The 91,357-nt window shown below is 58.8% G+C and carries 82 protein-coding genes and 3 tRNA genes; 64 read left to right on the top strand and 21 right to left on the bottom strand.

Going from position 1 to position 91,357, the window contains the following annotated elements; translation table 11 throughout:
- Positions 1-655, bottom strand: a 655-nt coding sequence (locus tag CS903_RS08185; RefSeq protein WP_306345679.1) for a biotin/lipoyl-containing protein, incomplete at its 3' end; no start/stop codon positions are given.
- A 29-nt stretch (positions 656-684) separates the two neighbouring features.
- Complete coding sequence (lpdA, locus tag CS903_RS08180) at positions 685-2,061, bottom strand: dihydrolipoyl dehydrogenase (protein ID WP_099333062.1); 1,377 nt, start codon at positions 2,059-2,061, stop codon at positions 685-687.
- Positions 2,062-2,256: 195 nt separating this feature from the next.
- On the opposite strand from lpdA, the gene CS903_RS08175 reads away from it, so the two are divergent.
- On the top strand, positions 2,257-2,766 hold the full coding sequence (locus CS903_RS08175) for a hypothetical protein (RefSeq protein WP_099333061.1): 510 nt from the start codon (positions 2,257-2,259) through the stop codon (positions 2,764-2,766).
- On the opposite strand, the gene CS903_RS08170 is transcribed toward CS903_RS08175, so the two are convergent.
- Entirely contained in the window at positions 2,763-3,224 is a 462-nt protein-coding gene (locus CS903_RS08170) for a tRNA (cytidine(34)-2'-O)-methyltransferase (RefSeq protein ID WP_099333060.1), read from the bottom strand. The genes CS903_RS08175 and CS903_RS08170 overlap by 4 nt on opposite strands.
- A 151-nt stretch (positions 3,225-3,375) precedes the next feature.
- Here CS903_RS08170 and imuA' point away from each other — a divergent pair, with 151 nt between their 5' ends.
- From imuA' to CS903_RS08150, 4 genes are all read left to right on the top strand, one after another.
- Positions 3,376-3,909, top strand: coding sequence for a DnaE2-dependent mutagenesis accessory factor ImuA' (gene imuA', locus CS903_RS08165; RefSeq protein ID WP_099333059.1), 534 nt, complete (start codon positions 3,376-3,378; stop codon positions 3,907-3,909).
- On the top strand, positions 3,909-5,540 hold the full coding sequence (locus tag CS903_RS08160; RefSeq protein ID WP_099333058.1) for a DNA polymerase Y family protein: 1,632 nt from the start codon (positions 3,909-3,911) through the stop codon (positions 5,538-5,540). Before imuA' ends, CS903_RS08160 begins: the two co-directional genes overlap by 1 nt.
- A gap of 19 nt (positions 5,541-5,559) precedes the next feature.
- On the top strand, positions 5,560-6,186 hold the full coding sequence (locus CS903_RS08155) for a thymidine kinase (protein ID WP_099333057.1): 627 nt from the start codon (positions 5,560-5,562) through the stop codon (positions 6,184-6,186).
- A gap of 85 nt (positions 6,187-6,271) precedes the next feature.
- On the top strand, positions 6,272-9,475 hold the full coding sequence (locus tag CS903_RS08150; RefSeq protein WP_099333056.1) for an error-prone DNA polymerase: 3,204 nt from the start codon (positions 6,272-6,274) through the stop codon (positions 9,473-9,475).
- Positions 9,476-9,480: 5 nt separating this feature from the next.
- Here the strand turns inward: CS903_RS08150 and CS903_RS08145 are convergent, their stop codons facing one another.
- Positions 9,481-10,824, bottom strand: coding sequence for an AI-2E family transporter (locus CS903_RS08145; protein ID WP_099333055.1), 1,344 nt, complete (start codon positions 10,822-10,824; stop codon positions 9,481-9,483).
- Between the two features lie 237 nt (positions 10,825-11,061).
- Here CS903_RS08145 and CS903_RS08140 point away from each other — a divergent pair, with 237 nt between their 5' ends.
- The gene (locus tag CS903_RS08140) at positions 11,062-11,532 is read left to right on the top strand and encodes a MarR family winged helix-turn-helix transcriptional regulator (protein WP_099333054.1); all 471 of its coding nucleotides are present in this window, start codon (positions 11,062-11,064) and stop codon (positions 11,530-11,532) included.
- A 12-nt stretch (positions 11,533-11,544) separates the two neighbouring features.
- Here the strand turns inward: CS903_RS08140 and CS903_RS08135 are convergent, their stop codons facing one another.
- The 7 genes from CS903_RS08135 to argC all read right to left on the bottom strand — a co-directional run bounded on the left by CS903_RS08135 (position 11,545) and on the right by argC (position 18,921).
- The gene (locus CS903_RS08135) at positions 11,545-12,450 is read right to left on the bottom strand and encodes a DUF4349 domain-containing protein (protein WP_129587638.1); all 906 of its coding nucleotides are present in this window, start codon (positions 12,448-12,450) and stop codon (positions 11,545-11,547) included.
- Between the two features lie 73 nt (positions 12,451-12,523).
- Positions 12,524-13,717, bottom strand: coding sequence for a hypothetical protein (locus CS903_RS08130; protein WP_099333052.1), 1,194 nt, complete (start codon positions 13,715-13,717; stop codon positions 12,524-12,526).
- Between the two features lie 110 nt (positions 13,718-13,827).
- Entirely contained in the window at positions 13,828-14,319 is a 492-nt protein-coding gene (locus CS903_RS08125) for an aromatic ring-opening dioxygenase LigA (protein WP_099333051.1), read from the bottom strand.
- A 304-nt stretch (positions 14,320-14,623) separates the two neighbouring features.
- The gene (locus tag CS903_RS08120) at positions 14,624-15,799 is read right to left on the bottom strand and encodes an acetylornithine transaminase (RefSeq protein ID WP_242491815.1); all 1,176 of its coding nucleotides are present in this window, start codon (positions 15,797-15,799) and stop codon (positions 14,624-14,626) included.
- Positions 15,792-16,703: an acetylglutamate kinase gene (gene argB / locus CS903_RS08115; protein WP_099333050.1), complete on the bottom strand. Its 912-nt coding sequence runs from the start codon at positions 16,701-16,703 to the stop codon at positions 15,792-15,794. The genes CS903_RS08120 and argB overlap by 8 nt, the downstream gene beginning before the upstream one ends.
- Complete coding sequence (argJ, locus tag CS903_RS08110; protein WP_099333049.1) at positions 16,700-17,866, bottom strand: bifunctional glutamate N-acetyltransferase/amino-acid acetyltransferase ArgJ; 1,167 nt, start codon at positions 17,864-17,866, stop codon at positions 16,700-16,702. The genes argB and argJ overlap by 4 nt, the downstream gene beginning before the upstream one ends.
- The gene (gene argC / locus CS903_RS08105) at positions 17,863-18,921 is read right to left on the bottom strand and encodes an N-acetyl-gamma-glutamyl-phosphate reductase (protein ID WP_099333048.1); all 1,059 of its coding nucleotides are present in this window, start codon (positions 18,919-18,921) and stop codon (positions 17,863-17,865) included. The genes argJ and argC overlap by 4 nt, the downstream gene beginning before the upstream one ends.
- 194 nt (positions 18,922-19,115) lie before the next feature.
- On the opposite strand from argC, the gene CS903_RS08100 reads away from it, so the two are divergent.
- Complete coding sequence (locus CS903_RS08100; protein ID WP_099333047.1) at positions 19,116-19,673, top strand: GNAT family N-acetyltransferase; 558 nt, start codon at positions 19,116-19,118, stop codon at positions 19,671-19,673.
- Positions 19,674-19,800: 127 nt separating this feature from the next.
- Positions 19,801-19,885: transfer RNA gene (locus CS903_RS08095), tRNA-Leu, on the top strand.
- 81 nt (positions 19,886-19,966) lie between these two features.
- On the opposite strand, the gene CS903_RS08090 is transcribed toward CS903_RS08095, so the two are convergent.
- The gene (locus CS903_RS08090) at positions 19,967-20,215 is read right to left on the bottom strand and encodes a helix-hairpin-helix domain-containing protein (RefSeq protein WP_207203792.1); all 249 of its coding nucleotides are present in this window, start codon (positions 20,213-20,215) and stop codon (positions 19,967-19,969) included.
- A gap of 220 nt (positions 20,216-20,435) precedes the next feature.
- Between CS903_RS08090 and CS903_RS08085 the strand changes: the two genes are divergently transcribed.
- The 5 genes from CS903_RS08085 (at position 20,436) to CS903_RS08065 (ending at position 25,465) form a co-directional block, all read left to right on the top strand.
- On the top strand, positions 20,436-20,624 hold the full coding sequence (locus tag CS903_RS08085; RefSeq protein WP_099333046.1) for a hypothetical protein: 189 nt from the start codon (positions 20,436-20,438) through the stop codon (positions 20,622-20,624).
- Between the two features lie 92 nt (positions 20,625-20,716).
- Positions 20,717-21,871, top strand: coding sequence for a bifunctional GNAT family N-acetyltransferase/nucleoside triphosphate pyrophosphohydrolase family protein (locus CS903_RS09625; RefSeq protein WP_129587637.1), 1,155 nt, complete (start codon positions 20,717-20,719; stop codon positions 21,869-21,871).
- 6 nt (positions 21,872-21,877) lie between these two features.
- Positions 21,878-23,932 carry a M3 family metallopeptidase gene (locus CS903_RS08075; RefSeq protein WP_099333044.1) on the top strand — a complete coding sequence of 685 codons (2,055 nt, stop codon included), beginning with the start codon at positions 21,878-21,880 and terminating at the stop codon, positions 23,930-23,932.
- Between the two features lie 72 nt (positions 23,933-24,004).
- Positions 24,005-25,102, top strand: coding sequence for an FAD-dependent oxidoreductase (locus CS903_RS08070; protein ID WP_099333043.1), 1,098 nt, complete (start codon positions 24,005-24,007; stop codon positions 25,100-25,102).
- Between the two features lie 39 nt (positions 25,103-25,141).
- Positions 25,142-25,465: a DNA primase gene (locus tag CS903_RS08065; protein ID WP_099333042.1), complete on the top strand. Its 324-nt coding sequence runs from the start codon at positions 25,142-25,144 to the stop codon at positions 25,463-25,465.
- A gap of 156 nt (positions 25,466-25,621) precedes the next feature.
- On the opposite strand, the gene CS903_RS08060 is transcribed toward CS903_RS08065, so the two are convergent.
- Positions 25,622-26,605 (bottom strand): aldo/keto reductase, encoded by a 984-nt coding sequence (locus CS903_RS08060; protein WP_164996717.1) that lies wholly within the window; start codon positions 26,603-26,605, stop codon positions 25,622-25,624.
- A gap of 61 nt (positions 26,606-26,666) precedes the next feature.
- Here CS903_RS08060 and CS903_RS08055 point away from each other — a divergent pair, with 61 nt between their 5' ends.
- Positions 26,667-27,521: an undecaprenyl-diphosphate phosphatase gene (locus tag CS903_RS08055; protein WP_099333041.1), complete on the top strand. Its 855-nt coding sequence runs from the start codon at positions 26,667-26,669 to the stop codon at positions 27,519-27,521.
- On the top strand, positions 27,406-28,227 hold the full coding sequence (locus tag CS903_RS08050; protein ID WP_306345678.1) for an HAD family hydrolase: 822 nt from the start codon (positions 27,406-27,408) through the stop codon (positions 28,225-28,227). Before CS903_RS08055 ends, CS903_RS08050 begins: the two co-directional genes overlap by 116 nt.
- Here the strand turns inward: CS903_RS08050 and CS903_RS08045 are convergent.
- Positions 28,212-29,039: a RecB family exonuclease gene (locus CS903_RS08045; protein WP_099333039.1), complete on the bottom strand. Its 828-nt coding sequence runs from the start codon at positions 29,037-29,039 to the stop codon at positions 28,212-28,214. The genes CS903_RS08050 and CS903_RS08045 overlap by 16 nt on opposite strands.
- A gap of 105 nt (positions 29,040-29,144) precedes the next feature.
- Between CS903_RS08045 and CS903_RS08040 the strand changes: the two genes are divergently transcribed.
- The 16 genes from CS903_RS08040 (at position 29,145) to CS903_RS07965 (ending at position 44,739) form a co-directional block, all read left to right on the top strand.
- Positions 29,145-30,203, top strand: coding sequence for a tRNA (adenine-N1)-methyltransferase (locus tag CS903_RS08040; protein ID WP_099333038.1), 1,059 nt, complete (start codon positions 29,145-29,147; stop codon positions 30,201-30,203).
- Positions 30,196-31,737, top strand: a complete 1,542-nt coding sequence (gene arc, locus CS903_RS08035) for a proteasome ATPase (protein WP_099333037.1) — start codon at positions 30,196-30,198, stop codon at positions 31,735-31,737. The genes CS903_RS08040 and arc overlap by 8 nt, the downstream gene beginning before the upstream one ends.
- Before the next feature lie 32 nt (positions 31,738-31,769).
- Complete coding sequence (dop, locus tag CS903_RS08030) at positions 31,770-33,299, top strand: depupylase/deamidase Dop (protein WP_099333036.1); 1,530 nt, start codon at positions 31,770-31,772, stop codon at positions 33,297-33,299.
- A gap of 31 nt (positions 33,300-33,330) precedes the next feature.
- Positions 33,331-33,510, top strand: a complete 180-nt coding sequence (locus CS903_RS08025; protein WP_099333035.1) for a ubiquitin-like protein Pup — start codon at positions 33,331-33,333, stop codon at positions 33,508-33,510.
- Positions 33,511-34,881 (top strand): Pup--protein ligase, encoded by a 1,371-nt coding sequence (gene pafA / locus CS903_RS08020; protein ID WP_099333034.1) that lies wholly within the window; start codon positions 33,511-33,513, stop codon positions 34,879-34,881.
- A gap of 6 nt (positions 34,882-34,887) precedes the next feature.
- The gene (locus CS903_RS08015) at positions 34,888-36,006 is read left to right on the top strand and encodes an FKBP-type peptidyl-prolyl cis-trans isomerase (RefSeq protein WP_099333033.1); all 1,119 of its coding nucleotides are present in this window, start codon (positions 34,888-34,890) and stop codon (positions 36,004-36,006) included.
- Positions 36,007-36,023: 17 nt separating this feature from the next.
- Positions 36,024-36,803 carry an imidazole glycerol phosphate synthase subunit HisF gene (hisF, locus tag CS903_RS08010; protein WP_099333032.1) on the top strand — a complete coding sequence of 260 codons (780 nt, stop codon included), beginning with the start codon at positions 36,024-36,026 and terminating at the stop codon, positions 36,801-36,803.
- On the top strand, positions 36,800-37,153 hold the full coding sequence (hisI, locus tag CS903_RS08005) for a phosphoribosyl-AMP cyclohydrolase (RefSeq protein ID WP_099333031.1): 354 nt from the start codon (positions 36,800-36,802) through the stop codon (positions 37,151-37,153). Before hisF ends, hisI begins: the two co-directional genes overlap by 4 nt.
- Before the next feature lie 47 nt (positions 37,154-37,200).
- The gene (gene trpC / locus CS903_RS08000; protein ID WP_099333030.1) at positions 37,201-38,049 is read left to right on the top strand and encodes an indole-3-glycerol phosphate synthase TrpC; all 849 of its coding nucleotides are present in this window, start codon (positions 37,201-37,203) and stop codon (positions 38,047-38,049) included.
- Positions 38,046-39,353, top strand: coding sequence for a tryptophan synthase subunit beta (trpB, locus tag CS903_RS07995; RefSeq protein WP_099333029.1), 1,308 nt, complete (start codon positions 38,046-38,048; stop codon positions 39,351-39,353). The genes trpC and trpB overlap by 4 nt, the downstream gene beginning before the upstream one ends.
- A complete protein-coding gene (gene trpA, locus CS903_RS07990) occupies positions 39,350-40,147 on the top strand; it encodes a tryptophan synthase subunit alpha (protein ID WP_099333028.1) in 798 nt (265 codons plus the stop codon). Before trpB ends, trpA begins: the two co-directional genes overlap by 4 nt.
- Positions 40,148-40,155: 8 nt before the next feature.
- Entirely contained in the window at positions 40,156-41,157 is a 1,002-nt protein-coding gene (lgt, locus tag CS903_RS07985; protein WP_099333070.1) for a prolipoprotein diacylglyceryl transferase, read from the top strand.
- 81 nt (positions 41,158-41,238) lie between these two features.
- Positions 41,239-42,705 (top strand): pyruvate kinase, encoded by a 1,467-nt coding sequence (gene pyk, locus CS903_RS07980; protein ID WP_099333027.1) that lies wholly within the window; start codon positions 41,239-41,241, stop codon positions 42,703-42,705.
- A gap of 94 nt (positions 42,706-42,799) precedes the next feature.
- Positions 42,800-43,630, top strand: coding sequence for a polyphosphate kinase 2 (ppk2, locus tag CS903_RS07975; protein ID WP_099333026.1), 831 nt, complete (start codon positions 42,800-42,802; stop codon positions 43,628-43,630).
- Positions 43,631-43,858: 228 nt separating this feature from the next.
- On the top strand, positions 43,859-44,593 hold the full coding sequence (locus tag CS903_RS07970) for a G5 domain-containing protein (protein ID WP_164996716.1): 735 nt from the start codon (positions 43,859-43,861) through the stop codon (positions 44,591-44,593).
- 72 nt (positions 44,594-44,665) lie between these two features.
- Positions 44,666-44,739: transfer RNA gene (locus CS903_RS07965), tRNA-Leu, on the top strand.
- 200 nt (positions 44,740-44,939) lie between these two features.
- Here CS903_RS07965 and CS903_RS07960 read toward each other — a convergent pair.
- Complete coding sequence (locus CS903_RS07960) at positions 44,940-45,512, bottom strand: hypothetical protein (protein ID WP_099333024.1); 573 nt, start codon at positions 45,510-45,512, stop codon at positions 44,940-44,942.
- A 132-nt stretch (positions 45,513-45,644) separates the two neighbouring features.
- Here CS903_RS07960 and CS903_RS07955 point away from each other — a divergent pair, with 132 nt between their 5' ends.
- Positions 45,645-45,917 carry a hypothetical protein gene (locus tag CS903_RS07955; protein WP_099333023.1) on the top strand — a complete coding sequence of 91 codons (273 nt, stop codon included), beginning with the start codon at positions 45,645-45,647 and terminating at the stop codon, positions 45,915-45,917.
- On the top strand, positions 45,904-46,605 hold the full coding sequence (locus tag CS903_RS07950; RefSeq protein WP_099333022.1) for an N-acetylmannosamine-6-phosphate 2-epimerase: 702 nt from the start codon (positions 45,904-45,906) through the stop codon (positions 46,603-46,605). The genes CS903_RS07955 and CS903_RS07950 overlap by 14 nt, the downstream gene beginning before the upstream one ends.
- A 199-nt stretch (positions 46,606-46,804) precedes the next feature.
- On the opposite strand, the gene CS903_RS07945 is transcribed toward CS903_RS07950, so the two are convergent.
- The gene (locus tag CS903_RS07945; protein WP_099333021.1) at positions 46,805-47,146 is read right to left on the bottom strand and encodes a DUF4342 domain-containing protein; all 342 of its coding nucleotides are present in this window, start codon (positions 47,144-47,146) and stop codon (positions 46,805-46,807) included.
- Between the two features lie 405 nt (positions 47,147-47,551).
- Here CS903_RS07945 and CS903_RS07940 point away from each other — a divergent pair, with 405 nt between their 5' ends.
- Positions 47,552-48,181, top strand: coding sequence for a VldE C-terminal domain-containing protein (locus CS903_RS07940; RefSeq protein ID WP_099333020.1), 630 nt, complete (start codon positions 47,552-47,554; stop codon positions 48,179-48,181).
- 401 nt (positions 48,182-48,582) lie between these two features.
- Positions 48,583-49,191: a hypothetical protein gene (locus CS903_RS07935; protein WP_129587636.1), complete on the top strand. Its 609-nt coding sequence runs from the start codon at positions 48,583-48,585 to the stop codon at positions 49,189-49,191.
- Between the two features lie 352 nt (positions 49,192-49,543).
- Here the strand turns inward: CS903_RS07935 and CS903_RS09620 are convergent, their stop codons facing one another.
- The gene (locus tag CS903_RS09620) at positions 49,544-49,678 is read right to left on the bottom strand and encodes a hypothetical protein (protein ID WP_277984880.1); all 135 of its coding nucleotides are present in this window, start codon (positions 49,676-49,678) and stop codon (positions 49,544-49,546) included.
- A gap of 1,022 nt (positions 49,679-50,700) precedes the next feature.
- On the opposite strand from CS903_RS09620, the gene CS903_RS07925 reads away from it, so the two are divergent.
- Complete coding sequence (locus tag CS903_RS07925; protein WP_099333017.1) at positions 50,701-51,543, top strand: DUF4396 domain-containing protein; 843 nt, start codon at positions 50,701-50,703, stop codon at positions 51,541-51,543.
- A 226-nt stretch (positions 51,544-51,769) separates the two neighbouring features.
- A complete protein-coding gene (locus CS903_RS07920; protein ID WP_099333016.1) occupies positions 51,770-52,363 on the top strand; it encodes an ANTAR domain-containing response regulator in 594 nt (197 codons plus the stop codon).
- Here CS903_RS07920 and CS903_RS07915 read toward each other — a convergent pair.
- The gene (locus CS903_RS07915) at positions 52,360-52,737 is read right to left on the bottom strand and encodes a PaaI family thioesterase (RefSeq protein WP_099333015.1); all 378 of its coding nucleotides are present in this window, start codon (positions 52,735-52,737) and stop codon (positions 52,360-52,362) included. The two genes, CS903_RS07920 and CS903_RS07915, sit on opposite strands and share 4 nt — an antisense overlap.
- 34 nt (positions 52,738-52,771) lie before the next feature.
- Between CS903_RS07915 and polA the strand changes: the two genes are divergently transcribed.
- The 8 genes from polA to CS903_RS07875 all read left to right on the top strand — a co-directional run bounded on the left by polA (position 52,772) and on the right by CS903_RS07875 (position 65,797).
- Positions 52,772-55,513, top strand: a complete 2,742-nt coding sequence (polA, locus tag CS903_RS07910; RefSeq protein ID WP_099333014.1) for a DNA polymerase I — start codon at positions 52,772-52,774, stop codon at positions 55,511-55,513.
- Between the two features lie 244 nt (positions 55,514-55,757).
- Positions 55,758-57,209 carry a 30S ribosomal protein S1 gene (gene rpsA / locus CS903_RS07905; RefSeq protein ID WP_099333069.1) on the top strand — a complete coding sequence of 484 codons (1,452 nt, stop codon included), beginning with the start codon at positions 55,758-55,760 and terminating at the stop codon, positions 57,207-57,209.
- Between the two features lie 119 nt (positions 57,210-57,328).
- A complete protein-coding gene (gene coaE, locus CS903_RS07900; protein WP_207203791.1) occupies positions 57,329-58,000 on the top strand; it encodes a dephospho-CoA kinase in 672 nt (223 codons plus the stop codon).
- Positions 58,001-58,030: 30 nt separating this feature from the next.
- Positions 58,031-59,134: a BMP family lipoprotein gene (locus CS903_RS07895; RefSeq protein ID WP_099333013.1), complete on the top strand. Its 1,104-nt coding sequence runs from the start codon at positions 58,031-58,033 to the stop codon at positions 59,132-59,134.
- A complete protein-coding gene (gene uvrB / locus CS903_RS07890) occupies positions 59,121-61,205 on the top strand; it encodes an excinuclease ABC subunit UvrB (protein ID WP_242491812.1) in 2,085 nt (694 codons plus the stop codon). Before CS903_RS07895 ends, uvrB begins: the two co-directional genes overlap by 14 nt.
- Before the next feature lie 245 nt (positions 61,206-61,450).
- On the top strand, positions 61,451-62,476 hold the full coding sequence (locus CS903_RS07885; RefSeq protein ID WP_099333011.1) for a TerC family protein: 1,026 nt from the start codon (positions 61,451-61,453) through the stop codon (positions 62,474-62,476).
- Positions 62,476-64,977, top strand: a complete 2,502-nt coding sequence (locus CS903_RS07880; protein ID WP_242491811.1) for an HAD-IC family P-type ATPase — start codon at positions 62,476-62,478, stop codon at positions 64,975-64,977. Before CS903_RS07885 ends, CS903_RS07880 begins: the two co-directional genes overlap by 1 nt.
- The gene (locus CS903_RS07875) at positions 64,964-65,797 is read left to right on the top strand and encodes an alpha/beta fold hydrolase (RefSeq protein ID WP_099333010.1); all 834 of its coding nucleotides are present in this window, start codon (positions 64,964-64,966) and stop codon (positions 65,795-65,797) included. Before CS903_RS07880 ends, CS903_RS07875 begins: the two co-directional genes overlap by 14 nt.
- A gap of 21 nt (positions 65,798-65,818) precedes the next feature.
- On the opposite strand, the gene CS903_RS07870 is transcribed toward CS903_RS07875, so the two are convergent.
- Positions 65,819-66,157 carry a YciI family protein gene (locus tag CS903_RS07870; protein ID WP_099333009.1) on the bottom strand — a complete coding sequence of 113 codons (339 nt, stop codon included), beginning with the start codon at positions 66,155-66,157 and terminating at the stop codon, positions 65,819-65,821.
- Positions 66,158-66,251: 94 nt separating this feature from the next.
- Between CS903_RS07870 and uvrA the strand changes: the two genes are divergently transcribed.
- Positions 66,252-69,107, top strand: coding sequence for an excinuclease ABC subunit UvrA (uvrA, locus tag CS903_RS07865; protein ID WP_099333008.1), 2,856 nt, complete (start codon positions 66,252-66,254; stop codon positions 69,105-69,107).
- A 14-nt stretch (positions 69,108-69,121) separates the two neighbouring features.
- Here uvrA and CS903_RS07860 read toward each other — a convergent pair whose 3' ends face one another.
- Complete coding sequence (locus tag CS903_RS07860) at positions 69,122-71,059, bottom strand: AMP-dependent synthetase/ligase (RefSeq protein WP_370737661.1); 1,938 nt, start codon at positions 71,057-71,059, stop codon at positions 69,122-69,124.
- Positions 71,060-71,200: 141 nt separating this feature from the next.
- Between CS903_RS07860 and uvrC the strand changes: the two genes are divergently transcribed.
- From uvrC to secG, 8 genes are all read left to right on the top strand, one after another.
- Positions 71,201-73,267, top strand: coding sequence for an excinuclease ABC subunit UvrC (uvrC, locus tag CS903_RS07855; RefSeq protein WP_099333066.1), 2,067 nt, complete (start codon positions 71,201-71,203; stop codon positions 73,265-73,267).
- The gene (gene rapZ / locus CS903_RS07850; protein ID WP_099333006.1) at positions 73,264-74,271 is read left to right on the top strand and encodes an RNase adapter RapZ; all 1,008 of its coding nucleotides are present in this window, start codon (positions 73,264-73,266) and stop codon (positions 74,269-74,271) included. The genes uvrC and rapZ overlap by 4 nt, the downstream gene beginning before the upstream one ends.
- Before the next feature lie 81 nt (positions 74,272-74,352).
- The gene (locus CS903_RS07845; RefSeq protein ID WP_099333065.1) at positions 74,353-75,315 is read left to right on the top strand and encodes a gluconeogenesis factor YvcK family protein; all 963 of its coding nucleotides are present in this window, start codon (positions 74,353-74,355) and stop codon (positions 75,313-75,315) included.
- Between the two features lie 83 nt (positions 75,316-75,398).
- Positions 75,399-76,382: a DNA-binding protein WhiA gene (gene whiA / locus CS903_RS07840; protein ID WP_099333005.1), complete on the top strand. Its 984-nt coding sequence runs from the start codon at positions 75,399-75,401 to the stop codon at positions 76,380-76,382.
- Positions 76,383-76,515: 133 nt separating this feature from the next.
- Positions 76,516-77,523, top strand: a complete 1,008-nt coding sequence (gene gap / locus CS903_RS07835) for a type I glyceraldehyde-3-phosphate dehydrogenase (protein WP_099333004.1) — start codon at positions 76,516-76,518, stop codon at positions 77,521-77,523.
- Positions 77,524-77,633: 110 nt separating this feature from the next.
- Positions 77,634-78,824 (top strand): phosphoglycerate kinase, encoded by a 1,191-nt coding sequence (locus CS903_RS07830; protein ID WP_099333064.1) that lies wholly within the window; start codon positions 77,634-77,636, stop codon positions 78,822-78,824.
- Positions 78,825-78,828: 4 nt separating this feature from the next.
- On the top strand, positions 78,829-79,605 hold the full coding sequence (tpiA, locus tag CS903_RS07825) for a triose-phosphate isomerase (protein ID WP_099333003.1): 777 nt from the start codon (positions 78,829-78,831) through the stop codon (positions 79,603-79,605).
- 247 nt (positions 79,606-79,852) lie between these two features.
- Complete coding sequence (secG, locus tag CS903_RS07820; RefSeq protein WP_242491816.1) at positions 79,853-80,077, top strand: preprotein translocase subunit SecG; 225 nt, start codon at positions 79,853-79,855, stop codon at positions 80,075-80,077.
- Positions 80,078-80,261: 184 nt separating this feature from the next.
- On the opposite strand, the gene tkt is transcribed toward secG, so the two are convergent.
- Positions 80,262-82,343 (bottom strand): transketolase, encoded by a 2,082-nt coding sequence (gene tkt, locus CS903_RS07815; RefSeq protein WP_099333001.1) that lies wholly within the window; start codon positions 82,341-82,343, stop codon positions 80,262-80,264.
- Positions 82,344-82,453: 110 nt separating this feature from the next.
- Here tkt and CS903_RS07810 point away from each other — a divergent pair, with 110 nt between their 5' ends.
- The 10 genes from CS903_RS07810 to CS903_RS07765 all read left to right on the top strand — a co-directional run bounded on the left by CS903_RS07810 (position 82,454) and on the right by CS903_RS07765 (position 90,973).
- A complete protein-coding gene (locus CS903_RS07810; RefSeq protein ID WP_099333000.1) occupies positions 82,454-83,431 on the top strand; it encodes a site-specific tyrosine recombinase XerD in 978 nt (325 codons plus the stop codon).
- 28 nt (positions 83,432-83,459) lie between these two features.
- Complete coding sequence (locus CS903_RS07805; RefSeq protein WP_099332999.1) at positions 83,460-84,299, top strand: ParA family protein; 840 nt, start codon at positions 83,460-83,462, stop codon at positions 84,297-84,299.
- Positions 84,300-84,305: 6 nt separating this feature from the next.
- Positions 84,306-85,175 (top strand): segregation and condensation protein A, encoded by an 870-nt coding sequence (locus tag CS903_RS07800; RefSeq protein ID WP_099332998.1) that lies wholly within the window; start codon positions 84,306-84,308, stop codon positions 85,173-85,175.
- Positions 85,165-85,764: an SMC-Scp complex subunit ScpB gene (gene scpB, locus CS903_RS07795; RefSeq protein ID WP_099332997.1), complete on the top strand. Its 600-nt coding sequence runs from the start codon at positions 85,165-85,167 to the stop codon at positions 85,762-85,764. The genes CS903_RS07800 and scpB overlap by 11 nt, the downstream gene beginning before the upstream one ends.
- A gap of 42 nt (positions 85,765-85,806) precedes the next feature.
- On the top strand, positions 85,807-86,556 hold the full coding sequence (locus tag CS903_RS07790) for a pseudouridine synthase (RefSeq protein WP_099332996.1): 750 nt from the start codon (positions 85,807-85,809) through the stop codon (positions 86,554-86,556).
- Positions 86,556-87,752 carry a prephenate dehydrogenase gene (locus CS903_RS07785; RefSeq protein WP_099332995.1) on the top strand — a complete coding sequence of 399 codons (1,197 nt, stop codon included), beginning with the start codon at positions 86,556-86,558 and terminating at the stop codon, positions 87,750-87,752. The genes CS903_RS07790 and CS903_RS07785 overlap by 1 nt, the downstream gene beginning before the upstream one ends.
- A 2-nt stretch (positions 87,753-87,754) precedes the next feature.
- A complete protein-coding gene (gene cmk, locus CS903_RS07780; protein ID WP_242491809.1) occupies positions 87,755-88,540 on the top strand; it encodes a (d)CMP kinase in 786 nt (261 codons plus the stop codon).
- Entirely contained in the window at positions 88,533-90,173 is a 1,641-nt protein-coding gene (locus tag CS903_RS07775) for a hypothetical protein (protein ID WP_099332994.1), read from the top strand. Before cmk ends, CS903_RS07775 begins: the two co-directional genes overlap by 8 nt.
- 190 nt (positions 90,174-90,363) lie before the next feature.
- Positions 90,364-90,807, top strand: coding sequence for an OsmC family protein (locus CS903_RS07770; RefSeq protein ID WP_099332993.1), 444 nt, complete (start codon positions 90,364-90,366; stop codon positions 90,805-90,807).
- Between the two features lie 92 nt (positions 90,808-90,899).
- A tRNA-Pro gene (locus CS903_RS07765) sits at positions 90,900-90,973 on the top strand.
- The last annotated feature ends 384 nt before the right edge of the window (positions 90,974-91,357 follow it).

Raw genomic sequence — 91,357 nt, 5'->3', positions numbered from 1 at the left:
CGGGTGCAGCTGCCGCTGCCGGTGCCGGCGCGGTTGCCGGGGCCGCAGCCGGGGCGGAACCTGCCGGAGAGGTGGAGATTCGGGCGACAACAGTTCCAACCTCAACGGTGTCGTCCTCTTCAACCAGGATCTCGACCAGGTAGCCCTCAATGGGAGAGGGAACCTCAGAGTCGACCTTATCGGTTGCGACCTCAACAATGGGTTCGTCTGCGTCAACCTTGTCCCCGACGCTCTTGAGCCAAGCGGAGACGGTTCCTTCGGTGACAGACTCGCCGAGGGCGGGCATCTTCACCTCTGTGACATCACCGGAAGCCACTACCGGAGCAGCAGCAGGCGCCGGAGTTTCGACCGCGGTGGGAGCCGGGGCTTCGGGTGCCGGTGCAGCCTCTGCGGCGGGTGCGCCACCAACGGCTTCGCCGGGTTCGCCAATGATGGCGATATCGGTTCCGACCTCTACGGTTTCGTCCTCTTCAACCAGGATCTGAAGCAGAACGCCAGAGATGGGGGAGGGGACTTCAGAGTCGACCTTATCGGTTGCAACCTCAACGATGGGTTCATCGGCCTCGACCGTGTCGCCCACGCTCTTGAGCCACGCTGAGACGGTGCCTTCTGTTACCGACTCGCCGAGGGCCGGCATCTTGATGGACTGTGCCATGGTTATCCTTTTTCTCCTGCTATCTGTCTCTAGTCGTGTGCGTGTAGGGGCTTGCCAGCGAGTGCCATTGCGGCCTCACCAATCGCCTCATTTTGTGTCGGGTGGGCGTGGATAAGCTTCGCGACATCATCCGGGTAAGCCTCCCAGCCAACAATCAGTTCGCCCTCACCGATCTGCTCAGAAACACGAGCCCCGATGGAGTGGAAACCAACGATGGGGCCGTCCTCAACACCAATCAGCTTGATGAGGCCAGTGGTCCCCAGGATGTTGGACTTTCCGTTGCCCGCCAGGTTGTAGTCCACGGACTTGATCTTGTCCGCGCCGTACTTTTCCTTGGCCTGTGCTTCAGTCAGACCAACCGAAGCGATTTCCGGTTCGGTGAAGGTGACACGTGGAATGGTGTTCTCATCAACCGGATCGGGGCTTAGACCCGCGATCTCTTCGGCAACCATGATGCCCTGGAGGAAACCCCGGTGGGCGAGCTGCAGTCCGGGAACGATATCGCCAACCGCGTAGACGCCAGGGACCCCGGTGCGGCACATCTCGTCGGTTAGGACGAAACCGCGATCCATGTTGACACCGATCTGCTCAAAACCGAGATCCTGGGTGACAGGGCCGCGTCCGATTGCAACGAGAAGGAGGTCGCCATCAATGGTCTTACCGTCTTCAGTCGAGACGTGCACGCCATTCTCATCCTGGGTGACACCCGCGAAACGAGAGTTGAGGTGGTACTTGATACCACGCTTACGGAAGGCGCGTTCCAGGGTCTTCGAAATGACCTCGTCCTCGTTTGGAACCAGGTGGGGAAGGCCCTCAACGATGGTCACATCAGCTCCGAAGGACTTCCAAGCGGAGGCAAACTCAGAACCGATTACGCCGCCACCGAGGATGATCGCGTGCTTCGGGATCCACTCCATCTGCAGGGCCTGCTCGGAGGTGATGACGCGGCCTTCGATTGGTAGCGAAGGGAGAGTGCGTGAGTACGAGCCGGTGGCAAGAATAAGGTTCTTGCCCGTGATGGTCTTGCCGTTCACCTCAATGGTGTTCGGGCTGGTGACGCGGCCCCACCCCTTGATTACTTCAACCTTGCGGGAGGCTAGTAGGCCCTCAACACCCCGGTAGAGCTTGTTGACAATGTTGTCGCGGTACTCGCCAACCTTGACCATGTCGATTCCGTTCAGGCTGGCATCGATACCGATGGGGCCAGCGTCACGAATCGCGTCTGCAGTCTCTGCTACGTGCAGGTAAGCCTTGGTGGGGATGCAGCCACGGTGCAGGCATGTGCCACCGACCTTGTCCCCTTCGATCAACGCGACCCTAAGCCCCAGCTGTCCGGCGCGCAGCGCTGCTGCGTAACCTCCGGAACCGGCGCCTAGTATGACAATGTCGTAGTCTGCTTCACTCAAGTGTCCTCAACTCCTTGACTTCAACCTTCAACCGCCGTGGTTGTACCTCTCTATTGTCACATGTGGAAGCGCGCTGGCGTAGGGGAGAGGGTGCAAGACCTGCCACGTTCTTCTAGGACAGGGGTCCCAGGATTGTGCTGTGAATGAATTTCCCACTCGCTCCTAGCCCGCATCGTCACTAAGTAGACTGAGAAGATGAGTTTTCAGGCCCCCACCCCGACCGAGGGCTCCGCTGCCGCGCTACGAGATGAGCGGGGGGCGTCACTTGGTCTAGGTCGCCTGGTTATGGCTGCCTTCTGGATTGCCGGGGTCGCCCTTTCGGTGGTTGCGGTGACCCAGCTGTTCGTGGACACTTCCGGGGATGCCGGGGTTCCGCTGGTGACTCTTTTGGCGGGGATCATCTACCTGCTGGCTGCCATTGGGCTCACCCATAACGGGCGCAGGATGCGCAAGGTGGCGTGGGTGAGCGTGAGTGCCGCGCTCGGGGGACCCGTGCTGACGGGACTGCTGGGACTTAGATCCGCCTCGGTTTGGTCCCCGTGGACTGATTTCGGGGTTCACGCCTGGTTTGTCAGCCTGATTCTTCCCGCCGTGGGCATCGTCTGGCTGTGGTGGTCAAACCCGAGGCGCATTGTTGAGATTGCCGAAGGGATTGAGCGTGCCCCGTGGCGTGACCGGGAGATTACCGAGGGCGGTACCGGCTAGTTTCCGCCGTTGAATCCCAGTTGGCGCCACGCCTCATAGGTGACGATAGATGCCGCGTTAGCCAGGTTTAGTGAACGGGCTCCCCCGACCATATTTATACGAATGAGGGCCGTCAGGCGGGGGTCATCCATGACCCACTGCGGGAGGCCGTCCGGTTCAGCACCGAAGAGAAGGCAGTCCCCGTCCGCATACTCAACCTCGGTGTAGGTGCGGTTGGTTCGTCCGGTGAAAGCCCAGATGCGACCCGGTATCTCTGCGAGGAGAGAATCGAGATCGGGGTGTGTCTTCACGTGTGCTAGGTCGTGATAGTCCAGTCCGGCCCTGCGTAACTTGGTGTCCTCCATGTCGAAGCCGAGGGGTTCGACCAGGTGCAGCATGGCTCCGGTGCAGGCCGCTAGACGGATAGCAGCACCGGTGTTGCCGGGGATGCGGGGCTCGAAGAAAGCAATGTGAAGCACCGCGCCATTGTTTCACCTCGGCGGGAAAGAGCGTAGTTTCAGCGTCGATTCTCACGGTGAGATTTGACGTAGTCAACGGGATTGAGGTGGGGCTCGCAGATGTCGGAGCAGACCTTTATGATCGAACATATGTTCGAGTCGGGGGTGGATTATGGCAGGTCTCTTTGCGCAGCAAGAAGACAGATTGCGTCAGGCCAGGGCTGTTTTAGCCCGGGTTGAAGCACGCCAGGAAGTTGTGCCCGCGCCTGAAAAGATCCGGGGGAGGGAAGCTTCGGGCCGGGGGGTTTACCACCTGGACGGAACCATTGAAGGGGCGGCCCGGGCTCTGGCACGGATGATTAGGCCCGAACAGTTTGTGGCTGTGGTTGATCTGCGTGATGTCTCCTGGGAGGGGGTTGAAGAACTCGGGGTTGATCTCAGCCGCATTGTGCTTATCCGCTCTGTGGGGGAGCAGGGGGTCAAGGTTATTGGCAGTCTCCTTGAGGGTTTTTCGATCGTTGTTGTTGGCAACGTTGGGGTGGACCCCCGCCATCAGAGGGCCCTGGCTGCCAGGGCTCGTACCGTCGGGGCCACCATTTTGACCATGCGCCCCTGGATGACCGTCAGTCTCCCACTCACCGACCATCTAGAGGACAGACCGGTGGTAGAGAATCCGCTGTTGAGGTACAGAAAAGAGGCTTCCTGATGGGGAGTAGAGGGGCAAAACTGCCTCGATACGTGGCCCTGTGGGTCCCCAACTGGGAACTCAATGCCCTGGTCGTTGATGTACCCGTGGGGGCTCCCGCAGCGGTGGTTCGTCGCGGACACGTCACGGTGGTCACCCCCTCTGCGTTCCGCCTCGGAGTCAGGGTGGGGATGAGGCAGGTGATGGCTCAGTACAACTGCCCCGGCCTCCTGATTTTTCCCCCGGACGATGAACGTGAGAGCGCTGCCTTCGAGGTGATCCTGCAGGTCTTTGACGACTTCGCACCCGGTGTGGTGGCTGTGAAGCCCGGTTTGGCATTCGCACTGGCTCGGGGGCCTGCAAAGTGGGCCGGAGGTGAGGGAGAGTTGGCGTCTGAGCTTGCTGAACAGGTGGCGCTACAAACAGGGGCTGAGTGCCAGGTGGGGATTGCGGACTCGCTTGCGGGTGCCCTGCTCGCAGCGCGCCAGGGTGTCATTGTTCCCCCATCTGAAACGGAGCGTTTTCTAGGTCGCCAACAGCTTCAGCAGCTGGTGGAAGATCTTCCTCCCCGTCAAAGACGGGAGGTGGGGAAAGAACTTCCCACCCTGGCCGCACTTGGTGTTCATACGGTGGGTCAGCTGCGTGAACTCGGGGGCGCCTCTCTACTGACACGGTTCGGAGCCAGTGGGCAGGCGCTGTGGCGCGTTGCCACCGGAGAGGGCGAGTTGGCTCAGACAGTCTCACGAAGTGTGGGAGAGGTGGGGGTTGAGGTGGAAGTGGATCCGCCGGCCCTGTCTGTTGAGCAGGCTCTGTTTGCGGTTCGGCGCGCTGCCAACAGCCTTTCGGATCTTCTCGTTCAAAGGGGGCTCTACTCCTCAACGGTTCGTATCTCCATTGAACGCAGTGGTGGGGTGGTCTCCGAACGAACCTGGACACTCCTCGATGCCATGTCTTCCTCACAGGTGGGGAAAAGAATCACCTGGCAGCTCAGGGGAATGTCGGATGCTTCCTCAGCTCTCGAGGGGTCCGCAGACGACAACGCCCTGCGCTGGATTAGAGTGGCAGCCCTCTATCCGGCGCAGATACCTGAACTGGACCCCCTCTGGGGTGGAAGTCAGTCCCGGCGTAAGGCGGGACTTGCGGTTGAAGAGGTACAGGCGATGCTGGGCGAAGAGGCGGCGGTTCTTCCCATCATCCACGGTGGGTTTGATCCTCGTTCTCGAAGCCTGTTCCAGTCCTGGGGTACGGAAGTGGAAGATCTGCCCCCGCGCAGTGGGCCATGGGAAGGGGCGGTTGCCTCCCCGCCGATTATCCTCTTTGAGAAACCGCCCTCGGCCCTTCTCATGGGGGAAAGAAGAGAGGGGACAACCGGGCGAGTCTGGGTGAATCGCAGGGGGTTTCTCAATGGAAGTCCCCGCTATCTGATTCTCAGCACAGATCATCCAGAGCTCCCTTCGGGCAACCACCCCCTTTCCGAGACCAGGGGATTATGGATGGTTCGAGGACGGTGGTGGAGTCCCGAAAATAAAGCCCATGCCCCGCGCTGCTATCTGAGAGTTTCACGAACCGGGGCCTCGGATCTGCTCCTCGTACAGCGGGGGCCTGAATGGTGGGTTGAGGGCGTGTATGCCACCACCGAAATCCATCGCTAAACTCACCACGGGAGGGAAGATGGCAAAACTGTACTTTCGCTACGGAGCAATGAACTCGGGTAAGTCAACTGCGCTGCTGCAGGTGGCCTACAACTACGAGGAACGAGGCCAGCGGGTCCTGCTGGCCAAGCCGGCCGTGGATACCAAGGGGGACGCGCAGATTATCTCCAGGCTGGGAGTTGCCCGGGAGGTTGATTTCCTTATTACCCCCCAGGATGATGTTCGGGAACTGTTTGCTCGCCATGCGCGCGGCTACGATCCCGACGCCCTGGTTGCCACTGTTGACAATCTGCCTCCCGTTGCAGCACTGCTGGTAGATGAGGCTCAGTTCCTCACCGGAGAGCAGGTTGAGGACCTGCAACGCATCGCCACTCTTGATGGGGTTCCCGTTCTCACCTACGGGCTGCGAACTGATTTTCAGACCCATATCTTTCCCGGGTCACAGCGGCTTCTAGCCCTTGCGAACACACTGGAAGAGCTAAAGACCATTTGCCGCTGCGGTAAGAAGGCCATCCTTAACGGGCGTCAAGTGGATGGGCGGTTCATCTTCGCAGGTGATCAGATCTCCATTGACGGGGCCGGGGTTAGCTACGAATCCCTCTGCGCTTCCTGCTACCTCGAAGAATCGGGCGGTTCATTCGGGTAACTGCTCGGGCAAAAGACCAAACCGTGCGAACCAACGTGACATTTCCGCACAATCTCATCGAACATATGTTCGATAGAATGGTGGGGTGAAAGATCGAGGATACGCGGAACTACACGCACACAGTGCATTCACATTCCTAGAGGGAACAGACACCCCCCTTGCCCTAGTTCAGCAGGCTCAACAGCTGGGGCTGACGGGAATCTCTATCCTCGATGTGGATGGAATGTACTCTGCAGTCCAAACTGCACAAGCCGGTCGCCAGACAGGTATGCCCATCGTCTATGGAACAGAACTAACGCTTGATTCCCTCTTACTCTCTCTTGAAGGACGACCTCTCCAGCCCGATGGGAAGAGAGCCTTGCAGTTCACAACACCCCGGGTGCGTCTCCCCGTCCTAGCCACTTCCCAGGATGGTTACCGAACCCTTAGCAGTCTGCTTAGCTCCCATTTTCTCCAGGTGGAAGGGCGACGTGAGGCATCGCTGAGCCTAGAGGAAATTCACCGATTCAGCACAGACATCTTTCTTCTCACAGGTACCTCCCACGGCCCACTACGGCAGGCCCTCACGGCAGGGGGAATGGTCGGCGCTGAACGGCTACTTGACCAGCTGATCGATACCGTGGGGCCGGACCGGGTCGGGGTGGAAGCCAGCCTGCAGCAGCATGATCCGGCAGCACTGTCTGATGCCCTGTTCACCCTGGCGCAAAAGAGGGGGTTGCCCCTTGTTGCTACCGGTGCGGTTCGCACCGCTAGACCGGAGGGGCAGCCGCTTGCGGATGTTCTTAGTGCCACTCGCCTCAATGTTCCGCTGGCTCAGGCCGAGCCCTATCTTCCCGCTTGGCGGACCTTTCTACGGTCACACGAAGAGATGTTAGTTCTGCACCACCGCCACCCCGAGGCAGTGGCGAATGCTGGTTATCTCGCAGGTCAGTTCAACTTTGACTTCCGTATTCTTGAACCGGGACTCCCTCACTATCCGGTCCCGGAGGGAGAGAGCGAGGAGACCTGGTTGCGGCACCTTACCTATCGGGGGGCTCTGGAGCGCTACGGGACAAGAGAGCACTCTCCGAAGGCTTGGAAACAGATCGACTACGAACTTGACATCATTGAGCAGCTTGGCTTCCCGGGGTACTTCCTAATCGTCAAGGACATTGTTGACTTCTGCAGCCGAAGTGGAATCCTCTGTCAGGGACGTGGTTCAGCTGCCAACTCAGCTGTCTGTTACGCCCTTTCCATCACAGCGGTCGATGCGGTTCAGCACAGGATGCTTTTTGAACGGTTCCTCTCTCCAGAGAGGTCGGGTGCACCCGACATCGACCTCGACATCGAGGCGAAAGAACGGGAGCGGGTTATCCAGTATGTCTATAACCGCTACGGTCGCCACAATGCGGCCCTGGTCGCCAACACCATTACCTACCGTCCGAAGTCTGCGGTGAGGGATGCAGCCAGAGCATTCGGGTTTCCAGAGGGTCAGGTTAAGCGGTGGTCGAAGCAGTCGGGGCGGGGAGGGGGAGAGGTTGGCGCACCCCCCGCTGTCCTGGAAATGGCCCATGCTTTACAGAAGCTGCCGCGACACATGGGAATCCACCCCGGAGGCATGGTTCTGACCCGCACCCCGGTGTCAGAAATCTGCCCGGTTAGATGGGGGGCAATGGAGAAACGTTCGGTCCTGCAGTGGGATAAAGAGGACTGTGCCGAAGCAGGACTGGTTAAGTTCGATCTTCTCGGCTTAGGAATGTTAACGGCGTTGCGGCGCTCTTTCAACTGGCTCGAAGAAGCCGGGGTCAAACGCAATGGGCGTCCCCTCGACCTCTACAATCTTCCCCCCGAAGATCCCCGCGTCTACGATCTGCTGTGTGCCGCGGATACAGTCGGTGTCTTTCAGGTTGAATCGCGCGGGCAGATGAACACGTTGCCGCGCCTCAAGCCACGGAAGTTCTACGACATTGTCATCGAGGTGGCGCTGATTCGTCCCGGCCCAATCCAGGGCAGGGCGGTGAACCCCTACCTCAACCGGAGGAATGGTCGTGAAGAAGTCACCTACCTGCACCCTCTGATGGAGAATGCGCTCAAGAAGACGCTGGGGGTTCCGCTGTTTCAGGAGCAGCTCATGCAGATAGCGGTGGAGGTAGCGGGCTTCACCCCGGCGCAGGCTGATGAGTTGCGCCGTGCCATTGGCGCCAAGCGTTCTGCTGAGCGTATGCAAACTCTAAAACCTGCCCTTTTCGCGGGGATGGCGGCTAAAGGGGTGCCGGAGACGATCCGGGAGAAGGTATTTGAGCAGCTGCGGGGTTTTGCTGAGTTTGGTTTTCCTGAGTCGCACGCATTTTCTTTTGCCTACCTTGTCTATGCTTCCGCGTGGCTCAAGGTGCATCATCCGGAACACTTCTATGCTTCGATTCTGGCAAGCCAGCCCATGGGGTTTTACTCGCCTGCTTCACTGGTCGAGGACGCCCGCCGACACGGGGTAAACGTGGCGCCCCCAAGCGTGCTTTTCTCGGAGGTTGTCTCTACCCCGCGCGCCGTGCCCGCAGGGGAGCAATCTCCGGTCAGCAAGCCCCATCACCTAGTTGATGCGCGCAGTGACCTCGAGGTGCGTCTGGGGTTAGAAACCGTGAGGGGACTCGGTGTTGGAGCCAAGCAAGTTGTTGCTGCCCGAGCGGATGGGCCTTTCGTAGATGTGGCAGATCTGGCGGCGCGGGCACGTCTGAGCCGACTCCAAGTCGAGAAGCTCGCGGCAGCGGGTGCCCTCGATGACCTTGGCATAACTCGACGGGAGGGACTGTGGGCAGCCGGGGTGCTTGGAGTGGGTGACTGGCACCAGCCATTTCTCCCGGGGACTGAGGTGGGTGCTCAGGCCCCACACCTTCCGAGGATGTCGGTTACGGAAGAGTTGGAGGCCGACTATCGGGGCATGGGACTGTCGGTTGGACTGCACCCTGTAGAGACGGTTCGGGAACAGCTGAACCGGCGTGGGGTTGTGCCTCTGAACAAGCTTCCGGATGCCCCCCTGGATCGCCGGATTACTATTGCCGGTGTCGTCACCCACCGGCAGCGTCCCATGACCGCACGCGGAACGACTTTCCTCTCACTGGAGGACGAAACCGGCCTCGGTAATGTTATTTGCTCCAAGGGGTTATGGCGTCGCTACCGCAGTGTTGCACTTGAGGCGCAGGCGATGGTTATCAGTGGTCGAGTTGAGAAGGGGGACGGTGCGGTTGCCTTGGTGGCCGACCGCATCGAGGCGCTCCGTGTGCCAACTCGAACAACCTCGAGGGACTTCCGGTAGGTCTGCTAAGCCGTCTCATCCGGTCGCGCAGCCGCCTTGGCCCCAGGCGTGGGAATGAACTTCTTGCGGGTGCCCGGCTTAGCGCGAAGTTCCTTAAAGAAGACGTAGACCCCGTCGCCCTTGGCCTTCTTTTTTCCGGGTGGGGGACCCACCTGAGGCGGGGGCATATCGGGCAGGTTTCCGACGATCGGCGGGTCGCGGTGGTAGAGCGAAGAGAACACCGACCAGATCACTGCGATGATCGGGATAGCGATGATTGCCCCAAGAAGGCCGCCGACAAGCGTTCCAGCCATGACGCCGATAGCAACAACAACCGGGTGCAGACGGACCTGCTTGCCCATAATTAGCGGCTGAAGAATGTGTCCTTCAAACTGTCCGATGAGGGCGATGCCTATACCAACCACGGCTGCCTTCATTACACCTTCCGTAGCCAGGGCAACGATCATGGCTAAGACCATTGCCGCGGGTGCACCAACCATTGGGATCAGGGCGCCGATCATGACGAGGACGGCTAGCGCCGGTGCCAGTGGCACCCCGAGAACTTCGAGGAAGACCCATGCCAAGATGCCGTCGATGAAGGCGATGATGATGGTGCCACGACCGTACCCCGCGAACGTTGTCCAGCCAGCCTGTGCGGCGTGATTCCACTGACCGCGTCGATCAGTGGGAAGAAGGTTGAGGAACCAGCGCCACATTTGGGAACCCTGGAGCAGGAAGAAGATAGTTATAAAGATTGCCAGGGCGAAAGCTGTGATCGCTAGGGCAACTCCACCGGCATTCGACAGGGCTGTAGTTGCCAGCCGTTGCCAGTTCGCCGCAAGGTAATGCTGCCCCTTCTCGATCATCGAGTTGAGCCAGGTATAAACCTGGTCGCTGGTCAGGTTGACGCTGAATGGGGAACGGTCGATGAAGTCGATAATCATGTCGAGGCCGTGGGAAAGCTGTTTTGCGAGCTTCTGCCACTGGCCGGCCACCGAGGTGACGACGAATGTTAACAGGCCACCAAAGATGAGGAGTGTGCCGAACAGCGACAGCGCTACCGCCAGACCCCTGGGCATGTGCTTGCTCATCCGATTCACAATCGGATTGAGCAGGCCAGTAAGGACGAGGGCGACAAAGACCGCAATGAAAACAGCCGCGATCTTGGAGGTCCCGAAGACGATTCCGGCGATGACGAGGGTGATACCGATCGCTGACCAGGCGCCAACTCCGGCGCTCAGCAGCCAGCGGGGAACATCAACCCGTGACTCTTTGGTCGCAGGGTTGGCAGGTGCCTGATTACGCCCCAGATAGCGCTGACTTTTCGGAGAGCTGTAAATGGCTTTGCGCGGCTTGGTTTGGCCGGTCATAGGCCCTCCTTTTCAGAAATTGACTGAGACCACTAGTGTAGTTCTCAACCTGCACTCTTGCCGATCTGACACCAACTGGCCTCGCTGTCTGCGTGGAGAGTCTGCGGAACTGCAGACCTAAGCCACCCCTTCCCATTAGGTAGTAGATAACACGGGGACATCTCGTGTTCGGCGTAGAATGTGTGCTGTGATGGGCGAACAGGCTAACCATAGTGTTGCGGAAGGGCTTGCGTAACTGTGGCACAGGATGCGGCAAATGGAATCGAGGAGCGCGATAACAAACGCTCCTTGGCTTGGCGCGTCTTTTTCGAGGCCAGTACCCGGCTTCAGGGCTCACTTGAGACCCAGCTGAAAACCGGGGCAAACATGTCCCTTTCGGACTACAATATTCTTCTGATGCTCTATGAAAGCGAGGGGCGTCAGATGAGGATGGGTGAGCTTGCTGAACGCCTCGGATTTATCCCCTCACGATTGACCTACCTGGTGGGGGGTCTTATTAAGGCCGGCTGGGTAAACAAGAAACCCAGCGGTACCGACAGGCGCGGTTACGTCGCCGCGCTCACCGACGCGGGGGTTGAAGCCACCGAGCATGCTTCAAGGATTCACCAGGCAACCGTTCGCCAGCTACTGCTTGATGACCTGACGGATGCGCATATCGACCAGATCGTTGATGCTTTCGGGCACCTCGACCGCAAGGCCCATCCCTAGTCGGGTTTCGACCTACTCGCCTTGGGAGTCCCCTCCCTCTTTTTCAGGCGTCGTCGTATCTGTGTCAATGGTGAACCCCGCGTGTTTCTGGTTGCGCCGCCTTGCCAGAATTACGCGAACCACAGCGGTAATCAAAAGGATGAGGATGACCCAGGGGAGTGCGATCAGGAGTGCGTAGCCAATAACTTCAAACGATTTGAGGATGAACTGCCAGGCCTTCTCAAAGGAGAACCCCGATGAGTCGACCTCGGTTGAGAAGTTGACGTAGAGGTTAGACATTTCAACCTGGCCGGAGAGCCATTCAAGTTGGGCATTGAGGGAGTCCAGTTCTGCCTGTCGTTGCGTCAGTCCATTCTCAGCGGCAATCAACTCTTCGACTGTCGTCGCCTGCTCCATCAGTGCCTTGAGCCGGTCTAGCGAGTCCTCGAGGACCGCGATTCGAGCATCCAGGTCTGTCACCTGCTGGGTGACATCCTGGTTGTAGACGGAAGAGTTCTCTACGCGTCCGAGACTGTCGAGTGAAGATAACACCTCATCGAAGCGTTCTGCGGGAACTGCTGCCGACACCGAGGCAAAGGGCTGGTTCTGGAAGTCCGAGGACGAGCTTGAGTCGATGCGCCCTCCGAGAGCCAGGACCTGTTCACTAAACTCAGCGGCCTTACCTCGAGGATCAGGAGTGATGACTGTTGCATCCCCCGAGACGATGATTGAGGAACCAACCTGCGGTTTCATGTCCTCGGCCGCGCCCATTTCTATGTCCGAACCGGCTGCGTAGTCTGCGGAAACCATTCCGCCGTCAGAAGCGGCCATACTTTCTACAGAAGAGTTGTACCCAGTTCCGCCCGAGCAACCCGCAACCCCAAGGGACACGATGGCTAGCACGGTGACCAGTGGGCGCAGAGAAGTCCTTGTTTTCATGTGCTCACGGTAGGGCCAAGTCACCCCGAAAAGTAGGCTTCACCAGCCTTGAAACCGAACTGCAATGTCCAGGTCAAATCCTGGTTGAAGCATCTTCGGGTTGCGTGGGTGGGACCTGTCTGGCAGCAGAACGGGCGGCCCAGGAAACCAGGGTCTCCAGTGGGCCCCGCTTTCCTGAGATGCTCAAACTGGTCCCCAGGAGCAGCAGAACAGCCAGCTGCCACCAGAAGGAGACCGCCAGGATCTCATAGGTTCGCATCCACCCCAACGCGTCTAGGGGAAGCCCGGTCCAGAGAATTATGAAGGCAGTCATCGTGATGTGGAGGACGTACGAGGTGAGGGGGGTGGCGCCAACCTTGGCGAGGGGGCGAAGGAGTATGGGGGTGGTAGTAGCTCTTGAGAAAAGAACGACCAGAAGACAGATCACCAGGACTGCAGCACCGCCGGTCTTGAGGATGTCAGCCGTAGAACCCGAGTGGGGGCTGGCAACAAGCAGGGCATCCCACCCCCCGAAAAACGGGCTGCCATAGGCACTCTGGTTGAGGGATCGGACAATATCCGTCGCCGTCCCGTACCCTTCGGCCTCAAGTTGGAGTGAAAGTGCGTGGGCCCGAAAACGGCTAACGGTCTCAGCCAGTGCCCACACGGCGGCACCAGTCAGGCCGGAGACCAGAGCTGAGCGAACCGGACTTACAGAGGTCATTAGGGCGCGAGCCAGCAGGATGCCGAGGCCGAGGTAGATACTCCAGGTAAGAACCGGATAGGTCCCCGTCAGAAAAAGGGTGGTCAACGTGCTGGACACAGTCGTGAAGTCAAGCATCCCGTGCGCGATGGACTGGGTGGTCCGAGTCTTGACTTCAAAGGCGACCAGCGGTGTCAGGATTGAAGCGCCTAGCAGGAGGAGAAGAAGTGGTAGCTGGGGGACGAGGGCGAGCAGGGTTGCCACCATGATCGCCACCCCGTAATAGACGAGGATAACGATGATGTTGTGGTCTGGTAGGAAGCCCATGAGGACACCGATCAGGGCAACGCTACCTCCGCGTACCAGGCCGGACACGATCGCGGGTACTTTGAGCCCCTCGGCAAGGTAGCGCCTGGTGGAGAAGACAACTCCGAAGCCACCCAGCACGGCGAAAAGGGTTGATGGGAAACCCGAGGTCAGGTAGTCAACCCACCCGCCACTACGAGCAGTGGGAAGTAGGTGTGCGGCTATCATCCCGACCAGGGCGAGGAAACGCGCCAGGTCGACAGCAATGAGACGTTTCATGTCCTCCTCCCCCCTGAAATCGAGTGGCTTAAAGCAGAAGCCCGGCCGACAAAAGTCGACCGGGCAAATGCTATCCCTCGGAGACCGTTAGGTCACCGGCAGACCAGAAACTAGTTCTTGCGACGGGGGAGCAGCACGGTGCCACCAAGCACACCCATCAGGCCGGTGCCGGTTGCTAGTGCCGAAACACCGAATGCAAGGATTGAGGTGAACAGGGAGGCACGCAGGAACGAAGCGTTCATGGCGGTGGTGCGCATGCCCTGAGCCTGAGCAGCCTCAGGTGAATCATCACCGAACTCAGCCTTGGCTTCGTTGACAGCGTCACCGAGCTCTGCGTAGGTGAGGCCATCGGTTGCGCCGAGGGCATGCTTATGGATGACTCCCTGCATAGCCCAGGCGGAGATCGGGCCTGCAACGGTTGCACCCTGGCTCATTGAGGCATCATCCGGAACGGTCATGTGCTCAACACGGAGGTTTGCGGAGACTGCGAACCAGGCGACAACGCCGCCGATCATCATGAGAGCGCCAACGACGATCATGATCCATGCGACGACGGTGCGGTACACGCCGGGGTTGGTGGAGGTGGTCGACTCTTGCGACATTTTTATCCCTTTACGGAAACGGTGCTTCTCGGCTGGCGCCGATGGCTGATTACTAGGTCAGTAAAAGAATAGAGAATTTGCCGAGACGGTAAAGGTGTTTTACGAGCCAAAAGTCCTAAAGGACACCAAACTGTTACCAAGGGTCGACTGGCCTCCGGCCAAAATCCCCGAGATTTCAACGTTCTTGCAGGATTTCAGAAGCCGCGGGGGCTAGGCCCAAGGCCTCAGGGTGTGTGAGTAAGGTCCCTTCAAGGCGGCCTAAAGTCCCCGGGAGTGTCGTTCTCTAGGTCCCCCATGAAGGCGGTTAAACGTCCCTGAGTGCTTTTCTAAATAAGGTGAGAAACTCCGTGACCTCCTCATCGCCGACAGTGAGCGGCGGGGCAAGGCGGATGACCCTGGGGTTGGGGCTGTTCACAATCAGTCCGGCAGCGCGCGCCGCAGCGGCGACCTCCGGAGCAACATCCTTCGCCAGCTCAATGCCCAACAGCAGGCCCCGTCCTCGGACACCTTTCACCAGGGGTTCATCGAGGGCAAGAACCGCCGCGGCTATCTGCTCACCGCGAAGTAAAGCATTGCTCGCCAGGTCCAGCTCGACAATGGTGTCGAGGACGGCCTGGGAGACGTGGCAACCGAGCGGGTTCCCCCCAAAAGTTGTGCCGTGAGCCCCGGGGTAGAAAAGGGCGGCAGCTTCGCCGTAGGCAATGCACGCCCCAATCGGGAACCCACCGCCAAGGCCTTTAGCAACGGTGATGATGTCCGGGGTGATCCCAGAGTCCTGAAATCCAAACCACGATCCGGTTCTTGCGATGCCGGTCTGAACCTCATCAACCACCAGGAGAGCGCCAACCTGGGAGGTAAGCTCCCGAGCGCGCCTCAGGAACTCATGACTGAGCGGAACCACTCCGGCTTCACCCTGGATGGGCTCAAGAAAAAGTGCAGCAACGTCCTCATCAAGAGCGGCCTCGAGTGCTTCGATGGTGGGTTCGATCCGCGCCACCCCGGCCGGGAGTGGCTCGAAAGGCTCGCGGTACCGGGGGTTGGAAGTGAGTGACAGAGCACCGAGAGTTCGTCCGTGGAAACTGCCTTCCAGGGCGATGACCGTGTGCTTGCCCAGCGGTGTGCCGTGGAGTCGGGCTAGCTTGAGGGAGGCCTCGTTGGCTTCGGCGCCCGAGTTCGTGAAGAACACTCGCCCGCTCGATCGGGCTCCGGAAATATCCAGGAGGGTTTCCGCTAGTTTCAACTGGGGTGGTGAAACGAAGAAGTTAGAAATGTGAGCCAGTGTCGCAGCCTGCTCGGAGATGGCGGTGACGAAGGCAGGATGAGCGTGACCCAGCGCGTTGACGGCAATGCCGGCCAGGAAATCCAGGTAGCGTTTTCCGCTGCTGTCCCACACATGGCAACCTTCGCCGCGTACCAGCTCAGCTTGCGGCTCGCCGTAGCTGTTCATCAACACCTGTGCTGCACGACCCTGACTACTCACTGTGCGCCCTCACTTCGGTTCCGATTCCCTGATCCGTGAACAGCTCGACAAGCACCGAATGGGGCACGCGACCGTCAATCACAGTGGCAGTTGGGACTCCGCCCTCGACGGCTTCCAGGCACGCCCGCATCTTCGGGATCATTCCCGACTCCAACGAGTCGAGAAGGCGCGCCAACTCGGCAACTTCAATCTGCGCCACAAGTGAATCCTGGTTGGGCCAGTCCGAGTAGAGGCCCGCAACATCGGTAAGTAGAACCAGCTTTTCTGCCCCGAGAGCCACGGCTAGTGCGGCGGCTGCCAGGTCAGCATTGACGTTGAGGGCGGTCCCGGCATTACCTCGCTCGGGAGCAATAGAAGAGATAACTGGAACTCGACCGGCCTCAAGCTGATCGAGAACTGTCTCAGGATGCACCTCGACGACCTCGCCCACCTGACCGAGGTCGATGGTCTGCCCTTCGACCTCAACCGTCATCTTTTCCGCTGAGAAAATAGCAGCATCCTCACCGCTTAGTCCCATGGCCATCGGGCCGTGCTCATTGATGAGTGCGACTATCTCTGGGTTGACCTGACCCTGCAGGACCATACGGACAACATTCATAGCCTCCGAGGACGTGACCCGAAAGCCGGCCTTGAACTCAGACTCAACCCCGAGGCGCTGAAGCATCTCTGAGATCTGTGGGCCACCACCGTGGACGACAACCGGGTGCACGCCGACATAGTGGAGGAAGGCAATATCTTCGGCGAAAGCCTGCTGCAGCTCCTCATTCACCATGGCGTTCCCGCCGAACTTGATGACGATGATTTTTCCGCTGTGTTTCTTCATCCAGGGCAGCGCCTGAACAAGGGTGTTGGCGAAACGGCGGGCTTCTTCCGGGGCCTGGAAGCGGTACTTAATGGAGTTCATGAGGAGTATGCGCTGTTCTCGTGGACGTAGTCGTGGGTGAGGTCGTTGGTCCAAATGGTGGCTGTCGACTCGCCAACATGAAGGTTGATTCTGAGGTCGACAGCCCGGGGGCTGAGGTCAACCAGGTCGCGGGACTGATCGGGGCCGCCCTTTGAGCAGACACGCACCCCGTTCATCGAGACATCCACGTCGTCCGGATCGAACTGGGCGCCCGTCGTGCCGATGGCAGCGAGGACACGTCCCCAGTTGGGGTCATTCCCGAAGATAGCCGCCTTGAAGAGGTTGTTGCGGGCAACCGAACGACCGACCTCGAGGGCATCTTCAACGCTGCCTGCCCCAGTCACGGCAATAGCAATGTCGTGGGAGGCGCCCTCTGCATCTGAGAGCAGCTGCATTGCAAGATTGAGACAGACGGCCTGCAGTGCGCTGGCAAACTCGTGAGGTTCAGGGACAACCCCTGACGCTCCCGAAGCCAGCAGCGTCACCTGGTCATTAGTGGACATGCAGCCATCAGAATCAAGGCGGTCGAAACTAGTCGAAGTCGCTTGACGCAAGACATCATCACACTCGGAAGAGTCGAGGACGGCGTCGGTGGTGAGGACCACCAGCATGGTCGCCAAACCGGGAGCCAGCATTCCGGCCCCCTTTGCCATTCCCCCAATCGACCAGCCGGACTCCGAGCTGTAGGTGGCTGTTTTCGCGTGGGTGTCAGTGGTGAGGATTGCTTCACTGGCAGGAACGCCACCTTCAACCGAAGCCTGGGCAACAAGGTCTGACAGAGCCGAAAGAATGGGCCCGCGAAAATCCGGGCCACCCTCACCAATCAGGCCGGTCGAGCAAACCTGAACCGCAGATGGATCGACCTCGAGTAGATCTGCGACACCCTGAGCCGTCAAGACGGTGGTCTCATAACCGTAGGTACCCGTGAAGCAGTTCGCCCCGCCGGAGTTCAAGACGATAGCCGCCACCTGACCCCCGGAAGCATCGAGTGCCTGACGTGACCAGCGAATGGGGTTAGCCTGGGCTCGGTTTGACGTGTAAACAGCGGCTCCCGACTGTTCCGGACCGTCATTGATGACGATGGCAAGGTCGTTGGCGCCAGAAGACTTCAAGCCAACAGCAAGGCCGGCGGCGCGAAAGCCACCGGGAAAAGTAACGGTCATGGTGCAACTCCATTCACGGTGAGGCCTGCGTCCTCGGAAAGGCCCAGGGCAATGTTGGCGGACTGAATGGCGGCTCCCGCCGTACCCTTGGCGAGGTTATCGAGGGCGGCCACCACCACAACCTTTCCGGCCCGCTCATCCAGGGTCACGCTCATCAACAGGGTGTTCGCCCCCAACGTCGATCCGGTCGAAGGGTGCTGACCGGCAGGAAGAACCTCAACGAACTGCTCGTCCTCGTACGCACCGACCCATGCCGCGCGCAGCTGCTCCCCGGTAACACCCGCCTTGATCGGGGCGGTGCAGATGGCCAGGATCCCCCGAGACATGGGGACGAGAGCGGGCGTGAACGACACCCTCACGTGGGGAAGGGAAGCACTTGTCTCACTGAGTGCCTGTTCGATCTCTGGAACATGCCGGTGAACACCACCAACCGCATACGGGCTGGCCGAGCCCATAATCTCTGAGGCCAAGAGACTTGTACGCAGTGCCTTACCGGCACCTGAGGGCCCCACTGCCAGGGAGGCGACGATGTCACGGGACTCGATGAGACCGGAGGTGACACCGGGTGCGAGTGCTAGGGCCACAGTCGATGCATTACATCCTGGAGCGGCGATGCGTTTGGTGGAACGAAGGTTCTCACGTTGCTTCTTCCCGTTGACGAGCAGCTCGGGAACCCCGTAGCTCCAAGGTGCGTGGAACTCGCCACCGTAGAAGCTCTCCCATGCGCTTGCGGAATGAAGCCGATGATCGGCTCCGCAGTCGACCAGGAGGGTCTCGGGCGAGAGAGCCGCGATCTCATCTGCAAGAGCGCCCGAGTGGCCGTGGGGGAGGGCGAGGAAAACGACGTCGTGGCCCGCCAGGTTGCCTGCACTCGTCTCGACGAAAGTTCTGTCAGCAAGGGAGCGCAGGTGAGGTTGAATTGTTCCAACCGACTCTCCGACGTTTGAATGTGCTGTGACAGCCCCGACTGAAAAATCAGGGTGACCGGAAAGGAAGCGTAAAACCTCACCTCCGGCATAGCCAGATGCCCCGGCGACAGCGGCAGTTAGCGTCAAGGGGTTCCTCCTCATAGTTGTGTCGGCATCCGTAACTCAGTAGGTTCCGACCTCATGAATATTATGCGACTATGCACATAGAGCATCCTTTGGCGCCCACCTGCTGATACTGAGGTTGGTCACAGCGACCCGCGCTGTTTCGATCTGGTGGAACCTGGTCTCGACACCCGGGCAAAACTGCCAGACTGGACCCGATGAAAGAATTACTTCGGGGCAGGGGGCTTCTGCTGCGCCCCCTAGGCATCGCCGACCTCAAGCAGATTAGGGCGGCGTGTGATGACCCCCTTTTCTTGAGGTGGCTGCCCTGGCGCAGCGGGGGTTACACCCGTGATTCGGCCGGGCGATTTCTCAGTGAGTTTGCCGAGAAGAGCTGGGCGCAAAATCTGCCAGTCTGGGCGATCTGTCTCGAAGGTTCGCCAGGGGACCTCATAGGAGTACTGGACCTTAGAGATCGCGGGGCGGGCGCCTGGGAAATTGGGTACTGGATGAGGGCGGACCACCGTGGTCGAGGTCTGATGCAGTTAGCGAACCACCTGGCAATTAACTTTGCATTTAACACCCTCGGAGCGCTGCGAATCATGCACTTCGCGCGGGTGGGGAACCACCAGTCTCGGAAGGTGGCACGCCTTCTCGGTTTTGCCCCCGAAGGTGTCCGTCGTAAACCAGTCGGTGAACACGGTGTGGAACGTCAGTGGCAACACTCACTGCTGAGGTCGGAATGGGCCCGGCAGTCCTGGGCCCAGAACGGCTAACTTGCGGTGAAACCTGACGCGGTGACTCATGCCACCTCTTTTCAAGCCCTTCTGGTTGGCCATTCTCGCGTCCGTCGTGTTAACTTAGAACCGCTCCAAGAGGCCAAGGTCAAAAGGTAGCAACACTGCGCGGGTGGCGGAATAGGTAGACGCGCTAGCTTGAGGTGCTAGTCCTCGTATAGAGGGTGGGGGTTCAAGTCCCCCTCCGCGCACAGTGTGAAATGTCGGGACATTCTTGATGGATGTCCCGACATTTTCATTTCCGCAGCCTTCCGGTGCAGTACCTCAACACCCTAGGGTTCCAGGTGGACGCCGGCTTCACGAAGGATCCGCAGTGCCTTGGGTCCGAACCCATGAAGGGCGAGCAGGTCCTGTTCGGTGTAGTTACCAAGTTGGCTCCGCCTGGTCACCCCCGCAGTTTTGAGTGCGGCTGTGGCCGGGGTACCTATCTTTGGTAGTCCGTAGGCAACTGTCTTCACCCGCTGCGTGATCACACGACGAATGAGAGCTTCCGGAAGTGGATCTGCCAGTGGAAACTGCACGGAACCTTTGCCCTGCTTGTACTTCGCAAACTCCTCCGCGAAGGCTTCGTGACCAACCGGAGTGGGTAACTTCTTCCCGCGAAGCGTACCGAGGCTCCCCCGGGGTGAGGGGCTGTGTCACCCATCACCTTCGGTGCTTTAATGGCATGACATGCAGCGATCTGTTTCAGCAGTACCATTCCAGCCAGAACGCTGCCTCACCGAAGAGCTGGGAGGAAGCATGGAAACGCATGAGCCCCGTGATGATGAGGTCAGTTTTGGGGAAAAGATGGAGCAGAAGGCAGAGGAAGCTACCCCTCCGAGCCGGGACCCCAGTTTTCCTACCGACCCACGGAACTGGCGCTGGACTGCTGTTGGACTAATCATCGTTGTCATTGTGGCGGTGGCGATCGTCTGGGCTATGTCCTAGAGCAACCCGTTAGGTATGACTGGGTTCGCTCCCAAACTTGTTAGGCTTCGGCAAGATACCGACCGCAATGTTTTGGAGCCAAAGTGAACCAGATGTCTGCGCAGAACCAGCTGCCAACCGAGTATGAAGGGGTGCAGATACCCGCGGAGTTGGCGCATCTGGTTGTGCTCCTCTCGGAACGCCTCGTGCTCGCCCCCGTCCTTCCCGCGGACACAGAGCGCGTTTACACCGCCGCTCAGTCCGAACGATTTAAGCGCTGGTTGCCCTGGGCGGCAGGGCGTTACACCGAGGAGATGGCCGCCGAGTTTACGGGCACCTTTGTGCCTAGTTCCTGGGCGTCGGGTCAACCCGTCTGGGGGATCTACCCCGTTCAGGACGACGGTTCCAAAGGTCAGCTCGCCGGTGTGATTGACCTGCGAATCTCGGGGACTGACCGGGAGGTCGGCTTCTGGATACACGGTGATTCCGAGGGTAACGGGTACATGACCGAGGCCTGCCGCCTGGTTCTTCGCGCTGCGTTTGAGCAACTGGGGGTGGCGCGTGTCCTGCATATTGCCGAGGTCGGTAACGAAGCCTCCCGGCGTATCGCGCGCAACTGTGGCTTTATCCCCGAAGGTGTCAGGCGGGTTGAGGACAAGAAAGGGCACATCGTCAGCCAGTGGCAGTCTGCCATTGTGAAGTCTGACTGGAATCGACTGGTTGGAGATATCGACATGGCAGGGTTCCCCGCAGTTCCCCCCGCTGAAGTTCTTCCGGGGGATCGCCCCGGTGACCTGGTGGCTGAGTTCCACGCGGTTTATGGCATGCCTAATCGGGTTGAGGACGGCCAGGAAGCAACACTTGACTTCGACCGTCTTCAAATGAGGATGTCCCTCATTGAAGAGGAGGTCACAGAGTTGGTCGAGGCCGTCTACGGGCCGCGAGCTGGGGAGATCCTTTCCGATACTTTCGCGAACCTTCCCGATGAGGGGGTGCGAGACGTAGTTGAGGCGGCTGATGCGCTCGCCGACCTCACCTATGTCATCTATGGCATGGCACTGGAAGCCGGGATCGACCTCGACCGAGTCTTGGCGGAAGTCCATTCCTCTAATCTCTCCAAGCTCATGCCCGATGGCTCGGTCAAGCGCCGGGAGGACGGAAAGATTCTCAAGGGCCCGAACTTCCGGGAGCCAAAGATTGCCGAAGTGCTGGGGACGATCGAGGACGGGCCCGAACCAGACGTTGAAAACAACCAGATTGAGGACTAAAAGAACGTGACTAATCCACTGCTTCACCCATCCGAACTTCCCTTTGGTGTTCCGGACTTCGCAGCAATCACGCTGGCCGATATCGAAGAGGGGCTCAACCTGGGCATGGCTCAGGAGAGAGAAGAATGGCGGGCTATCGCAGAAAACCCGGAACCCGCCAGCGTGATCAACACGGTTGTGGCCGTTGATGCGGCGGGCGGAGTTCTTGGACGTGCAGAGACCGTTTTCTACGTGTTGCTTTCATCGGTCGGTGGGCCCGAGCTCGATGCTCTCTATGAGAAGTTCGCTCCTCTCTTTTCGGCCCACAGCGATGACTTCTGGATGAACAAGTCGATCTATGAGAGGTACCTGGAAGTCTCCAAGCTTCCAGACCTCGACGAGGAGACCGCCTGGTTGGTCAGCGACACCGTACGCGCGTTTGAGCGTAGCGGTGTCGCCCTTGACGAGGACGGTCAGACACGTCTTCGAGAACTCAACGGCAAAATCGCTTCGATCCAGGCGCAGGTGGATGCCAAGATAACGGCACAACTGGACAGAACCCACACGGCTGGCTCAGATACAACTGAACTGGCTGGCTTGAGTGAAGAGCGCATCCAGAGTGCGGTGGAGAAGGCTCGCGAAACGGCAGATGGCTGGCGGATCCCCGTCATGAACTACTCCCAGCCCCCGATGATCGCCAGCCTGGACGACCATGTGACCCGGGGACGGGCACTTCATGACTCCATTACCCGAGGTTTCGGCGGAGATCCCGATCTTGACACGCGCCCCCTGATTGTTGAACTGGTCGGGTTGCGCCAGAAGCGTGCAGAGTTACTCGGGTTTGCCGACCATGCGTCGCTTGCCATGGATGATCAGACGGTCCCCGGACCACCGGAGGCGCTCGACCTGCTGCGTACCGTTGGCGAAGCCGCTATCAGGAACCTGGATCAGGAACGGGTGGCTTACGAGAAACTGGCTCAGGCGGAGGGTTTTGACCTCGGGCCAGAGGACTGGGTTTACTTCGAGGACAAGGCACGCGGTGACCTCCTGGGGATGGACGCCGATAAGCTGTCCGAGTACTTCGAGCTGGACCGGGTCGTCAAAGACGGTCTTTTCTTTGCTGCGGAGCGCCTCTATGGTCTGACCTTCCGTCCTCGTCCAGAGATCCGCGGGTGGACCGAGGACGTGGAGACCTATGAGGTCTTCGACGAAAACGGACTTCCCAGGGGCCTGTTCATGGCCGACTGGTACACCCGCCCTGGTAAGAGCGGCGGAGCCTGGATGAGTGAGATCCAGGCCGGTTGCGCACGCACCGGAAATCTGCCCATCATCACCAACGATGCCAACTTTGAGAAGCCGGAGGCAGGCAGGCCAACCCTGCTCACCTGGGATAGCGTTGAAACCTGCTTCCACGAGTTCGGTCACGCCCTCCACGGTTTGCTGACACAGACCTACTACGAGTCGACGGCAGGCACCGAGGTACCTAATGACTTCGTTGAACTGCCCAGTCAACTCAACGAAATGTGGGCCTACCACCCCGAGGTCCTCGCCAACTATGCGCGCCACTACCAAACCGGTGAAGGACTTCCCGACCATGTCGTCGAGAAACTCTCAAAGTCGAAGTACTTCGGCCAGGCCTTCTCGACCTTGGAGTACGTGCAAGCGGCCCTCATCGACCACTACTGGCACAGGAATGAGTCGGACCTACCGGAGGCTGTCGAGGACGTCGAGACATTCGAGAAGACTGCTCTCGCAGCTGGTGGGGGAGCCCATGACCTGGTCGTGCCGCGCTACCGCACCCCCTACTTTGCGCATACCTTCGCCGGTGGATACGACGCCGCCTATTACTCTTACATGTGGGCGGAAGCGATGGTCGGAGAACTTGAGGAATGGTTTGAGGAGCAGTCGTTGACGAATGAGGACGGACGACCTGATGGCGGCTTTAATCGCCAGGCCGGACGTCTGCTACAGGACCAACTACTCAGTCGGGGAAACTCCCGCGACCCTCTGGCATCATTTGTGGCAGTTAGAGGCCGGAAACCAGAGGGCGCGGCTGTAACCCGCCGCCGGGGTTTGCAGTAAGCAAGTAAGCTTGTTGCGACTCATCAGGCAGTGCCCGGTGTGACAGATGGCTAGATGCGGAAGGGGCCGAACGTGGCTCGAGTAATCGTAATTGGTGGCGGATACGGTGGAATCACCGTTGCAAAGGGACTCGATCCGGTGGCGGATGTCGTCCTCATCGATAGGAATGATCGCTTTGTACACCATGCAGCGGCCCTCCGCGCTGCCGTAGATGATGTGTGGGAGCAGGCGATCTTTATGCCCTACTCCTACCTGCTCTCCAAGGGCAAGGTCATCAATGGCAACGTTTCTCGCGTGGATGGGAACACGGTTCACCTCTACGGCCACGAACCGATGGAAGCTGACTATATCGTTCTAGCCACAGGGTCAACCTACCCCTTCCCGGCGAAGCACATCACCGGGCAGAGCGCAATTGCTAAGCACCGGCTCCGTGAGTTGCGCGCGGGGCTTAGTACCGCTGAGAAGGCGGTCATTGTCGGCGGTGGAACCGTTGGTCTAGAGCTGGCGGGTGAGCTCCGTGAGGTCTTCCCGAACCTAGAGATCGAGATCATTGAGGTCAAGGACGAACTATTGGGTTCCCCCGGGTTCACCCCTGAGTTCCGCACCTTGATCCAGGATCAGGTTGCTGAGCTTGGCATCAAGGTTACTGCCGGGGCGTCGCTGGCCTACCTGCCCCCGACTCCCGCAGGCACCCTGGGGCGCTTCGAGGTGGAAACCACCACGGGTGAAAGAGTTAGTGGTGACGTGTGGTTCCAGTGCTACGGTTCAGAGCCCGTCACCGGTTACCTGCGCGGCACCGACTACCAGGAAGCACTCACGGAGGCCGGGACGGTACGCGTCTTGCCGACCATGCAGGTGGCAGGCCATGATCACACCTATGCGGTTGGTGACATCACGAATGTTCCCGAAGCGAAGAGGGCTGATGCTGCTCGCGACCAGGCCCGCGTGGTGGTCGCGAACATTGCCTCTCAGATTGAGGGCGGAGAGCCCGAGGTGACATACCATCCGAAACGGGACTGGATTGTCCTCCCGCTCGGTCCCTCACACGGTGCTTCTCAACTATTTGACGGAGAAGGTGCCACCCGCATCGTTGGATCGGAAGAGACCGCCGAGATTAAGGGGACCGACCTGATGATTTCGGTGATCCGTTCCCAGCTGGGCCTTCCGTAGGAAGATAGTGCGTTTCTCAATGTCGGCTAGGCTAGGAGCATGTCCATGGAACCCCGTTCTGCGCTAAGCAGGCTTGTGTCTGCCCTAGAACACCACTTCGATATGGCGCGCAACTCAGATGTGGTTGCTCCCGCCATGGTTGAGGACGCTGAATTACGTCTTCAGGATGCCCTTTTCATCTATGACGATGCCCTGTTCACCAGCTTCGGAGTCGAGTTACCGATTGAGCTGCTCGACGACGACTACGGGGACGACGATGACGAAGATGATGAGGACGACGTCGACGACGAGGATGATGATGACGACTCCTACGACATCGACGGGGAAGACTCTGTGGCGGACCTTCTCGACGAGGACGAGTGACAGTTCAGACTCGGTTCAGCCGGGGGTTGGCGTAGGTCAGTCAGAGGGCAGCGACGTCCAGCAGGCAAGCTCTGCGGAGCAGATTATCCAGATCTGGGTCAATGATGCAGGCGTCCCAGGGCAGCCAGAGGACCGTGCAGGTTTGAAGACCACCCCCTAGGTAAGTGATACCTCAGTCAGTACGTCCCGCAGCTCGCGCTGCAGGTGCAGGGTTGGTTCTTCAAGGATTGCGTCAAGCTGGCGTGAGTTACGCGGGCCAATAATGGCGGTTGACACGAGGGGCTGAGCCAGGACCCACGCCAGGGCCACCTGAGACGGAGTAGTGCCTAGCCCTCCTGCCGCGCGCACCACGGCCTCGACAACCCGGGCGTGACGCTGCGTCAGGTACGGCTCGACCAGGGACGCAAGGTGGCTTGAGGCCGCCCGAGAGTCCGGTGGGGTTGAGTTGCGGTACTTCCCGGTGAGGACGCCCTGGGCGAGGGGGTTCAGTGCTACAAACCCCAAACCACTTTCACTGCCGCGCGGCATCAGGTTGACCCGGGCGGAGGCATCCAAAAGAGAAAAGGGTGAAGCCAGTGCGGCAAAGGGCTCTTCACCAGGAGTGAAACTTGTCAGGGCACCGAAGTCCCAGTCGCTAAACCCGGCGGCCCCCACGTAGTGGGCGCGCCCGGTTCGCAGGGCGAACTGAGCGGCCTCTCGGATCTCTCCGATTGAAATACCCTGCCTGGGGCCGTGTATGACCCACAGGTCGACGTGGTCGGTTCCCAGGTCTGCCAGAGCGGTGTCAAGCGAAGCAATCAGGTTCCGCTTGGAGGCTCTGGGCCCCAGCATGCTGATGTCGCGGCGGGTAGCGGCTTGAAGCGGGCCCCCGGTGGGTTCGGGCAGGTTGCCGGAGTGCAGGATGAGGACGAGGCGGTCACGAAGCCCATCCGCAATGGTTGAACCGACGGCGCGAACTCGTCCCTCAAATGTTGCGCTTCCCCAGTCTGAGGGAACATCAAGAGTCGTTCCGCCCGCCTCGAGGAAAGACTGCAACATTGCCGCCGCCTCAAAGTCGTCGGTATCACGACCCCAGGTGAGGGTCCCGAGGCCAAGAGCAGAGACAGCCAGACCACGCTGGCCCAGTCGACGAATTTCCATGTGCTCCATAGTACGGGGTGACGGGACCGAACCTGAGGTGGTCGGGCGGTAGGCTGGCCGGATGGATTGGTTACAAGCGATCATCATGGGCCTGGTTCAGGGCCTCACCGAATTTCTCCCCGTATCGTCCTCCGCGCACCTCCGGGTGGTCGGAGAACTGATTGGCGCCGGAGATCCGGGAGCGGGTTTCACTGCAATCACCCAAATTGGTACCGAGACTGCGGTCCTGATCTTTTTCTGGAAAGACATTGTCCGGATCGTCAAGAGCTGGTGGTACTCGCTGCCATTCATCGGTGGGGAAAACCGAGTCCCGTCATCCAACCCCGATGCCCGCCTCGGTTGGATGATCATCGTTGGCTCAATCCCCATCGCTGTCCTCGGCCTCCTGCTTGAGGACTGGATCGACACCACCTTCCGCAACCTATGGATCACCGTGGTGATGTTGATTGTGTTCGGCCTCCTTCTTGGTTACGCAGACCGGATTGGTAAGCGCGTCAATACTCTTGACAACATGAAGTGGGGACAGGCTATTGGCTTCGGGTTTGCCCAGGCTCTCGCCCTCATCCCCGGCGTCTCTCGCTCAGGGGGCACCATCACCGCTGGACGCCTCATGGGGTTCACCCGTGAGGCCGCTGCACGCTACTCATTCCTCCTTGCCCTACCCGCGGTCTTCGCCTCGGGCTTCTACAAGATGTTCAAATCCTTGGGGGATGAAACAAGCGTGGCGGCAGGCCCTACGATCGTCGCAACCGCGGTTGCATTTGCCGTGGGTTACATGGTGATCGTCTGGTTCCTCAAGCTTGTCACCACGAAGTCATTCGAGCCCTTCGTCATCTACCGCATTGCATTCGCGATTGTCGTTGCAGTTCTGCTCATCGTCGGGGTACTCCAGCCCCTCTCCGTCACCGTCGTCTAGGAAAGGAAGATTCTCCATCACTGCGCACGCTGCACTTCAGGCCGTCCTCTTCGATATGGACGGAACATTTGCCGATACCGAACCGGTCTGGTTGGCTTCAGAGGCCTCTTACGTTCAGAAGCGCGGAAAAGAATGGGGAGTCGAGGACGCTCTTGAGCTCGTCGGTGGTTCAGCTCTGGCTACCACCACCAAGCTCATTGAAAAGACAGGGTCCGCAGACACCCATGATGAGGTGTTCGCATACCTGCTGGACTACCTGATGCGAACGATTGAGGCCGGTGAGGTGAAGATGAGGCCGGGAGCCCTCGAGCTGGCCCTCGAACTTAAGGAAGCCGGAGTTCCCATCGCCCTCGTCACCTCATCGGTTCGGCCGATGGTGGAGGCAATGCTGAAGCATGTTCCAGCGGGACTCTTCGATGCTGTCGTGACAGCGGATGATGTGGCGAGCCATAAGCCATCGCCAGAACCGTATCTGCTTGCAATGAAGCTTCTCGGAGTTGAGCCAAGTGGCTGCGTCGTCCTCGAGGACTCGATGGCCGGAGTCACCTCTGGTTTGGCGGCCGGAGCGGCCGTGGTTGCGATTCCCTGCGTTGCAGAAATAGAGGAACGTGAGGGCTTGAACTGGGTGGAGTCGGCCGCTCACCTCGACCTCGATCTACTCGGCGAAATCGTAGCGGGTCGACGGGTTGACTATCGCTCTGTCTGACGGATCGACAGGAGTTTTCGCAAACCTTCCTCAGGGAGCGGTTTCAGCACGCCCCCGAACGCGGGGCAGTCAGCCTGGAATGGACACCAGTCACACAGGCGCGAAGTTTTCGGTTCGAAGACCTCTCGGTTGGCGTCTGATTCGATCCGCTCCCACAGTGCGTTGACCTCGCCCTCGAACCCTTCAATAGCGGCAGGATCGGGGTCAAGCGTGAGCACATTTCCGGTGCGTAAGTAGAGCAGCTGGGTTCGCTTGGGGAGGCGCTGGGTCTCCCTTAGCAGCAGCGAGTAGAAACGCATCTGGAAGAGGGCGTCCTCCATGAACCTGGGGGAGGGGGCCCGGCCTGTCTTGTAGTCAATAACCCGCAGAGCACCGTCCGGGGCCTCATCAATCCGATCGATGATCCCCCGGAGTAGCACCCCGGAGTTCAGACGTGCATCAACCAGCTCTTCACAACCTTTCGGCTGCAGGTTCTGGGGCTGTTCCAAGGTGAAGTAGTTGTCGACCAGCTTCTCAGTATCCGCGCGGCCGGTGGCTGCCACCCCAGGGTTTTCGAACAGCGCCTGAGCCTGCTCGTCCCGGGAAAGGACAGACCGCCAGGCCCCGGGGAGAAGCCCCCGGGCGGTCTGGGGAGTCCTAGCTGTCCGCGGTTCTTTGAAAAGGTCCTCCAGGACCTCATGAACAACATTGCCTTTGACTGTGGCTTCAGTCGGGGGCTGGCGTACTCCATCGACCACCGAGTAGCGGAACTTGAGTGGGCACTGCAGGTACTCTTTGGCTCTCGATGCAGACAGCGCTGGGGATCGTGACATGCGGTAACTCTAGTCTGTCGTGGTGAGGCTCATGGCTTCGGGGACTGGTGCTTAAGACCCGTCTGGGTAGAGTTATTGGAGATCCCCAAGTCTGAATGGAACACGATGAGCACTGCCTTTAGCGGAGATGAGCCAATGGGTCCAGCCCGCCGACGCGGGCCCTTGCGGCCAGGTGACAAGGTTCAGGTGACGGATCCGAAAGGTCGACTCCACACCGTGACCCTGGTTCCCGGAGGACGCTTTCAAACCAACCGGGGAACGCTTGACCACGACGACGTCCTCGGTAAACCAGACGGTCAGGTGGTTGAGGTCGCCGACGGTAAGACCTTCCAGGTGATCCGTCCCCTTCTCTCGGACTACACCCTGTCGATGCCGCGTGGTGCCGCCATTATCTACCCCAAGGATGCGGGCCAGATCGTCCAGTTTGCCGATATCTTCCCGGGGGCCCGGGTCCTGGAATCAGGAGTGGGATCCGGGGCGCTTTCTGCCTCGCTTCTAAGTGCCGTGGGCCCTTACGGTCATCTTCATTCAGTTGAGATTCGCGAAGAGTTTGCGGCGATTGCCCAGGCCAATGTTGACCTCTGGTTCGGGGGGAGGCACCCGGCCTGGGAACTTCAGGTAGCCGACATAGGTGTGGCACTTGAGCAGATTGAACCGCAGTCGTACGACCGGGTGATTTTCGACCTCCTCAACCCGTGGGACTTCGTTGATGGGGCCGCCCGAGTCCTGGAAGCCGGGGGAGTGTTCCTAGCCTACGTGGCCACCGTGCCGCAGATGTCTCGAGTCGTTGAGAAACTACGTCAATCAGGAGAGTTCTCCAACCCCTACTCCTGGGAGTCCACGATTCGCTCCTGGCACGTTGAGGGACTATCCGTTCGGCCGGACCACCGCATGGTCGCCCACACCGGCTTCCTGGTGGTTGCCCGCCGCCTGGCCCCCGGCACAGGCAACCACGAGTTGGTATCGCGCCCCGCCCCCGCAGCTGAGGGCAAGGGCGGAGAGTGGGACGGGGTGACCGAGTGGTCCGAAGAGACCCTGGGACTGCGGCAGCCAAACGCCAAGAAACTGCGCCGCCTGCGACGGGATGTTGAGTCACGCGCAGCCACCTGGCTCGGCAAAGAAGCGGATGAAACGATGATGAATGAGGACGACACCGATGCCTGATCAGAACACTGCGCAGCTGCGACTGCAGATCTCGGGACTCGAAGAGAAGAACGGCAACCTCACCGATGCGTTGATCCGAGCTCGAAAGCAAATCATCGACCTTCAAGCCGAGGTCGACATGATTAACCGGCCGCCCTCAACGATCGGTGTTCTGGTCTCTGCCCACCCCCTAACCCTTGAGGTTGAAGTGCTGATTGGAAGCCGCCGTATGCGACTTCCGGTGGCGCCGGATCTGGATTTCACCGCCCTGAGCCCGGGTTCCCTCCTGAGAATCGACGAACGACAAACGGTAGCCCAGTCGCTCGGCTTCCCTCGCGAGGGAACGCTTGCCACCGTCCTCGAGGTTCTTGGAAATGACCGGGTCCTTGCGGCCTCGAACAACGGGGCCGATCACATCCTTCACCTGGCCGGACCCCTACGCCATGGCACCCTGAGGGCCGGGGACAACATCATGTGTGACCCGAGGGCGGGGTTTGCCTACGAGCGGATCGTACGCACCGACGTGGAAGATCTACTCACCCCGGAGGTGCCGGACGTTCCCTACTCTGCCATCGGTGGTCTTGACGAGCAGATCGCCCAGGTACGGGATGCTATTGAGCTGCCCTTCACCCACCCCGAACTGTTCCGTCGCTACGATCTGCGACCCCCTCGTGGCATCCTCCTTTACGGTCCACCTGGTTCCGGTAAAACCCTGATCGCCAAGGCCGTTGCCACGGCACTATCTGCGGAGCATTCGCAGAAGACCTACTTCATCTCCATCAAGGGACCTGAACTACTCAATAAGTTCGTTGGTGAAACCGAACGACACATTCGGGCCATCTTCACCCGGGCTCGTGCCCTCGCTTCCTCGGATGTACCCGTCGTCATCTTCTTTGATGAGATGGAAGCCCTGTTCCGTACACGCGGCACCGGAATCTCCTCGGATGTTGAAACCATGATTGTGCCCCAGCTCCTCGCAGAGATGGACGGGCTTGAGGCAATGGAGAATGTCGTTGTCATCGGTGCCTCAAACCGGCCCGACATGATTGATCCTGCTGTCCTGCGTCCGGGGCGGCTTGACGTCCGCATTCGCATTGACCGACCCAACCGCCGGCAGGCTCACGATATCTTCACCAAGTACCTGACCCCGGATCTTCCAATCAGCCCGGAGTTAATCGCCGTGGAAGGCTCCGCCGAGGCCGCGGTCGAACTTCTTATCGAACGTGCCCTCGACCGCCTCTACGTTCGAGACAGTGCAAGCGCACTGTTTGAGATTCGCCTGACGAACGGGCAGTTCGACATTCTCTACCCCTCCGATTTGGTCTCGGGCGCAATGATTGCCGGCATCGTTGAGCGCGCCAAGAAGGCAGCCATCAAGGACTCCCTTGCAACCGGAGAAAGCGGATTGACCACAGCTCACGTGCTGAAGGGAGTTGAGGAAGAGATGCGGGAGTCCCTCGAACTAGCCTCAACCACGACCCCTGAGGAGTGGGCGCGTACCGTGGGCCTGCGCGGGGGCGAAGTCGCTAATATCACCCCGATCCAACACGACTAGGTTGCAGGACTGCCGAAGGAGGAGCAACTGAAATGGACTCTGGGTTGAAGCCAAACCACGCCGCGCGGGTCATGGGAACTGAAACTGAGTTTGGTATTTATCGGCCCGGTGAACCGGGTGCAAATGCGATCGCCCTGTCAACAGAAGCGGTCTCAACCTACGCGCAAAACTACCGCCACCCGTTGCCAGCGGTTAGTTGGGACTACCGCGGAGAGGATCCCCTGAACGACATCCGCGGGATACGCCTGGATCGCGCCAACGTCGACCCATCACTTCTGACCGATGACCCCTACCACCTGGCACCATCAGGAGGTTCAGAGAACCTCCCTGTTCCGGGTGCCGAGGAACGTCGCCTCTTCAGTCCCACCTCGATCGTCCTCACCAACGGAGCACGTTTCTACGTTGACCACGCCCACCCCGAGTACTCTTCACCCGAGTCCCTCAATGCACTAGATGCGGTGCTGTGGGACAAGGCTGGGGACGAGGTCGCCCGCCGGGTGATGAAGATGCGAGAAGACCGGGGGGAGGCCCCGCTGGTCCTCCTCAAGAACAACGTCGATGGAAAGGGCGCCACCTATGGCTCCCACGAGAACTACCAGGTAGAGCGCGCCGCAGACCTCGATGATCTCATCCGCTTTTCGATCCCCTTCCTGGTGACCAGGCAGATCTTCTGCGGCAGTGGCCGCGTCGGTTTGGGGCAGCGGTCCGAGCGCGCCGGCTTCCAAATCTCGCAGCGCGCCGATTACGTAGAAAATGACATCGGTTTGGAGACAACCTTCAACCGTCCTATCTTCAACACCCGTGACGAGCCACATGCCAACCACCACTTCTGGCGCAGAGTCCACGTGATTGGCGGAGATGCCAACCTCTTTGACGTGTCGGCCCTTCTCAGACTCGGAACCACCTCCCTGGTGCTTCGCGCCATCGAGGCGGGAACGACAATGGAGTGGGAAAACCTTGATATCGACAACCCGGTCGAGGCTGTCCAGGAGGTTTCTGGAGACCTGACCCTGAAGCGTGAGCTGACAATGCGAAGTGGGGAGTCGGCGACCGCCCTCCACATTCAACGTCGCTACAGGGACCTGGTAATCGATGCGCTTGAAGGAGCACTTTCAGAGGTTGATCAGCAAGTCGTACGTCGCTGGGGCGAGGTGCTCGACCTACTCGAAGAGGATCCCCTCAGTGCAGCCGCCCAGGTTGAGTGGGTGGGTAAGTACCTGCTGTTAGATCGCCAGCGAACCAGGCTCGGAGTCGAGTGGGACGACCCTCGAATCATCGCGATGGACCTGCAGTGGTCCGACCTGCGCCCCGAAAAGTCTCTAGTTGAAGTCCTGAGGCGCGCCGGTATGGTCGAGGAACTGTTCTCAGAAGAACAGATCAGCGCTGCAGCTGACACTCCACCCCCCGGAACCAGGGCCCTGGTTCGAGGAAACGAAGTCCGGGATAACCCGCACCTCGAGTATGCCTCCTGGACCTCCCTGGTCAGCAGGCACCCAAGTGGCAAGCACCTGGTACGGGTCCCGCTTGCGGATCCGGCCTCGACCTCGTCAAACATCCAGTAGAAAGTAAGCTGGGGGAAGCGAAGGGAGCACCATGGCACAGATTAGCGTCCACGGCGGTGGCGGAGACGACTTTGAAGACGAAGACGGGGCGGTGGGGGCCGGCCAGGTTCACGTCAACCCACTCGATTCGATACTGGAAGAAATTGACGTCGTCCTCGAGCAGAATGCGGAGTCGTTCGTTCAGGGCTTCGTTCAGAAGGGCGGCCAGTAGGTGCATCGCAGGATCTTCGGGGTCGAGACCGAGTACGGGCTGACCTGTGCGTCGACGACGGGGGGAGTTCCACCCCTGGAGCCGGAGGAGGCCGCGCGGATCCTGTTTGAACCACTGGTGAAGCGGGGACGCTCAACCAATGTCTTTCTACCTAATGGGGGCCGCCTCTACCTGGATGTCGGAGCGCATCCAGAGTATGCCACTGCTGAGTGCTCTGACGTCTGGGACCTCCTCGCGCAGGTCAGGGCCGGATCAGACATGCTGTCTCAGATGGCTCGCGAAGCCGATCAGGATCTTGACGAACGCGGCATTAAAGGGCAGATCCACCTGTTTGCCAACAACATGGACTCAGTCGGAAACTCTTTTGGCTGCCATGAAAACTACCTGCTGAGGCGCAGCAGGGACTTTCGCGAAATGGCGGATGCCTTAATCTCGTTTTTCGTTACCCGCCAGATTATTGCCGGTGCTGGTGCCATCGTCACCTCTGATGATGGTGAGGTGAGCTATGCCTTCTCGGCGCGCGCTGACCAGATGCATGATGCCCTCTCTGGGGCGACAACGCGGGCTCGACCCATTATCAACACCCGGGATGAGCCCCTCGCGGACTCGACTTCCTACCGGCGCCTTCACGTCATCGTGGGTGATACCAATGTGGCAGAGCCGACCACTGCTCTAAAGGTCGCCAGCACCGACCTCGTGCTGCACGCTCTTGAGACCGGGAGCAACTTCGCCGACCTCGTCCTGGCGGAACCACTTGAAGCCATTCGCCAGATCAGTTTGGACCTGACCGGAGAGGCAAAGGTTGCCCTTGCTGACGGGCGCCTGATGACGGCAGTAGAGATCCAAAGGGAGATCCGCACGCGTGCCCTCGCCTCACTCAGAGGCGAGAGTGTTTCGGACCTCTATGCCTACCTGTTTGATCTGTGGGGGCGTGCCCTAGACGCGGTTGAGTCCCGAGACTGGGCGGGAATCTCCACCGAGATCGACTACGCCATCAAGATGAACCTGGTGCACAGCTATCGCGAACGTACCGGAGCGACTCTTGACGACCCGCGGGTGGCGCGCCTACTGCTGGCTTACCACGACATCACGGATGCCGGACTGGCTCCGCGGATGGAAGCCAGCGGGGCCATGCTCAGACTGACTTCGTCCGCCCAGGTGGAGCAGGCAGTTGAGCAGGCTCCCGCGACGACGCGAGCCACCCTGAGGGGAGCCGCCGTGAAAGCGGCGGAAACCCATCGCCGCGATCTCGGGGTGGACTGGGTCAACCTCCGGCTCGATGGCACGGGAATGATGATTGCCCTGCAGGACCCATTTGCCACCGAGGACGAGCGAGTCGGCGAACTGATATCGAAGATGGCTAGGGACTGACCCGCCATGAAACATCCGTATCCTTCCCGGCGCTCCATCCACCACGCCAAGGGGGGCGCGTCAGCCCAACAGCCCGTAGAGCAGACGGGCGAGGACGGAGCTGAGGATCAGGAGCCGAAGCAGCTGCCGAAGCGGTGTGATCGACACTCAGATGACAAGAAAAAAGCGAGTAAGAGGGCCCGGAGGCGGAAGCTCCCCACGATCAGCCACCAGGCCGGCTGGACCATTGGCGTCGGAGTGGTCGGCGCGATAGTTGCGGGAGTGCTTCTCTTCTTCGGTTTCGTTGGTTCGCGAGCACTCGACCAGGATGTCCTGACCGTTGAGGGTCCGCTGGACGCGGTGACGGTCGCGGGGCGTCAGGGATCAACCCCGGTGGTGACGACGACCGTGCCCGTCGAAGTTGCCTCTGCCAAGATGCGGGTGGAACTTCGTGGCGACGGTCGGGAGATCACAGAGGGATCCCCGATTTTGGTGGCGGTGACCGCCTACAGCGGAGAGACAGGCGAAAACATCAACCCGATGGGCACGCCCAACCTGATTCTTGGCACGGCTAGCGAGGAGGATCTCGGACCGCTTCTCAGCCGAATCCTGATTGGAACCACCGAGGGTTCCCGCGTGGTGATTGCCCGCCCTCTCGAAGACGGACAGACAGAGATCGATGTGGTTGACGTGCTCTACACCATCGCCCGGGGTGCCCTAAACGAAGAGCCCGGGGGTCCACTGACCGTCACCTTTGATGACCTGGGACCAGCTGTGACCCACGCTCCGGGTGCGCCGCCGAGCGGCCTCATCATTCAGGTTCTCAACCAGGGGAGTGGCCCCCAGGTCGCCCTAACCGACTCCGTGGTCCTGCAGTATATTTCGGGAACCTGGACCGATGGTCGCATCACGGGTTCGACCTGGGCTACCGGAACTCCCGAGATGATCCGGCTCGAAGATGCCATGCCCGGACTGCGTGATGCCCTTGTAGACCAAAGGGTGGGGAGCAGGCTAGCTTTGACCATTCCTGCGGACATGGCCACCGGTGAGGATACTCTTTTCATGGTCGTAGACATTCTGGGAGCCATGCCGGCTTCAGAAGCAAGCGGCACAGTCGGCGAACAGGCGGCTGAATCAGGAGAGTAAACATCAGGGAGAGAGCAATGGCCAAGCAGATTTCTGTGATCCCGTGCCTAGACATGTTTGAGGGTCGCGTCGTCAAGGGTGTGAAGTTCGAAAAACTTCGAGATGCCGGTGACGCAGTCGAGCTGGCGCACCGCTACTTTGATGAGGGTGCAGATGAGATTGCCTTCCTGGATGTTTCGGCCTCAACGCTTGGAAAGCGCACCATGGATGACATTGTGTCGCGGGCCAGCAGCGGGATTGGTGTACCCCTGGTTGTGGGAGGGGGAATCGGCTCGGTGGAAGATGCCAAGCGCCTCCTCGACCTCGGAGCCACCCGGGTCTCCGTGAACACCTCGGCACTGGCGCGTCCCGAGTTGATCAATGAGTTGAGCGAGACTGTTGGTAGCGACGCTGTGGTCGTCTCTTTGGACGTGGCGACGAATGATGATGTCACCGATGCGCCCCGGTATGAAATAACGACTCACGGTGGTAAGCAGACGACCGGTCTTGATGCACTCAAGTGGGCCAGAGAGGTGCAGCGGAGGGGTGCCGGTACGATCATGCTGAACTCTATTGCTGAGGACGGTGTTCAGTCCGGCTACGACCTCGGTCTGATTAGGGCGGTGCGGGATGCCGTAGCGATCAACCTCATTGCCTCTGGTGGTGCTGGCCGTGTCGAAGACTTTGTCCTTGCTGCTCAGGCTGGGGCTGATGCGGTTCTAGCGGCCTCAGTTTTCCACTTCGGTACCGTCACGGTCCCCGAGGTAAAGGCTGCGCTAGTTGAAGCAGGCTTTGACGTGGCAGGCGGAGCTCGTTGAGCCTTCCTGCGGATGTGGTGCAGCGCCTCAAACGGGATGGCAACGGCCTGGTTTGTGCGGTGGTGCAGGATCATGGGACGGGGCGGGTCCTCATGGTTGGATACATGGATGATGAGGCCCTGAACCGGACCCTGCACAGTGGACTGGTGACCTTCTGGTCCCGATCGCGCCAGCAGTACTGGGTCAAGGGTGAGACTTCTGGAAACGTCCTCCGCCTGGTGGGCGTTGAGGTCGACTGCGACGGAGACGCGCTGCTCATTCAGGCTGTTCCTTCCGGACCGACCTGTCATACGGGTGTCAGTTCGTGCTTTGATGCTGGCGGATCCATTTCGTTGCCCGGACCCGAATAGGCCCGAGGCCCCCTGTGGGCCTACCATCGACGCAGGAGGAGGCAGCTATGACAGTCCTTGATGACATTATTGCCGGGGTGGTCAGGAAGACTTCAGAACGCGAAGCTCAAGTCTCTCTTGATGAGATCAGGCGACGCGCAGCGGCCGCGCCAGACGCGAAGGACGTCATATCGGCCCTGAGGGATGTCCCCGGAGCCGTGTCGATCATTGCGGAAATTAAGAGGCGCTCACCTTCAAAGGGAGATCTCTCTGATATTCCGGATCCAGCTCATCTGGCTCAGATCTATGAGCAGGGTGGGGCCTCGATGGTTTCGGTCCTTACCGAGGAGCTGCGGTTCAAAGGCTCCCTCGAGGACCTAGCAGAAGTACGTAGGGCCGTCGACATTCCGGTTCTCCGCAAGGACTTTATTGTCACTCCGTACCAGGTCCATGAGGCCCGAGCCTATGGTGCGGACTCGATTCTCCTGATCGTGGCGGCGTTGGAGCAGCCGGCTTTAATCTCATTGATTGAGCGAGCCAAATCATTGGGTATGACCCCGCTGGTTGAAACGCACTCTCGACTCGAAGTTTTCAGGGCACTTGAGGCGGGAGCAGAGGTTATCGGTGTTAATGCCCGTAACCTCAAGGACCTCTCGGTGGATCGCCGCAATGTCGATGAGGTTATCGATGTGATTCCCGCGGACGTAATCGCGGTGGCTGAGTCAGGGGTCCGATCCGCCAGGGACGTCCTCGATTATGCCCTCGCGGGGGCTGACTCGGTTCTAGTCGGAGAGGCGCTTGTGACCAGCAGGTCGCCTCTGGAGCAGATTTCAGACATGGTTAGCGCGGGATCGCACCCGGCGTTGCTAACCGATCGGAAAAAGCGGGTGCGTGACGCGGGGGATAAGGCGCAGTGAGTTCCCAGGAAGAACGGTATTTCGGTGAGTTTGGTGGGCGGTTCGTGGCAGAACCGCTGCAGGGTGCAGTCGATGAACTTGATGAGGCCTGGCAGTCTGCCTGGCATGATCCAGAGTTCCAGCACGACTTCAAGCAGCTTCTCGATGAGTATGCCAATCGCCCCTCACTTCTGACCGAGGTGCCCCGTTTCGCGAAGGGGACGGGAACCCGCATTTTTCTGAAGCGTGAGGACCTCAATCACACTGGGTCCCACAAGATCAACAACGTCCTCGGACAGGCTTTGCTGACGAAGCGAATCGGCAAATCGCGGGTGATTGCTGAGACTGGAGCTGGGCAACACGGCGTCGCCACCGCAACGGCTTCGGCACTTCTCGGACTCGACTGCACCATCTACATGGGCTATGAGGACACGAAGCGTCAGGCCCTGAACGTGGCCCGAATGCAGATGCTGGGGGCCGAGGTGGTTGCGGTCACTCAGGGAAGCCAGACACTGAAGGATGCGGTGAATGAGGCTTTCCGTGACTGGGTTACCAATGTGGCCGACACAAACTACATCTTTGGTACGGCCTCGGGACCACACCCCTTCCCGGGAATGGTCCGTGACCTCCAGAGGGTCATCGGTGATGAAGCGCGTGAGCAGATCCAGCACGCTGCGGGACGCCTTCCCGATGCGGTGTTTGCCTGCATCGGTGGTGGCTCAAACGCCATTGGAATGTTCACTGCATTCGTACCTGATGAGGGGGTTGAGCTGATCGGCTGTGAGGCAGCAGGCGACGGATACGAAACGGGTCGACACGCTGCTTCGATCACCGAGGGTGCAGTGGGAATACTCCACGGAACCCGCACCTACGTGCTGCAGGAACGCGATGGGCAGACCAAGGCTTCACACTCCATTTCAGCGGGGCTCGACTACCCGGGGGTGGGGCCGGAACACGCTCACCTCTCAGCAATCGGGCGTGCCCACTACCTCCCTATCTCTGATGCAGAGGCCATGGAAGCATTCCGCTACCTGTCCCGCACCGAGGGAATCATCCCCGCCATTGAGTCCGCACATGCCCTTGCGGGTGCGCTGCAGTGGGCCCGGGAGAACGGTGATGCTAAAGCCACCGAGAGCCAGCAGAAGATCATCATCGTCAACCTGTCTGGCCGTGGGGATAAAGACATGGAAACCGCTGCCGCCTGGTTTGGGTTTGGGAAGCCTTCCTTCATGAGGGTTGATCCCTCGGCGGAAGGTGGGCGCTCTAATGACCAGCCGAACGCAGAGCCCGGTGAAGCTATCAATGGGGAAGGGGAGCAGCTATGAGGCACAGTTCAGAGGCTATCCGTCGGGAGCTTGCTGCCGGGAATGCGGCTCTTATTGCTTACCTTCCACTTGGTTACCCCACCGTGGAAAAGTCACTTGAGGCTGCCCGTGTTCTTGCGGCGAATGGCGTCGATGCCTTCGAACTGGGTTTTCCATACTCCGATCCAGCCATGGACGGTCCCGTTATTGAGCGGGCCGTTGTCGAAGCGCTGGAACACGGCACGCACCTCGAGGATCTCTTTGCAGTCACCAAGAGTCTGAGCGACGACGGCATCCCGGCGCTTTCAATGACCTACTGGAACCCCGTGCACTGGTATGGAGTTGAACGCTTTTCGCGAACGTTTGCTGAGGCCGGCGGCGCGGGTCTCATCACACCGGATCTCCCTCCTGAAGAGGCTGCAGAGTGGGTGGAATCTTCTGACAGGTGGGATCTTGAGAGGGTTTTCCTCGCGGCTCCCTCGTCCTCAGATGAACGCCTGAAGATCGTCTCCAAGGCGACCAACTCGTGGATCTACGCCGCTTCAACAATGGGGGTGACGGGCCAGCGTGGTTCTGTTGATCAGTCCGCGCGAAACCTGGTGCAACGCTGCCGCGATGCCGGCGCCCCTCTTGTCTGCGTGGGTATCGGCGTCTCGACCAAGAAGCAGGCAAGGGAGATCTCGGCCTACGCAGATGGCGTAATCGTTGGGTCGGCCTTTGTGAAGCTACTTGCTAACCCGGACTGGGAGCGGGCACTCTTGGATGCTGGAGCTCTTGCTCGCGAACTAAAAGAGGGGACTCGGAACACCAAGTGATTGCCGAAATGACGTACCAGCTAGCAACTGCACTTCCAGCCTCGATACCATCACCTGAAGTGGGGACGTGGTGGCTCGGGCCGATTCCTATTCGAGCCTATGGAATTTTCATGGCACTCGCCATGGTGCTTGCGGCCTACGTCACCTGGGTGCGGTACCGGGCCAAGGGTGGTGAGGGCGAGGTCGTTCTCGATGTCACCATGTGGGCCATTCCCTTTGGGATCGTCGGTGCGCGCCTCTATCACGTCGTCACGACGCCCTACGGTTTCTTTGGTGAGGGCGGGGACCCCTGGGCAATCCTGCGGATCTGGGAGGGTGGCCTAGCCATATTCGGAGCCATCGGATTCGGCGCTATCGGTGCCATCATTGGGCTCCGCCGGGCCGGCCAGAGGGTTGGTCCCTTCGCGGATGCCCTGGCACCCGGCCTGCTGCTTGCCCAGGCACTGGGCCGGCTGGGCAACTATTTCAACCAGGAGCTCTTCGGGTCACCGACCACCCTTCCCTGGGGTCTTGAGATTGACGCCGCTCACCTTCCTTCCGGATACGCTGAAGGCACGCTGTTCCACCCCACGTTCCTTTACGAAGCACTGTGGAACATCACTATGGCCGCCCTCATCATCTTCATTGGCCGCAAGTTTGCGCTGAAGTCGGGCCAGGCCATGGCGATGTACATGATTATGTACCCGATCGGACGCATCTGGATGGAGACGATGCGCCTGGATGAGGCACGTGAGTTCCTAGGGCTGCGCACCAACACCTGGACCTCACTTTTGATCCTGGCTGCGGGCATCATCGTGTTCTTTGTCGCTGGTCGCATTGGCGCACCCACCCAGATTTCTGAGCAGGAACGTCAGCGCTACATCGATATCGTCGCGAAGAAGAACCCGCAGCGAGCCGCGGATTTGGAGATTGAGGACATCCAGGAGACCGCAGCCCAGGACCTAGGTGCCGATGAGGACGAAGACGCGGGTCTTGAGGAAGAAAACACTTCGCCCGTCGACAAACCTTGAGGGGACTACGGTCCCAAGGGGTAGAATCACCCTGAAGATACTTTTTACGGCTGTGTAGCCCAAGAGGATGAGAAAATATAGATGCGTAGAGCAAAGATCGTCTGCACTATTGGACCTGCAACAGAGTCTTCGTCGCAGATTCAAGCTCTGATCGATGCAGGCATGGATGTAGCCCGAATCAACCGAAGCCACGGCAGCGCCGAAGAGCATGCCAAGGTTATTCGTCGGGTTCGTCGTGCTTCTGATAACTCCGGCCGAGCCGTGGCGGTGCTCGTTGACCTTCAGGGTCCGAAGATCCGCCTGGAGCGATTTGCGGAAGGCCCGCAGATGCTCAACGAAGGTGACACGTTCACCATCACCACCCGCGATGTTCCAGGTAACAAGGAAATCGTTGGAACCACCTTCAAGGAGCTACCCGGTGACTGCAGCCCCGGTGACCGTCTTCTGATTGACGACGGCAACGTGGGTCTGCGCGTTATCGAAGTGACAGAGACCGACGTTGTAACCAGGGTTGAAGTGCCCGGAATGGTTTCTGATAACAAGGGCCTGAACCTTCCAGGCGTAGCCGTCTCTGTCCCGGCTCTGTCTGAGAAGGACCGTGATGACCTTCGCTGGGGCCTTCGTGAGGGCGCTGACTTCATCGCGTTGTCATTTGTGCGGGACGCTTCGGATGTTAACGACGTTCGCGCCATCATGATTGAAGAGGGCATCATCGTCCCGGTTATCGCCAAGATTGAAAAGCCGCAGGCTGTTGCGAACCTGGCTGAGATTGTGGAGGCTTTTGACGGCATCATGGTTGCTCGCGGTGACCTCGGCGTCGAAATGCCCCTTGAAGAAGTGCCGCTGGTGCAGAAGGAAGCCATTGAGTTGGCTCGCCGTGCCGCCAAGCCGGTTATCGTCGCCACGCAGGTGATGGACTCGATGATCAAGAACCCACGTCCGACCCGTGCAGAGGCTTCTGACTGCGCCAACGCCATCCTTGATGGTGCCGATGCGGTCATGCTTTCGGGAGAGACCTCGGTGGGTGCCTTCCCGATCCAGGCTGTTCGCACCATGGCTCGGATTATTGAGAACACGGAAGAGAATGGGGGCGACCGTATTGCCCCACTGGGCGCCTTCCACGCTGACCAGTCAGGTGTGATCTGCCAGGGGGCTGCGGCATTGGCCTCTACGCTCTCAGCCCGTTACCTGGTGACGTTCACGACCTCGGGTCACACGGCCCGGCAGATGTCCCGGATGCGTTCCTCGATCCCGCAGATCGCGTTCACGCCGCTGGACTCGACTCGCCGCCAGCTTGCTCTGTCCTGGGGTGTGCAGACCTACAGGCTGCCAACTGTTTACCACACCGATGAGATGGTTGATCAGGTGAGCCAGGTTGCCCGCGCCGCCAGAATTGTTGAGGGCGGAGAGAAACTGGTCATCGTCGCAGGAATGCCCCCCGGCATTGAGAAGACGACGAACTCGATTCGTGTTCACACGATTCCTGGAGATCCGTCAGATAACGTGACCTCGTACAGTTCGAGTTCGGCAAGCCTGCCGACCAACTAGCAAACAGGGTCCAAAGAAGGGGCAGTATCCACAAGGATGCTGCCCCTTCCCCTATCGATCGCAGCCTCTGGGTGAAGCGTGTAACCTACGTCTCATGGCAAAGAAGCGAAGCGAAAAGCTACCCAATGATGTGTATGAGGCCGAGCTGTTCCGTCTCCAGTCTGAGCTGGTCAAGATGCAGGAATGGGTCAAGGCCACCGGCCAGAGGATTATCGTCATCTTCGAGGGAAGGGATGCGGCAGGCAAAGGCGGCGCCATTAAGCGCATCACCGAGTACCTGTCCCCGCGTATTGTGCGTGTCGCGGCCCTTCCGGCCCCCAGCTCCCGCGAAGCGACGGAGTGGTACTTCCAGCGCTACGTGGCGCATCTGCCGGCTGCGGGGGAGGTCGTCCTCTTCGATCGCTCCTGGTACAACCGTGCCGGGGTTGAGCGGGTGATGGGGTTCTGCACTCCGGCCCAGTACAACCTGTTCATGCGCCAGGCTCCTATTTTTGAAGACATGCTGATCAACGACGGGATCATGTTGCGGAAGTACTGGTTCTCGGTGTCTGAAGCAGAGCAGCTGCGACGGTTTAGATCCAGGCAGAATGATCCGGTCCGCCGCTGGAAACTCTCACCGATGGACATCGAGTCGGTGAACAGGTGGGAGGATTACTCTCGCGCCAAGGACGACATGTTCATTCATACGGACACGACGACCTCGCCCTGGTACGTGGTTGAGTCCGACCTCAAGAAGAATGCACGGATCAACATGATCCACCACCTGCTTTCGACGATTCCGTATGAGGACGTACCCCATGAAGAGGTCGTGCTTCCCAAGGAGCCACGGAACTATGATAACTACCGTCGCATCCCTAAGGAACTTGAAAAAGAGGTGCCGAACTTTGCCCTAAGGTTGATGGGGGACCCCGAAAAGGACCTGTGAGGCTGAACCTATTGCCTTGGCCCCCTCCCTTGGGGCCGAGGACGACTTTTCGCGGTCATTCAGCCAACTGTGCGTCCCAAACTGAGAAATTTCCCTTCCATTCCGCCGTGATCCTCGTAACCATTCTGTTATAAATAGATGTGTTCTGGCAGCGGTTTACGTTAGTGTGCTAACGACCGATGAAAGGGTTTTATGTCTAGCAGATCGAAACGCGCAGTGAAGAGTCGCATGACGGCCGGAGCTCTTGCTCTGTCACTTCTTGCCACACCTTCCCTGGCGCTTGTTGCGAACGCCACGACAGTCATCGCACCAGATGAGTCAGCAGAATCATCCTCCGACTTCAAACTGCACCGGATCGCCACAGTTCCGTTCAGCACCGTGATCGTTGAGGACCCAGAACTTCCAGTTGATGTTGAGGTCGTAAAGACCGCCGGTATCAACGGCCTCAAGTACGTTTACACGACCCCCGCATACTATGAGGGTGTCGTCCCTATGACGAAGGATGTCTTCGTTCAGATGCCGGTTGATGAGGTCATCCACCGAGGAACCAAGATTGAGCTTCCAGTGGCTGCGGAACCCGTCGTGATCCCAGAGCCAGAACCGGAGCCTGAGGTCCAGGCTGCCGACCGTTCCAACGATCGTGTCGAAGTAGAGGCCTACGTCGAGCCGAGCGCTCCGTCGACCTCGGGCGAGTACTCGTTGGGTGACCTCATGTTCATGGGTGTCATCAACTGGGGTGGTTACAAGTTCACTTACTACAGCCAGAGTGTGCTTCCGGGCGGGGGACTAAGTATTCCCGGCCGTCATGTCAACGCCGGTGGATTCGTCTCCGATGGCGATGGTTACATCGTCCTCGCGGGATCGGCGCCAATGGGAACCGTCTACTCGACCCCGTTCGGTTGGCCGGGCAAGATCTACGACCGTGGCACCGTTGGTAACCACTTGGACGTGTACACGCAGTAGTCAAACTGAAGCGCTGTGGGCGTGGTTCTAGGGTGTCGCCAGATGCGTTATCCTAGTAACCGCGCCAACGCAGCCCCGGTAGCCCAACTGGCAGAGGCGGTCGACTCAAAATCGGCATGTTGCGGGTTCGACTCCCGCCCGGGGTACTTTTTCAAGTACTAAACCCTCTTCTGACCTGCATATTTAGGTCAGAAGAGATTCAAACTCCCGGCAAAAGCCTCTAATGGTCTCCTAAGTTGTCTCCTTTCTTTCGTTTTTAACTCTGTCCCGCAATTAGGGATCCCACAGCTGTTTCCAATCGTCGTCCTCGGCATCCTTGGTGAGGGCGGAGTGAAGTTTCCGATGCTCACGTCTTTTTCCCGGTGCGGGGATGACGACCTATGTAACCGATGTAGATGCGACCGTCGCCCTCGACATTGTCAAGGACGTAGAGGCGTGGTGAGAAGCCATCCCCGGAGCCGATGCGGAGGTGAGCTTCCATGAAGGTGCTCCCGTTTGGATCCACGGAGACCGGGACCGGGAAAGTTCGAACTCTACGTAGCTCTTCGCGTCCACGGACCGTGTCCGACTCGTGAGCTGAGTAGCGTTTTAAAGAGACCTTGTGACCGTCGATCTCGTCATCCTTGAGGTACATTTCGAAGTTTTCACTGATTTCGCCCGCGACCTTGAGCCGTGCGTAGTCGTAGAGGGAGTGGACAAAACGCCAGACGCTGCCCGCGTAGTGACTGTGAGCATCGCGCTGGGCCACCACGTCGGCTAGACCGCGGTCACCGGAAAAGACGACGTACTCGCGCAGCCATTCCCCGCTGGAACCAGTGGTGAGCAGCGTGATTATCTCGTGTAAGTCCTTGGGGTGGTGCCAGCGTGAGTCAACTGGGACCTCTCCTTGAAGGGCCTCAAACTTCTTAGCGGCAAGCAACTCGTGCCGGTAGTGCGCGATTTTCGAAGCGTTGAGATCGGCTTCTTCGGAGAGTAGGGCTGCGTCAGCGCGAGCGTCATGGAGCTCACGTTGGGTTTGGGTCAGCTCATCTAGGAGGCGACTCTGCTCTTCGTGGGCTTCCTCGACCAGTTCGAGGGCGACAAGACGCTCTTCATCTATAACACTGAGGTTCCTATCGACCTGGACAATCTCCTCGTCAACAGAGTTGGCCGAAGGAGTCTTCGGGTAGAGCCAGCGGCGCAGGAAGGAGATCAGGCGCTTGATCCCGTTGCCGCAACCCCCGTCCTCAACGGAAACCTGGGCGGGTCGGCGCCACTGCTGGGGGCTGCGCGCCTAGCAATGGAAGCTTTGCCGTCAACCACTCTCAATTTTGAGGAGAACTAACGCGGTCCACCCTCTCATCGAGTCACTTCGCGGCAAACTGGTTGTCTCCTGTCAGGCCTACCCCGGTGAGCCTCTCCGTCACCCCGAGACGATGGCTCAGATGGCTCGAGCCGCCGAACTGGGTGGGGCAGCTGCCATTCGCGCTCAGGGATTGGCTGACATTGCTGCGATCAAAGGGCGGGTTGAGATTCCCCTAATTGGCCTTTGGAAAGAGGGCCACGAGGGTGTCTTCATCACTCCGACGGTCCGCCACGCCCTGGCGTGCGTGAATGCCGGCAGTGACATTGTCGCTGTCGACGCGACCAACCGCCCGCGCCCTGATAGGTCAACGTTCAAGGATGCTGTCGAGGCCGTCCATGAGGTCGGCGCACTGATCATGGCCGACTGCGGCTCGACTGAAGATGCGCGAGCTGCAGTCATGGCTGGTGCGGACGTCATTGGTACGACGCTGGCCGGTTACACAGGGGACCGTCCGAAGACGGACGGCCCCGACCTCGAGCTTGTTTCGGCTCTCGCCGAGGAGTTTCCAGGGGTGCCGCTCTTCTGTGAGGGACGCATTCACACACCTGAGCAAGCCGCCCTCGCCCTCGCGAATGGCGCCTGTGCCGTGGTGGTGGGAACCGCAATCACACATCCGACCTCAGTGACCTCCTGGTTCGTTGAGGCCGTTGAACACGGGGAGGACTAGCCGGTCCCTGCTTCGAAGATGGCACGAGTGAACTCCACCCTTTTGAAGCTCATCTTGGCAGTGAACTGGCTGGGAGCACTCGATACTCCTGCGGGTGAAGACGGTTTAGCCACCACCCCAATATGGTTGCCCACCCACTCAGGATCGGGGAGTGGCCAACCCCCTTGGCTTCGGTGGGAATCGCTTCACCTGGGTGCCCCTAGTCGTCCTTGACATCCTTCGTGAGGTTGATGGCGATGGTCTTGCCCGTTTCCTTCTCATCCTCAGCGACGGGCTTATCGGTGATGATTTCAATTTGAACCGAGGAAACTAGAGCCACGATGACACCGAGGGCAGCCACAACGGGAGCTGCTAGGACCAGGACACCACCTGCAACTGCGCTTCCGGTGAGGGGAACATTGAGCAGTTCCTTGCCATGCTTGTTACGGATGATGATGCGCCGAGCATTGCCCTGCTCGATGAGTTCCTTGACCTTCTCGGTCAGGTTCGCGGTAGTGACGGTGAACGTCTCGGAAAACTTCGAATCGCTTGCTTCAGCCATTGCGGTGCTCCCCACTCTTTTACGCCCAAACCGGGTGGTTCTCTTTTACGCCCAAACCGGGTGGTTTCGTGTCCCTCATTCTAATGAGGACGAACAGAAGCGCGCCGCATACTCACGTTTTTTACCGATGCAGGGGTGTCTGCTCACCTACCTTGTATAGATGATTCCGCATCATCTACGCGGCAGTGCATTGCGTGGGGCACGTTGGCCGAGTTTTATCTCAAGGAAGTTTCGGGGCCAAGAACTACCGTTTCCTGGCCCCGCTGGGAACCAGTGACTTTCGCCGTAACCATTTCGTGACATAGTGAGTTGGTCTAGGCTGAGCCAATGTTAGATGGTTTGTCAGCGACAAATGATTTTCGCCATGTGTTGAATGTCGGAAGAGAGCAAATGAGAGTATCCCGAGTGGCACGTGTTTCTGCAGCCATGACGGTGGGTTTCTTGGGCTTTTCAGCCATTGCAGGGGCATCGGCCTCGCCCATCTACGAAAACCCAAACGCTTCGCCCCTTCAGCGCGAAGCCGACCTCATCTTGAAGGACCCCGCAAGGGCGACAGCTACAATCGTCTCCTTGGAAATGCCGTGGGAACCCGGCGACACAGTGGATGCCAGAGCTGAGGCTCCCGCGCCGGAGCCCGAGGTGGCAGAGAGTTCCACGACCGAAATGACCGCCTCGCGAAGTATTGGTGTTGGCAGGTGCGGAGTAGAGGACAACTGGACGGGCCAGGTCCGTTCCATGATTACCGACCTTTTCGGTATCTCAAACATTGGTGGTTACCGTCCGGGGGATTCGGGTGATCACGGTTCGGGTCTAGCCCTGGATGTGATGGTTCCCGGTAACGCGGGCCTCGGCGATAGTGTTGCCCAGTGGGCCCTGGAGAACATGGGCAGCCTAAACGTCTCGTACGTGATTTGGCAGCAGCAGATCAACATGGGCGGTGGATGGTCCGGAATGGAAGATCGCGGCAGTATCACCGCGAACCACTACGACCATGTTCACATCAGTCTCAACCCGGGGTGGGGGATCTGCGAGTAGGCAGCGTCGGTCGTACGCTGTCATAGTCTGAACCGCGCGATGCGCGTTGCGTACCGTCTTTCGCCCCACCCAGGCACGAACTCGAATATCCTTCGGCGGAGCACCGTCAATGAGTTAATCGGTGCTGATCTCTGGCCCTGGGAACACGGCTATCAGTACTTGCCGTAGCAGTTGCTAATCCCCACTTTCGTGGGGATTAGGAGGCCGGGTTCGTGTAAAGATTCTGAGAAGCAAGTGTGCACCCCGCGAGAACGGGGATGATCCATCTACGACATTTTTGCGCAGAGTCGTGGTCACGGTCCGATTCGACAAAGTCGATCACCAAACTCTCGTATGCTCAACGCAAAGATGGAAAGGAAACATAAAGATATATGAGACGGGGACTCGTACTAGGAGCGTGTTTGGGAGCCGCCCTCATGACAGTTGCGGGCTGTTCAACAGAGAAAATCAGTGAGCCCGAAGAAAACCGGATCCAATCTGCCATAGAGGCAATCCCACAGTCAGAATCAGAGCCAGAGCCGGAACCGGAGCCTACGACATTGGTGATGACAGACGAAGAGGCTGGAGACTTGTTTCTCGAGGTCGTGTGTGGAATTAACACGACCGTCTATCCCTACAACGATGCCTTAAACGCTGCTGAGGACGAGTACCTCGCGGGCGGAGACCCAGACATGGCAGGAGTACAGGCCACCGCGAAGGCCTATGCCGATGCGGTGTTGCAAGGCGTGACTGTCTTCGACGATGAGTACTATGTGTGGCCAGACTCTGTCACAACTTACATTCGACAGATGAAAGACGGCTACCTTGGGCACCTGGATCCTTTGCGGCAAGTTCAGCAACAGACCGACTACGGTCCGATACTCTCCATGTCGTGGCCGAACGCGGAGATGCCCTCTCAGAAGATCCGGTACGAACTCTCGTTGGAGAGCGACCCTGAAGTCAGCTGTGTAGACAGGGGCGGAAAACTTGCGGGGCTCGCGGAGGAGAGCAAGGCAAGAAAGGCGGGCTAGCTTCCTGTTTTGCCAACGGTGGCCCCCGGGCTACGGTGTCTTCTCTTCGCGTCGCACAATAGCAATCGCTTGGCGCACCCAGTTCACGACCTCGTAGGCTTCATTCCAACCCTCGTTGTCGGCCTAACCAGTGTCACAGAGCTCCTCGCGAGTGCGGGGATCCTCATAAGTCAATGTTGTGAAATCTCAAGGGAAGGCCGATGGTTTTGGCTCGTATGCGTGCCTGGTTGCTTGGGAGCTCCGACTGCTTGGTTGTACGGAAGGTCCTCTTGTAATCGCTTGGTGAAAACCTGAAATCAACCCCGATATCGGGTTGGGTTTTGGGGGTACTCCATTTTGTCGGAGGCACCAACTAGCCTGCCTGCACGGTTGCGGACGGGTCTGGTTCGAGGAGGCAGACATGGTTGTTGACATCAGTGGGTTTCCGGTCGATGAGTACATAGAGATGTGTGCCGATAACAAGGCCGGAAAGGACTACCACTCCCATCGGATGAAGATTGTGTCCTTTCTGGACCGGCTCGGTCTCTTTGAGGAACCGTATGGTGACCTTCTCTTCAACTTCGGTCCGGAAGCCACGGAACACGCACGTGCCTCAGCGACGCGGCGTGGGTACTCTACTTTTCAGTTGAAGGAAGCTGCGGTGGAGCTATGCGATAGTGTCGGCGCCCGTCTCGAAGTAAAAGGCTTTGGTGACTCCCTTATCGAGTTCCCAGATAGATCTTCGCGCTCCCTGTCTTCTCTAGCTACGCAGTGCATTTCTGATTGCGCTATGAACGCGGTCATTTGGACGCGTGATCCTGAGGTTGAGTCTGAGAACTACAGGCCTTGGACGGCCCGGCAGGTTTTTGAACTTGAAGAACGACAGCGTTCCTCAGGTAGGTCGCGTAGCTCTCACGGTGCTCAAGTGGCTTCTCGACCACCGGGTGTAAAGGATCTGCAGTTTCATGGCGAGATCCCGGTTGATGCGTTTCCAACTGACGAGTTTGTGGAGGTGTGTGCCCGGAGTGAGGGGCGGACATATGACGCTCACCGTGCCGCAGTTTTGGATGTTCTCTGGGAGTCCAAGTCTTTGCCTAAGGAGATAAAAGGGCTTGGGAGCGGGGTGCTACCAGATGACCGAATGAGGTACTCAAGTGCACAACTGTTTGGTGCTTTCGATCGAGTCTGCAATCGGGTGCATTCGCATATTCATGGATCTGGTCGTCAGAGTGACCTGGTGATTTTTGCCGACCGACCACCGATCGATCTTTTGTCCTTCACACGTGAGGTTCTGACTGACCACTCGGCGCGCGGGATACTTTCGGCCATGACTGAAGATGAATGGGAGCGGTTTCGGCAAGCTACCAGGGATCAGCTTGAAGAGCATGGCTTGTGGTCATGGCGGGTTGTTGGCGAGTATTCGGCGATAACTCCAGATGTGCCGGTGCGGGGACTTTTGCAGGTGCGGGTGACTTCAGTGTCTACCTACGATTGGCTCTCTAGAACTAGTCCGACTTCATAAGGAACACCATGCAACTGCACAGTGTCGACCTGCCCACTTGGCTGGTAGTTCTGTCAACTATCAGCTTGATCCTTGGTGTTCTGAGTGCCGCATTCATTGCGATTGATGTCAGACGTCGCCCTCAACTCATGAGAGTAATGGACTTCGTCTGGCCGATTGATGGCCTATGGGGATCCGTCGGTTGGGTAGCAGCCTACCTGTGGTGGGGCAGGGCAGGACTGCGCGGTGAGGGCGGACATCCTCCGCAGGGCCAACCGATGAAGACGATGAAGATGAGCATGGGGGACCAACCTACAGCACCCATGAAGTCTTCGAACATGCCAGCAATGTCGATGAAACCCGCACTGGGAATGAGGGGCAAGCCACACGCGATGCCCGTTTCGGTGTTCATTGGGACCAGCCACTGTGGGGCAGGGTGTTCTATGGCGGACCTAGTTGTCGAATGGCTGATCTTTTTCGTGCCAAGTGTCGCAGTTGTAGGGGGCCTGTCATGGTTTTTTACGGACCCCCTGTTCGCGGGGTGGGTAATCTCCTACTTCGTGGCCCTGCTCTTTGGAATCACGTTCCAGTACGCCGCCATTTCACCAATGAATCCCCAGCGCGGGATTTGGGGCAACATCAAGACTGCTGCAAAGGCCGATGTGTTGTCTCTATCTGCATGGCAGATCGGAATGTATGGGGCGATGGCAATCGGCCAGCTGTGGATCTTCCCAACCTTCCTCGGAGGGCAGGTAGCAACGAACACCCCGGTCTTCTGGTTCATGATGCAGATCGCCATGCTGGCGGGCTTCTGCACCGCCTATCCCGTGAACTGGTTGCTGATCAAGTTCGGCATCAAGGAACGAATGTAGGGGGCCTGGGCAGCAGCTATGCCTCCATGTGAAGGAAAGATCCACTTTCGGAGTTTCAGTACCCCTTTGGTTTGAGTATTTCTATGACGGAAATCTATATGGCGTCGTTATCTAAGTGTCGGGCAGCGAGTTTGGGCAATTATTGGCCCTGTCGTACGAAGTTTCCAAATGTCAGGTCATTGCGGTTATAAGATGATGGGCAAAGCAAACTGAAAGAGAAGACCCCATGACGAAACCTGAGTCCGCTGCCAAGCGTGTCCTGGTCGCCGAAGATGAGACCCTTATCAGGCTGGATATTGTTGAGATTCTGTCGGCTGCTGGTTACGAAGTTGTAGGCGAAGCAGCCGATGGCCAGGAGGCAATCGATCTGGCCCTCGAACTTGAGCCGGATGTCTGCGTTCTGGACGTGAAGATGCCCAAGGTTGAAGGAATCACGGCTGCTGAGCAGATCCTGAAAGAGATCCCCACGGCTGTTGTCATGCTGACCGCCTTCTCTCAGAAAGAGTTGGTGCAAAGGGCAGCTGAAGTGGGCGCCATGGCCTACGTCACCAAGCCGTTTGGGCCGAACGACCTCATTCCCGCAGTTGAGATTGCACTCTCGCGGCAGAGCCAGATTGAAGCTCTGGAAACTGAGATTGCAGACCTGTCGGAACGCTTTGAGACGCGTAAGCGCGTTGACCGAGCCAAGGGGCTGCTCATCAAGCGCATGGATATGACCGAACCCGAGGCGTTCCGTTGGATCCAGAAGACGTCAATGGACCGTCGCCTCTCTATGCGCGAGGTTGCCGACGCGGTGATTGACCAGGTGGCTGGCGACTAGCGGGTCACAATCATGTTGGTGACGAGGGCGGTTGAGACCAACCGGCCTCGTTCATCTTTAACCGTGACGCGGTGAACTGTCCGAGTCCGCCCGAGGTGTTCGGCCGTGGCGGTCGCAGTTACCAGTCCGCGTAGGCCGGGACGCAGGTGGCTGATGGAAAGCTCTGTTCCCATTGCGACAGCACCTTTCTCGCGGGCGTAAACGTTCGCAGCCCGGGAGGCCGCATTCTCACATAATGCTGCTGTGGCGCCCCCATGGAGGACTCCGGCGACCTGGGTGTTTCCCTCAACCGGCATGGTGAAGACAGCGTGTTCGGCGGTAAGTTCAAGGGCGACAATTCCGAGTTTGTCCCCGAGTGCATTCTTCTCTGGCATGGAACTAACACTAGCCGCGCTCTAGGCTGGGGGAGTGAGCGAAAAACTTCTTGTCATCGATGGCCACTCCATGGCGTACCGCGCATTCTTTGCGCTTCCCGCCGACTCCTTCACAGCTGCGGGAGGACAGCACACCAATGCGGTCTACGGTTTCCTCTCCATGCTCGTCAAGCTTCTGGACACGGAGAAGCCCGATTTGGTGGCCGTCGCATTTGATCCTTCGAGGCACTCCTTCCGAACGGAAATCTATCCCGAGTACAAGGGGACTCGCGACAAGACCCCAGAAGAGTTCGTGGGACAGGTTGAGCTAATTGAGGCCGTCCTCGAAAAAATGGGTGTTCGCACCATTACTGTTGAGAACTTTGAGGCCGATGACGTGCTGGCAACACTCTCCACGGTCGCGAAGGCAGAGGGAATGGAGGTCCTGATTGCCTCCGGCGACCGCGACACGTTCCAGCTGGTTAACGACCGGGTGACGGTCCTCTATCCGGGGCGTTCCGCTTCCGACCTCAACTACATGACTCCCGAGGCGGTGGAGGCTAAGTACGATGTGAGACCCGCTGCCTACCCCGAGCTGGCCGCTCTGGTTGGGGAGGCGTCAGATAACCTACCCGGCATTCCCGGCGTCGGGCCAAAGACGGCTGCCCAATGGTTGGCAAAGTTCGGTGGACTCGAATCTCTTCTGGAACGTGCTGATGAAGTCGGCGGCAAGCGAGGTGAGGCACTGCGACAACACATTCCGGATGTCCTTCGTAATCGCAAGCTCAATCACCTCGTCACAGATATGCCCCTGGATGTCAGCCCGGAGGAGTGCCGTGTGGAAGAGCCGGATCTGATGGCGCTGGCCTCCCTTTTCGACACTTTAGAGTTTGGGCAGTTGCGAACACGAGTGCATAAGGCCATGGATCGTTTCTGGGGTACGGTCTCGGTTGAGTCGGGGGACAATGTGGCTGTGACCGAGGTCGTAGAGGAGGCGGGACCGACCCAGGTTGTGCTTCCAGACGAGGTCGTGGTGATCTCTTCTGAGCGTGATCTCGCGGAGGTTCTCGAAGGCTTCGCAGATCGAGAGGTAGCGCTTTGGGGAAGCGGTCATCTATCCCCAACTTCGCCGCGGCTGGACGTTCTTGCCCTCGCGACCGATGAGGCGGTCGTTGTCGTGGACTCCGCGGAGATCTCACCTGAACAGGACCGCCTTCTGGGTGAGTTCCTGGCTGATCATCCGCGCCTGGTCGTGCACGGTGGGAAGGCCCTGGCTCACGGGTTAATCGCGCAGGGGTGGCACATGGCGATGCCCGCGTTTGATACTGAGATCGCGGCGTACATCTGCAACCCGAACCAGCGGGACTACGGCCTCGGCAATACGACCGAAATCTACCTTGGTTCGCAGGAGGTTGATGAGGACGACGGCGCTATGTTCAGCGTGGATGCGGCGCGAGGTGAGACCGATCTCGAGGAGCAGGTGAGCCCGGCTCACAACGCCGCGGCATTGAATGCAGTCAGTGTTCTCGCCCTGGTCAAGCCGTTGCGTTCGGGACTTGAGGAACGCCATTCGTATGGCCTCTTGAAGGACATTGAAATCCCGGTCTCGATGGTTCTCTTTGACATGGAGTTCGCTGGCATTGCCGTTGATACAGAGGTCCTTGAGGACCTGCGTAAGGAGTACGCGGGCCAAGCCGAGAAGGCAGCCGAAGATGCCTACGCAGCCATTGGGCACGAGGTGAACCTGGGCAGCCCGAAGCAGCTCCAAGTGGTCTTGTTCGAGGAGCTGGGAATGCCCAAAACCCGTAAGACCAAGACCGGTTACACAACGGATGCTGGTGCTCTTGAGGACCTGTTTGCAAAGACCGGACACCCCTTCCTCGAAGCACTACTTCGCCACCGCGACCGGATCAAGTTGGTCCAAACCCTTGACGGGCTGCTTTCTGAAGTGCAGCCCGACGGACGTATCCACTCGACCTTCAGCCAGATTGCGTCGGCAACCGGACGACTGGCATCCTCTGATCCAAACCTGCAAAACATTCCTGCCCGAACCGAGTCCGGACTGAGAATCCGTGAGGCCTTTGTGGTGGGTGAAGGCTTCAGTGAGCTCATGAGCATCGACTACTCGCAGATTGAAATGCGCATCATGGCTCATCTTTCAGAGGACGAGGCGCTGATCGCTGCCTTTAATTCAGGTGAGGACCTGCACGCGACCATGGCAGCATGGGTCTTTGACGTTCCCATCAGTGAGGTCGACAGTGTCCTCCGTAACCGCATCAAGGCCACTTCCTACGGGTTGGCATACGGTCTCTCGCCGTTTGGCTTGTCAAAGCAGCTTGGTATCTCGGTGGAAGAGGCTCGAAGACTGCACCACGACTACTTCGATAGATTCGGACGTATTGGCCAGTACCTGCGTGAGGTTGTCGAACAGGCCAGGATCGATGGCTACACGCAAACCATGTTCGGGCGTAGGCGCTACTTCCCCGACCTGGAGTCCTCGGTGCGCCGCGTGCGTGACATGGCAGAGCGAGCTGCGCTCAACGCCCCGATCCAGGGCACCGCGGCCGATATTTTCAAGGTGGCGATGATTGCCGTTCAGGCCGCACTTCTCGATGGAGACTTCCAATCACGCATGGTCTTGCAGGTTCACGATGAACTTGTTCTTGAAGTTGCGCCCGGTGAAGCTGACAGGGTGCGGAGATTGGTAGCCGATGCCATGGGTGGGGCAGTAAAGATGTCGGTGCCCTTGGATGTGGCAGTTGGTGAGGGAGATTCGTGGCGTGCAGCGGCCCACTAGCACTTCTTAAAGTTGCGAGCTACTCACCGCCGTGCTGTTATTTAACCTACTTCGATGACTAAAAGTGGGATTTTGTGAGGCAACCGTTACCAGGCGGTCTGCCAATAGGCCAAATCTCACTGATAGTATTGTCGGGTGCCATGTGCGACGCAGCATTTCGGGGGCCTAGGCCTTTGGCGTAGTACATGGCTAAGTAATGTCCGCATTTCAATTTGAAACTGTCCGTTTCGGAGTAAACAACTTCATGACCAATCCTTCCCCCGCCGCCGCAGGCACCCCCATCGTCGCCATCAATGACATTGGGACCGAAGAGGAACTTCTCGCCGCAATTGACGAGACGATCAAGAACTTTGACGATGGCGACATCGTCGAAGGAACCGTAGTTAAGGTCGACAGGGACGAAGTCCTTCTTGACATCGGCTACAAGACCGAAGGTGTCATTCTGGCGCGCGAACTGTCGATCAAGCACGACGTTGACCCTGATGAGGTTGTCGCCGTGGGCGATCAGGTTGAAGCGCTTGTTCTTCAGAAGGAAGACAAGGAAGGGCGCCTGCTGCTCTCGAAGAAGCGCGCACAGTACGAGCGTGCCTGGGGCGAGATTGAGAAGGTCAAGGAAGAGGACGGCGTCGTTTCCGGTACCGTCATTGAGGTCGTCAAGGGTGGCCTTATCCTCGACATCGGTCTGCGTGGCTTCCTTCCCGCATCTCTCGTTGAGATGCGTCGCGTCCGTGAGCTCGGTCCGTACATCGGCCGTACCCTCGACGCCAAGATCATTGAGCTGGACAAGAACCGCAACAACGTTGTTCTTTCCCGCCGCGCATGGCTTGAGCAGAGCCAGTCTGAAGTTCGTTCGAACTTCCTCAACACCCTTCAGAAGGGCCAGGTACGCCGCGGCGTCATCTCCTCTATCGTCAACTTCGGTGCATTCGTGGATCTTGGTGGCGTAGACGGTCTGGTTCACGTTTCTGAACTCTCCTGGAAGCACATCGACCACCCGTCAGAGGTCGTCGAGGTCGGAATGCCGGTTGAGGTCGAGGTTCTTGAGGTCGATATGGATCGTGAGCGTGTCTCGCTGTCCCTCAAGGCCACTCAGGAAGATCCGTGGCAGGCATTTGCCCGCCAGCACGCCATCGGCCAGGTTGTTCCCGGCCAGGTCACCAAGCTGGTTCCTTTCGGTGCGTTCGTTCGGGTCGAGGACGGGATCGAGGGTCTGGTTCACATCTCCGAGCTGGCTCAGCGCCACGTCGAGATGCCGGAGCAGGTCGTCAAGGTTGGCTCGGACGTGTTCGTCAAGGTCATCGACATCGATCTCGAGCGTCGCCGCATCTCGCTGTCCCTGAAGCAGGCCAATGAGGGTATGGATCCTGAGTCAGATGAGTTCGATCCTTCGCTCTACGGTATGGCTGCCGAGTACGACGAGAATGGCAACTACAAGTACCCCGAAGGCTTCGACCCTGAGACTCAGGAGTGGATGGAAGGCTTCGAGGCACAGCGTGAAGCCTGGGAGGCCCAGTACGCAGAGGCACAGGCTCGTTGGGAAGCACACCGCGCCCAGGTTGCAGCCTCTGCAGCTGAGGAAGCAGCTGAGGAAGAGCAGGTTCCAGCCCCGGTTGCAGCAGCCGAAGACTTCGGTGGAACGCTTGCCTCAGATGAGGCCCTGGCTGCGTTGCGCGATAAGCTCACCAACGCAAACTAGTTTTCTGACTGCTGTTTGAGGAGTGGTCCTCAAACAAAATGAGAACCTCTAAAGGGGACGTCACCTAAGGGTGGCGTCCCCTTTGGTTTTGCAATGGAGACGCGTCGTAGGGTTGGGGGATGAAAGAGGTGGAGCAGATCAGGGTGGGGGGTGCGGTTGCTACTTGGCTGCGCCCGTGGGTCAGACCCAATCACAGGCCTATTTACGTTGGACTCTCTGGTGGAATAGGAGCGGGAAAATCGACGGTTGCAGCAGAGCTTGCAAGGCAGGGGGCACTCGTTTTATCGGCGGATGAGGTAGCGCGCGAGGTAGTTAAACCTGGTTCATCTGGACTGGAAGAGATCAGAAACCACTTCGGCCCCGGCGTGATCAACTCGGACGGGTCGTTGAACCGCTTTCAGCTGGGCCAACGTGTGTTCGAGAGTCCGGAGCAGCGGGAGGTGCTCGAGGCAATCACGCACCCGAGGATCGCCAAGGTGGTTCAGCATTGGAGGCAAGGGGGCCGTCCGGGTGAAGTTCTCGTTTACGATGTGCCGCTTCTGGTTGAAAGCAGGATGGAAGCAGACTTTGACTGTGTGATCATGGTTCAGGCCGGGGTGGACCAGCGGGTAGCGAGGCTTGAAGGCAGAGGGATGGATTCCAGTTCTGCTCGAGCCCGGATAAACGCGCAGATCGGAGATGAAGTCCGGCGACAGTTTGCAAACATTTGGATCGAAAACCACGGTGGTGAGTCGGAATTGTCGGAGCTAGCATCTAGAGTGTTTGTGACGTGGATCCATCCGGATTCCTGACCCCGAACTAGCTCCTGGAAGGTGCATCGAATGAAAACTTCTCGTCTGGCGGCGGCAACCGCAGGCATGGCGGCGTTGGCGCTCACACTCTCTGCCTGTGGTTCGACCCCTGAAACGTCCACGGGAACAGAGGGGCAATCTGGTTCGACCGGGGGCAGTGACGCAGCTCCAGTCGACTTCAAAGCGTGCATGGTAGCCGGAGTGGGTGGCCTGGATGACAAGTCCTTCAACCAGTCCGGTTATGAGGGGCTGAAAAGGGCAGAGGCTGAGCTGGGTGTTGAGATCGCTGTTTCAGAGACCTTCACCGTTGCCGATTACGTCCCTCAGATCGGAAACATGGTTTCGGAGGGCTGTGACCTGGTCTTTGGTGTTTCCTGGGATGCCAGTGAAGCCATTCACGCTGCTGCAGAAGCCCACCCCGATATCCTCTTCGGACTGATTGACGAAGTTTCTGATCCTGAGATAGAGAACGCCAAGGGCCTGGTTTTCAATACTGCTGAGGCGACCTACCTTGCCGGCTACGCTGCCGCTGCGATGACTGAGACTGGGAAAGTTGGTACCTTCCTCGGTGGCAAGATGCCCCCGACCATGCTGTTTGCTGATGGCTTTGCAGATGGCGTCTCCAAGTACAACGAGGTCAATGGAGCAGACGTTGAACTTGTCGGTTGGAACAAGGCCGATCAGGATGGCATGGCAACCGGTGACTTCGAGGATATCTCTCGTGGTAAGCAGTTCAGTATCCAGCTGATTGAGCAGGGCGTGGACATCATCATGCCGGTCGCTGGCTCAGTTTCAACCGGCGCGCTGGCGGCAGCTAGAGAGCACCCGGGAACCTCGGTGGTTTGGGTCGATGTTGACGGATTCTACTCAGAACCTGACTACTCGGATCTGATGTTGACCTCGGTCCTGAAAGAAATCGGGAACGCCGTTTACGACACGATTTCTGAAGCAGTTGACGGGAACTGGACCGGCGCTGATTACATTGGCTCCCTTGAAAACAACGGTGTTGGGCTAGCTCCGTGGCACGACTTCGAAGACAAGATTCCCGCGGACCTAGACGATGCGCTCGGGGCACTTCGTGAGCAGATCATTAGCGGAGAAATCTTGGTGGAGTCACCCAGTGCCCCAAGATAAAAAGCTGGTTTTGCCCCAGCAGGCCCCGTTCGAGGTCATTTCTGAGTTCACACCCTCCGGCGATCAACCGACCGCCATCTCAGAGTTGGTGAAGCGCATCAATGATGGAGAACAGGACATTGTCCTGCTGGGGGCAACCGGTACGGGTAAGTCGGCGACGACTGCCTGGTTTATAGAGCAGCTGCAGCGGCCAGCCTTGGTAATGGCACCCAACAAGACACTGGCCGCCCAGCTCGCCTCTGAGTTCCGCCTTCTCATGCCTAACAACGCAGTCGAGTACTTTGTGTCGTACTACGACTACTACCAACCTGAGGCATACGTACCGCAGACGGATACCTTTATAGAGAAGGATTCCTCGATTAACGAGGAGGTTGAGAGGCTGCGGCACTCAGCAACCAACTCGCTTCTGACTCGCCGCGACACCATCGTGGTGTCTTCGGTGTCTTGTATCTACGGTCTTGGAACTCCTGAAGAGTATGTCAAACGAATGGTTCGCCTTGATGTGGGGGATGTGATCTCCCGCGACGATCTGCTGCGGACTTTCGTTGAAATGCAGTACGTCCGCAATGACATGGCCTTCACCAGGGGAACGTTCCGGGTCCGAGGGGACACGATAGAGATCATCCCTGTCTATGAGGAACTGGCAATCCGCATCGAATTATTCGGTGACGAGGTCGATAGCCTTTCGGTCCTGCACCCGCTGACGGGAGATGTCATTCGACGATGTGACACCATCCATATCTTTCCCGCGACTCACTATGTTGCCGGTCATGAACGTATGGAAAAGGCCATGAGGTCAATAGAGGAAGAGATGGAGGACCGGGTCAAGTGGTTTGAGAAGCGGGGAAAACTACTCGAGGCCCAGAGGCTGCGGATGCGGACCACGTACGACCTCGAAATGATGCGAGAGATTGGTACCTGCGCGGGAATCGAGAACTACTCGCGGCACATCGATGGACGTGAGGCGGGATCAGCTCCGCACACACTGCTCGACTTTTTCCCGGATGACTTTGTTCTTATTATTGATGAGTCGCACGTGACGGTCCCGCAGATCGGAGCAATGTACGAGGGCGATGCCGCTCGTAAGAGAACCCTCGTAGAGCATGGATTCAGGTTGCCTTCAGCCATTGATAACCGTCCTTTGAAGTGGGATGAGTTCACCGAGAGGATCGGTCAGACGGTCTACCTCTCAGCAACCCCGGGCCCCTATGAGCAGGCCAAGGACCCGACCCCGGTTGAACAGATTATTCGACCCACCGGTCTTGTAGATCCCAAGGTGATCGTGAAACCCACGGAGGGACAGATCGATGACCTGCTCGAAGAGATCCGAGTCCGAGTTGAAAAGAATGAACGCGTCCTTGTCACGACGCTGACTAAGAAGATGGCTGAGGATCTGACGGTCTACTTCGCTGAGAGGGGCGTGCGCGTCGAGTACTTGCACTCTGATGTGGATACCCTGAGGCGAGTCGAGCTGCTTCGCGAACTCAGACAGGGGAAGTTCGACGTTCTTGTGGGAATCAACCTGCTTCGAGAGGGACTAGATCTTCCTGAGGTGTCCCTGGTGGCCATCCTTGACGCTGACAAAGAGGGGTTCCTTCGTTCCACAAGGTCCCTCATTCAGACCATTGGTCGAGCCGCGCGAAATGTCTCCGGAGAGGTCCACATGTACGCGGACCGGATAACGGATTCTATGAAGGCGGCACTCGAAGAGACCGAGCGCAGGCGTGATAAGCAGATCGCTTACAACGAAGCGCACGGGATCGATCCCCAGCCCATCCGCAAGAAGATCGCAGATGTCACCGACATGTTGGCGAGGGAAGAGATCGACACCGAGGAGCTGCTTGCCGGGGGCTATCGCAAGGGCGTTGACAGGGGTTCGGCTCGAAGTGGGGGAGCACCCCTTTCCCGCGGAGTGGCGCATGCCGAAGCTGACCTCGCCGCACTGATTGATGAACTTACCGAGCAGATGAAGGCAGCTGCCGGAGAACTTAACTTTGAGTTGGCCGCACGCCTTCGTGATGAAATTTCAGATCTGAAAAAGGAACTGCGAGCCATGCGCAGTGCTAACTGAAAGGGCCCTGTCTGGGAGCCCAAGGCAATCAACCCCGGACCTTAGTACCAAGTCTCACTTGAGCGGGGTAGCGGTAGCACGCGGGCTGGGCACTAGTATTGCTCTCTGAGGGGAGTAATCCAACAAGTCAACGTCGTCAACACGGTCCAGGCCTGTCACAGGCTCCGCCCGGCGCTGACACCTAGGCCAGAGTCTCAGGTGGGTAAGACCTCAGTTACTTGGTCGTACCCACTCACGGAGGAATATTGGAAGTCCACTTTCTATCCTGGCTGATCCTGGCTGTCGTTATCGTTGTATTGATAACGGTAGACATCGTTGGCCACGTCCGTACCCCGCACGCCCCGACTCTTAAAGAGAGCGCCTGGTGGTCGGTCGCCTACATCGCCCTCGCCCTCGTCTTCGGCGTCTTTATCTGGATTGTTTACGGTGGTGACTATGCCGGTCAGTACATCGCCGGCTGGGCAACTGAGAAGGCACTCTCGATTGACAACCTGTTTGTGTTCGTCATCATCATGTCTTCGTTTAGGGTGCCAAGAGAGTTCCAGCAAAAGGCTCTTCTTTCAGGCATCATCATCGCCCTTGTCCTGCGCCTCATTTTCATCCTGGTTGGCGCGGCTATCATTGCTCAGTTCTCCTGGGTCTTCTACCTATTTGGAATCTGGCTGCTCTACACGGCTTACACCCAGGTCAAGGCCGGAACCGAGACCGTGAGTGTTGAGATTGATGAAGGCGAGTACACCGAGACCCGCCTGACGAAGATGGTGCGAAAGATCGTTCCCGTCACCGATGGGTTCCGCGGTCAGAAGTTCCTCTACCGCCACGGTGGTAAGACTCTGATTACGCCGCTTCTCCTGGTCGTAGTTGCGCTTGGCTCGGCCGACATCATGTTCGCGCTCGACTCCATTCCGGCTATCTTTGGCCTCACCTCTGAGCCGTACCTTGTCTTCGCGGCTAATGCTTTCGCTCTTCTTGGTCTGCGTCAGCTCTACTTCCTCATTGATGACCTTCTGCAGCGCCTGGTGTTCCTGCACTGGGGCCTGGCATTCATCCTGGGCTTCATCGGAGTCAAGCTGATCTTGCATGCGATGCATGAGAACACGCTGTCGTTCCTCAACGGTGGCGAACCATTCAACGTTCCAGATATCGGTATTGGGCTTTCTCTGGCCGTCATCGTTGGCACCATCACGATTACGGTCATCGCTTCTCTGATTGCCAGTAGGCGTAAGAAGAATGGTTCAGCTGAAGTCTCTGAACCGGACAGCATCGCCTAGTGTCTACTTCGCGTCTTGTCTCTGAGCCTGTGGATAGCACAGGGGAACACGCGGAAATTGTCCTGCCTGAGGCACTGTCCAATCAGCAGCTGGCATCTCTAGCCGGTGGATTGAGCAGTGCCCAGGTACGGTCGAAGCATGAGTCGGGGGAGTCGAACGAGGTCGACCAGTCAACCTCTCGGCCACTCAGTGCGATCCTTCGCGCCAACCTCTTCACGACCTTCAATGCCATTCTCTTTACCTGTGCCGCAGCAGTCCTCATACTCGGTGACTGGCGCGACGCTGTCTTTGGTTTCGTCCTCGTCCTGAACCTGGCAATCGGGGTACTCTCGGAGCTGCGATCGAAGAAAGAGCTGGATTCACTGGCTGTTCTCCAAGCTCCGACCTCTACCGTCCTGCGTGATGGCCAGTGGCAGGAAGTCAACAACAGCCAACTGGTGAGTCATGACGTAATCCGCCTGAGTCTAGGAGACCAGGTTCCGGCGGATGGGCAGGTCATTGAAGCTCGGGGACTCGAGGTCGATGAGTCTGCCCTCACGGGGGAGGCACGCCCGGTGCGAAAGAAGACCGGCGACACCCTGATGTCGGGGACCGCCATTGTCGCTGGCGCCGGAGAGATGCTGATCGAGGTCGTTGGATCGCAGGCCTGGGCGCAGCGGATCACCTCAGAGGCAAGGCGCTTCAGCAAGGCGCACTCCGAGATTCAAGACTCGATCGAACGCATCCTGCACTGGGTCACCATCATCCTGCCCGTGATTTTCGCGCTGCTGCTGTGGTCACAAATGAGGGCGGGGGGTGACTCTTGGCCCACTGCCATTGTCTACACGGTGGCCGGCATCGTCGGGATGATCCCGCAGGGCCTCGTTCTACTGACTTCGATGAACTTCGGCCTGGCCGCTGCGCTTCTGGCGCGTAGAGGGGTCTTGGTTCAAGAGCTTCCTGCCGTGGAGATTCTGGCGCGAGTCGACGTGCTCTGCCTGGACAAAACTGGAACGCTGACCACGGGTGAGATCCGCGGTCGCGCGATCGTGGATGCACCGCAGGGCTTGCAGCAGTCCTACCTGGTTGGTGGGGAGAAGTTCGATGGTCTCGCACTGTCCAGAGCAGTCCTTGCCAGCCTCGTAGCCGACGGAGGAAACGCCACCGCCGAGGCAGTGAAGCAGCTGGTTCCCTCAATCAACACCGCCTTTACGGAAGACGCCTTGCAGATTCCGTTCAACTCGGCCCGCAAATGGTCCGCGCTGCACCTGACGTGCACAACCGATGCTCCCAAAACCTGGGTGCTAGGGGCTCCTGAAATCCTGCTTGCCGATGGGAATCAGGATCACAGCTGGGCTCACGAGACCGTTTCTGCTGCCAGCTCAGTCGGACGCCGTTCTGTCTGCCTGTCCTACACGGATAGCCCACTGGGTGAGGAGCAGTTGCCAGCCGAACTGAGACCGGCACTTATTGCAGTTCTCGAGGAGGATATCCGCCCCGACGCGAAGCAGACCCTCGAGTACTTTGCCCAGCAGGGAGTTCTGGTCAAGGTAATTTCAGGCGATGCCCCAGAGACGGTGGCGACGATTGCAGCTGAAGTTGGCCTCAGACACGAAGGCGGCGGTGTCTCCAATGTCATAGACGCACGTAAACTTCCGGATCCGAAGACCCCGGAGTTCCAAGATCTAGCCTTGAACACCGATGTCTTTGGTCGCGTTACTCCGGAGCAGAAGCGCGAGCTAGTGCGGGCATTAAAACGAGCTGGGCACACCGTTGCCATGACCGGTGATGGTGTTAATGACGCCCTCGCACTCAAGGACGCGGATCTTGGGATTGCCATGGGTAATGCTGCCCCGGCAACCAAGGCGGTATCACGCCTCGTCCTCGTCAACGGCAAATTTTCAGACCTTCCCGGAGTGGTGGCAGAGGGCAGGCGCATCATTGCCAATATGGAAAGGGTCTCGGCGCTGTTCCTTTCCAAGACAACCTACGCAATCCTTTTCGCGATCCTGGTTGCGGCTCTAGGTTGGAAATACCCATTCCTTCCGCGCCAGCTCACCTACATCGGTACTTTCACCATTGGTGTTCCGGCGTTTTTCCTGTCGCTGGCACCTAACCCTCAGAAGTATCGTCCAGGATTTCTCCGTCGGACTCTCCTAGTCGCCGTTCCCTCGGGAGCGATACTGACGATGGCGGCCTCCGCCGCCTACCTTGTACTTGGGGAAGGTACTGAGTTAGGACAGACCGGGGCAACGATCTCTCTCATCATTGGAGCAATGGCGCTGCTGATTGTTTTGGCACGGCCCTGGAACTGGTGGCGTATCACCCTGGTGGTTCTGATGATTTCAGGGGCGGTGATCGGGATGACGATCGAACCGGTGCGCCGCTTCTTTGCGTTGGAGCTGCCCCACGGTGGTGAATGGTACGTGATATTGATTGCGGGTCTCTGTGCGGCGATACTGATTGCTACGGCATATGGCGTGACATCAAAGTGGAGGGCGCATTCCAATGTTCAGACTTGACACCCCTTCGTCACCGCTCGCCTTCTACGCGGCTAGCTCCAAGAATGAACAGCAAATTCGTCGAAGGGTCCCGCTGGTCCTCGGCCATGCTCTCGGTTCCAGTGCAGAAATGTGGCAGTGGGTGCTTCCGCTACTCCCCGAAAGACTCCCGGTTATCCTCTGGGAGCAACCCGGGCACGGAGAGTCGGAGCTGCTCAACCGGGGTCGAGCCACAGCAAAGGATACTGCCTTAGCGGTGAATCGAGGACTGCGAGACCTCGGAGTGCTCAACGCTCATGTTGCTGGGATTTCGCTCGGGGGAATGGTGTCCCTTGCTTACGCCAGTGCCTATCCCCTTGAGACCGCTAGCCTCTCAGTCCTTGATTCGGGTCCCGTGATCACACCGGCATCTGCCTGGAAAGAAAAGGCAGACCAGGTTGAGCGAGATGGTGTTGCCCCCCTGGTGGATGGGACGATGGAACGCTGGTTCACCGGAAGGTTCGCAGCCGGGCCCGGGGTGCGAGAGGTCCAGGAGATTCGGCAGATCTTCCTTTCTACTGATCGCGCAGGATATGCCCAGTGCTGCCGCATCATCGCTCACACTGACCTCACTGACCAGTTGGCAATGGTGAGTTCACCGAGCATGGTGCTGACGGGAGAGGACGATGCCGGTAATCCGCCGGCGGCAGCACGGCACCTAGCAGTCGAACTCTCGGCTCCCCACACTGTGGTGATCGTCCCCGATGCCCGCCATCTCACGGCCGTCGAACAGCCAGAGGTGGTTGCCGCAGCCCTCATACAACACCTGGCACAGGCCGAGAAAATGAGAGGCATCCGCTAGAGCGGTGCCCGTTTTCTCCGTCTAGTCGAAGGTGGGGAAAGTGGTGTCGAACCCGGGTGCGTCAGGTCCAAGAGTAGGGACCCATGACAGCACGGTCAGTTCGTCCATCAGGTCGTGCTCGTAGAACGGGTCGCCCTCCAGGTACTCGCGAGCCTCCTGCGCTGAATCAGCCCGGACAAGAAGTAACCCGCCATCGAATGTGGCGTCGTGAAGGAAACCGGAGGAAACCAGCTTTCCTTCCGCTTGAAGTTTGCGCATGTGCGTGCGGTGTCCCGGGCGGAAGTCCTCAACCAGGAACTTGAGATCAGCGGGGTACCGGTACTGAATTACGTAAAAGCCCATGTCAGCATTATCTCCCATGCAACCCCGCTTGGATGGACGCCACGAGAGAAGTGCGCTCACTGTGATCGAACACCTGTACTAAGTGACCCTGACTACTAGTAAACTCTGTCTGGTGAGCGAAGAACTTATTGTCCGCGGGGCCCGTCAACACAACCTCAAGAATGTTGACATTGAGCTGCCCCGCGAGAAGATGATTGTCTTTACCGGGCTTTCTGGATCCGGGAAATCTTCCCTGGCCTTTGACACGATTTTTGCTGAGGGACAGCGACGCTACGTTGAGTCGCTATCCTCATATGCGCGCCAGTTCTTGGGGCAAATGGACAAGCCGGATGTCGACTTCATTGAGGGTCTCTCTCCAGCCGTTTCTATCGACCAGAAGTCAACCTCAAAGAACCCTCGTTCCACCGTGGGAACCATCACCGAGGTCCACGACTACCTCAGGCTGCTCTACGCCCGGGCGGGAATCGCGCACTGCCCAATCTGTGATGAGGTCATCCAGGCCCAATCTGCACAGCAGATTGTCGACCGTATTCTTGAGAACGACGAAGGAACACGTTTCCAGATTTTGGCCCCTGTGGTCCGCAGCAGGAAGGGCGAGTACAGCGAGCTGTTCGCTGAGCTTCAGGCCAAAGGTTACGTTCGAGCCATCGTTGACGGCGAGGCCGTACGTCTCGAAAATCCCCCACGCCTTGAAAAGAACATCAAACACGACATCGACATTGTCATTGACAGGTTGGTCGTCAAAGAGGGTCTGCACCGCCGACTCACCGACTCCATTGAGACGGCACTTGAGCTGTCGGATGGACTTGTCACCATCGACTTCGTGGATATTGCTGAGGACGACGCTGCACGCCAACGCCGCTACTCCGAGAAGCGTGCCTGCCCCAATGACCATCCGCTTGCCCTCGAAGAGATCGAGCCCCGGACATTTTCATTCAATGCCCCCTACGGTTCATGCCCCGAGTGCTCCGGCCTCGGTGCGAAACAAGAGGTTGATCCGGATCTGATTGTCCCGGATGAGGACCTCTCGCTTGCCGAGGGTGCGGTTGTGGTGTGGCGTTCCAGCGCCAAGTACTACCAGCGCCTCCTTGAGGGACTCGCCAAGCAGATGGGCTTCGACATTGATGCCCCCTGGAAGGACCTCCCCAAGGACGTTCAAAAAGCGATCCTTTACGGCCTCGACTACAAGGTTCACGTCAAGTATCGCAACCGCTGGGGCCGAGAAAGGGCCTACTCCACCGGGTTTGAAGGCGCCGTGAAGTTCATCGAGCGACGCGTGGATGAGTCGGATTCGAACTACGTCAAAGACAAGATGCAGGGCTACATGCGGGAGGTGGCATGCCCTTCGTGCAACGGCGCCCGCCTCAAGCCCGAGGTTCTGGCGGTTCGCGTTGGTGGGAAGAACATTGCTGAACTCTCGGCAGCTTCAATCCAGGAGACCCAGGAATTTCTGGCAGAGCTTGAACTGGACGGCCGTGCAGCCCAGATTTCGAAGCCGATTCTTGACGAGATCAATGCGCGCCTCAAGTTCCTTGTCGACGTCGGCCTAGACTATCTGACTCTGGCTCGCTCAGCGGGCACTCTTTCGGGCGGGGAAGCCCAGCGCATCCGGCTGGCGACCCAGATTGGCTCCGGGCTTGTAGGCGTTCTCTACGTGCTCGATGAACCATCAATCGGACTGCACCAGCGTGACAACAGGCGCCTCATCACGACCCTGGAGCACCTGCGCGACCTCGGCAACACCCTGATCGTGGTTGAGCATGACGAAGAAACGATGGACGCGGCCGACTGGGTTGTGGATATCGGTCCTAAGGCAGGGGAGTACGGCGGGGAGATTGTCTACTCGGGTCCCGTTGCGGGCCTGGTTAACGAGCCGCGTTCCCTGACGGGGCAGTACCTGTCAGGGAAAAGGGAAATCAGTGTTCCCAGTGAGCGGCGTCCCTACGATAAGGCGCGCGTTCTGACCGTGAGGGGAGCTCGAGAGAACAACCTACAGAACGTCACCGTTGACTTCCCACTTGGAACGCTGACGGCCGTTACGGGTGTCTCTGGTTCGGGCAAATCGACGCTGGTGAACCAGATTCTCTACCGCACCCTCGCCAACCGTTTGAACCGGGCTCGCCTTGTGCCCGGACGACATTCGTCAGTCAAGGGCGTCGAACACCTAGACAAGATCGTTCATGTTGACCAGTCACCGATTGGCCGTACCCCAAGGTCGAACCCCGCCACCTACACCGGGGTGTGGGATCACGTTCGTAAGCTGTTTGCCGAGACGCAGGAAGCCAAGATTCGGGGCTACGGTCCGGGGCGCTTTTCATTCAATGTTAAGGGTGGGCGATGCGAGTCTTGCAAGGGCGACGGCACCATCCGGATCGAGATGAACTTCCTTCCGGATGTCTACGTTCCCTGCGAGGTCTGCGAAGGTAAGCGCTACAACCGAGAAACCCTTGAGGTGATGTACCGCGGCAAGACTGTTGCTGATCTGCTCGAAATGCCAATTGCAGAGGCAGCAGAGTTCTTCTCCGCGATCCCGAGGATTGCCCGCCACCTCAACACCCTCGTGGAGGTCGGACTCGGCTATGTTCGTTTGGGCCAGTCCGCAACCACTCTCTCGGGCGGTGAAGCACAGAGGGTCAAGTTAGCTTCAGAGCTCCACAAGCGTTCCAATGGTCGCAGTATCTATGTGCTTGACGAGCCGACCACGGGCCTGCATTTCGAAGACATTCGCAAGTTGTTGCTCGTCCTTCAGGGTTTGGTCGACAAGGGAAACACGGTGGTGGTCATTGAGCACAACCTTGATGTCATCAAGAATGCCGACTGGGTGATTGACATGGGTCCCGGGGGCGGTCGTTTCGGTGGTCGTGTTATCGCTGAGGGTACCCCGGAGGAAGTGGCGAAGGTGAAGGGCACCTACACGGGTGAGTACCTGGCAGGTGCCCTGCAACCAAGGCGGGCTCTGGCTTCCTAGCAGAGCGCGGGGGTCTAACGGCCGGAGGGAACCGATCCGCCGGTGGCGGCAAGTTCGGTTTCATCCATGTCGTAGATCTCAGAAATGAAGTCCTGGTAGTCCTTGAGGACCCTGTGACGCTTGAGCTTCTGCGATGGTGTCAAATATCCGTTGTCGACTGAGAACTCAATGTCCAAGATGCGGTAGCGCCGGATCGACTCAGCTCGCGAGACCTCCCGATTGGCCTTACGCATGGCGCGCTCCAGTGAGTCACGCACCTCGGGAACCTGCGCTGCCTCGTAGGGGGGAACTACCTTGAGTCCCTTGTTCCTCAACCAGATGGGCAGCATTTCTGAATCGATAGTGACGAGTGCTGCAATGTAGGGACGCTCATCTCCAACGACGACGCACTGGCCAATCAGTGGATGGGTGCTGAGGGAGTCCTGGAGGACATCCGGAGAGACGTTCTTGCCACCTGCCGTGACGATCAGCTCCTTCTTTCGACCGGTGATGCGCAGGCGACCCTGCTCATCGACCTCGCCGATATCACCGGAGTGGAACCAGCCTTCCGTGATGTTCTCGGCGGTGGCCTCGGGCAGGTTGTGGTAGCCGTCTGTCACGGAGTTTCCCGAAAGCAGGACCTCACCGTCCTCAGCGAACTTCAAAGAGTTACCGGGCCAGAGGTAGCCGACCGAGTTTGGTGGGTTGTCCCCGGGGACCTGCACGGTGATCGGGCCGGTCGTTTCAGTAAGCCCGTAGCCCTGGATCAGGCTGATCCCGAGGCCGCGGTAGAAGTCAGCTAGTTCGCTGGAAAGCGGGGCGCCCCCGCTGATGATGGTGGTTAGATTCGGGCCCAGAATGGCTCGAATCTTTCGCAGGACGAGGGCGTCTGCGACACGGTGGGTGACCCTGAGGGGAACACCGGGGCCCTCGGAGGTCTTGGTCGGTAGTGGTGCTTCCAGAGAGGCAGTCATACCCTCGCCCTCGGGACGGGCCTGGGGCTTACGGGCCCTATCAATGGGAAAAGCTGTTGCCTGGGACATCGCGCGAGCCTGCTTGGCGGACCAGCCGAACAGGGTCTTTTTAACTCCCTTACCCGCCGACTGGGCGGCGGTGTTGTAGACCTTTTCAAGGACGCGGGGAACGGCAAGTAGCGACGTGGGCTTGAATGTCTGAATGTCGTGGACCAGGTGGCGAATATCAGGGCTCATCCCCAGGCGTCCTTCACCAACCAGGACCCCGATCATGACAAAGCGGGCGAGGACGTGGGCGACCGGCAGGAACAGGAGGGTGCGGTTCTTGGGGTCGGCAATCAACTGGGGCAAAATGTCGACGGCTTGGAGCAGTGGCTTCACGAAGTTACCGTGGGTCAGCTGCACGCCCTTCGGCATACCGGTTGTTCCCGAGGTGTAGACGATCGTCGCAAGTGAGTCCAGGTTGAGCGAAGCGGTAAGCTCCCGCACCAGGTTGGCGGGCACATCCGATCCCGCTCGGACGACCTCGCGTTCATCACCTCGCTCGAGGGCGATGATCCGCCGCACGCTGTCCGCACGAACCGACTCAACCAGTTCGGCTTGCTGCACAGTGTCGGTAATCACGATGCAGGCCTGCGAGTCTGTCAGGATGTGCGCAATCTGCAGGGCTGAGTCTGACTCATAGATCGGAATCGTCACCGCCCCAATGGAGAGGATGGCCATGTCGAATGCTGACCACTCGTATGAGGTCGCTCCCAGAATGGCCACCCGATCGCCCGGGCGCACCCCAAGCCCGTAGAGTCCGCGGCCCAGCTTTACGACGTGGTTGATGTACTCCTCAGCAGTCACCTCATGCCATTCGCCTCGGATGAGTCGTTCGACCATCACCTGGTGGGGGCGAGCGGCCTCGCGGTCGAAGATTAGCTGAGGGATCGATAGCTCAGGGTCGATTGGGCGTAGGGCCGGGTTTGTCCATGAGCCATCGGCCTGCTGATACATCATTAAAATGTCCTTCACTCTGATTACGTCAGAAGACATTGTACAAAATCTGAACTTAGATCGTCCCTCGATGACAGGTGGCAGCAACAGTGGAGGCCGGGCCACTTGCAACGCCTATCAGAGAACGGCAATATCAGGATCGTGGAGACGTTAAACAGTGATGCTGGTTCCGGAGAGGGGCAGAAGCCCACCTACCCGGGTCCCTACTGGCGCCCTCAGACATCGGAGATCCCCAGGTCACCGGGCGTCTATCGTTTTCGAGACCCAGAGGGTCGGGTGATCTATGTCGGTAAGGCCAAGAACCTGCGGAACCGGCTGACTAACTATTTTCAAGACCCCCTGGTTTTGCACCCTCGTACAGCTCGAATGGTGGCTGATGCAAACTCGGTGCAATGGACGGTCGTTGAGAATGAGTCGTCGGCACTCATCCTCGAGTACCAGTGGATCAAACAGTTCAATCCGCGCTACAACGTTATGTACCGGGACGACAAGTCCTACCCCTACCTCTCGGTTTCAATGGGGGAGAAGTACCCCAGGGTCGCCATTTCTCGTGATGCTCACCGGAAGGGTTCGCGGTACTTTGGGCCCTACACGAAGGTGTGGGCAATCCGCGAGACCATTGATCTTCTGCTTCCCACATTCCCGGTTCGTTCCTGTAGCCCAGGGGTTTTCCGCAGGGCTGAGGCCCAGGGTCGTCCCTGTCTTCTCGGCTACATCGGACGGTGTTCAGCCCCCTGCGTCGGACGCATCTCAGAAGAGGAACATCGCCACCTCGCCGAGGAGCTCTGTGACTTCATGGATGGCGAAACCGGAGTCTTTACGAAACGGCTTGAAGAAGAGATGGAGCGAGCCGCAGAGGAGCTCGACTTCGAGCTAGCAGCTCGCAAACGTGATGAACTGGCCGCGCTGGTAAAGGTCCAGGAAAAGAACACCCTGGCATTGCCGGTGGACGTTGACGCAGATGTTTTCGCACTGGTGACGGATGATCTGGACGCATCGGTTCAGGCCTTTTTCGTTCGAGGCGGACGGATTCGCGGCACCCGGGGTTGGGTGTTGGAACGGGCTGATGACCGTGATGAAGCACAGCTCATGCATGACCTCCTTGAGCAGGTCTACGCCCCTAGGGTTTCGGTTGCTGAGGAGGAAAGGAGCGCGGGCACTAGAAGTCGTTTGGTCCGGGAAACGGCGGCTCCGGTGTCAATCGATGACGTTGCCCATACGCCAGTTGACGCGATTCCACCCGAGGTCCTCGTTTCGGTCGCGCCTAATGACCGTTCAGTAATCGAAGAGGTTCTGCAGGCAGCCCGGGGGGCGAAGGTGTCAGTTCGTGTGCCCCAGAGGGGACGCAAACGGGAGTTAATGGAGACGGTCTCGACTAATGCGCGTGAGGCGCTAAAGCTGCACAAGACCAGGCGCAGTGGCGACCTGACGCAGCGGGCTCTAGCACTGGAGGAACTTCGTGACTCACTAGGTCTGGAACGTGCTCCCCTTCGGGTGGAGTGCTACGACATCTCCCACACCGGTGGGACCAACCGAGTGGCGTCGATGGTTGTGTTCGAGGACGGAGCTCCGCGTAAGGACGCGTATAGAACCTTCAACATCCGCGGAGATCAGTCTGAAAACCAGGATGACACCGCGGCGATGAATGAGGTACTGAAACGCAGATTTAGACGGTTCAGTGCTGAGGTAGTCGGTGAGGACGAGGAGGTGATGTCCGGTGCGATTGATCCAGATACCGGCAAACCCCGCCGGTTCGCCTACAAACCCGACCTTCTGGTGGTTGACGGTGGTCTTCCCCAGGTGAATGCAGCCCGGGATGCCCTGCGTGAGGTTGGTGTGGACCTACCGGTTGTGGGTCTCGCAAAGCGCCTCGAAGAAGTATGGATCCCGGACGATGAGTTTCCGCTTATCCTGCCCAGGTCTTCTCCCGCCCTCTACCTGTTGCAGCACCTGCGAGATGAGTCCCATCGTTTTGCAATTGGCCAGCACCGGAAGAAGCGGAGTCGAGCGCAGACTGTTTCGGCACTTGACGGAATCCCCGGCCTCGGTCCGGCGCGGCAGAAGGTTCTGCTGAAGACCTTCGGCTCGGTGAAGAGGATAAAGGCAGCAACGGTGGAGGAGATTGCAGCTACTCCGGGCTTCGGCGAAAAACTAGCTGCCGCAGTCCATTCTCACCTGGTCCCAGAAAGTGGCAGACTGGGGGAATGAACTCGCAGCCACCACAGACAGATACAGAGTCCCCTGGTCCTGCGCGAGGTAGTGATCGGAAGATCTCATCGGGGCCTCTGACGGTCCCGGGGGGAATCCCTTCCCTGGACAGTAGCTCCTTACTCACGGATCCCGTCCGCAGGGGGACCGAAGTCATCATCGTGACGGGACGGTCCGGTGCAGGACGCACCAGGGCCGCCAACGCACTTGAGGACCTGGACTGGTACGTCATCGACAACCTTCCGCCGACACTCCTGCTGCCCATGGTCGGGATGCTGACACCAAGTGCCGGCGGAGTACACAGACTCGCGGCGGTCGTTGACGTTCGCTCGGGCGAGTTCTTTGCTTCGCTTGAGAGTTCGCTGGACGAACTGCAAAACCACGGGGTCGACTACCGCATCATCTACCTGGATGCTTCGGATCACACCCTTGTTCGTAGGTTTGAGTCGAGCCGTCGACCGCATCCCCTGCAAGGGGACGGGACCCTCCTGGATGGCTTGCACGCCGAGTCCGCTCTACTGGAGCCCCTGCGTGAGCGTGCCGATGAGATCATTGATACCAGTGACCTTTCGGTCCACGACCTCGCCCGACGGATGCGTAATGTGGTTGCTGATGAGGACGAGGATAGGGCTGTTCGTGTCAGCCTTATGTCGTTCGGCTTCAAACACGGCTTACCCATGGACGCCGATCAGGTTCTCGATGTGAGGTTCCTTGAGAACCCGTACTGGATTGATGAGCTGCGCTCCCTCACCGGACGTGACAAGCCGGTGGCGGACTATGTCCTTGAGCAAGAGGGAGCCCGGGAGTTGGCTGATTCATACGCTGAGTTGATTGCTTCGACTCTGCCGGGTTACCAGCGGGAACTGAAACCCTTCGTCACGGTGGCCATTGGCTGTACCGGCGGGAGACACCGCTCCGTGGCAATTAGTGAGCACGTGGCGGCCAATCTGAGGGCACGCGGCGTGCCAACACAGATTGTGCACCGTGACATGGGGAGGAAGTAAGTGACGACTAACGAGTTCGGTCGACTGAAGAACCAGTGGAACCCGGCCCGAATCGAAGAGACCTACGCCCGCAACGTAGAGATGGGTCCAAGGGTGGTCGCATTTGGTGGCGGACATGGTTTGGCGGCCACCCTGAGGGCTCTCCGTCACATCACCCATCAGATCACCGCTGTGGTCACGGTTGCCGATGATGGTGGTTCCTCCGGCCGTATCCGGGAGGAGACCCCGGTGCTTCCGCCCGGGGATCTGCGTATGGCGCTGGTGAGCCTCTGCGATAACTCAGAGTGGTCTTTGACGTGGCGTGACCTCATGCAACTTCGCTTGAAGACCGACGGCCCTCTCGATGACCATGCCCTTGGCAACCTCTTGATCGTTGGTCTGTGGCAGATGTTCGAGGATCCGGTTGTGGGGCTGGATTGGTTGGGTCGACTCCTTGATTCGCATGGGCGCGTTCTCCCGATGAGTTCGGAGCCACTTCGCATTGAAGCCACGGTTCGTGAGGGTGAGGGGACACGACGCATCTCCGGGCAAACCCAGGTGGCTGAGGCCGGTTCTGATCTGATTGAGCTCTCAATCGAACCGCGTGATGCCGCTGTTCCGCCCCAGACGATCGCGGCCATCGGTGAGGCAGAGTGGATAATTTTGGGGCCCGGCTCCTGGTTTACCTCTGTGATTCCTCATCTCCTCCTCGAGGAGTTGCACCGCGCCATTGTCACCACCCCCGCCCACCGCGCTCTTGTCCTCAACCTCACTCCGCAGAGCGGAGAGACCGCCCACCTTTCGGCTGCTGACCTGGTCCGAGAGATCAGCAGTGTTTCTCCTGACCTCAAGATTGATGTCGTCATTGCCGACCCTACGGCAGTTGAAGATATTGATGACCTTATGGAAGCAAGCGCTGCAATGGGCGCCCGTGTCCTGCTACGACAGGTGAGGTCCGGCACGGACGGAGCAGTCCATGACCCGCTACGACTGGCATCTGCACTCCGGGATGCATTTGACGGCTTCCTCGGGGAAGTTGGCAAGGCTGAAGCCTGGCTAGACTAGTTGGGTTGCCTTCCAAGAGGAAGGGAGCCCCACTGGCTCGATCTAGGCCAGCTTCGTCCCCAAGATGTAATGAGGAGAGCATTTTGTCCCTGACCTCTGAGTTGAAAACAGAGTTGGCCCGCCACAAACCGGTATCGGTGTCGGCGGCACGGGCGGAGTGCTCAGTACTTCTGCGATTCGCGGGCGGTTTACACGTCGCCGGTGGCCGGGTGCTCATAGAGGCGGAGGTCGATTCAGAGCAGGTGGCAGCTCGCCTTCGTGCCTTCCTCCACAATCTTTACCGTGCCGAGTCGCAGGTGATCATGGTGACCGGTGGCGCACTGCGGAAAGGGAACCGCTATGTCATCCGGGTGGTCAAGGATGCGGACGAACTGGCCCGCGTCACAGGCCTGATCGATCAGGCCGGTCGCCCCGTTCGAGGACTGCCAACAGAGATCGTTGGTGCCGGTACGGATGAGGCCGCGGCTGCCTGGCGGGGCGCGATCATGGCGCGGGGTTCGCTGGTCGAACCGGGACGTTCCGGCGCGCTCGAGGTGACCTGTCCCGGCCCGGAGTCGGCCCTTGCCCTCGCTGGCTGCGCCAGACGACTTGGTTCTTCGGCACGTACCCGGCAGGTTCGGGGGGCGGATCGCGTTACGATCCGTGATTCCGAGGCCGTGGCGAGCTTGCTCGAGGTTCTCGATGTTCCCCAGACGTTTGCTCACTGGCAGGCTCAGCGCGAGAGGCGCGAAGCGCGTGGAAGCGCCAACCGCCTCGCTAACTTTGATGACGCCAACCTACGTCGGTCCGCGCTTGCTGCGGTCGCAGCAAGCAAGAGGGTTCAGCGCGCCTTCGAAATTCTTGGGGACGAAGTCCCAGAACACCTGCGAGCAGCGGGTGAACTTCGCGTCGCCCACGCACAGGCATCGCTTGAAGAACTTGGTCAGCAGGCAGATCCGCCGCTGACAAAGGACGCAGTTGCGGGCCGTATTCGGCGACTTTTGGCGCTTGCTGACAAGGTTGCAGAGGATCGTGGTATCCCTTCAACCGAGGCGGCAATCACACCGGAGATGCTGGAGGACGAATAGTTCCCCCGTGTGTGCTTTAAGGCGCGGGAATAGTAAACTATTTGGTGCTTGACCACTGCTGAATGTGGCCCCATACGGTTCGTATGGGCAGAAGGTAAAACCCAAGTGTCTCCGGACACAACAGGAGGACATAGTGACCATTCGCGTAGGCATCAACGGCTTCGGCCGTATTGGACGCAACTTCTACCGCGCAATCAAGGTTCAGGGTGCTGACATTGAAGTCGTAGCAGTAAACGACCTCACCGATCCCAAGACCCTCGCACACCTGCTCAAGCACGACTCAGTGCTTGGCAACATGGATGGTGAAGTCTCTCACACCGATGATTCGATCATCGTTGATGGCGACGTCGTCAAGGTGTACGCAGAGCGCGACCCGAAGAACATTCCGTGGGGCGAAAACAAGGTTGACATCGTTATCGAGTCCACCGGCTTCTTCACCGACGCTGAGAAGGCACAGGCTCACATTGACGGCGGTGCTAAGAAGGTCATCATCTCGGCGCCGGGCAAGAACGTCGACGGCACCTTCGTCATGGGTGTGAACGAGAAGGATTACAACCCGGAGACCGACAACATCATCTCCAATGCATCCTGCACCACCAACTGCCTTGCTCCGCTGGCTAAGGTCCTGAACGATGCCTTCGGCATCGAGCGCGGCCTCATGACCACCATTCACGCATACACGGGTGACCAGCGTCTGCTCGACGCTCCTCACTCGGATCTGCGTCGTGCACGTGCAGCTGCACTGAACATCGTTCCCACCTCGACCGGTGCAGCCAAGGCTGTCGCCCTGGTTCTTCCTGAGCTGGCCGGCAAGATGGACGGCTACGCACTCCGCGTTCCGGTTCCCACCGGCTCGGTAACCGACCTCAGCTTCATTGCTTCGAAGCCGGTCACGGTTGAGGAAGTTAATGCTGCTGTCAAGGCTGCCGCAGAGACCGATGAGCTGAAGGGCATCCTCGTTTACTCGGAGGAGCCGCTGGTCTCCAAGGACATCGAAGGCGATCCCGCCTCCTCGATCTTCGACTCGGGCCTGACCAAGGTCATCGACAACGAGGTCAAGGTTGTCTCCTGGTACGACAACGAGTGGGGTTACTCGAACCGCCTCGTAGACCTGACCGCTCTGGTTGGTAAGAGCCTCTAAGGTTTCGGGCCTAAACATGTGAGTGCCCGCGCATGCGCAAGGCGTGCGCGGGCACTCCGTGTCTCATCACCAAACTTCTCAACTGACACTCAAATAGGAGGCACTCAGTGCTGAGGACCATTGATTCGCTGGGTGACCTGGATGGTAAGACCGTCCTGGTTCGCTCTGACTTCAACGTTCCACTTAAAGACGGCGTCATCACGGACGATGGTCGTATCCGCGCCGCACTACCCACCATTAGGCGACTGCTTGACGCCGGAGCAGCCGTACTTATCTCCGCTCACCTCGGCCGCCCCGGTGGCAAGGTGAACCCTGATTTTTCCCTGGCACCAGTGGCGACGCGACTTTCCGAGCTACTCGGCCAGCCCGTGGTACTCGCCGACGATGTAACCGGAGACTCGGCCAAGGCTGTGGCCGCAGACCTCAAGCCCGGCCAGGTCGCTCTTCTAGAGAACGTCCGTTTCGACGCACGTGAGACCTCGAAGGTAGATACCGAACGTCAGGAACTCGCCGCAGAGTATGCTGCACTGGCTGACGCCTACGTTTCAGATGGCTTCGGTGTGGTTCACCGCAAGCAGGCTTCTGTTTACGACATCGCTGAGCTGCTGCCATCTGCTGCTGGTGAGCTGGTTTTCAAAGAGATTGATTCGCTTTCGAAGGCCACCGACAACCCGGCCCGCCCCTATGTCGTGATTCTTGGCGGTTCGAAGGTCTCAGACAAGCTTGGTGTAATCGCCAACCTCCTCTCTAAGGCAGATGCCCTGCTCATCGGTGGCGGCATGGCCTACACCTTCCTCAAGGCCCAGGGCTTCGAGGTGGGGAAGTCGCTCCTTGAAGAGGACCAGGTAGAGACTGTCAAGGGCTACATGGAAACCGCAAAGAAGAACGGGGTCGAACTGGTTCTTCCCGTCGATGCGGTTGTAGCCCCCGAGTTTGCGGCAGATGCTCCCGCAACCGTCGTTCCGGCTTCGGAAATTCCCGAAGATCAAATGGGCTTGGATATTGGCCCGGCGTCCGGAGAGCTCTTTGCCGAGTACATCATGAACGCCAAGACCATCGCATGGAACGGTCCGATGGGCGTCTTTGAGTTTGAGGCCTTTGCGAATGGCACCAAGGCTGTTGCGGCTGCGCTTGAAGCAACCGAAGCCTTCACCGTGGTCGGAGGCGGCGACTCTGCTGCGGCCGTCCGCATTCTCGGCTTCGATGAAAGCAAGTTCTCGCATATCTCCACCGGTGGTGGAGCTTCGCTCGAACTACTAGAGGGGAAGACCCTCCCCGGTATTGCAATCCTGGAGGATTAAGAAAATGGCACGTATCCCACTGATCGCTGGCAACTGGAAGATGAACATGGATCATGTTCAGGCCGTCGCCCTCGTTGAGAAACTGGCAACCGAACTGGACGATCGTCGCTTCGACTACGCCCAGACGGATGTCGTCGTAATCCCGCCCTACACGGATCTTCGCTCGGTTCAAACGGTAATTGACGCCGACAACCTGGATGTCAAGCTTGGTGCTCAGGATGTCTCCGTCTACGAGTCCGGCGCTTACACCGGTGAGATCTCAGCCCTGATGCTCAAGAAGCTCGGTGTCTCCTACGTTGTCGTTGGACACTCAGAGCGCCGCGAGTACCACGGTGAGACGGATGACCTGGTCGGTCAGAAGTCGAAGGCAGTTGTGGCACAGGGAATGATCCCGATTATCTGCTGCGGTGAGGTCCTGGAGGTTCGCAAGTCGGGCCAGCACGTTGACCATGTTGTCAGCCAGATCGAAGGCGCACTTGCCGGCTACACTGCCGAGGATGTCGCGAAGGTCGTTATCGCCTACGAGCCCGTCTGGGCTATCGGCACTGGTGAGGTAGCAACTCCGGCTGACGCCGAAGAGGTCTGTGCGGCCATTCGCAACCTGATCAAGGCCCTCTACAATAAGGAAACCGCCCAGGCTGTTCGCATTCTCTACGGTGGATCGGTGAAGTCGTCCTCGATCAAGGAACTGATGAGCCAGCCCAATGTCGACGGCGCACTTGTTGGTGGTGCTTCGATGGATGCTGACGAGTTTGCCAAGATCGCAGACTTCCTCAACTAGTTAAAGTCGCTCGAGGTTTCATTCTCGGGTTGCTTCTGATGGGTGGTCGCCCAGGTGTTCTAGACACCGGATGACCACCCATCAGTGTTTTCACAGGTGTGGCCAGATCTGCATCCGTCTACAGTTTCAGCTCAGATCATTTTGCCGGTAGAGTAGTGCGGTAACCGTCGTGTGAAGGTCTGTAATCACACGGCATCTTGTCTTCTAGTTTTGATCGGTAGGGATCGTGGAAGTAGTCCGGATCACCATGGTTGTCCTCATTGTCATCACCAGCTTGCTGCTGATCTTGACGGTGCTCATGCACAAGGGACGCGGCGGCGGTCTCTCCGACATGTTCGGGGGTGGCATCTCTTCGACTGCCGGCTCCTCGGGTGTTGCTGAAAAGAACCTCAATCGAATCACCATTGGTGTTCTCAGTGTCTGGACGGTAGCCATCATCGCCTACGGCCTGCTCGTTAGGTTCTATTTCTAAAAGCGTTCATTTGCAATCAGATCCGCCAGTCCCACCGTCGTGACTGGCGGATCTGACATTTAAGTGCCCGTTCTGGGACTCGAACCAGTTCTTAGTTTCCTCCACCCACAGCAAAGGGGCTTCCGGAGCAGTCACTGTGCCCCCGGAAGCCCCTCTTCAGCTAGTGCGCTAGACGAGCCCTGGTCTACTTGGTTGCGGCGAGCGACTCATGAGCTGCTGACACCACGGCAGAGGCAGTGATCCCGAAGTGCTCAAAAAGGGTTCCTGCGGCTCCCGGAGCTCCGAAGGATTCGATGGAGACGCTGCGCCCCTTCGGGCCAACCAGCGTGGCCCACGGCATCGCAAGTCCGGCCTCAACAGAGACACGAGCCTCAACTGCGGCGGGGAAGACGGACTCCCTGTACTGCTCATCCTGCTCGGCGAACCACTCCATGCAAGGGACTGAGACCACGCGGGCGCCAACACCGTCGGCAGCCAGTGCCTCTGCGGCCTCGACAGCTAGGTAGACCTCGGATCCTGAACCCATCAGGATCACATCTGGTGTGCCCTCGGTATCGACGAGGACGTAGGCTCCGCGGAGCACTCCGTCTGCCTCTGCGAAGCCGCTGTCACCACCGCGCGGTAGGACAGGTAGGTTCTGGCGCGATAGGAGTAGGCCCGCGGGCGACTGACGATGAAGGATGCCCCTCCACGCCTGTGCCGTTTCATTGGCGTCAGCGGGGCGCACCATCGCAAGGTTGGGGATGGCGCGGTAGGCGGCCAGGTGCTCCACTGGCTGGTGGGTGGGGCCGTCCTCGCCAACGCCGATTGAATCGTGGGTCCACACGTATGTCACCGGCAGGTCCATCAGGGCTGCGAGTCGGACGGCACCCCGCATGTAGTCGGCGAAGACAAAGAAGGTGCCCCCGTAGACACGGGTTAGTCCATCGACTGCAATGCCGTTCATGACGGCACCCATGGCGTGCTCACGAACACCAAAGTGAAGGTTCCGTCCGAACAGGTTGCCCGTGAATGCCTTGGAGGAACGGTTCTCAGGGATGAACGAATCTTCGCCAGAAATCAGGGTGTTGTTGGAACCTGCAAGGTCGGCAGAACCACCCCAAAGTTCAGGCATAATTCCGGCGATAGCGTTGATCGTTGCTCCCGAAGCGGAACGGGTGGCCACCTGTGAGCCGATCTCGAAGGTCGGGAAGGCCTCATCGAACCCCGCGGGCAGCTCCTTGGCACGAATGCGTTCAAGCAGGGCCACGCCCTGCGGGTTCTCTTCTGCCCACTTCCGGAACGATTTGCCCCACTGCTCCTGGGCTTCACGCGCCCGAGCCTCAGCATTCGCCCTTGTGAAGTTGATGATGTCATCATCCATCTGGAACATGGCGTCGGTGTCGAGGCCGAGGGCCCCCTTCAGACCCCCGAGGGCCTCTGTCCCGAGCTTCGCCCCGTGGATTCCCCCCGTGTTCTGCTTACCTGGGGTAGGCCAGCCGATAATGGTGGAGAGGGAGATGATCGATGGTTGATCCGTAACAGCCAGAGCGTTCTTGATGGCGGTATCGAGACCCTCGACATCTTCGCGGTACTCGCCGTTGGCCTGGATCCAAGAGACGTGCTGTGTGTGCCAGCCGTACGACCTGAATCGTTCGAGGACGTCCTCGTTGAAGGAAATCGAGGTGTCGTCTTCGATGGAGATGCGGTTGTCGTCGTAGATAACGACCAGGTTTCCAAGTTCCTGGGTGCCCGCAAGCGAGGCTGCTTCAGATGCCACGCCCTCTTGCATGCATCCGTCACCTGCGATGACGTAGACATTGTGGTCAAACGGGGAGTTGCCGAGAGGGGTTTCCGGGTCGAACATTCCGTGCTCACGACGAGCTGCCATGGCCATGCCAACAGCGGCGGCGAAGCCGGATCCGAGTGGCCCGGTGGTAACTTCGATGCCCTTGGTGTGGCCGAGCTCCGGGTGTCCCGGGGTCTTTGAGCCGAAGTGTCGGAAGCCCTTCAGGTCCTCTAGTTCCATGTCGAGGCCCGCGTAGTAGAGCTGGGTGTACTGGAGAAGTGAGGCGTGACCGGCAGAGAGGACGAAACGGTCGCGGCCGATCCACTCCGGGTCGGCCGGGTCGAAGCGTAGGTGGCGCTGGTAGATCAGGTAGGCCGCAGCAGCGAGAGAGATGGGAGTTCCCGGGTGACCAGATCCCGCATTCTCGACAGCATCAGCTGCCAGCGCTTTTGCCAGAGTTACCGCTCTGTCGTCACGTTCGTCCCAGATTAGCGTCACAGTTATCTCACCTTCGTTGGTTGTCGTGCAAAGTCAGTAAGACCGGTGGTCCTGACACCCTCACAGCTTACCGCGGGCAAGACGCTGTGCTGTCATGACAGAATCGACCTGTGACCCCAGTTAGTTTCTATGATCCGGCCCCTGAAGCCCGGTGGTTTCTCGACGACCTCACGGTTAGTCGAGGGGCTTCGGAGCACACGGTGACAAACTATCGCCGGGATCTGGACCGTTTTATTGACTTCATGGGCTCTAGGTCGATTACTTCGGCTACCCCTAATGATGTTGAAGCGTTCGTGAGGGAACTTTCGATCGGGAGGGATGGGCACCGTCCGCTTGCGCCTTCTTCAGTTGCACGGTGTTTGTCCGCTGTTCGCTCTTTCTTCAAGTGGGCTGTGCGGGAGCAGATTGTGGAGGTCGATCCCACGGGGCGGATCCGCGGCCCGAAGGCGGCAGAGGACCTTCCAAAGGCGCTTACTGTCGCCGAGGTCGAACTTCTACTCGGTTCTGCGGGGGTGGGCGATGATGCTCGAGCCCTGCGGGACCGTGCGCTTCTTGAGTTCCTTTACGGGACGGGTGCCCGTGTCTCTGAGGCGGTGGGGTTGGCGGTCGATGACGTTGCTCTTGCCTCGAGTCGGGTGGAAGATGATTTTGAGATCTCCCTGGTTCGCCTGTGGGGTAAGGGGCGCAAGGAGCGGATCGTTCCCCTCGGAAGTTACGCTGTGATGGCACTTGAGGCGTACCTGGTTCGCGGGCGACCGGAGCTTGCGAAACGGGGGAGTGGGACGCCCGCCCTTTTTCTGAATCTCCGGGGGCGTCCACTCTCACGGCAGTCGGCCTGGGAGATCATCCAGAGGGCGGCAGGCGCTGCAAACCTTTTGAAGGAGATTTCTCCCCACACTCTGCGCCACAGTTTTGCAACCCACATGCTTGAGGGCGGGGCCTCGGTTCGTGAGGTTCAGGAGCTTTTGGGTCACGCCTCGGTTGCCACCACCCAGATTTACACGCGGATGTCTCCTCAGCTGCTCTCGGAGGTGTACCGTTCAACCCATCCGCGCGCCCAGGACCCCACAACCTCGAAGACAGGCTAAAGTTGTCCTCGTGAGCGCGGATTACCAGATGGCCCTTGTGGGCGTAGAAGAGGTTGATGACTTCCCGACGCCTCAACCACTCGCAGAACACGGGCCCGCTCGCATTATTGCCATGTGTAATCAGAAGGGTGGGGTCGGAAAGACCACGACCAGTATTAACCTTGGGGCGGCTTTAGCCCAGTACGGTCGTAAGGTCCTGATCGTTGACTTTGACCCGCAGGGTGCCGCCACAGTCGGCCTCGGCATCAATGCCATCGACATGGACGTCACCGTCTACAACCTGTTGCTTAACTCGCGCCTCTCAACGCGTGAGGCCGTGTGCCAGACCAGCTTTGAGAATCTCGATGTTCTGCCGGCGAACATTGACCTTTCCGCTGCTGAACTTCAGCTGGTCAATGAGGTGGCTCGTGAATCGGCCCTGGCACGGGTGGTGCGTGAGGTTGAGGACGACTATGACGTCATCCTGATCGACTGCCAGCCATCTCTCGGTCTGCTTGCGGTCAATGCTCTTACGGCCGCCCACGGTGTCATCATTCCCGTTGCCACAGAGTTCTTTGCGCTGCGCGGGGTGGCGCTGCTGGTTGAAACGATTGAGATGGTGCGTGATCGAATCAACCCACGTCTCAAGATTGACGGGATTGTCCCGACCCTCGTTGACACTCGCACCCTGCACTCTCGTGAGGTGCTCGATCGCCTCAACGAGGCGTTTGGCGACCTGGTGTTTGACACCGAAATTCGTCGTACCGTCAAGTTCCCCGATGCTTCGGTCGCAACCGAACCCATCCTCTCGTTTGCCCCCAATCACGCGGGTTCGAAAGCCTACCTCCGACTTGCACGTGAGGTGGTTGCCCGCGGAGACGCCCCCTAGCCGAGGATGGGGCAGCAACCTTGGGTCGCTGAGGCTAAGGAAGTTCCGGCCCTGGAGGACGATACGACCTACGGTCCGGCCTCACTGCGTGAGTTTGGGGTCACGCTTGATAACTTCACCGGTCCCTTTGACCTTCTCCTGCGTCTGATTGCCCGCCGGCAGATGGACCTGACCGAGGTCGCGCTCGCCGCGGTAACGGGGGAGTTCCTCACCTATATTCGGCGCGATCCCGACCTTTCTTCCGCAACAGACTTTCTCGTAGTGGCGGCGACCCTGCTCAACATGAAAGCCGCTGCCCTCCTTCCCCAAACCGGAGCTGACGACGGGGTAATGGATGAGGATCTTGAGGCACGTGACCTACTCTTCGCTCGACTGCTGCAGTACCGGGCCATCCAGCAGGTCTCCGAAGTGCTGCAGGGTTGGTGGAGGAGGAACTCTGGTGCCGTGGCAAGAGCCGTGCCGCTTCAAGAGCCATACTCTTCACTGCTCCCTGAGTTACGTTGGAATGCTTCACCCGAGTACTTCGCCAGCTTGGCCGCAAACGCACTCTCTGAGAAGCCCCGACCGGATGAAGCTCAGCATGTCGCACTTCCTGCTGCGTCCTTTGACGAGCAGCTGGGTATCGTCAGTGACCGATTACGTGGGGGAAGGTGTCACACTTTTGCCGAACTGGTAGAGGATGCGTCCAACTCAGCGGTGGTCGTGACTCGGTTCCTCGCACTGCTCCAGCTTTACCGCCAGGGCAACCTTGAGTTTCACCAGGACGGTCCGATGGCAACCCTGAGGGTCGAATGGGTCGTCTCAAGTCCAGGTGCTCAGGTAGCCGAGGAAGTGGCTGCCAGGCATCAAGATGAAGAGGTAACAGATGGACGCTGAAACTGAAGTCGGGAATGAGGACCTCCTGCAGGCCGTGGACCTGCGGGGCGCGATTGAAGCAATCCTCATGGTTGCCCTCGAACCGGTTACTCCCCAGCAACTGGCGCAAACCCTGCAGCTTCCTGTCGAAGAGGTTGAGGGAACCCTGCGAGGTTTAGCCGCCGATTACAACGGCATGACCGGGGGTCCTGAACGAGGATTTGAGCTTCGTGAGATTGAGGGGGAGTGGCGACTTTACTCACGTTCAAAGTGGGCTCCGTGGGTGGGGCGGTTCGTGGTGGGGGCCGAGACGGCGAGCCTGACCCGAGCCGCCCTCGAAACACTGGCAATTATCGCCTATCGTCAACCGGTGACGCGGGCGCAAATCGCGCGCATTCGTGGGGTAAACGTGGATAGTGTGCTTCGAACTCTGCTGGCTCGCGACCTGATTGCTGAGGACGGTACAAGCCCCAGTGGAGCTCATCTTTTCCGTACCACCACCGGCTTCTTGGAGTACATGGGGATGTCATCTCTCGACGACCTTGTTCCCCTCGGCCCCTTCATGCCTGGTCCTGAAAATGTTGACTACTTGCTGGCCGAACTACCATAGGGTTAACGATGAGCGACGGGAGTCGCAGAACGGGGCATAAGAATGGCACACGACCCACATAAAGAAGATGGCATCCGACTGCAGAAGGTCCTCTCCCAGGCCGGAATCGCATCGAGGCGCGCAGCTGAAGACATGATCCTGCAGGGCAGGGTTAGCGTGGATGGCAAAGTGGTGCGCAAGCTGGGAACCAGGGTCGATCCGACCCAGCAGCTGGTTCGCGTGGACGGTGAGCGGGTAGAAATTGATGAGACGAAGCACATTGTCCTCGCCCTCAACAAGCCCGAAGGCATGGTCTCAACCATGCACGACCCCGAGGGGCGCCCCTGTCTTTCCGACCTCCTGGTTGAGTACCCGGAGCGGCTCTACCACGTCGGTCGCCTTGACATCGATACCTCGGGACTCCTACTTCTGACGAATGACGGAGAGCTGGCGAACCGCCTGACCCATCCTTCATACCGGGTAGAGAAGACCTATGTGGCGCGCGTTCACGGAGAGGTGAAGCCGTTTGTGCGCCGGGAGCTACTGCGCGGAGTCGAGCTTGATGATGGCCTAGCCAAGGCTGATAAGTTCAAGGTCCGAGACACTTTCGGGGATATTTCGGCAGTTCAGATCACCCTGCACGAAGGACGCAACCGAATCGTTCGCCGCATGATGGAAGCGGTCGGGTTCCCGGTGCGGGAACTGGTTCGCATCGGCTTTGGCCCGATCCACCTTGACCGGCTCCAGCCCGGCACTATCCGCCGTGTTAAGGGCGATGACCTCAAGGCACTGTACGACGCAGTCAAGCTGTAATGGCCCTCATCCAGCGAGCTGAGACGGCCACGAAAGGACCGGTCCTGGTCATTGGGACCGGTCTCATCGGCACGTCTATTGCGCTGGCACTTCGCAGCCATGGGGTCCCCGTTTACCTCTGGGATCCCTCACCTACCTCTCTCGCCCTGGCCGGGGACATGGGTGCTGGAATCCCGCTCAGGGGTGACTTCAGTACCTTTGCCGCGCACGCGGGCCCCGGGCAACCCCTGGTTGTTATCGCTGCACCCCCGGATGTGTCCGGTGGTTTGGCGGCAACCTGCTTGAGGCTGTTTCGTAGCGCGATCGTCACTGATGTTGCCTCGGTCAAAGAGGCGGTGGTGGGGGATCTACTCATGGCGCTGGAGGGCGATGACGGTACCGAGGGGGAACTGACCACATCCGACCTCGAACGCTATGTTGGATCGCACCCAATGGCAGGACGTGCCAGGTCAGGCGCAAGTCACGCCGATGGTGACCTCTTTGTTGGCCGTCCCTGGGTTATCGTCCCCACGGATTTTTCTGCCCCTGCGACCGTTACGACGGTCCGAAGCCTTGCGGTTGATGTGGGGGCGGTGCCATCAGAGTTGGGTCCGGTTGAACACGACGACGCAGTGGCACTGGTATCCCACGTCCCCCAACTGGTCTCCAGTCTTCTTGCCTCACGACTCAATGCAGCCCCGCTCGATGCATTGGGATTGGCAGGGCAGGGACTGCGAGATATGACCCGGATCGCGGCCTCGGATCCAGGGTTATGGACCGCCATTATCTCTGGGAACTCCAGGCGAGTAGCGGACGTTTTGGGGGAGCTGCGTGATGATCTTGAGGATTTGATCAATGGTCTTGAAGGACCAGGGCTAGAGGTGGACGGTGCTATTGCACCGGGGGTTGCCGGCGCAATCGCCAGGGTGATGACATCGGGAAACCGTGGAGCGGAGCGCATCCCCGGAAAGCACGGAGATTCACCGCGCCGCTGGGGTTATGTCGAGGTCCTGGTGCCTGATAGCGCGGGAGAGTTGGGTCGCCTGTTCTCCGACCTTGGGGCCATCGGGGTCAACGTTGAGGACCTCGTCCTCGAGCATTCAGCGGGTCAACCGGTCGGGCTTGCACGACTGATGATCAAGCCCTCGGTAATCGAGGAAACCCAGGTCGAACTGGAGCAGCGGGGTTGGCGTGTCGCCAGCAGCGGCCTCGGATAGAAATGCCCGAAAATTCGGTTGGGGATAAGGGAGTTAGGGGAATGGACAGGATGTCGGTAGAGGCGCTGAGGGAAGCCGTTGCAGGTCGTGGCCTACTGGTGGCGATTGATGGTCCATCCGGCTCGGGCAAGTCAACAGTTTCCAAGCGGATCGCAGCGGACCTCAACCTGGCTTTCCTTGAAACCGGAGCCATGTACCGCGCGCTGACCTGGCTCTGCATGAGCAACGAAGTTGACCTTGGCAATCCTGAAGCTGTCCTGAAGCTGGCCGATGAGCTTGAGTTTTCCTCGGTCGGTACGGTCGCTGAACCCAAGTTCCTTGTCGGTGATGAGGACGTAACTGAGGCCCTACGTTCCGTCGAGGTCGCGGCAGCCGTTTCAGTTGTCGCCGGGTACATTCCAGTGCGGAACTGGATGGCAAACTCTCAGCGCCGGGAAATGCTCAAAGCGAAGGAAACTGGCAGGGGAATGATCGCCGAAGGACGCGACATCACGACGGTGGTCTGCCCTGACGCTGATGTTCGTATCCTCTTGCTTGCAGACTCCGAAGCCCGCTTGAAGCGGAGGGTCTTGGAGACCTATGGCAAGGTCACTCCGGAACTCCTTGATGCAACTCGTGAGTTGGTGAGTGGCCGAGATGCCACCGATTCATTGGTTTCGTCTTTCCTTGAACCTGCGCCCGGGGTGATCCCCATCGACTCGTCCAATCTCTCCATAGAGGGAGTCGTTGACTCCGTCTTCGATCAGGTGGTGGATTGGCTTAAGTCTGAGGGTCAGGGCCGTGCCTAGGACGTGGCCTAGGTCGGCCCTACTTCTACTCTCAGCCACGCTTCTGCTTGGTAGCTGTGCGGTCTCTCCGTCAACCGGATCCGTTGCTTCACAATCAGAGACCTCCGAACTTGAGCAGCCCCAGCAGAGCGGCACGGAAGCCTATCAGGCGGCGCGAAGGACGACCCTTCCCCTCCTCCCGCATGAAATCGATGGGGTTCCATTCGAGATCTGGGTAAGTGAGGGCGGCCTCGACACCACACCGGTCATAGGTGGCAGTGGCGGACCTGTCACGGCCGTCGATGGCGCAGAGTTTTTCGAACTCGGGACAACACGCGGTGTTAGTGGTGCCGAAGTGCTGGAGATTGTTGGGGGCGGAGTGGCCTTTGGAACGGGAACCTCACCCGGATCTTCGCGCCCCTCGGTTGGCCTAATCGGTACCGATGGGCACTTCACATCCCTCAGGGATGTCCCAGGTTCGAAGGAGCCGATGATGCTCCCGGGTGCCGCTCCGTTTGAGTCACTCAACGCAACGGGAGCATCCAGCTTTCACCAGGTGGTTGTCTGGATGGCAGTCGGCGCAGGCGGGAAGCAGTGGACGCTCATGGGCTGGGATATCGAGAGTGGGGAAGTCGTTGAGTTGGCCTCCTCGGCTTCAATGACGTTGGGGTTCAGTGGTATCTCAGCCTTCCTGGTTCCGGGATTAGCCCCTCCCCAGGTGAATGGTGCCTACGCCTACTTTGAGGTCGCCATTCCCCAGAACGTCTACGACGCTGCAAAGCCGGGGGTTCATTTTCACGAGATCCAGGTCGAGGGCGCTGAAAGTGCTGATCACGGCATCGCCGTGTTCCGTGTTGCTCTGGATTCCCCAGGTGACGTTGTCTTTATCGGACCTTCAGCTCAGGTGATTGCCGACCCGGTCGTTAACGAAGGAATCTTTTGGACCACCGGTCCACTGACAGTCATCGATGCTGCCAAGGATGGTCTTGACGACAGGCAAAACAACACCAACGCACTCGCGCAATCTGGAACCTGGGAACCAGACGGAGGGCTAGAAGCCTTTGATTACAAGAACCTGCTGGCAGTTGCTGCAGGTGGGAACCCGGCGGCGGTGAATGAACCCAACCTGGTCATTTGGCGCAACGAGGAGTTGGTGACGCCACTTCTTGGCTTCGGACCGGGCAGTGACTGGGTCGTCAGTGACATGGATGCATCTGATGACTACCTGGTGATCGCACTCACCAAACTTTCAGTTGTCCAGGGCGAAAACTCCAAAGACATGACCGGACCACCTTCATGGCTGGTGGGCTGGGATCTCAACTCCGGGCAGATTTCCGGCCTTGCTCGATCCGAGGTTGCGGTTCCAGACATCTACATTTCTGATGATCTTGTTGTGTGGGGGGCGGCAGCCGACCTCACCCTAGCTACAGCTGATGCCATCGGTGACGTCACACTAAGTGGTGCCAGTGACGCCTTTGTCTGGCGGATTGGTGAGGAAAATGTCTACCAGATTCCCAGCGAGGATGACGTCGTTGGGCCGCAGTTGTCTGGAACAACGATTGCAGTCCGCCAAGAAGCCGGAGATACAGAGCCCGGCTGGAGTTTTATCCGCTGGACTGCTGATCCTGAGGTGCATTCCCAAGCCACGGAGTGAGCCAAATCAACCAATCGTGGGGAGCCTAGTCCCGAAACAGGGCATTAACACGCCCCGAGGGTAAGCCGTTGAGCATTATTGAGCCTATAGGCCCGTGATTCACAAAAACTTGGGGGATAGCCTGAATCGTGTCAGGGAAACCTCCTGACAGCCACTTTGCTTGAGTAGTGCTTATCAAAAGGAGCTAATCATGGCGACGTTTGAAGTTACCGGTGTTTCGAAGTCCCCCACGCATCTTGAGGTGTCAGCACGACAGTTCACACTTTCTATTGATGAGCCACCTGCACTCGGTGGAACCGACGAGGGACCGAACCCGGTGGAGTTTGTTCTCTCGGCTCTCCTGGGCTGCCTGAACGTCGTCGTCAATGTGATCGCCAAGGAGAAGGGTGTGGAGATCCGCCGAATGAGGTCGAAGGCCAAGGGTGATCTAAACCCGGCTCTCTTCGCTACTGGGACCTCCCCGGATCGCGCAGGCTTTAAGGGTATCGATGTCACACTAGAAATTGACTCGGATGCCAGCGCAGAGGTCATCGCCGAGATCGTTGCCGAGGCCGAGAGGCGCTGCCCAGTCTCCGATAACCTCGCGAACGTGACCCCGGTTGCTATCGGATCCGAAGTTGTTGTCTCTGCCTAACCCTCTCGGGTATGACTTATTACTCGGTCAGCGGGCCGCTGCCGATTTGTTAGCACGGCCCGCACTGGCCTAATATTGGGGAGTTCAAGAAACGGGCTGTGGCGCAGTTTGGTAGCGCACACGACTGGGGGTCGTGGGGTCGCAGGTTCAAATCCTGTCAGCCCGACGTTGTGATCTCCCAAGACATCGTTCCGGTGTCTTGGGAGGTTTTTGTTTGTCTTGTCTCGGGACATGGTTCCGGTTTTTGGGTTGATGTCTCAGGACATGGTTCACTTTGCGGTGGGTTTCGTGACGAGTCCACCCTTGGCGGTGAAGGTCTAGGGAACTGCCCGATCTCGTAGGTCGGAGCTAAGTTGAGCTGCCGAGAAGGTCAATGGACCGTTGCGATACCAGCCTTCCGGAGTGCTTGGACTTGCGAGTTGCGGGTTAATGGCCAGAACGTGGTGTTTTAGCCGGGCGTGTCGTTAGGGTTGCCATCTTCCTGCCCAGCCTTTTCGTGTCCAGAGTCCGTCTTCGGGGCTGGTTTGGGTGTCCCATTGTTGGGGTCCGG

This window comes from Actinomyces minihominis, assembly GCF_900187855.1.
Classification (GTDB): domain Bacteria; phylum Actinomycetota; class Actinomycetes; order Actinomycetales; family Actinomycetaceae; genus Scrofimicrobium; species Scrofimicrobium minihominis.
This window is presented reverse-complemented; position numbering and strand designations above follow the sequence as displayed.

Coding starts and splice junctions, on each gene's coding strand:
- CS903_RS07845 (WP_099333065.1), top strand. CDS start 74,353: ATGGGTCCAAGGGTGGTCGCATTTGGTGGCGGACATGGTTTGGCGGCC.
- CS903_RS08085 (WP_099333046.1), top strand. CDS start 20,436: ATGGAAACGCATGAGCCCCGTGATGATGAGGTCAGTTTTGGGGAAAAG.
- tpiA (WP_099333003.1), top strand. CDS start 78,829: ATGGCACGTATCCCACTGATCGCTGGCAACTGGAAGATGAACATGGAT.
- CS903_RS07770 (WP_099332993.1), top strand. CDS start 90,364: ATGGCGACGTTTGAAGTTACCGGTGTTTCGAAGTCCCCCACGCATCTT.
- CS903_RS07945 (WP_099333021.1), bottom strand. CDS start 47,146: ATGGCTGAAGCAAGCGATTCGAAGTTTTCCGAGACGTTCACCGTCACT.
- CS903_RS08040 (WP_099333038.1), top strand. CDS start 29,145: ATGAGCACTGCCTTTAGCGGAGATGAGCCAATGGGTCCAGCCCGCCGA.
- CS903_RS07970 (WP_164996716.1), top strand. CDS start 43,859: ATGACGGCCGGAGCTCTTGCTCTGTCACTTCTTGCCACACCTTCCCTG.
- argJ (WP_099333049.1), bottom strand. CDS start 17,866: ATGACCGTTACTTTTCCCGGTGGCTTTCGCGCCGCCGGCCTTGCTGTT.
- CS903_RS07800 (WP_099332998.1), top strand. CDS start 84,306: ATGGGGCAGCAACCTTGGGTCGCTGAGGCTAAGGAAGTTCCGGCCCTG.
- imuA' (WP_099333059.1), top strand. CDS start 3,376: ATGGCAGGTCTCTTTGCGCAGCAAGAAGACAGATTGCGTCAGGCCAGG.
- CS903_RS08125 (WP_099333051.1), bottom strand. CDS start 14,319: ATGTCGCAAGAGTCGACCACCTCCACCAACCCCGGCGTGTACCGCACC.
- CS903_RS08130 (WP_099333052.1), bottom strand. CDS start 13,717: ATGAAACGTCTCATTGCTGTCGACCTGGCGCGTTTCCTCGCCCTGGTC.
- dop (WP_099333036.1), top strand. CDS start 31,770: ATGGACTCTGGGTTGAAGCCAAACCACGCCGCGCGGGTCATGGGAACT.
- cmk (WP_242491809.1), top strand. CDS start 87,755: ATGCCCGAAAATTCGGTTGGGGATAAGGGAGTTAGGGGAATGGACAGG.
- CS903_RS07805 (WP_099332999.1), top strand. CDS start 83,460: ATGGCCCTTGTGGGCGTAGAAGAGGTTGATGACTTCCCGACGCCTCAA.
- CS903_RS08175 (WP_099333061.1), top strand. CDS start 2,257: ATGAGTTTTCAGGCCCCCACCCCGACCGAGGGCTCCGCTGCCGCGCTA.
- CS903_RS07915 (WP_099333015.1), bottom strand. CDS start 52,737: ATGCCAGAGAAGAATGCACTCGGGGACAAACTCGGAATTGTCGCCCTT.
- CS903_RS08155 (WP_099333057.1), top strand. CDS start 5,560: ATGGCAAAACTGTACTTTCGCTACGGAGCAATGAACTCGGGTAAGTCA.
- CS903_RS08055 (WP_099333041.1), top strand. CDS start 26,667: ATGGATTGGTTACAAGCGATCATCATGGGCCTGGTTCAGGGCCTCACC.
- hisF (WP_099333032.1), top strand. CDS start 36,024: ATGGCCAAGCAGATTTCTGTGATCCCGTGCCTAGACATGTTTGAGGGT.
- CS903_RS09620 (WP_277984880.1), bottom strand. CDS start 49,678: ATGGGAGTGGTAGTCCTTTCCGGCCTTGTTATCGGCACACATCTCTAT.
- CS903_RS08100 (WP_099333047.1), top strand. CDS start 19,116: ATGAAAGAATTACTTCGGGGCAGGGGGCTTCTGCTGCGCCCCCTAGGC.
- CS903_RS07895 (WP_099333013.1), top strand. CDS start 58,031: ATGAAAACTTCTCGTCTGGCGGCGGCAACCGCAGGCATGGCGGCGTTG.
- CS903_RS08065 (WP_099333042.1), top strand. CDS start 25,142: ATGTCCATGGAACCCCGTTCTGCGCTAAGCAGGCTTGTGTCTGCCCTA.
- CS903_RS07785 (WP_099332995.1), top strand. CDS start 86,556: ATGGCCCTCATCCAGCGAGCTGAGACGGCCACGAAAGGACCGGTCCTG.
- CS903_RS08025 (WP_099333035.1), top strand. CDS start 33,331: ATGGCACAGATTAGCGTCCACGGCGGTGGCGGAGACGACTTTGAAGAC.
- CS903_RS07790 (WP_099332996.1), top strand. CDS start 85,807: ATGGCACACGACCCACATAAAGAAGATGGCATCCGACTGCAGAAGGTC.
- coaE (WP_207203791.1), top strand. CDS start 57,329: ATGAAAGAGGTGGAGCAGATCAGGGTGGGGGGTGCGGTTGCTACTTGG.
- lgt (WP_099333070.1), top strand. CDS start 40,156: ATGACGTACCAGCTAGCAACTGCACTTCCAGCCTCGATACCATCACCT.
- rapZ (WP_099333006.1), top strand. CDS start 73,264: ATGAACTCGCAGCCACCACAGACAGATACAGAGTCCCCTGGTCCTGCG.
- arc (WP_099333037.1), top strand. CDS start 30,196: ATGCCTGATCAGAACACTGCGCAGCTGCGACTGCAGATCTCGGGACTC.
- trpC (WP_099333030.1), top strand. CDS start 37,201: ATGACAGTCCTTGATGACATTATTGCCGGGGTGGTCAGGAAGACTTCA.
- CS903_RS08015 (WP_099333033.1), top strand. CDS start 34,888: ATGAAACATCCGTATCCTTCCCGGCGCTCCATCCACCACGCCAAGGGG.
- argB (WP_099333050.1), bottom strand. CDS start 16,703: ATGAACTCCATTAAGTACCGCTTCCAGGCCCCGGAAGAAGCCCGCCGT.
- CS903_RS08135 (WP_129587638.1), bottom strand. CDS start 12,450: ATGAAAACAAGGACTTCTCTGCGCCCACTGGTCACCGTGCTAGCCATC.
- CS903_RS08145 (WP_099333055.1), bottom strand. CDS start 10,824: ATGACCGGCCAAACCAAGCCGCGCAAAGCCATTTACAGCTCTCCGAAA.
- ppk2 (WP_099333026.1), top strand. CDS start 42,800: ATGGCAAAGAAGCGAAGCGAAAAGCTACCCAATGATGTGTATGAGGCC.
- CS903_RS08060 (WP_164996717.1), bottom strand. CDS start 26,605: ATGGAAATTCGTCGACTGGGCCAGCGTGGTCTGGCTGTCTCTGCTCTT.
- scpB (WP_099332997.1), top strand. CDS start 85,165: ATGGACGCTGAAACTGAAGTCGGGAATGAGGACCTCCTGCAGGCCGTG.
- CS903_RS08045 (WP_099333039.1), bottom strand. CDS start 29,039: ATGTCACGATCCCCAGCGCTGTCTGCATCGAGAGCCAAAGAGTACCTG.
- CS903_RS07925 (WP_099333017.1), top strand. CDS start 50,701: ATGCAACTGCACAGTGTCGACCTGCCCACTTGGCTGGTAGTTCTGTCA.
- CS903_RS07860 (WP_370737661.1), bottom strand. CDS start 71,059: ATGTATCAGCAGGCCGATGGCTCATGGACAAACCCGGCCCTACGCCCA.
- CS903_RS09625 (WP_129587637.1), top strand. CDS start 20,717: ATGTCTGCGCAGAACCAGCTGCCAACCGAGTATGAAGGGGTGCAGATA.
- CS903_RS07875 (WP_099333010.1), top strand. CDS start 64,964: ATGTTCAGACTTGACACCCCTTCGTCACCGCTCGCCTTCTACGCGGCT.
- CS903_RS07870 (WP_099333009.1), bottom strand. CDS start 66,157: ATGGGAGATAATGCTGACATGGGCTTTTACGTAATTCAGTACCGGTAC.
- CS903_RS07920 (WP_099333016.1), top strand. CDS start 51,770: ATGACGAAACCTGAGTCCGCTGCCAAGCGTGTCCTGGTCGCCGAAGAT.
- secG (WP_242491816.1), top strand. CDS start 79,853: ATGGTTGTCCTCATTGTCATCACCAGCTTGCTGCTGATCTTGACGGTG.
- rpsA (WP_099333069.1), top strand. CDS start 55,758: ATGACCAATCCTTCCCCCGCCGCCGCAGGCACCCCCATCGTCGCCATC.
- CS903_RS08160 (WP_099333058.1), top strand. CDS start 3,909: ATGGGGAGTAGAGGGGCAAAACTGCCTCGATACGTGGCCCTGTGGGTC.
- trpA (WP_099333028.1), top strand. CDS start 39,350: ATGAGGCACAGTTCAGAGGCTATCCGTCGGGAGCTTGCTGCCGGGAAT.
- pyk (WP_099333027.1), top strand. CDS start 41,239: ATGCGTAGAGCAAAGATCGTCTGCACTATTGGACCTGCAACAGAGTCT.